The organism is Pseudomonas sp. HMWF032, from assembly GCF_003060885.1.
GTDB lineage: Bacteria > Pseudomonadota > Gammaproteobacteria > Pseudomonadales > Pseudomonadaceae > Aquipseudomonas.
Genome location: NZ_QAIG01000005.1, coordinates 1,068,435 through 1,155,801, shown reverse-complemented (window position 1 = coordinate 1,155,801; position 87,367 = coordinate 1,068,435). Strand labels below are relative to the sequence as shown.

The window sequence follows — 87,367 nt, the reverse complement described above, 5'->3', positions numbered from 1 at the left end:
CCCACCACCGGCACTGAATACGGCGGTTTTCACCGCCTCAAGATGGGTTTCAGGCACGTAAAAACACAGTTTGTACATCAAAGTCTCCGCCGGCAAGACTGACAAAAGGCCGCACAATAATAATGACAGCAATAATGGCATTTGGCCTTACCAGCCGTTCGCGGGGTTCATCACACTTGCGCACTCAGGTCATGTTTTTTGCCTGAGGTAGCAGAGCAAGCCCGTCTAGATACCACACCAGAAGCGCCGCCAACGAGCCATGAAGCCGCTTACCGGCTGGTTATGGCTACCATCACAATAGGGTAGACGCTGCGACTGCCCGCAACGACAAAGCAGCAGAAATTGCTCACGCTCAGGCTGCAGTTCAAACGCATCAGAGCAGGCGGAAACACAATCAGGAAACTGGGACGAACGCCCGCAGCGGCACAGCAGCAAGGTATCGCCAGGTTTGACCTGGCGCACCTCAGGCAGAATCGGCGCCGGCTTACTCGACATAAGCCGGCGCCATCCGGATCAATCCACCCACACGCGGGCATTGCGGAACATGCGCATCCAGCCAGCATCTTCCTGCCAGTCATCCGGCTTCCAGGAGTTCTGCACGGCACGGAACACTCGCTCCGGATGCGGCATCATGATGGTCACGCGACCGTCACGGCTGGTCAAACCGGTGATCCCGCGCGGCGAACCATTCGGGTTGGCCGGATAGGTTTCGGTGACCTTGCCGTGGTTGTCGATAAAGCGCATGGCCACACAGCCGGACAGGTCCGCTTCGAGCAGGGCTTCCTCGTTTTCGAACTCGGCATGACCTTCGCCGTGCGCAATGGCGATCGGCATGCGCGAACCGGCCATGCCTTGCAGGAAGATCGATGCCGACTCCTGCACCTGGACCATCGCTACACGCGCCTCGAACTGCTCGGAACGGTTACGCACAAAATGCGGCCAGAACTCAGTACCGGGGATCAGCTCGTGCAGGTTGCTCATCATCTGGCAACCATTGCAAACACCGAGAGCAAAGCTGTCTTTACGCTCAAAGAAGGCCTGGAAGCCATCACGGGCGCGGCTGTTAAACAGAATCGACTTGGCCCAGCCCTCACCGGCACCCAGCACATCACCATAGGAGAAGCCGCCGCAGGCAACCAGGCCCTTGAACTCGTCCAGGCTGACGCGACCGCTAAGGATGTCGCTCATATGCACGTCGATGGCGTTAAAACCAGCGCGGTCGAAGGCCGCTGCCATTTCCACCTGGCCGTTGACGCCCTGCTCACGCAGCACGGCGATCTGCGGACGCACACCCTTGCGGATGTACGGCGCGCTGATGTCCTGATTGACGTCGAAGCTGAGCTTGGCCGACAAACCCGGGTTTTCCTCATCGAGGATGGTGTCGAACTCCTGCTCGGCGCACTGCACGTTGTCGCGCAGACGCTGGATCTGGTAACTGGTTTGCGCCCACTGGCGCTGCAGCAGACGGCGCTGGCCGCCAAACACCGGCTGACCATTGAAGCTGATGGCCACGTCGTCGCTGTTGACCGGCTGACCGATTACCGCCACGCAGTCGCCCAGACCGGCGGCGCTGAACTGTGCCAGCACTTCCGGGGTGGCGTCCTGATGCACCTGAATCACCGCGCCCAACTCTTCGTTGAACAGCACGGCGGCCAGCTCAGCGCGGTCGTCGGCCAAAGCATCGAGGAACAGGTTCAAGCCGCAATGGCCGGCAAAGGCCATTTCCAGCGCGGTCACCAGCAAACCACCGTCGGAACGGTCGTGGTAGGAGAGGATATGACCGTCAGCATTCAGGCCCTGGATCACTGCGAAGAAGGCCTTGAGGTCTTCAGCGTCATCCACATCCGGTGCCTGGGTGCCGAGCTTGCCGTAGACCTGGGTGAGGATCGAGGCGCCCATGCGGTTCTGCCCACGGCCCAGGTCGATCAGGATCAGGTCGGTTTCGCCCTTGTCCATGCGCAGTTGCGGGGTCAGGGTCTTGCGAATATCGCTGACCGGCGCAAAGCCGGTCACCACCAGCGACAGCGGCGAGGTCACGCTCTTGTCCGTGCCCTCATCGCGCCATTGGGTTTTCATCGACATCGAGTCCTTGCCCACCGGTATGGTGATGCCCAGCTCCGGACACAGCTGCATGCCAACCGCTTTCACGGTGTCATACAGGCGCGCGTCTTCGCCCGGGTGGCCGGCAGCGGCCATCCAGTTGGCGGACAGTTTGATGTCGGAGAGTTTTTCGATGCGCGAGGCCGCCAGGTTGGTCAGCGTCTCGCCAATCGCCATACGTCCGGAGGCCGCGGCATCCAGCAGCGCCAGCGGCGTGCGCTCGCCCATAGCCATGGCTTCACCGGTGTAAACGTCAAAGCTGGTGGCGGTTACCGCGCAATCGGCCACCGGCACCTGCCACGGGCCAACCATCTGATCACGCGCCACCAGACCGGTAATGGTGCGGTCACCGATGGTGATCAGGAAGCTCTTGCTGGCCACAGCCGGGTGATGCAGTACGCGGGTTACGGCATCGTCAATGTCCACACTGGCGGCAGTGAAATCGTCGCCCAGTTCGGCTTCGCGGGTCACCGAACGGTGCATGCGCGGTGGCTTGCCGAGCAGCACTTCCAGCGGCATATCCACCGGGGTGTTGGCAAAATGACTGTCGGTCACGGTCAAATGGGCTTCTTCGGTGGCTTCGCCGACGACCGCGAACGGGCAACGCTCACGCTCGCAGATGGCCTTGAAGCGTTCGAAATCAACAGCACTGACGGCCAGTACGTAACGCTCCTGAGACTCGTTGCTCCAGATCTCGTGCGGCGCCATGCCGGGTTCGTCATTCGGCACGTTGCGCAATTCGAAGCGGCCGCCGCGGCCGCCGTCATTGACCAGTTCCGGGAAGGCGTTGGAAATACCACCAGCACCGACGTCGTGAATAAACGCGATCGGGTTGGCGTCGCCCAGCTGCCAGCAGCGGTCGATCACTTCCTGGCAACGGCGTTCCATTTCCGGGTTTTCGCGTTGTACCGAAGCGAAATCCAGGTCAGCCGAGCTGGCACCGGTGGCAACCGACGACGCCGCACCACCACCCAGGCCGATGAGCATGGCCGGGCCGCCAAGCACGATGAGCTTGGCGCCCACGGTGATCTCGCCCTTCTGTACGTGATCTGCGCGAATGTTGCCCATGCCGCCGGCGAGCATGATCGGCTTGTGGTAGCCGCGCACTTCGTCGCCATGGGGCGTGCTGATCGCTTGCTCGAAGGTACGGAAGTAACCGGTCAGGGCCGGACGGCCGAATTCGTTGTTGAACGCCGCGCCACCCAGCGGGCCTTCAATCATGATGTCCAGCGCGGTGACGATGCGCTCGGGTTTGCCGTACGGCACTTCCCACGGCTGCTCAAAGCCCGGGATGTTCAGGTTGGAGACGGTGAAACCGGTCAACCCGGCCTTCGGCTTGGCGCCTCGTCCGGTGGCACCCTCGTCGCGAATCTCGCCACCAGAACCGGTGGACGCGCCAGAGAATGGAGAAATGGCGGTCGGGTGGTTGTGCGTCTCCACCTTCATCAGGATATGCACCGGCTCCTGCACCGCACCGTACTGGCGGGTTTGCGGATTCGGGAAGAAACGCCCGGCGCTGTGGCCGACGATCACCGAGGCGTTGTCCTTATAGGCGGACAACACGTTCTCGCTGTGCATTTGGTAGGTGTTCTTGATCATGCCGAACAGCGACTTGTCCTGGCTTTCGCCGTCGATGTCCCAGCTGGCATTGAAGATCTTGTGGCGGCAATGCTCGGAGTTGGCTTGAGCAAACATCATCAGTTCGATGTCGTGCGGGTTACGCCCCAAACCCTGGAAGGCATTGACCAGGTAATCGATTTCATCTTCTGCCAACGCCAGGCCCAACTCGACGTTGGCCGTCTCCAGCGCGGCGCGACCGCCACCCAGAATGTCGATCGCCATCAGCGGTTTGGGCTGGGCATGGCTGAACAGCGCTGCGGCACCTTCGAGGTTATCCAGTACCAGCTGCGTCATGCGGTCATGCAGCAGATCAGCCACCTGCTGCGCCTCGGCGGCATTCAGCTCACCGCTGACGTAGTACGCCAGGCCGCGCTCGATACGCTGAATCTTCGCCAGGCCGCAGTTGCGGGCAATGTCGCTGGCCTTGCTCGACCAGGGCGAGATGGTGCCGAAACGCGGAATGGTCAGAAACAGGCGGCCATTAGGCTCCTGCACCGGCACACTCGGGCCGTATTTCAGCAAACGAGCCAATACCTGCTCTTCGTCAGCGCTAAGCACGCCGGACACTTCGGCAAAGTGCGCGAACTCGGCATACAGGCCAGTGACAGCAGGAACCTTGCTGGTCAGTTGTTCAAGCAGTTTGCCGTGACGGAAAGCAGAAAGGGCGGGAGCGCCGCGCAGGATCAACATCGGGGACAGCCTCTGGGAAGGGGTGTACTTTGAGGCCGTGCATTCTAGCCTAAAGCGCTGCCAACGGCACCCGTGGCGGCCAGGCTCTATTAGCTATACCTGACAAACCACAAGCACGCTGCAAATGAGCGTTTTCGGCAGATTCGATGCGGCGCCGCGCTAACAGAGACGGCTGATGCTGTCGATATATGGCGCACTGCAGGCTTTGCGTATACTGCGTCAATGTTTGCCCAATCTGCGTTCCGTGCGCGCTGCGCCTGCTGGCTGTCGGTGATCGGAATCCTCCTGCTGCTCGGCGGCTGTGCTGAAGAACCCAGCACGCTCGAGCGCGTTCAGGCGGAGGGTGTACTGCGGGTGATCACCCGTAACAGCCCGGCGACCTACTTCCAGGATCGTAACGGCGAAACCGGCTTCGAATACGAGTTGGTGAAGCGTTTTGCCGATGACCTTGGCCTCGAGCTGAAAATCGAAACTGCCGACAACCTCGACGAGATGTTCGCCAGCCTGAACAAACCCAACGGCCCAGTACTGGCCGCCGCCGGCCTGGTAGAAAGCGACGGACGGCAGCAATACGCACGCTTCTCCCTGCCCTATCTCGAAGTCACCCCCCAGGTGATCTACCGCAACGGCCAGCAACGGCCAACCCGCCCGGACGGTCTGCTCGGCAAACGCATTCTGGTACTTAAAGGCAGCAGCCATGCTGAACAGCTCGCCACGCTCAAGCTGCAACTACCAGAGCTGGCCTACGAAGAATCCGCCGCCGTCGAGGTGGTCGACCTGCTGCGCATGGTCGATGAAGGGCAGATCGACCTGACCCTGGTCGACTCCAACGAGCTGGCGATGAATCAGGTGTATTTTTCCAACGTGCGCGTGGCCTTTGATCTCGGTGATGCACAGAGCCTGGCCTGGGCCACCGCCCCCGGCGAAGACCGCAGCCTGCTCGACGAGATGAACGCGTTTATCGAACGCGCGCAGAAAAACGGCAGCCTGCAGCGCCTCAAAGACCGCTACTACGGCCATGTCGACGTACTCGGATATGTCGGCGCCTACACCTTCGCCCAGCACCTGCAGCAGCGCCTGCCGCGCTACGAAAAATACTTCCGCGAGGCCGCACAGACCAATCAGGTGGACTGGCGCCTGCTGGCGGCCATGGGCTATCAGGAGTCTCTCTGGCAACCCAGCGCCACGTCGAAGACCGGCGTACGCGGGCTGATGATGCTGACCTTACGCACCGCGCAGGCCATGGGCGTGTCAGATCGCCTGAACCCCAAGCAGAGCATCGAAGGCGGCGCCAGATACATTGTGCACGTGAAGAACCAACTGCCGGAGAGCATTCAGGAACCTGACCGCACCTGGTTCGCCCTGGCCTCCTACAACATTGGCGGTGGTCATCTGGAAGATGCACGCAAGCTCACCGAGGCCGAAGGGTTGGACCCAAACAAGTGGCTGGACGTGCAGAAAATCCTGCCGCGCCTGTCACAAAAGCAGTGGTACAGCAAAACCCGTTACGGCTATGCCCGTGGCGGCGAACCGGTGCATTTTGTGCGCAACATACGCCGCTACTACGACATCCTCACCTGGGTAACCCAGCCGCAACTGGAAGGCTCACAGCTGGCCGAGAGCAACCAGCACCTGCCAGGTATCGACAAACGCCAACCCAATGAGCAGACCCCGCCGCTGTAAAACCCGCTAACGCTGCTCACGCCGCGCCTTGAAGAAAGCACTCAGCACCGCACCGCATTCCTGCGCCAGCACACCGCCCTCCACCAAAACGCGGTGGTTGAGAAATGCCTGATTGAAGAACTCGCCGCGACTGATCGCCATGCCCGCCTTCGGCTCAGTAGCGCCATACACCACGCGCTGCACACGAGCATGCACGATCAGCCCGGCGCACATGCTGCACGGTTCCAGGGTCACATACAGGGTACTGCCCGGCAGGCGGTAGTTATCCACGGCCAGGGCCGCGGCGCGAATTGCCACCATCTCGGCATGGGCGCTGGGGTCATGGGTGGAGATCGGGCAATTGAAGCCGCGCCCAACAATCTGCTCATCCTGCACCAGCACGGCGCCGACCGGCACCTCACCCAAAGCGGCGCCCTCGGCAGCCAGGATCAGGGCCTCGCGCATAAAATGCTGATCACGCGAACGGTCAAATATCTGTACTTTCTTCATAGCCTGAATCCGTAGGGTGGAAGGCCACCCCGCGTAAAACCGCGAAGTGTTTTCCACCAAAAATCCGGTGGATGTAAAAAGCGACAGCCACCCTACACCACCTCGATTGATGCCATCAGCCCGGTTTCCATATGGTCGATCACATGGCAATGAAACATCCATACCCCGGGATTATCCGCAACCAGCGCCACGCGTGCGCGCTCATTCTTGCCCAGCAGGTAGGTGTCGGTGAAATACGGGATGATCGATTTGCGATCCGAGGCCAGCACCTTGAAGGTCATGCCGTGCAGATGGATCGGGTGCTGATACTGGCTGAGGTTGCGCAACTCGAAGATATAACTCTTGCCCAGCTGCAAGCGGGCAATCGGCCGGTCAGCACAGGTTTTGTCATTGATATCCCAGGCCTGTCCATTGATCTGCCAGAAACTGTGCGCGGCGCCCTGCGCCAACCCGGTCGACACCGCGCCCGCCCACTCGAAGTTGAAATTGATGGTTTGCGCATTGGCCAAATCCGGCTCGGCCACCGGGTTGGCCGGCAAGGCCGGCGGCCAATCACCTGCAGGCTCGGCACTGCTGATGGCGCGCAGAGTCGCCAAACGCAGCGGCCCATTGCGCAGCGACAACATCTGACCTGCAGCGGGCACCCTCAGCCCCAGCTCGATGCGCATGCCAGGCCCCAGCCAATATTCCTTACCCAGTGGTCGCGGCTCGACCGGATTACCGTCCAGCGCGTAAATCCGCGCGTCGCCGCCGGGCAGGTTGAGCCGATAAGTCAGGGTGTTGTCCAGGTTGATCAAACGCAAACGCACCACCTGTTCGGCAGGCAATCCCAGGATCGGCGCATGCACGCCGTTGACCGTACTCAACCTCCCTGGCGTGCCGCCGCGCGCCGCTTCACGCGGCACACTGAAGTCGGTGAATCCCCCCCGCTCATCGACATGCCAGCTTTTCAGGCTCAGCGTATGGTCGTGACGAAAACCGCTCGGCTCGCGCTCCTCAACAATTAATGCGCCGACCAACCCGCGCCCCAGTTGCTCGCCACTGGCCGTATGCGGGTGGTACCAGAAGCTGCCTGCGTCTGGGGTGATGAAGTTGTAGTCGAAGTACTCCCCCGGCAGCACCGGCGCCTGCGACACATAAGGCACACCGTCCATCTCCAACGGCAGACGAATGCCGTGCCAGTGAATGGTGGTAGACACATCCAGCTTATTAATGAAGCGTACCCGCAAGCGCTCACCCTGGCGGCAACGCAGCTCTACTCCGGGCGCCTGCGCGCCATAGGCCCAGGCCGAGGTGATATGCCCCGGCACCAGCTCGATATCCAGCGGCGCAGCGATCAGCTCATAGTCGTGCGTTGCAACATTCTCCGGGCGCCCCAGCCAATAGCGCACACCGCCAGCACCAAGCCCGGCGACGCCCAGACCGGCGAGGCCGACAAGCACTTGTCTGCGGGTAAACGACATCCTCATCCTCAGCAACCTGTAGGCATATTCAGTTGCGGGATCTTCTCATTATCACCAACAAGAAAACGAGCCCACCAGCAGAGGCGGGTTGCCGCAGTTCCAACCTGCACGCGTGGAAAACGGCCTAACACATCGTGTAAAAATACAAAATGCCACTGAAACCTGACGCTTATTTGCGTCTACACAATACGCAAAACAGATGATAATTTCCGTGAATGGAGTAGGCCCCCCCCATAAACCCAAGGCGTGACAATAAAAGCTTTAAAAAGCTTATCAACCTCAAAGATCTTAAAAGGGCAACCAATCCAACCTTAAACCTTGAACCCCAAGCCCCCTCAACCACATTAGTTATAAAATTACTACTCGATGGAAAACCAAGCTGCTGATAATGCCAAACTGAAAGCTTATTTTCGCGACACAATTCTGATACAGCCCCACTCGTCAAGTACTGCATATGTTCCAAATCAACACGAAGCGTGATTTTTTGGCGATCTAAATCAATGGCTTCCCCATTGGGGGTCCATATTAAAATCTTACCGGTTTCACTAAGCAAGTCACACAATTCAGTGACAAGTCGAGCTGGATTTAGCGGATGCTCAATTACATCATTTAAAACAATAAGATCATACGTTTCACCTAGAGACGTCAAAACATCAACGCCACCTAGAAAAACAGAATCAAGACCAAGCTTGTGACAAGTCGACACGGCAGAACGATCAAGTTCGACACCCGCTACCCAAGCACCCAATCTTTTAGCTTGATATAAAAAAGAACCCGTCCCACACCCAAAATCTAAGACCTTATATGCAGCAACGCTGACAGACGCCATATCCTTTTTAAGAAAAATCAACCTCGGATCAGAGTTAAGATTCAGATTATTCAACTCGAACTTCAAAGCCTCAATATCTCTCGCCACATCCCCACCAAAGTACGCCTCATGATAAGAGCTATAAAACTCATTGAGCGCCTCCTCTGAAGGCGATGGAGATACGTAGTAGCCAGTACACCTGAAACACTTTAAAACAGAACAATTGTCAGGACGAATGTACGATGGCTCAATGTTTTCTGCACCACAAAAAGGACATTCTCTATTTTCGAAGCACGATGAATCCCAACTTATCATTCGCTTATCGAGAGGCTCAAGAATCATAGTATTCCCCTGCATGGCTTTAGCTCAAGTTATTCAAGAAACAAGCCTCTTCGTACGACGACCACCAACCGGATAAAAGCATATAAACGGGGCGCTGATATTAGCCGCACCAGTGGAGTTCTTGCCAAGCAGAAGATGCGTGCCGAGGGGCTTGAGCTTGCCAAGCAACAAAAGCATGACACTGCAGGGCAGCAAAGCAAGATCAAGCACTTCAGCCTCAAATCTACAGACTTTAAGATCGCACTGGATTGTTAAAGTCGTTAACAATCCAAACGCATCAAGAATACGAAAACCACTGCATTCCGCCAGCCTATCGTAGGCTTGCCATTTGCGATACCCGACATAATAGAGCTCAACCTTCCAAAAGACTTAACCAAAAAATCGACCCAACCCACACCCTCAAGCCGCCACTCATTACCTCAACAAGTTACTTAAAAATGGATTAGAGCTTAACAAAACTGCTATCAAGGTATTGGGGCATACCAAAGCCGACAGAAAAGTTAAATGAGGCTATCTGACGTGCAGCGAATAAACCGGGTTGAATCACCTCTGGCATCACGGACACTCCAACTTTTTAGAACTGGAGCCACTATGGGAAAATCACCGAAGTTTCCTGAGGCAAGGGACATGGTATTGAGCGTATGCATGACATCGGATGCAGTCACTACCACGCCACATTAAACACCGCGCCTGGCGATGCAGAACGCCATCTGCCCCCCAAAAAACCAAAAACCCGCAATTACGCGGGTTTCAGGGTACTTTTTTGCGAGATCATGCCGGCCTATGCCGGACGCGCGATCACTCCCACTCGATGGTGGCTGGCGGCTTGCTCGATACGTCATAGGTGACGCGGGAGATGCCTTCGATCTCATTGATGATCCGGCCACTGACGGTTTCCAGCAGCTCGTAAGGCAAGTGCGCCCAGCGTGCGGTCATGAAATCCACGGTTTCCACGGCGCGCAGGGCCACGACCCAGGCGTAGCGGCGGCCGTCACCGACCACACCGACCGATTTCACCGGCTGGAACACCACAAAGGCTTGGCTGGTCTTGTGGTACCAGTCGGCCTTGCGCAGTTCTTCGATAAAGATGTGATCCGCCCGACGCAGCAGGTCGGCGTATTCCTTTTTCACTTCACCGAGGATACGCACGCCCAGGCCCGGGCCGGGGAATGGATGGCGATACACCATGTCGAATGGCAAGCCCAGCTCCAGGCCGATCTTGCGCACTTCGTCTTTGAACAGCTCACGCAGCGGTTCGACCAGTTTGAGGTTCATTTCCTCAGGCAAGCCGCCGACGTTGTGGTGGCTCTTGATCACGTGGGCCTTGCCGCTTTTCGCGCCAGCCGACTCGATCACGTCCGGGTAGATGGTGCCTTGGGCGAGGAACTGGATGTTGTCCAGCTTGCTGGCCTCGGCATCGAACACATCAATAAAGGTGCGACCGATGATTTTGCGCTTCTTCTCCGGATCGGCTTCGCCGGCCAGGTTGCCAAGGAACTGCTCTTCAGCGTTGGCGCGAATCACTTTGACGCCCATGTTCTCAGCGAACATGGCCATCACTTGCTCACCTTCGTGAAGGCGCAACAGGCCGTTGTCGACGAACACGCAAGTCAGCTGATCGCCAATGGCCTTGTGCAGCAATGCGGCGACCACCGAGGAATCCACGCCACCGGACAAACCGAGCAGCACGTTGGCACTGCCCACCTGAGCGCGAACCTGAGCAATGGCGTCGTCAACGATGTTCGACGGCGTCCACAGGGCTTCACAACCGGCGATTTCCAGCACGAAGCGCGAGAGGATACGACCACCCTGCTTGGTATGGGTCACTTCCGGGTGGAACTGCACGCCGTAGTAGCCGCGCGCATCGTCGCTCATGGCGGCAATCGGGCAGCTCGGGGTGCTGGCGAGAATGCTGAAGCCTGTCGGCATGGCCGTGACCTTGTCACCGTGGCTCATCCACACGTCCAGACCCAATAGGCCGTCATCATCAACATGGTCTTCAATGCCAGCCAGCAGGCGGCCCTTGCCAACTACATCAACGCGGGCATAACCGAACTCGCGGACATCCGAGCCCTGCACCTTGCCGCCCAGCTGCTCAGCCATGGTCTGCATGCCGTAACAGATGCCCAGCACCGGCACACCCAGGTCGAACACTGCCTGCGGCGCACGCGGACTACCCGCCTCATGCACCGACTCCGGGCCACCAGCAAGGATGATGCCGCGCGGCGCGAAGGCACGAATATCATCGTCGCTCATGTCAAACGGGTGCAGTTCGCAGTACACACCGATTTCGCGCACACGCCGGGCGATCAGCTGGGTGTACTGGGAGCCGAAGTCCAGAATCAGAATGCGGTGAGCGTGGATGTCTTGATGAGCCATGGCCGTCTCTCGTAGCGGAATTCACAAATGACGCGGGGCTGCCCCATCGTTCTCAACAGCAGCAGCCCCGTGTATTCAACAGTATTAAAAATCGTTGGATTCGCGTCGCGAGCGCAGCTCAGGCAAGGCGGAAAGTAGCAAGCAAGCGCAGTTGGCTGGAGCCAATGAGCATTGCGAGCTGCTTTCCAACACCGCATGAGCAAGCGCAGCAGCGATCCGGCGATTTTTCAGCCCACGCGGTAGTTCGGGGCCTCTTTGGTGATCTGTACATCGTGCACATGCGACTCGGCCATGCCAGCACCAGTGATGCGCACGAACTCCGGCTTGCTGCGCATTTCTTCAATGGTCGCGCAACCGGTGTAGCCCATGGAGGCACGCAGGCCGCCCATCAACTGGTGAACGATGGCACCCATCGCCCCCTTGTAAGGCACACGGCCTTCGATACCTTCCGGCACCAGCTTCTCGGCACCGGCCGAAGAGTCCTGGAAGTAACGGTCCGAGGAGCCTTGCGCTTGCGCCATGGCACCCAGCGAGCCCATGCCGCGGTAGGCTTTGTAGGAGCGTCCCTGGAACAACTCGACCTCGCCCGGTGCCTCTTCGGTACCGGCCAGCATGGAACCGATCATCACGGCGGATGCGCCGGCCACAATGGCTTTGGACAGGTCACCGGAAAAGCGGATGCCGCCATCGGCGATCAGCGGTACGCCAGTACCCGCCAGTGCAGCCGCCACGTTGGCCACGGCAGAGATTTGCGGCACACCGACACCGGCAACGATACGGGTGGTGCAGATCGAGCCTGGGCCAATACCGACCTTGACCGCATCAGCACCGGCTTCAGCCAGAGCCTTGGCGGCTTCGCCGGTGGCGATGTTGCCACCGATCACCTGCACGTCCGGGAAGTTCTGCTTGACCCAACGCACGCGGTCGATCACGCCTTTGGAGTGGCCGTGCGCGGTGTCGACGATGATCACGTCAACGCCGGCATGCACCAGCGCAGCCACGCGATCTTCGGTGTCGGCACCGGTACCGACCGCCGCGCCGACGCGCAAACGACCCTGGTCGTCCTTGCTCGCCAGCGGGTAGGCCTTGGCCTTCTCGATGTCATTGACGGTCATCATGCCCTTGAGACGGAATTGATCGTCGACGATCAGCACACGTTCAATACGGTGTTTGTGCAGCAGTTTGCGCACCACCTGGGTGTCTTCGCCTTCTTTGACCGTGACCAGACGCTCTTTCGGCGTCATCACATCGCGCACCTTGGCACCCATGTTGGTTTCGAAACGCACGTCACGGCTGGTGACGATACCGACCAGATCACCGTGGTGCAGCACCGGCACACCGGAGATGTTGTTTTGACGAGTCAGGTCGAACAGGTCGCCCACAGTCGCGTCAGCCTCGATGGTGATCGGATCTTTCACCACACCAGACTCGTAACGCTTGACCTTGCGTACTTCGGCTGCCTGCTGCTCGGGTGTCATGTTCTTGTGGATGATGCCGATGCCGCCTTCCTGAGCCATGGCAATCGCCAGACGGGCTTCAGTCACGGTGTCCATGGCAGCAGAGAGCAATGGAATATGCAGTTCGATGCCGCGGGTCAGGCGCGTTTTGAGGCTGACATCCTTCGGCAGAACTTCGGAATAACCTGGAATAAGTAGAACGTCGTCGAAGGTAAGAGCTTCTTGACTGATACGCAGCATGGCGGGGGCTCCCAGACGGGAAAATAGGAAGCGCGCCATTATACTCAGACGCCCCCCTGCACTCAACGCAAAGTATCGACTGGTCAGCTGGACGCTTTGCCAGCCGGCCACCTTGTTCTACAAATCGACCCGCACCAGCGAGATCGGATGCCCCAGGCGCGCCGCAAACTCGTCCAGAAAGCCCTGTTTGAAGCCTGCATCCGCCCAGTTGTTAAAGATAAAACCCAGGTTGGAAAAGCCGCAGGACTGGAGAAACAGAAAACCGTTGATGTCGTCTTCATGGCCACACAGCGGGCAGATGAAATTATCGGTATACCCCGGCATCCACTCTTCCAGGCTGTCGAACAACCTTTCGCCCACTTCGCGCCGGCACTCAGGACAACCCGCCTCCTCAAGAAAACCTAACGTCGGGGTATAGATGCAGCGTTTGTAGATGATCTCCAGGCCATGCACCGCCTGCCCAAACGGCAGCAGCTCGGGCCGTTCGACCACCCACCGCGCGCCTTCGGCAATGCCATAGCCCATCTGTTTGAAGGTACGCCCGCAAGTGCTCAGTTGCTCCTCGATGATGTTCTGCTTGACCAGCCAGCGCACGATCAACCGCGCCCGCGCCTCATGGCCGGGAAAGCTGGAAATCTGCGGCACGATGATGACCTGCTGCTCACTCATATAAAAACTCGGTTTGCGTTGAAGGCGCGCAGCTTAATGGCCACACGACACCGGTCAAGGCCAATCCCCTATGGCCGATCGGGTAAAGCCTTTACTATGCCAGCCATGATCAAAGACCCTTTCCAACGCCTGAACCTCGACCGCGAGGTGCTCAGCGTCAGTCAACTGAACAATCGCGCACGCCTGCTGCTGGAAGATGTTTTCGGCGGCATCTGGGTCGAGGGGGAAATTTCCAACCTGGCCAAGCCAGCGTCCGGGCACATTTATTTCACCCTTAAAGATAGCCAGGCCCAGGTGCGCTGTGCGCTGTTCCGGCAGAATGCGGCCAAGGTGCGCCAGGCACTGCGCGATGGTTTGGCAGTCAAGGTGCGCGGTAAGGTTTCATTGTTTGAGGGCCGCGGTGACTACCAGCTGATTCTCGATGCCGTCGAACCCGCCGGCGATGGCGCGCTGCGCCTTGCCTTCGAGGCCTTGAAGGCAAAACTCAACGCCGAAGGATTGTTTGCTGCCGAGGGCAAAGTCGCCCTACCGGCTCATCCGAAACGCATCGGCATCATCAGCTCACCGACTGGCGCGGTGATCCGCGACATCATCAGCGTGTTCCGCCGCCGTGCGCCGCTGGTCGAACTGACTCTGATTCCCACCGCAGTACAGGGCCGCGAGGCCACCGCACAGATTGTTCGCGCCCTCGGTATCGCTGATGCAAAAGGCTTTGATGCGCTGATCCTGGCCCGTGGCGGCGGCTCACTGGAAGACCTCTGGTGCTTTAACGAAGAACCGGTGGCCCGCGCGATTGCTGCCTGTAACACCCCAATCGTCAGCGCCGTGGGCCATGAGACCGACGTATCCATCGCCGATTTCGTTGCCGACGTGCGCGCCCCCACGCCTTCGGCTGCCGCTGAACTGCTGGCCCCCGACAGCAGTGAACTGGTGCAGCGCCTGCACAATCTCAAACGTCGCCTGAACCTGCACATGCAACATCGGCTGGAGCGCGAACGCATGCGCCTAGACGGTTTGCAGCGGCGCTTGCGCCATCCCGGCGAGCGCCTGCGCCAGCATGCCCAGTGTATCGATGACTTGGAGATGCGCCTCGGCCGCGCCTTCGAACGACAACTCAACAGTCGCCGCGAACGGTTGAATCACCTGCAAATTCGCCTGCTGAGTCTGCACCCGGAACGCAACCTGAAACTGCTCGAGCAACGCCTGCAGGCCCTGGCCGAGCGTCTGCAACGCAGCATGCGCGAGGGCCTCAAGGCACGCCGCCTGCAACTGCACAGTCAGGTACAAACGCTGCATGCGGTCAGCCCACTGGCCACCCTCGGCCGCGGTTACAGCATCCTGCTGGATGAGCGCGGCCGTGCCATCCGCAACGCTGCCGACACCTGCCCCGGGCAACGCCTGAAGGCGCGCCTGGGCAACGGCGAGCTGGATGTGCGGGTCGAAGACAACCATGTGCAGCCGGTTACCTTATCGCTGCTCGATTGACCTTTATTGCAGGTGGATACGCTTCGCGTTACCCACCCTACGGATATTCAATGCGCCTGTTCACACTTATCACCCTGCTCTGCCTCGCCCTGCCCTTGCACGCCGAAGGCTTTATCAGCCGGCTGCTGAATAAGCCGGTGCCGGGCGGGGTGGCAGTAGTCGATCTAGGGCCAGCAGCCAGCGCCCCCAGCGTGCGCTATCAGAACAAGCCCGTGCTGGTCATTCATGAGGATCAGCAGCGCTGGATCGCCATCGTCGGCATACCGCTGGGCATCAAACCGGGTAGCCAGCAGATCAGCGTCAACGGCAGCCAGACGCTGAGCTTCCGGGTCGGCAGCAAGCACTACGTCGAGCAACGCATCACTATCAAGAACCAGCAGCAGGTCAACCCGAACGCCAAGAACCTTGCGCGCATCGAGCGCGAACTGGCCGAGCAGACCCGCGCCTATCAGCAGTTCAGTGCGCGCCAGCCGAGCAACCTGCTGTTCGACAGACCGGTCAACGGGCCGCTGTCGAGCCCCTTCGGCCTGCGCCGTTTTTTCAACGGCGAGGAGCGTAATCCTCACTCCGGGCTGGACTTCGCCGCCAATAGCGGCACACCGATCAAGGCTCCGGCCGCTGGCACGGTGATCCTGACTGGTGACTATTTCTTTAATGGCAAGACGGTGTTTGTCGACCACGGCCAGGGCCTGATCAGCATGTTCTGCCACCTCTCGACCATCGGCGTGAAGGTCGGCGATGAGCTGCCACGCGGCGGCGTGCTCGGCAAAGTCGGCGCCACCGGCCGCGCCACCGGACCGCATTTGCACTGGAATGTCAGCCTCAATGATGCACGCGTCGATCCAGCGATCTTTATCGGCGCCTTCAAGCCATGACCACTGGTCGGCTAACCCCTGAAAAACATTTCAAGTAAATACACAGAGTGCCGATTCGCTATGTGACGCCGGGCCTTCCGCTCGGCCGAGTGGATACGCACGCCGATGCTGACGGTCAATACCAACATCTCGTCGTCGTTCACGCGTCGCCAACTGGAGAGCAACAGCACGGCCCTCGGTACTTCGCTGCAGCGCCTGTCCACCGGACAGCGCATTAACAGCGCCAAGGATGATGCCGCCGGGCTGCAAATCTCCAACCGTCTGACCTCGCAAGTGCGGGGGCTGAACGTGGCCACGCGCAACGCCAACGACGGCATATCGCTGCTGCAGGTAGCGGAAGGCGCTTTGCAAAGCGTCACCGACGCCCTGCAGCGTATTCGCTCGCTTGGCTTGCAAGCCATGAATGGCTCCAATGGCGCCAGCGACCGCACCGCACTCGACCAGGAAGCCCAGCAACTGCTGCAGGAAATCAGCCGCGTCAACGAAACCACCACCTTTGCCGGTCGGAAAATCTTTGACCAGGGGACGTTTTCGGTACTCGGCGACCTCGATCAACGCGCCGTACTCAACTCTCTGAGGGGCTTCTGGATCGGTGAAGGTGAACAGCGCGTACTTGATGCATTTGGCCTGACTGCCGATGGCGCCGAATTGGAGATCACGTTCACTGATGATCCGTCCAGCCAAGCCCTGGCCTCAGTGTCGGGCACCTCTGGCGCGGGCGGGAAAATCTTTAACCAGGTGCTCAATGTCAACCTGGCCTATTTTGATGCCGCCACCTTGCCCAACGGTGGCAGCACACCGCAGTACACCGACCGGGTGATTGCCCACGAAATGGCCCACGCCGTCATGGGTCGCACAATGAACTTTGCCGGATTGCCCAGCTGGTTCATCGAGGGCACCGCCGAAGCGGTACAAGGTGCCGATGAGCGCTTGTCAGCTGATACCACCGGCGGCACCAATACAGCAGCGATACTGACCGCCTTCAACGCCGATGATGTCAGCGGCTCAGCCGGCTACTCCGGCGGTTATGCCGCCGTACGCTACATGCATGACGAGATCAAGGCCGCTGGCGGCAAAGGCATCAAAGACATCATGGGCTACCTGCAAAAGAACAGCGGCTCCACGCTGGACCAAGCCCTGACCAATGCCAGCAAGGGCGCATTCGCCAGCCTGGCGGACTTCAGCACGCAGTTCAATGCGGATGCAGCCGCCTATGTGGCTGGACTTAATCTGACCAATGCCGATACCGGTGCAATTGGTGGCCTTGATGCCGACGGTGGCAAAGAACTGACTGCTGAAAACGTGCTGCCCAACCAGGGCGCCGGACGGCCCGGCTCACTCGGGTTCAGCCTGGTGGAACCCACCCTGTTCAACGCCAACGGTGTAGGGGGTAACGCCCTGACCCAGCTCCAGATTGGCGCCCAGGCTTACGAAACGATCCAATTCGGCTTCAGCTCCTTCAGCGCCGACGCACTGGCCCTCAGCCGCGTAGACCTGAACAAGACCCCTGGGCTGGCGGTCATGGACATCGATGATGCACTGGCCTATATCGACCGCCAGCGCGGCTATATGGGTGCCCTGCAAAATCGCCTGGAGAGCACCATCAGCAACCTGCAAAGCATCTCTGAAAACTCGGCAGCTAGCCGTTCGCGCATTCTCGATACCGATTTTGCTGTAGAAACCTCCAATCTGGTTTCCCGCCAGATCATTCAACAGGCAGCCCAGAGTGTGCTGGCCCAAGCCAACCAGCGCCCCCAGGCCGTTCTCAGCCTACTGGGATAGCCCCGCAATAAAACACCGCCGCAACGTAAAAAACCGCAAAAAAAATCATAAATATTTGCATGCACGCACCAAAATAGCGTTTTCTAGCTATTGCTTGCCAGCTTTCACCTCAAAGTTTAGGGTTGGCGCTATGAGTCCCCATCACACCCTTATCTTGCTGCGCCAACATGCCAACCTCTGCCTGGTAAGCCAGCGACTGCGTGGCTGAATGTTCAAGCATACGCCCAGCCCTATTTTCTCAGTTTTAGCCCGGCTCGCCGCTTGCAGCCGCGCACAAGGATCAACACCATGAGCATGCTCAAAGACCCGTCCAGCAAATACCGGCCGTTCACCCCAATCCGCATCCCGGACCGCACCTGGCCGGACCAGATCATCGACAAGGCGCCGATCTGGCTGTCGACCGACCTGCGCGACGGTAACCAGTCGCTGATCGAGCCCATGGACGCTGAAAAGAAGATGCGCTTCTTCAAGTGCCTGCTGGCGGTGGGTCTGAAGGAAATCGAGGTGGGTTTCCCGTCCGCCTCGCAGACGGACTTTGACTTTGTGCGCGAGCTGATCGAAGGCGGGCATATCCCTGATGACGTGACCATTCAGGTGCTGACCCAGGCCCGTGACGACCTTATCGAGCGCACCTTCGAGTCGCTGAAAGGCGCGAAGAAGGCCATCGTTCACTACTACAACGCCTGCGCGCCGAGCTTCCGCAAGATCGTCTTCAACCAAGACAAGGCCGGCGTCAAAGCCATCGCCATAGCGGCCGGCAAAACCATCAAGCGCTTGGCCGGCTCAGCACCGGAAACCCAGTGGGGCTTCGAGTACTCGCCGGAAGTGTTCAGCAGCACTGAAATCGACTTCGCCGTCGAGGTGTGCAACGCGGTGATTGGCGTGTTCCAGCCGACCCCGGCAAACAAGCTGATCCTCAACCTGCCAGCGACCATCGAGTGCGCCACACCGAACAACTACGCCGACCAGATCGAGTGGTTCGGTCGTCATGTCGAGCGCCGTGACAGCGTGCTGATCAGCGTGCACACCCACAATGACCGTGGCACCGGCGTCGCCGCCTCTGAGCTGGCCGTCATGGCCGGGGCTGACCGCGTGGAAGGCTGCCTGTTCGGCAACGGCGAGCGTACCGGCAACGTTTGCCTGGTGACCCTGGCGCTGAACCTCTACACCCAGGGCGTTGACCCTGAACTGGACTTCTCCGACATCGACGCGGTGCGCAAGGTGGTCGAGGACTGCAACCAAATCCCGGTGCATCCACGCCATCCGTATGTCGGCGACCTGGTGCACACCGCCTTTTCCGGCTCGCACCAGGATGCGATCCGCAAAGGCTTCGCTCAGCAGCAGGCCGACGCGGTATGGGAAGTGCCGTACCTGCCGATCGACCCGGCCGATATCGGCCGCGATTACGAGGCGGTGATCCGCGTCAACAGCCAGTCCGGCAAGGGCGGTATCACCTTCCTGCTCGAACAGGAATACGGCATCAACCTGCCGCGCCGCATGCAGATCGAGTTCAGTCAGGTGGTGCAGAAGGAAACCGACCGCCTCGGCCTGGAAATGACTGCCGCACAGATCTACCAACTGCTGGAAACCGAGTACCTACAGGCCACAGCGCCGTATGCGCTGAAAGGCCATCGCCTGCAAGAAGAAAACGGCACCAGCGCGGTTGATGTCGAAGTCGTCAATGCTGGGGAAACCCAGCACTGGCGCGGAATCGGCAAGGGCCCGCTGGAAGCCTTGGTCGCCGGCCTGCCGGTGGACGTGGAAATCATGGACTACAGCGAGCACGCAATCGGTGCCGGCACCAATGCCAAAGCGGCGGCCTATATCGAACTGCGCGTCAACGGCGGCCGCGCGCTGCATGGCGTGGGCATCGATGAAAACCTCACCACCGCGAGCTTCCGCGCGCTGTTCAGCGCGCTGAACCGGGCGATCGGCCAAGCCGCCGAACAGGCCGCCTAATAGCAGTGCATGCCGTCAGGCTACTGAAGGCGTGCGTACCAGGTAACGCGCCGTCGCCTGCAACGCCTGGCCGATATCCGGCCAGTGCAGCTGATGGCGCCGTGCCAGGGCCTGAGTCGCAGCGGTATCGAAGCGAGTGGTCTGGATAAAATCCAGCGACTCAACATCGGTATGCAGCAGGCCCGGCACACCCGGAAGCTTCAACACCCCCCGCAGCAACGGTATCGGCAGATGCCGGCTCGGCGCCCGCACACTCAGCGCGTGAGCCAATTGCTGCAGCATGCCCTGCAGATTTGGCGTCGCGGCATCCAAGGCGAGGATCTCCTGCCCGATCTGCTGCTCATCAAAGGCCGCAGCCACCAGCAACTCGGCGAGAAAATCCACGCTAACCAAGGGCAGCCAGTGCGCTGCCGAACCGGGAATCGCCCCAAGCCGGCCAGCGGCCAGATTGTCGATCAAGCCTGCCAACGGCTGCGCCGGCAAGATATGCCCGCTACGACTATGGCCACAGACGGTGGCCGGGTGCACCAGCGTCAGCGGCGCCTGCAGCTCAGCCATACGGGCGCGCACACGAAAGTGCGCCTCCAGCTTGCTGCCTTCATAAGCCCCAGAGCGACGATAGAGGCGATCCCAGTTTGTGCGCTCGGGATGCTGCAGATCCACGCCTATACGCTGCAAATGCGCATGATTGGCCAACATAAAGCCGCCCACCATCAGCAGACGACTGCCCTGTTGCGCCGCCAGCTCAGCCACCTGGATCGCGCCCTCGACATTGACCTGACGCGCCTGCGCCAATGACAGCCCCCAGGCGAACTGTACGCCCAGGTGAAACACCACAGCGGCCTGACGCACCTGCTCACGGGCAGCGGCATCCAGCCCCAGACCTGGCAAGCCCAGATCACCGGCAACCGCCGTTAGCAGGTCGCCCCGTCCGCCCAATTGTTCGATCTGCTCGCGCAAGGCTGGCAGGCTGTGCGGTCGACGCATCAACACACTGACCGGATGGCCCCTGTGGGTGAGTAACGCCAGCAGATGCTGGCCGATAAAACCACTGCCGCCGGTGACAAAACATGACTGATTCATCGCCAATCCTCCTGAGTCGTTGATGACTCAAGCAGGCTAAACTGTCGAGCACACTCTACAGTCAAGCGGGATTTGCATGCGCATTGGTGAACTGGAAAAACGCAGCGGGGCCAGCCGCCACACCCTGCGTTATTACGAAAGCCTGGGGCTGATCAGCGCCCTGCGCCGCGACAACAACTACCGCGAATACAGCCTGCAGACGCTACATGACCTGGGTTTTATCCAGCAGGCGCAGAGCATGGGTTTCTCCCTCGGTGAGATTGGCGACATCCTTCGCGCACGGCGCGAGCAACAACTCGACTGCGCCCAGGGTGCAGCCCTGGTCAGCCGTAAACTGGCCGAGGTGGAGCAGAAAATTGCTGATCTGCAGCAGTTGGGGGCTTTTCTCCGCAGCGAGCAACTGCGCCTCGAAGCCAGCGCCGCCGAACAGAAACCCACTGCCGCGGGCTAAATCAACCTGGCTATTCAGACCAAGTGCACGGCAAGCGAACAAGCGATAACTACACTGACGTAATGGATTACAGGAGCCCCTGAACATGCGCTCAGTGACACACTGGATGTGCACCCTCACCGTGCCACTGTTGCTCGCCTGCAGCGCAAATAGCCTGGCGGACACGGTGGTCATGGCCTTCGGTGAAAAAATCCCACCGTTCTGTTTTCCGGAAAGCGACAGTGGTATCGAACTGGAGGTGATTGGCGAAGCCCTGGCGTTTCGCGGCCATACACTGCAACCCCGCTACTTTCCCCTGGCTCGCGTGCCACTGGCGTTTCGCAAAGGTGAAGTGGATGCGGCCATGACCGACCTGGGACAGGGTCTGGCTGCAATCGGTGGTCACTATGGCAACCCGGCCGTCATATATGCCAACGTGTTTGTCAGCCTGCAAAGCCGACGCTTGAACATCCAGAAGCCCGAGGACATCAAGGGGCTCAGCGTAGTGGCCTTCCAGGGAGCAGCCCAGCGCTACCCCGAATGGCTGGCCGAGAGCCAGAAGGATGGGTTGTACTTCGAACAAAACAACCAGGAACTGCAGGTCTTGGGGCTGAACAAGGGCCGCTACGATCTGGTACTGAGTGACCGCAGCATCTATCGCTACTTCGAATTGCTGCTCGAACGTACCTCTCTATTTAAGGCAAAATCCATCGCCATGCACCAATTTGTCGAGGAAGACCCGCAGAACTACCGGCCGATATTTCGCGACCCGCAGATCCGCGACGACTTCAATGCCGGCCTCGCCCAACTCAAGGCCAGCGGGCGCTACCAGGCGATCTACGACCACTACCTAAAACAGTGATTGCTGCCCATCAGTCAGCCAAATCAAAGGCATCCGCATCGCGATACGCAGGGAAACGCTCCCGGTAAGCGGACAATTCCGAGGCATTGAGGGTCACCCTAAACACGCCATCTGCCGCCCCTGGCTCCAGCAACGGCTCACCCTGAAAATCCAGCACCTGACTATCGCCACTGTAGGCGTGGCCATTGCTGTCCTCGCCGATGCGGTTTACTGCCGCCACGTAACAGAGGTTTTCGATGGCCCGCGCCGGCAACAGGCGGCTCCAATGATTGCGCCGCGCGGCTGGCCAGTTGGCGGTGTAGAGCAGCAGATCGGTGGTCTGTGGATCGCGACTCCACACCGGGAAGCGCAGGTCGTAGCAGATCAGCGGGCGTACCTGCCACCCCTTGACCTCCAGCAACACCTGCTGCTCACCCGCGCGGTAATGCTTATGCTCGCCGGCCATGCGGAACAGATGGCGCTTGTCATAGTGCGCCACAGAGCCATCCGGACAGGCCCAGAGCAGGCGGTTGCGGTAAGAGCCATCAACAGACTGGATAATCAGGCTGCCGGTGACGACAGCCTGCAGCGCCTGAGCCTGCTCACGCAGCCACTGGCTGGTGGGGCCATCCTCCGGCTCGGCCAGGGCAGCCGAACCCATGGAAAAGCCGGTGCTGAACATCTCCGGCAACACGACCAGGTCCGCACCACATGCCTGCACCAGCAGTGATTCAAAGTGCGCGCGATTGGCCGCAGGGTCCTGCCAGACGAGGGTGGTCTGAATCAGCGCCAGTTCGAGGTCGGGCAATAGGCTTAGATCGCGCATAGTTTATCCGCCGTCTGGCGCAGGGTTTCTTCACGCTTGGCAAAGCAGAAACGCACCAGGGTCAGATCCTCAGGTGGTGTCTGGTAGAACACCGATACCGGAATCGCCGCCACGCCATGCTCGCGGGTCAGCCATTCGGCCATAGCCACATCATCCAGATCGTTGCGAATGGCCGAGTAATCGACCAACTGGAAATAGGTACCAGCGGCGCGGGTGAAGGTAAAGCGCGAGCAGGCCAGCAGGTCGCAGAACAGATCGCGTTTGGCCTGGTAGAACGCAGGTAGCTCCTCGACATGCTCGGGGTGCACGGCCATATAGTCGGCCAACGCCCACTGCAGCGGCGTCACGCCACAGAAGCTGACGTACTGATGCACCTTGCGCAGTTCGGCGCTCAAGGCCGGCGGCGCCACGACATAGCCGGTCTTCCAGCCAGTGACGTGGTAGGTTTTGCCAAAGGAGCTGACCACAAAGGCACGCTGATACAGCTCTTCGTGGGCCAGCACGCTAGCGTGCTGAACGCCGTCGAATACCAGATGCTCGTAGACCTCGTCGCTGATCAGGTAGATATCGCGCCCACGAATCAAGGCAGCCAGCTGGTCCAGCTCGGCGCGGGAGATCAGCGCACCGCTAGGGTTGTGCGGGCTATTGAGGATGATCAGACGCGTCTTGTCGCTGAGCGCGTCCTGCAGGCGTTGCCAATCGATAGCGAAATCCGGCAAGGCCAGCGGCACATGCACACAGCGTCCGCCGGCCAGCTCCACCGAGGGCTCATAACTGTCGTAGCTGGGGTCGAAGACGATGACTTCGTCACCCGGCTGAATCAACGCCTGGATAGCGCAGAAGATGCCTTGGGTAGCGCCAGGAACTATGGTGACTTCACCATCGGCGCTGACCATACGCCCATAACTGCGGGCAATCTTCACCGCCACCTGCTCGCGCAGCGCTGGTAAGCCAGTCATCGGCGCGTACTGGTTATGCCCAGCAGCAATATGCCGACCGACCGCATCACGCAAGGCCTGCGGCCCATCGAAATCGGGGAAGCCCTGGGACAGGTTGAGCGCGCCGGTTTCCACGGCGAGCTGCGACATGCGGGTAAAGATGGTGGTGCCGACGTTCGGCAGTTTGCTGATAATCATCGAGGCAATATTCCTGGGCCAAGCGCCGAGCTTGAGCGCTAGTGATGCGGCAGAATAGCCGATCCCCCAGAGACGCAAAAGGCACCCGCAGGTGCCTTTATAGGGCGTTTCAGCCCAAGCTTAGCGCTTGTCTTTGCGCTTCTTCTCGGCCTTCTTATGGTGGCTCATCAGGCGTCGCTTCTTATTCACCTGACGATCCGTGAGGGTGTTCTTGTTGCCCTCATAGGGGTTCTCCCCCCCTTTGAACTCGATGCGGATCGGCGTACCAACCAGCTTGAGCACGCGGCGATAGGTGTTTTCCAGATAGCGGATATAGGACTTGGGCACCGCATCGACCTGATTGCCGTGGATCACGATCAGCGGCGGGTTGGCCCCCCCCAAGTGGGCGTAGCGCAGCTTGATGCGGCGGTTATTGACCATGGGTGGCGCGTGATCGCTGACGGCGTCTTCCAGAATCTGGGTCAGGCGGTTGGTTGGCCAGCGGGTGATCGCCGACTTGAACGAGGCTTGCACCGACTTGTACAGGTTACCCACACCGGTGCCATGCAGCGCCGAGATAAAGTGGATATCGGCAAAGTCGACGAAGAACAGCCGCCGTTGCAACTCGGTCTTCACGTAATCGCGCTCGCTGGGCTCCATACCGTCCCATTTGTTCAGGGCAATCACCAGGGCACGGCCGCTTTCCAGCACAAAGCCCAGCAGGTTGAGGTCATGGTCGACCACGCCTTCGCGGGCATCCATCACGAACACCACGACGTTGGAATCCTGAATCGCCTGCAGGGTCTTCACCACGGAGAACTTTTCCACCGCCTCGAAGATCTTGCCGCGGCGACGCACGCCCGCGGTGTCGATCAGGGTGTACTTCTCGTCATCGCGCTCGAACGGGATGTAGATGCTGTCGCGGGTGGTGCCGGCTTGGTCATACACGATGACCCGCTCTTCGCCGAGCATCCGGTTGACCAGCGTCGATTTACCGACATTGGGCCGACCGATGATCGCCAGTTTGATGCCGTCCTTTTCGCTCGGGCCGGGAATGCGCTTGGCTTCCTGACCTTCCAGCACTTCTTCCTCTTCCTCACCCTCTTGCGGCTCGCTGGCGTCCTTGGGGAAGGTGCCCAAAACGGCTTCGAGCATCTGGGTGATGCCACGGCCATGCGCACCGGCAATCGGCAGGGACTCGCCCATGGCCATGCTGGCAAATTCAGCGCGGGCCAGGTCGGTGTCGAGGTTATCGACCTTGTTGATCACCAGAAAGCTGCGTTTGTTACGGCGGCGCAGGTGCTCGCCGATCATCTGATCGGAGGCCGAAAGACCGGCGCGAGCATCCACCAGAAACAGCACAGCATCGGCTTCTTCAATCGCCTGCAGCGACTGCTCGGCCATCTTCGCATCAATGCCTTCTTCGTCACCGGAAATACCCCCGGTGTCGATGACGATATAGGTTCGCCCCTGCCACTTGGCCTCGCCGTACTGGCGATCACGGGTCAGACCAGACAGGTCGCCGACAATCGCGTCACGGGACTTGGTCAAGCGGTTAAACAGTGTGGACTTGCCGACGTTCGGGCGGCCCACCAGGGCAATTACGGGAACCATTAGGCTCTCCACTTCGTTATTTCAGAAAATACAAAAGCCGCTGCAGGGGCAGCGGCCGGAATTCATTGCGCAGGCGATGCTGCGCACCTTAGGTGTTGTGCAGCATCGCCAACGCTCAGCGCAGCATTACTTGATGGTCAGTGCCACCAGGTCACCGCCGTTACCAAAGGCATACAGCCAGTCGCCCACCACCAGCGGACGGGCACGCAGGCCGTCACTGTCGATGCGGATACGACCGACGAATCGACCATCAACCTGGCTGACCAGATGCAGATAGCCTTCCAGATCGCCGAAGGCGATATAGCTGGAGAACACTTCCGGCGCCGACAGCTGGCGACGCGCCAGCGCATCATTGCTCCACAGTGCCGAAGCCGAACGTTCGTCAATACCTTCAACGGTACCGCTGGCCAGGCTTACATAAACACTGCCATAACCCTGGGCCACACCGACTGAGCTGGACGCTTCACGCTGCCAGAGGATACGGCCACTTTCCAGATCCAGCGCGGCAACGCGGCCCTGGTAGCTGACGGCGTAAAGTGTGCCAGCCGAGAGCAGCAAGCCACCGTCGATGTCCACCACACGATCCAGTTCGGAGCGACCTTGTGGAACTGCCACGCGCTGCTCCCAAACCGGGATACCGCGCTGCGCATCAAGGGCAATCACCTTGCCGGTAGACAGGCCGGCTACCGCCAGACGGTTGGTCAGTACCGGGCTGCCAGTGCCGCGCAAGGTCAGCACGGCTGGAGTGTTCTCAAAGATCCAGCGCTGAACGCCCGTGCTGATGTCAAGGGCGATCAGGCGGTCATCCTGGGTCTGCACCAGTACCACGTCGCCATTCAGTGCAGGCGCCGCCAGCACTTCGCTGGTCACACGGGCACGCCACTTCTCTTCACCGGAGCCGCTGTCGAGGGCGATAATTTCGCCTTTCAGCGTTCCCACCACCACCAAGCCATAGCCGGCAGCAACAGCGCCGGAAACCGGCAATTCCAGATCGGCTTTCCAGATGACCTTGCCGGTCATGCGATCCATAGCGACCACCAGACCTTCGACGTCGGCGGCGTAGATCTTCTCACCATCAATCGCTGGCACCAGCATGTTGAAGGTCTCGCCCTGGCCTTCGCCAATGGAACGGCTCCATTCCTTCTGCAGGCGCACCTCTTCCTCGAACTTGGGAAGATCGGCCGGCGGCAGTTCCTTCTTGCTATTGCTGCTGCAACCTACGGCCAGAACGGCCAGGGCCAGCAGTGCGGCATTCTTCCAGCGCATCACGTCACGCATCCCCTTTTGCCAGATCATCCAGCTTCATTTGCAGACCACCGACAGCCGCATCCTCAGAGAGTGCAGCCTTGGCTTTTTCGTAGGCGGCGTACGCATCCTCGGCACGGCCGAGTTGCACCAGCAGGTCACCTTTGAGTTCTTCACGGCTGGCCGCAAAAGCCGGAGCGACTTTGGCATCCAGCAGTTTCAGGGCGTCTTCAGCCTTGTCCTGGGCCGCCAGTACACGCGCCAGGCGCTGACGCGCCAACTCGCCCAAACTGTCATCCGCCGGTTTGTCGACAATCGCCTGCAACTCGCTGGCAGCGTCGTCCAGTTTGCCGGCCTCGACCGCCACCTTGGCCACAAACAAGCGGCCGTATTGGGCGTAATGGCTGCCGGAGTAATCATTCTTCAGGGTGTTGGCCAGTTCAGCCACTTTACCGGCATCCGGCTTGCCGCTCGGGTCCAGAGCCGCTTCCAGCAGTTGCTGATACACCAGCGAGGCACCGTAGGACTGGTTGCTCTGGTACTTCTGCCAGCCCTGCCAGCCGAATACCACCACCAGGGCCAGCACGACACCGGTCAGCAATGGCATGCCATTGCGCTGCCACCAGTCCTTGATTACTGCCAGTTCTTCATCATCAGTACGCGAAACCACCCCAACACTCCTATTCGCTAAATCACTTAACAGGCGCTCAGGCCTGATTGGCGCAGGTCGCCAGATGATCGGCCAACGCCGACCAGGCAATACTTTGCTGCTCGCCCTGACCGCGCAGCGGCTTGCAACCTACCACTTGCTGGGCCAATTCGTCTTCACCCAAGATCAATGCATACAGTGCACCACTCTTGTCGGCCTTTTTGAACTGACTCTTGAAGCTACCCGCACCGGCATTCACCTGCAGTCGCAGACTAGGTAGCTGATCACGCAGACGCTCACTCAAAGCCAACGCCGCCAATTCAGCCGGCTCGCCGAAGGCACACAGGTAAACATCGACAGTACGACCGATTTCAGCCGGTACTTTACCTAGAGTTTCCAGCAACAGCACCAAACGTTCGATGCCCATAGCAAACCCAACACCAGGCGTCGGCTTGCCACCCATCTGCTCAACCAGGCCATCGTAGCGCCCACCGGCACACACCGTGCCCTGGGAACCCAACTGATCGGTCACCCACTCGAATACGGTCTTGCTGTAGTAATCCAGGCCGCGCACCAGCTTGGGGTTAATCACATAAGGCACGCCCGCTGCATCCAGGCGGGTTTTCAGCCCCTCGAAATGCCCGCGTGACTCTTCGTCCAGGTAATCCGCCAGCTTCGGCGCATTGACCAACAGCGCTTGCGTTTCTGGGACCTTACTGTCGAGCACGCGCAGCGGATTGGTGTTCATGCGGCGACGACTGTCTTCATCCAGCTGATCGGCATGGGCCGTCAGAAACTCGACCAGCGCATCGCGATAAACGGCACGCGCGGCACTGGTGCCCAGACTGTTGAGTTCAAGCTTGACCGCATCACGGATCCCCAACAGGCCCCACAGGCGCCAGGTCAGGGCGATCAGCTCGGCGTCGATATCCGGACCTTCAATATTGAAGACCTCCACACCGATCTGATGAAACTGGCGGTAACGACCTTTCTGCGGACGCTCATGACGGAACATCGGTCCGATGTACCAAAGCTTCTGCGACTGGCCGCCACCGGACAAGCCGTGTTCGAGCACGGCACGCACGCAGGCTGCAGTGCCTTCCGGGCGCAGCGTCAGGGAGTCGCCATTGCGATCGTCGAAGGTGTACATCTCTTTTTCGACGATGTCGGTGACTTCACCAATGGAGCGCTTGAACAGCTCGGTGAACTCGACGATCGGCATACGAATTTGCCGATAGCCGTAACCGTCCAACAGACTGGCGACGGTACCTTCAAAATAACGCCAAAGCGGGGTCTGCTCGGGCAGGATATCGTTCATGCCACGAATGGCTTGCAGGGGCTTGCTCACTTCAATTCCTTAGCTGTCTTGGCTGCGCACGATAACCGCGGCGTCAGCAGCAACCTTGTCGGCTGCCTTCTGGCGGATCAGCTTTTCCAGCTCATCAACCAGGTTGTCATTACCCAGCTTGTGCGCCGGTTTGCCATCGATATAGATCAAGTTAGGCGAACCACCAGTCAGGCCGATATGGGCTTCCTTGGCTTCGCCTGGGCCGTTGACGACACAGCCGATGACCGCCACATCCAGCGGAACGAGCAGGTCTTCGACACGCTGCTCCAGCTCGTTCATGGTTTTCACCACGTCGAAGTTCTGCCGTGAGCAGCTTGGGCAGGCGATGAAGTTGATGCCACGGGAACGCAGACGCAAGGACTTGAGGATGTCGTAGCCGACCTTGATCTCTTCCACCGGATCAGCGGCCAGGGAGATGCGAATGGTGTCGCCGATGCCCTCAGCCAGCAGCATGCCCAGCCCAACCGCCGATTTCACCGTGCCCGAACGCAGGCCTCCGGCCTCGGTGATGCCCAAGTGCAGCGGCTGCTCAATCTGCTTGGCCAGCAAGCGATAGGCCTCAACAGCCATGAAGACGTCAGATGCCTTCACGCTGACTTTGAAGTCCGGAAAATTCAGCCGATCGAGGTGCTCGACATGGCGCAAGGCAGATTCAACCAGCGCCGCTGGCGTCGGCTCGCCATACTTCTTCTGCAAATCCTTTTCCAGCGAGCCGGCGTTAACGCCGATACGGATTGGAATGCCCTTGTCGCGCGCGGCTTCAACCACAGCACGGACGCGGTCTTCACGACCGATATTGCCCGGATTGATGCGCAGACAGTCGACACCCAGCTCAGCCACACGCAGGGCGATCTGATAGTCGAAGTGGATATCCGCCACCAGCGGCACACGCACCTGCTGCTTGATCCGGCCAAACGCCTCAGCAGCGTCCATGTCCGGCACGGAAACCCGAACGATATCGGCGCCGGCATCTTCCAGGCGACGAATCTGCGCCACGGTGGCGGCCACATCATTGGTATCGCTATTGGTCATGCTCTGCACGGCGATGGGTGCATCCCCACCGACCGGCACCGAGCCAACCCAGATCTTGCGCGACAGACGCCGTTTGATTGGTGATTCGCAATGCATGTTACTGCCCACCCAACTTCAGACGCGCGGTTTCACCCGAGATAAACGGAGCCACATCCACCGGATTGCCATTCAGGCTGACTTGGGCACCACGGGCAAACCCAAGACGCAGCTCCAACGGCGCCTTACCAACCAGTTCAAGGCTATCGCCTTTGCGTTTAAGTGCGCTGAACAGCACCTTGCCGTTGGCATCAGTTAATTGTGTCCAGCAGTCGGCAATAAAGGTCACACTGACACGTGACTCACCGGCTGCCAGCACAACCGATGGTGAAGTAACCACTGCAGGAGCGGAGGCGGCTGCGGCTGCGGAAACATCAGGCGCAGCAACCGCTTGCGCGGGTGTTGCCCCCTGCGTGAGTACCGGAGAACTAGCGACGTCGAGTGGATCAACCGTTGCCGGCGCAACATCAGCACTAATAGCAACAGAAGCAGGAGCTACTATCGCCGCACTACCGTCCACGGCGGGCGGCATAATTTCCGCCTCGGCTTGAGCCGCATCCACAGCCTGATCCTCAGGCTCATCAAGCACATGGATCTGGGTTGTGCCATCAGCACCGTCAACTTCCACATGTTCCAAACTGGTAGCTGCTAGGTCTTCCGCCCGCCGCTGCGCCTGCTCCTGCCACCAGAAGAAGCTCAATCCAGCCAAAGCCAACAGCAACACAAAACTGACCATTCGCAACACGCGCTGCGAATAGCTCACCGGTTCTTCGATACGCCCCAGACTATGTACGTTACTTCCTGCCGCATCGCTGCCGGTAAACTGATCAAACTCCAGCACCAGTCGATTCTGATCGACATCCAATAGTTTGGCATACGCGCGCACATAGCCACGGGCAAAGGTATGCCCTGGCAACTTGTCAAACGCGCCCTGCTCGATCTGACTCAAGCGCTGGGCTGTCAGATTGAGCTGGCCGGCAACCTCGGCAATGGTCCAACCACGACTCTCACGAGCCTTGCGCAAAGTCTCACCCGGATTGGTACGGGGAACTGCTAGCACTTCTGGATGCGCAGCTTTCATCATTGCTCCGACAGGTATTGCTGATATTCCGGAGTACCCGGATAAAGTCGTTTCAACTGCAGACCGAGGCTTGCCGCGTCGTCACGCTCCTCGAAAATCTTGGCTAGCCGAACGCCAAGCAACAGACTACGCGCATCATGCTGCGACAGCGCCAGGTAGCTGTCGTAGTAACCACGCGCCGGGACGTACTGCTTATCGTCATAAGACAGCTGCGCCATTTCCATCAAGGCACGCGGCTGACGGCTATTAAGACGCAATGACCGCTGGAAATACTCCTTGGCCTGCTCACGCTGGTTCAACTGCAGCGCTGTCAGGCCGAGGTTTTCAAATACCCGCGAGCGCTCTGGGTAAAGATTATCCTGAGCAGCCTCGCTGTAGAGTTCCATGGCTTCGGTGTAACGCTTTTGCTCGTAGAGAAAGCTGCCATAGTTATTCAACAGGCGCGCATCACCTCGGCGCTCAGCGATTGCCTTACGAAAATGCTCATCAGCCAGCTTCGGCTCCATTTCGATTTGAAACACCAAGGCTAACGCCGCATGCGCGTCCGCATTTGAAGCATCGAGGTCCAAGGCTTTTTTCAACGGCACCTTGGCCCGCTCGGTTTCACCTTGCTGGAGATAACCGATACCTAACTGTACGTATGCATCACGGGCCTCATCACGGCCTTTATCGGTTTTCATCGGATCAACGTTACCAGTCGTGACGCAACCGGCTAACAGACTGGCGGCCAACAGCAATAACGCGGGACGCAAGGTCATGGGTATCCTCCCCTCAGGTTCGATTGGCGGCGGAACTCGGCGTTTCGGCCTCGCTACTCAACTCACGCACAGCAATATAGCGCTCACTACGCCGGGTACGATCCATAACCTGGCCAACCAATTGACCACACGCGGCATCAATGTCTTCGCCTCGGGTGGTGCGCACAGTGACATTGTGGCCGGCTTTGTGAAGCAGGTCCTGGAAGCGGCGAATAGCATTGTTGCTCGGCCGCTCGTACCCGGAGTGGGGGAAGGGATTAAACGGAATCAGGTTGATCTTGCAAGGCACATCTTTGAGAAGTGCGATCATTTCCTCAGCGTGCTCGATCTTGTCGTTTACATCCTTGAGCAGGGTGTATTCGATTGTAAGCACGCGCTTCTCGCCGAGACGCGAGACATAACGCTTGCACGCCGCCAGCAGCATTTCCAGCGGGTACTTCTTGTTGATCGGCACCAGCTGATTGCGCAGTGCATCGTTCGGTGCATGCAGTGAGAGCGCCAGGGACACATCAATCACTTCGCCGAGCTTGTCGATCATCGGCACCACGCCCGAGGTGGACAGCGTCACCTTGCGTTTGGAGATGCCATAACCGAGGTCGTCCATCATGATTTTCATGGCAGCGACGACGTTGTCAAAGTTCAGCAGCGGTTCGCCCATGCCCATCATCACCACGTTAGTGATGGCGCGGTCGATCTTCGCCGGCACACTGCCGAACGACTTGTTGGCGATCCACACCTGGCCGATCACTTCGGCGGCACTCAGATCGCTGTTGAAACCTTGCTTGCCAGTCGAACAGAAACTGCAATCCAACGCACAGCCAGCCTGCGACGACACACACAAGGTGCCACGCGAGCCCTGGGGGATATACACGGTTTCGACACAACTGCCTGACGCCACCCGCACAACCCACTTGCGCGTGCCATCAGTAGAAATATCTTCGCTAACCACTTCCGGCCCGCGAATTTCAGCAGAGGCCTCGAGCTTCTCGCGCAAGACCTTGCCGACATTACTCATAGCGGCGAAATCATCGACGCCAAAGTGGTGAATCCACTTCATAACCTGACCGGCACGGAAACGCTTTTCCCCGATACTTTCGAAGAATTGCTCCATCTCCGCCAGGGTTAGCCCCAGCAGGTTGATTTTACCGGTCGATAAAGTCATGGCCTCACCCTCACCCGATTCGCTTAGCGAATGCGCGCGCAAACTTCGGTGGCAGCGAAGAAGTAAGCGATTTCGCGGGCAGCGGAAGCTTCCGAGTCGGAACCGTGAACAGCATTTTCGTCGATGGAAACAGCGAAATCAGCGCGAATGGTGCCGGCAGCTGCTTCTTTCGGGTTGGTAGCGCCCATCAGTTCACGGTTAGCCAGAACAGCGTTTTCGCCTTCCAGAACCTGAACGATAACCGGACCGGAAGTCATGAATGCAACCAGATCCTTGAAGAAGCCACGCTCGCTGTGCTCAGCGTAGAAGCCAGCGGCTTCGCGCTCGGACAGCTGAACCATTTTCGAAGCAACGACGCGCAGGCCGGCTTTTTCGAAACGAGTGGTGATCTCGCCAACAACGTTTTTAGCAACGGCATCAGGCTTGATGATGGAGAAAGTGCGTTGAACAGCCATGTGAAACTCCAGAAACAATGATTAAAGCGAAAAATTAAACCCGCGAATTATACGCGGGTTCCGGTTAAATGCGTAGGGCGCGACACAAGCCGTATCAGTCGGCTTCTTCGATCCAGGCCGCCTGGACGGCTTCCAAGACCTTCTCACCACCGCGCTGCGGATCGTCACTGAACTCCGGCAACGCCAGAATCCACTTATGCAGATCAACAAAGTTGACGTAACGAGGATCCACCTCAGGCTTAGCCTCCGCCAGTTGAATGGCGATTTCCAGGACATCAACCCACTTAAGACTCATAACAACTCCTGAACTCAGTGCGGCGCTTCGGCGGCGTGGTTGAGCGAGTATTTGGGAATCTCGACCGTCAAATCCTCAGTACCGACAATGGCCTGACAAGACAACCGTGATTGCGCTTCAAGCCCCCAGGCCTTGTCCAGCATGTCCTCTTCCAACTCATCAGCCTCGGCCAACGAATCAAAACCCTCACGAATAATGCAGTGACAGGTGGTGCAGGCACAGACACCGCCGCAAGCGCTTTCGATGTCAATGTGGTGCTCATGCGCCACTTCAAGCACCGAAGTACCCGGCGCAACCTCGACCACCAGCCCTTCCGGGCACAACACCGCGTGAGGCAGAAATATGATCTGCGGCATGTTTATTCCTCAATCTCGTCAAGACTACGGCCAGCCAATGCGGCCTTGACCGTGGCATCCAGACGACGGGCCGCGAAAGCATCCGTCACCTGGGTCAAACGTTTGGTTTGCTGCTCAATCGCCAAGCCATCCGTGCCGGCCATCAAATCGCGCAATTGCGCGATCTGCGCATCGATGGCCATACGCTCATCGGCATCCAGCAGGCGCTCGCCATCGGCCAGCAACGCCGCCTCGACTGCTTCCAGCAAACGCTGGGCGTCGACCTGCTGCTCGCGCAGCACACGGGCAACCTTGTCGTCGCCGGCATTTTTGAAGGAATCCTGCAGCATGCGGGCGATTTCGCCATCGGTAAGCCCATAGGACGGCTTGACCTGGATACCCGTCTCGACGCCCGAGGCTAGCTCGCGGGCACCAACGCTGAGCAAACCGTCGGCATCCACCTGGAAGGTCACGCGAATCTTTGCCGCACCGGCCACCATCGGCGGAATGCCACGCAGCTCAAAACGCGCCAGTGAACGGCAATCACTGATCAGCTCACGCTCACCTTGCAGCACATGAATCATCATGGCCGTCTGGCCGTCTTTATAGGTGGTGAAGTCTTGCGCGCGAGCAACCGGGATAGTGGTGTTGCGCGGAATGACTTTCTCCATCAAACCGCCCATGGTTTCCAAACCCAGCGACAGCGGAATCACATCGAGCAACAACAGCTCTTCACCGTCATCGCGCTTGTTACCCGCCAGCGCATCAGCCTGAATGGCAGCACCAATTGCGACCACCTGATCCGGGTCGATGCCCGTCAGCGGTTCGCGGGCAAAGAGTTCGGCAACCGCCTGACGCACACGCGGAACACGCGTAGAGCCACCGACCATCACCACCGCTTCAACAGCCTCAACTTCAATACCCGCGTCACGCACCGCACGACGGCATGCCTTCAGACTTCGGGCGAGCATCGGCTCGATGAGTTGATCAAACTGCTCACGGCTCAACTGCCCCTGCCAACCGGCATACGCCACCGGCACCGACTCATGACTGGTCAGCGCCTCTTTGGCGGCACAAGCCACTTCCAGCAATAAACGTTGCTCGCCGGGATCAAGATCAGCCGACAACCCCGCCTGCCGAACAATCCAACCGGCAATCGCATGATCGAAGTCATCGCCGCCCAAGGCGCTGTCGCCACCGGTGGCCAATACCTCAAACACACCGCCGGTCAGGCGCAATACAGAAATATCAAAGGTGCCACCACCCAAATCATAAATGGCCACCACACCTTCAGCATGCTGATCCAGGCCATACGCCACAGCAGCAGCCGTTGGTTCATTCAGCAGGCGCAGAACATTCAAGCCCGCCAGACGGGCTGCATCCTTGGTGGCTTGGCGCTGCGAATCATCAAAGTAGGCCGGCACGGTGATGACAGCGCCAACCAGCTCGCCGCCCAAGGTCGCCTCAGCGCGCTGGCGCAGGACTTTGAGAATTTCAGCCGAAACCTCGACAGGGCTTTTGGCACCTTGCACCGTTTCAATAAACGGCATGTGCGATTCGCCTTCGCTAAAGCGATAAGGCAGCTGCTCACCGAGCTGCTTGACATCGGCCAGACCACGCCCCATCAGGCGCTTAACGGACAAAATGGTGTTGAGTGGGTCTGCCGAGCCGGCTGCTTTGGCCGATTCACCGACCTCAACCGAACCCGCGTGGTAGCGCACCGCTGACGGCAGAATGACCTGCCCGGCCGCATCAGGTAGCGGCTCAGAAAGACCGCTGCGCACGGCCGCAACAAGCGAATTGGTGGTGCCCAAGTCGATCCCAACGGCCAGCCTACGCTGGTGTGGCTGGGGGCTTTGTCCGGGCTCAGCGATCTGCAGTAAGGCCATGGGTAATCAATGCTTAGGTGTCAGGCGCGCCATACGACGCACCAGCGTTAATCGTCGAGGCGCTCTTCCAGCTGGCGAACCTCGTGAGAAAGCTTGTCGAGAAACTGCATGCGGCGCATCAGGCGCTCAGCCTGTTCACGCTGCTGCGGATCATCCCAACAAACCGCAAAACTTTCGTTGAGCTCATCCTGAGCCACTTTCAAGCGCTGCTTAAAGGATGCAACGCCGGCCAAATCAGCACTTTCATGCAAGTCTTCAAGCTCTTCGCGCAGCTGCATTTGCTGCATCAAAAAACCCGGATCCTGCACCGTGACTTCCAACGGCAACTCCGGCCCGCGAAGCGCCAGCAGGTAACGCGCACGCTGCGAAGGACTCTTCAGGGTGCTGTAGGCCTCGTTCAAACTCGCCGACTGCTCAAGCGCAAGGCGCTGCTCACGCTCGGATGCATCAGCATAGCGATCCGGATGGACTTGTCGGGCCAGCTCGCGGTAGCGACTGGCCAACACGTTAGCATCCAAACGAAAGCTCGGCTGCAAGTCAAACAAAGCAAAGTGACAAGGACTGCCCACGTACGCCTCAGATATTGAAGCTTTCGCCGCAGCCACATTCGCCGCGCACGTTAGGGTTGTTGAACTTGAAACCTTCGTTCAACCCCTCTTTGACGAAATCAAGCTCAGTACCGTCGAGGTAAACCAGGCTCTTGGGATCGATGATCACCTTGACGCCATGGTTCTCGAACACCTGATCTTCGCTGGCGGCCTCATCGACAAACTCCAGCACATAGGCCAAGCCGGAGCAGCCCGTGGTGCGCACACCCAGGCGAATACCTTCGCCCTTGCCGCGCCCCTCAAGCGAGCGACGCACGTGCTGAGCGGCTGCTTCGGTCATGCTGATAGCCATCGACAAACCTCCTTAGAGCAAGCCTTTCTTCTGCTTGTAATCGCGCACAGCAGCCTTGATGGCGTCTTCGGCGAGTACCGAGCAGTGGATTTTCACCGGTGGCAGAGCCAATTCCTCGGCCAACTGGGTGTTCTTGATAGTTTCAGCTTCGTCCAGGGTTTTGCCCTTCATCCACTCGGTGGCGAGGGAGCTGGAGGCGATTGCCGAACCGCAGCCATAGGTCTTGAACTTGGCGTCTTCGATCACGCCCTGCTCGTTAACCTTGATCTGCAGGCGCATTACGTCACCGCAAGCCGGCGCGCCGACCATGCCAGTACCGACATCCGGGTCTTCCGCGTCCATCTTGCCGACGTTACGCGGGTTCTCGTAGTGATCAATGACCTTTTCACTGTAAGCCATGCTGGTATTCCTTCCTCATCAGAGAGTCGCTCTTGCTCGGCGACTACTTAGTGCGCCGCCCACTCGATCTTGGAGATGTCGACACCGTCTTTGTACATATCCCACAGCGGCGACAATTCGCGCAGCTTGGTGACCGCCTCGCAAACCTTCTGCGCGGCATAATCGACCTCTTCATCAGTGGTGAAGCGGCCGAAGGTAAAACGGATGGAGCTGTGTGCCAGCTCGTCATTGCGGCCCAGGGCGCGCAACACGTAGGACGGCTCCAGAGAAGCTGATGTGCAAGCCGAACCGGACGAAACCGCCAGATCTTTAAGCGCCATGATCAACGATTCGCCTTCAACGTAGTTGAAGCTGAGGTTGAGGTTGTGCGGTACACGGGCGGTCATGCTGCCATTGACATACAGCTCTTCCAGACCATCGACCTGCTTGAAGAAGCGATCACGCAGGGCCAGAATGCGCTGGTTTTCCTGGGTCATTTCCTCTTTGGCAATACGGAACGCTTCACCCATACCGACGCACTGATGAGTCGCCAGGGTGCCGGAGCGCATACCACGCTCATGACCGCCGCCATGGGTCTGGGCCTCCAGACGCACACGCGGCTTGCGACGCACGAACAGCGCACCGACGCCTTTTGGGCCATACGTTTTGTGCGCGGAGAAAGACATCAGATCGACCTTAAGCGACTCCAGATCTATCGCCACCTTGCCAGTCGACTGTGCCGCATCAACATGCAAAAACACGCCACGCGAACGGGTCAGCTCGCCAATCGCCGCGATGTCGTTGATGGTGCCAATTTCGTTATTCACATGCATGACCGACACTAGAATGGTGTCATCACGCAACACTGCCTCGATCATGGCCGGTGTAATCAGACCATCTTCACCGGGCTCGATATAGGTCACTTCAAAGCCTTCGCGCTCAAGTTGGCGCATGGTATCCAGCACGGCTTTGTGCTCGATCTTCGAAGTGATCAGGTGCTTACCTTTGCTCTTGTAGAAGTCAGCAATCCCCTTGATCGCCAGGTTGTTGGACTCGGTGGCACCAGAGGTCCAGACAATCTCACGCGGATCGGCATTGACCAGTTCAGCCACTTGGCGACGAGCATTTTCCACGGCCTCTTCAGCCTTCCAGCCAAACACGTGGGAGCGCGACGCCGGGTTGCCGAAGTTGCCATCAACCAGCAGGCATTCGCTCATTTTTTGCGCAACACGCGGATCAACCGGCGTGGTGGCGGAATAATCGAGGTAAATCGGCAACTTCATTACTTTCTCCTAATCAGGTATCAGGCCAGCTAGCCAGCGCTTTGCGCTCAATCGACGGCGGACGTTTCGATCTTATCCAGGTACGGCGTCCTGCCATTGCAGCGGCGCTGATCCTGGCGCTGAGCAACCTCCTGCACTTCACGACGGGTCACCAAATCAGCGAGACTGATGCCGCTAAGAAATTCGTGTATCTGCTGGCTGAGGTCACACCATAAATGGTGGGTCAGACAGGTATCACCGGCATGGCAATCGCCCTGCCCCTGACAGCGAGTGGCATCGACCGATTCATTGACCGCATCAATCACTTCGGCCACCTGAATCCCGCGCATGTCGCGGGACAACTGATAGCCGCCACCCGGCCCACGCACACTGGACACCAGATTGCCGCGCCGCAGCTTGGCAAACAGTTGCTCCAGATAGGACAGGGAGATGCCCTGCCGCTCGGAAATATCGGCCAGAGACACCGGACCACGCTGTGCATGCAGCGCCAGATCAAGCATGGCGGTGACGGCGTATCGGCCTTTGGTGGTTAATCGCATGAGGGGCTTACCGCATGGTCGCAATGTGCGGCGATTATGCAATTCCCGAGCATTTAAGTCAACTATAAGACCTAGTGCTTTAGTCGGGATTGGCGGAGTCGAGGGCGCATACCATAGCAAAATGCGCAAGACCGCACCATCAAGCTGCAGGCTTGTCTGCGTCCTTGACCACGCCGGCGAAGTCCTCGTCACGCAGTTGCGGCAAATCCTTGGCGCAGTAGTCACTACCTAAGGACTTGAGCGCGCCGCACATACCCTCAAGACGCCCATCCACCGCATGCAGGTGATCGAGCAACTGACCAATGGCACGAGCAACGGGGTCCGGCATGTCCTGACTCACGCCATAAGCATCGAAACCCAATTTCTCGGCAATCGCCTGGCGCTTGGCCTCCTGCTCATCATCGGTTTTGACGATGATCCGCCCAGGGATGCCGACAGCCGTAGCACCTGCCGGCACCTCCTTGGTCACCACCGCATTGGAGCCGATTTTTGCACCTGCGCCCACCGTAAACGGCCCCAACACCTTGGCCCCTGCGCCCACTACCACACCATCTTCCAGCGTCGGATGGCGCTTGCCTTTATTCCAGCTGGTGCCGCCCAAGGTAACCCCCTGATAGAGCGTTACATCGTTTCCAATCTCTGCCGTTTCACCAATGACGATACCCATACCATGATCGATAAAGAAACGCCGACCAATCTTCGCACCGGGATGAATTTCGATACCCGTCATCCAACGACTAAAGTTGGACACCACGCGCGCCAGCCACTTCCAGCCCGACACCCACAAAGCATGCGCCACTCGATGCAGCCAGACGGCATGCAACCCCGGATAGCACGTGACCACCTCAAAGGCATTACGCGCCGCCGGGTCGCGATGAAATACGCTCCGGATATCCTCTTGCATGCGCTCAAACATCTGAACCCTCCCGCCTAAGGTGCTCGCCACGCGCCGCCTTGATGGTTTCCGTCAAGATACCGCGCAAGATATTCATTTCCAGTTTGTTCACTGCGCAACGCCCGTACAAGCGACGCAGGCGACTCATGAGATGTCGCGGCCTAGAGGGATCAAGAAACCTGATTTCAATCAGCGCTTGCTCCAGATGACGATAAAACGACTCCAGCTCATCCGCCGCTACCAGCTCTTCATCAGGATCAACAACTGCAACTTGCTTGACCGGCTGCCCCTCTGTGGCCAGCCAGGCAATACGCACCTCGTAAGCCAGCACTTGCACAGCCGCAGCCAGATTCAACGAGCTGAATGCCGGGTCGGAGGGAATGTGCACATGATAGTGACAGCGCTGCAGCTCCTCATTGGTCAGACCGGCATACTCGCGCCCAAACACCAAGGCAACCTGAACACCTTGCTGCGCCTGCTCGCACGCAGCAACACCACATTCACGCGGCTCCAGCATCGGCCAGGGAATATGCCGATCCCGCGCACTGGTGCCCAGCACCAGACGACAACCGACCAGCGCCTCTTCAAGCGTGCCGACTACCTGCGCCGATTCGAGAATATCAGCAGCCCCAGAAGCCCTGGCCACCGCTTCTTCACTCGGGAAATCCCGTGGCTCAACCAGCACCAACTGCGACAACCCCATGTTTTTCATGGCCCGCGCCGCGCCACCGATATTGCCCGGATGACTGGTACCGACCAACACAACGCGAATATTTTCCAGCAACGCAAACGCTCACAGATAAGGGCTAGAGGCGCAAATCTTACATAAGCCATCCGCCTTGCGCCACGCAAGACGCAGGTTGCGCTTCAACCGCCACACTTTTCTGCTAGAATGGCCGGCTTTCTTTAACGACCCAGGTGAACATCCATGCAGCCCATGCTGAATATCGCGCTGCGCGCAGCCCGTAGCGCCGGCGAAATGATCTTCCGCTCGACCGAACGCTTGGACGTCATCTCGGTCGACGAGAAAGAAGCCAAGGACTACGTAACTGAAATTGACCGCTCCGCCGAGCAGCTGATCATTCAGGCATTGCGCAAAGCGTTCCCGAACCACGGCATCCTCGGCGAGGAAAGCGGCCTCAGCGAAGGCAGCGGCGACGGCGCAGACTACCTGTGGATCATCGACCCACTGGACGGCACCACCAACTTTATCCGCGGCATCCCCCACTACGCTGTCAGCGTCGCCTGCAAATACCGTGGCCGCCTTGAGCACGCCGTGATCATCGACCCGGTACGCCAGGAAGAATTCACCGCCAGCCGTGGCCGTGGCGCTGCCCTCAACGGCCGCCGCCTGCGCGTCGGCAACCGCAAGAGCCTGGAAGGCGCCCTCCTCGGCACCGGCTTCCCGTTCCGCGACAGCCAGATGGAAAATCTGGAGAACTACATCAGCATGTTCCGCAGCCTTGTCGGCCAGACCGCCGGTGTACGCCGCGCAGGCGCAGCGAGCCTGGACCTGGCCTACGTGGCCGCCGGCCGCTTCGATGCCTTCTGGGAATTTGGCCTGTCCGAGTGGGACATGGCCGCTGGTGCACTGCTGATTCAGGAAGCAGGCGGCCTGGTCAGTGATTTCAGCGGCGGCCACGACTTCCTGGAAAAGGGCCAGATCGTTGCCGGTAACGCCAAGTGCTTCAAAGCCGTACTGACAGCCATTCAGCCGCACTTGTCAGCCTCCTTGAAACGCTGATCAAACCCCAACAAAAAAGCGCCTCACGGGGCGCTTTTTTATATCCACTGAAAGCTTTCGATCAGCTGGACTGATCGACCAACACCAGTTGACCATCCTTGACCGGAATCTGCCGCCCCGGATCACTGACCATGCGCACCTGACTCACCTTGCCATCCAGCTCATATTTAACGTCGTAGCCCACCAATTTCTCACTGGTGTCGGTCACCGTACTGCAACGGGTTTCAGTCGTGGTGTAGATATCACGACTCTGCAGATGCTCCTGGGCCTTGTTACCGGCATAACCGCCGCCCACCACACCCGCGACTGTCGCCAGCTTCTTGCCATTGCCACCACCAACCTGATTACCCAGCAAGCCGCCCACCACTGCACCAATCGCCGTTCCGGCTACCTGGTACTGATCCTTGACCGGCGCCTGACGCGTCACGGCAATCTCTTTGCACACCTCACGCGGCGTCTTGATGGTTTCCTTGACCGGCTTAACCGCAAGCACTTCAGCATACTCTGGGGCACTGACAATACTGTAAGTAGCGACCGCCCCGCCTGCCGTCACCCCCACCGCACCCAGCACCACCCCGACCAACATCGACTTATTCACACAGACCTCCAAGAACCGCTGCTTGGCGCTTAACGCACCTTACTCCCGGCCTTGGAGCATAAAAAAACCGGGCAAGTTCAACACCGGCCCGGCTCATACAGCTATTTGCGATAAGACGCGCAGAATCAGGGGCGCTCATCCACCTCTTCAGCCACCACAGGCGGAATCAGGTCATCCACACTCAGGTTGAGCCAGATCAGCACCACGTTGGCGATATAGATCGATGAGTACGTACCAGCCAAGACCCCGATCAGCAGCGCCACCGAGAAACCGAACAGGTTGTCACCAGCGAACAACAACAGCGCGACAATCGCCAACAGCGTGGACACCGAGGTCGCGACAGTGCGCAACAGGGTCTGCGTGGTGGAGATGTTGATGTTGTCGATCAGACTGGTCTTACGCAGCACGCGGAAGTTCTCGCGCACCCGGTCGAACACCACGATGGTGTCGTTCAACGAGTAGCCGATGATCGCCAGCACCGCCGCGAGCACCGTCAGGTCGAAGGTCACTTGGAAGAACGACAGAATACCCATGGTCACGACCACGTCATGCACCAGAGAGAGCACCGCACCCAGGGCAAACTTCCACTGGAAGCGGAAAGCCAGGTAGAGCATCACGCCCCCCAGAGCCAGCAACATGCCGATGCCACCCTGATCGCGCAGCTCTTCACCCACCTGCGGGCCAACGAACTCGACCTTCTTCACCTGCAGCGCATCACCCGACTGCTGCAGCGCATCCGCCACCTTGCGCCCCAAATCCGGATCATCACCCTGCATACGCACCACCACATCAGTGGTCGCACCAAAGCTCTGCACCACGGCATCAGCAAAACCTGCCGCTGCCAACTGATCACGCACCTTGCCCAGATCAGCCGGCTGCGCGTAACTCAACTCGATCTGCGTGCCGCCGGTGAAATCCAGACCGAAGTTCAAACCTTTGTAAAACCAGCTACCCAACGCAAGCAAAGTCAGCAGCACGGTGATGGCGAACGCAATATTGCGCACACCCATAAAATTAATCGTACGCATCATCTAAGCCCCTTAGACCCACAGCTTCTTGAAGTCACGCCCGCCGCAGGTCAGGTTGACCATGGCGCGAGTCACCAGAATCGCGGTAAACATCGACGTCACGATACCCAGCGACATGGTCACAGCGAAGCCCTTGACCGGCCCGGTGCCCATGGCAAACAGAATCCCGCCGACCAGCAAGGTGGTCAGGTTGGAGTCGAGAATCGCGCTATAGGCACGATCGAAGCCTTCATGAATCGCCCGCTGGATCGACATGCCATTGGCAATCTCTTCGCGAATCCGCGAGAAGATCAGCACGTTGGCGTCCACCGCCATCCCCATGGTCAACACGATACCGGCAATACCCGGCAGGGTCAGGGTGGCGCTGAGCAGCGACATCAAGGCCAGCAGCAAGACCATGTTGAACGCCAGTGCGATGGTCGCCAGCACCCCGAAGAAGCGGTAAATGGCGATGATAAACAGCGAGACGAACAGCATGCCCCACAGCGACGCATCAACACCCTTGGTGATGTTGTCGGCCCCCAGGCTCGGGCCAATGGTGCGCTCTTCGGCAAAGTACATCGGCGCCGCCAGACCACCTGCACGCAGCAGCAAGGCCAGCTCGGACGATTCGCCCTGACCGTCCAGCCCAGTGATACGGAACTGGCTGCCCAGCGGCGACTGGATAGTCGCCAGGCTGATGATCTTCTTCTCTTCAACGAAGGTCTGCAGCTCGACTTCCTTCTCGACACCATCGACTACCTGGCGCACATAACGGGAAACCGGCTTCTGCTCGATAAAGATTACCGCCATGCTGCGCCCGACATTACTGCGGGTCGCACGGTTCATCAGGTCACCACCGCGGCCATCCAGACGGATATTCACCTGCGGGCTGCCATTCTCGTCAAAGCTGGCCTGAGCGTCAGTCACCTGGTCACCGGTGATGATCAGCTCACGCTCCAGCTGCGCCGGCGGACGGCCTTCCTGACGGAATTCAAAACTTTCGGTCGCAGCCTTGGCAGCATCCGGCTCGGCAGCCAGACGGAACTCCAAGTTGGCGGTCTTACCGAGAATCCGCTTGGCTTCAGCGGTGTCCTGCACGCCCGGCAGCTCGACCACGATGCGATTGGCACCCTGGCGCTGGACCAGCGGCTCGGCAACACCCAGCTCGTTGACCCGGTTACGCACGGTGGTCAGGTTCTGCTTGATCGAATACTCACGGATTTCCGCCAGCTTGGCCTGCGTCAGCGTCAGGCGCAGCACCTGCAGCTCATTACGCCGCACGGTGATCATATCGAAATCGTTGAAGTCCTTACGGATCAGCTGCTGAGCTTTCTCCAGCGCCGCTTCATCGGCAAAACCCAACTGAATGGCGCCATCAAGCTCAGGCAGGCTGCGGTAGCGCACGCGCTCCTTGCGCAGCAGGCTTTTGACCTCGCCTTCATAAACCTTGCGGCGGGCATCCAGCGCCTTGTCCATGTCCACTTCCATCAGGAAGTGCACACCACCGGACAAGTCCAGACCCAGCTTCATCGGGCTACCGCCCAGGTTACGCAGCCACTGCGGCGTAGTTTGCGCCAGGTTCAGGGCAACCACGAACTCATCACTCAGCGCCTTGCGTACCAACTCTTTGGCTGGCAGCTGGTCTTCGGCCTTGTTCAGGCGCAGCAGACCGGCACGGCCTTCGCTAGCCAGGGTGATCGCTTTTACCTGAATACCAGCGTCTTCCAGAGTGCGCTTGACGCGCTCAAGATCGGCCTGCTCGACGCGCATGGCCGTACTGTTGCCACTGATCTGGATCGCCGGATCATCCGGGTACAGATTGGGCAGGGAATAGAGAGTGCCGATTGCCAGCACAGCCAGAATCAGCAGGTATTTCCAGACAGGGAATTTGTTGAGCATGACGCCGCCCGTTATGACGCGGGGCGCATGAAGCGCCCCGTCGAATGGTAAAGGTGTGTTGCTTAGATCGCTTTCAGCGTGCCCTTGGGCAGCGAAGCGGCGATGGCCACTTTCTGAATTTTCAGTTCGACAGTATCGGACACTTCGATGACCACGAAGTCATCGGAGACTTTCGACACCTTGCCAGCAATACCGCCGCTGGTGACCACTTCGTCGCCTTTCTGCAGACCACCGATCAGGTTCTTGTGCTCTTTGGCCCGTTTGGCCTGCGGGCGCCAGATCATCAGATAGAAGATGACCAGAAAGCCGACCAGAAACACCCATTCAAAACCACTACCAGCAGGACCGGCAGCCGGTGCGGCGCCTTCAGCGAAAGCAGCGGGGATAAAAAAGCTCATGTAACACTCCTGTTGCAAGGGTCTTTAAAGGTTGGGAATCAATCCAGAGGCGGCGTTGGCAGCCCACGCTTGGCATAGAAGGCATCGACAAAGGCGGCCAATGTACCCTGTTGAATAGCCTCGCGCAAACCAGCCATAAGCACCTGATAATGCCGTAAGTTATGGATTGTATTGAGCATACTACCCAGCATTTCGCCGCATTTATCCAGATGATGTAGATAGGCGCGGGAGAAATGTTTACAGGTGTAACAGTCGCAGGTCGGATCTAGCGGCGACTCGTCATGCTTGTGGAAGGCATTGCGAATCTTCAGCACACCAGTATCAACAAACAGGTGGCCGTTGCGCGCGTTGCGAGTCGGCATTACGCAGTCGAACATATCCACACCACGGCGTACGCCTTCAACCAGATCCTCTGGCTTGCCCACGCCCATCAGATAGCGCGGCTTATCAACCGGCAACTGCGGCGGCAGGTAATCCAGCACCTTGAGCATTTCCTCTTTCGGCTCACCCACTGACAGGCCGCCGATGGCATAACCGTCAAAGCCGATCTGCTCCAGCCCGTCCAAAGAGACTTTGCGCAATTCTTCATACATACCGCCCTGGACGATGCCGAACAGCGCCGCCGTGCTGTCGCCATGCGCCTCTTTCGAGCGCTTGGCCCAGCGCAGCGACAACTCCATCGAGCGCTTGGCCACATCGAACTCGGCCGGATAGGGCGTGCACTCGTCGAAAATCATCACGATGTCCGACCCCAGGTCGCGCTGTACCTGCATCGATTCTTCCGGCCCCATGAACACCTTGGCGCCATCCACCGGTGAGGCGAAGTACACGCCCTCTTCCTTGATCTTGCGCATGGCCCCCAGGCTGAACACCTGGAAACCACCGGAGTCAGTGAGGATCGGCCCCTGCCATTGCATAAAGTCATGCAGATCGCCGTGCTTCTTGATCACTTCAGTGCCAGGACGCAGCCACAAGTGGAAGGTGTTGCCGAGAATGATCTGCGCACCAATCGCCTCGATGTCGCGCGGCAGCATGCCCTTGACCGTGCCATAGGTGCCCACCGGCATAAACGCCGGGGTCTCCACCACACCACGGGGGAAAGTCAGCCGACCACGGCGCGCTTTGCCCTCGGTCGCCAACAATTCGAAAGACATGCGGCACGTGCGCGTCATAAGTGTTCCTCTGGCCCGCGCGGCGCGGGGTTGCGGGTGATGAACATGGCATCACCGTAACTGAAAAAACGATATTCACCGGCAATCGCCGCCTGATAGGCCGCCATGGTTTCCGGGTAACCGGCAAACGCTGACACCAGCATCAGCAGGGTTGATTCCGGCAAATGGAAGTTAGTCACCAGCGCATCGACCACATGCAGCGGCCGCCCTGGGTAGATAAAGATGTCCGTGTCTCCGCTAAAGGCTTTAAGCACGCCATCGCGCGCCGCACTCTCCAGCGAACGCACACTGGTGGTGCCGACGGCAATCACTCGACCACCACGCGCACGACAGGCGGCTACGGCATCGACCACATCCTGGCCGACCTCCAGCCATTCGCTGTGCATATGGTGATCTTCGATGCGCTCAACCCGCACCGGCTGGAAGGTGCCAGCACCGACGTGCAGGGTCACGAACGCTTGTTCAACACCTTTCTCGGTAATTGCCGTGAGCAGCTGCTGATCAAAATGCAGCCCGGCGGTCGGCGCCGCAACAGCACCGGCACGGTTGGCATAAACAGTCTGGTAGCGCTCGCGGTCGGCCAGCTCATCCGGCCGATCAATATAGGGCGGCAACGGCATATGGCCGACCCGTTCCAGCAGTGGCAGCACGTCTTCAACAAAGCGCAGCTCGAACAGCGCATCGTGGCGCGCGACCATTTCGGCCTCACCACCACCGTCGATCAGGATCATCGAACCCGGCTTGGGCGACTTGCTCGAACGCACGTGAGCCAGCACGCGGTGAGCGTCCAGTACGCGCTCGACCAGAATCTCCAGCTTGCCGCCCGAAGCCTTCTGGCCGAACAGTCGCGCCGGAATCACCCGGGTATTGTTGAACACCATCAGATCGCCGGGACGCAGGTAATCCAGCAGATCACTGAACTGTTTATGCGCCAGCTCACCCGTCGGCCCATCGAGCACCAGCAAACGGCTGGCACGGCGTTCGGCAAGGGGATGGCGGGCAATCAGAGCGTCAGGCAGTTCAAAATTGAAGTCGGCAACACGCATGGTCGGAAGGGGATCGTCTAGCAGGGCGGCAAAGCTTACCGGAAATCGTGCATGCTGACCACGCAAGTGGATTGACCAACCCCGACACCATCCCTATACTGCGCCGCCATTGTGCCCCGGTGGCGGAACCGGTAGACGCGGCGGATTCAAAATCCGTTTTCGAAAGAAGTGGGAGTTCGAGTCTCCCCCGGGGCACCATAAACTCGAAGAAAGGCCTTGAGACTCAAGGCCTTTTTTATTGCCTGCGCAAAAAACGAAACCCATGTGATTTAGCGCGCCGCATCAGCAGCTCTGACCCCATCAGACAAATCGACGAAAACCGGCTAAGACCCAGCATTTGCATGCCTTGGCAGGGATTGGCATTTGCGTGAAAGTTAGCGTAGAGTTTCTGCACTGTGTTTGCATGGGTCGCCGAAAATCGTGACCTGGTGCAGTAGATCATCGCGATCCGCTACATCCCGCTCGACGCCGCATTACTCCTTGCAACCAGTATCAGCCCCTCATATCGAGTAGCGGCTGTCATCAACTCAAGTTTCAAGGAATACAACATGTCGAATCGTCAGAACGGTACCGTCAAGTGGTTTAACGACGAGAAAGGTTTTGGTTTTATCACTCCTGAAAGCGGTCCGGATCTGTTCGTGCACTTCCGCGCGATCCAAGGCAACGGCTTCAAGAGCCTGAAAGAAGGCCAGAAGGTCAGCTTTATCGCCGTGCAGGGCCAAAAAGGCATGCAGGCTGACGAAGTGCAAATCCAGGAGTAATCCTGCCGCTTCGAAGAACCCCTGATGGCAGCATCAGGGGTTTTTTTATGGCTGCTGAATGTCACGCCAATTCCAGCCGGCACAATGCACATGATCACCTTACCTACCCCGAATACAGTATTGTTGCCGCCATCCCGCTAGCCGATTGAGTAAAGAGCCGACTATGCCGAACCACCTGCTGCGCCCGCAGGGTGATTTCCCCAGCGCCGGACTGATCCGCCGCCTTGCCGCCATGTTCTATGACTTCCTGCTGTGCGTAGCACTGCTGATTGTGGTGACGTTCATCTACAAGTTGATCCTGATGGGTTTCTACGGCGAGGCGCAACTCAAGCAGATGTCAGATTCAGGAGCACTGGACGGCGACCCCCTGCTATCGACTCTGCTGTTTCTCAGCCTGTTCGGCTTCTTTGCCAAGTTCTGGACGCACAACGGCCAGACCCTAGGCATGCAGGTCTGGGGCCTGCGGATCCAAAACCGCGATGGCAGCGCCATCAGCCTGTGGCAAGCGCTGTTGCGATTTCTGGTGGCCATAGGCTCCTGGCTGCTGTTCGGCCTGGGGTTCTTCTGGATGCTCTGGGACAAGGAAAGCCGCAGCTGGCATGACATTTATTCAGAAAGCCAAGTCGTTCAACTGCCAAAGAACATCCATAAAAAATAGCGACTGCTACCACTCGCCATTGACCAGCAGAACAACTCAAGCTAATTCAACTGCGCACAAAAAAAGCCGGCACACGCATCACTGCATGTGCCGGCTTTTTCTCATAACGTCAGCCCGCTCGCCGCAACAACCAGATACCCGCCAACGCACAGACGCCCGCAGGAACCAACACCGCCAGTAGCGGCGAAAAGCCGAATACCAGGCTCGACGGCCCCATCAGATCCTGACTGATCTTGAATACGAAACCGACCAGCACACCAGTGAATACACGCTGCCCCAGCGTCACCGAACGCAATGGCCCGAAAATAAAGGAAATGGCCATCAGCACCAATGCAGCTGTCACCAACGGCTGCAAAACCTTAGTCCAAAACGATAGCCAGTACTGACTGTTGCTCAGACCCTGCTCAGCCAGGTAGTGGATATAACCCCACAACCCGGTAATCGACAGCGCATCAGGGGCCAGCACTACGGTGCCAAGCAACTGCGGTGTCAACTCAACATCCCAGCGCTCGCTGTCCTGCTTGATGACCTCACTGCTGCGCTCACGAAAGTGCGTGGTTGCAACATCGTCCAGCTGCCAGTGATCGCCCTGGTACTGCGCACGCCGCGCGAAGCTCGATGACTGCATGCGCTTGTGTCCATCGAAACGATAGCGGGTCACCCCGAGCAATACACCATTAGGCTGCACGGCGTTAATGTGAACATACTCCTGCCCCTGGCGATGCCACAGACCGCGCTTGGCGCTCTGCGCTTCACCACCGCCCTGCGCCATGGCACGACTGGCCTGAGCCTGATTTTCGCTATAAGGCGCGAGGTACTCACCGATCAGCAAACCGACGAGCATCAGCACCAGCATCGGCTTCATAACCGCCCAGACGATCCGACCAATCGACACACCGGCAGCCCGCATGATGGTCAGCTCACTGTTGCTGGCCAACGAACCCAGCCCAATCAGGCAACCGATCAGCGCCGCCATCGGCAGCATTTCATAGAGACGCCGCGGCGCTGTCAGCAGCACGTACCAGAGCGCATCGAGCAGGCCATAGTTCTCCTCGACATCGCCCAACTCGTCAATAAAGGCAAACAGAAGTGCCAAGCCAACAATGATGCCCAGCACAGCAAGAATGGCGACAAATACCTGTGCACCGATGTAGCGATCCAACTTAACCACGGGCCACCTCCAGCGCCACACGACGGGCCGCCCAGCGCAAGCGCAGCGGCTCCCAATACAGCAACAGCAGCCCGATCAATGCGAACAGCCCATGCACCCACCACAAGCCCAGGGCTGCGGGGATTTTCTCTTTATCCAGCGCACCACGCGCGCCAATCAGCAGCGCCAGATAGGCCATGTACAAGAGGATGGCCGGCAACAACTTAAGGAAACGCCCCTGACGTGGATTGACCCGCGACAGCGGCACGGCCAGCAGGGTGACCACAAAAACCAGCACCGGAATCGACAAGCGCCACTGCAGCTCGGATTGCATACGCGGTTTGTCACTGCCAATCAGTTCACGGGTTGGCATCGCTTCGCGATCTGTCACATCCGCCTCAATCTGGGGCTTAGGCAACAATACGCCATAGGTTTCATATTTGATGGCGCGGTAATCGGCCTGGCCGGGGTTACCGTCGTAGCGGTAGCCGTTTTCCAGAATCAGGTAGCGGCTGCCATCCGCCTGAATTTCCTGGCGACCGGACTCGGCGACCAGCACGGAGATACCACGTTCCTTGTCGCCCTGGCTGGACAGCTGTTTCTCGGAGATGAAAACCCCGGTCAGCGAACCGCGATCCTCCGAGAGCTCTTCGGTGTAGGTCACACGCGAGCCATTTTTCATCGACTGAAAACGCCCCGGCACCAAGGTATCGAGTTCAGTCATGGCACTTTGCTGATTGAGAATCCGCGCCACATGCTCAACACCTTGCGGAGCAAGGCCCAGGCTCAACCAGCCCGCCAGCAACGCCACCAGAGCCGCCGGAGCCAGGCTGTAGGCAAACAAGCGCTGCTGGCTCATGCCGGTGGCTGACAACACGGTCATTTCACTGTCGAGGTACATGCGGCCATAAGCCAGCAAAATGCCGAGAAAAAGCCCCAATGGCAGAATCAGCTGCAAAAAACCAGGGATGCGGTACGCCATGATCATCAGCAGCACCCCGGGGTCGAGCAGACCCTGCGCCGCCTGGGCCAGGTAACGGATAAAGCGGCCACTCATAATGATGACCAGTAGCACCGCGCTCACGGCACTCAGGGTCAGCAACACTTCACGGAACAGATAACGGAAGACGATCAAACCAGACACTCCAGGGTTGTCAGGCTCAGGCGGCTAAGATCAAACTAGCCGCACTGCTTGCCGGCTCGCCCAACTGGCGAACCATCGAAAAATAGCCGGCATTATCCTGCAATACCGACGCCTTGTCTTGGGGACACCACGTAATGGAATTTATTGTTAAAAGCGCCCGCCCAGAAACACTAAAAACCGCCACCCTGGTTATCCCTGTTGGTGAGGGAAAAAAACTCGGCGAAACCGCCAAGGCTATCGACACCGCCAGCGCGGGCGCAATCAGTGCTCTGCTCAAGCGCGGCGACCTGGTCGGCAAGGTCGGCCAGACTCTGCTGGTACACAACCTGCCAAACCTGAAAGCCGAACGCGTACTGCTGGTCGGCGCCGGTAAAGACAGCGAACTGTCTGACCGCCAACTGCGCAAATTGATCACCAGCATTTACAGCAGCCTGAAAAGCCTCGGTGGCAGTGACGCGGTACTCGCACTCGACGAGCTGCAGGTCAAAGGCCGTGACACCTACGGCAAAACCCGCCTGATGGTGGAAAGCCTGGCCGATGCCGGCTACTGCTTCGACCGTTTCAAGAGCCAGAAGGCCGAAGCCGGCGCACTGAAGAAGCTCACCCTGCTTACGGAAAAAGCCAACCTGGCCGACGCCGAGCGCGCCAGCACGCACGCCCAGGCGATTGCCGCCGGCATGGCTTTCACCAAAGACCTGGGCAATCTGCCGCCGAACCTCTGCCACCCGAGCTACCTGGCCGAAGAAGCTAAAGCCCTGGGCAAAGCCTACAAAAACCTCAAGGTCGATGTTCTCGACGAGAAGAAACTCAAGGAACTCGGCGCTGGCGCCTTCCTCGCCGTGGCCCAAGGCAGCGACCAGCCGCCACGGATGATCGTCATGCAATACCAGGGCGGCAAAAAATCCGAGAACCCTTACGCCCTCGTCGGCAAGGGCATCACCTTCGACACCGGCGGCATCAGCATCAAGCCAGCCGCTGGCATGGATGAAATGAAGTACGACATGTGCGGTGCGGCCAGCGTATTCGGCACCCTCAAGGCCGTACTGGAACTGCAACTGCCGATCAACCTGGTGTGCTTGCTGGCCTGTGCCGAGAACATGCCGAGCGGCGGCGCCACGCGCCCCGGCGACATCGTCACCACCATGAGCGGCCAGACCGTGGAAATCCTCAACACCGACGCTGAAGGCCGTCTGGTGCTGTGCGATACCCTGACCTATGCCGAGCGTTTCAAGCCGCAAGCGGTGATCGACATCGCCACCCTTACCGGCGCCTGCATCGTGGCCTTGGGCAGCAATGTCTCCGGCCTGATGGGCAATAACGACGCACTGGTGCAGCAGATTCTCGGTGCCGGCCTGACCGCCGACGACCGCGCCTGGCAGCTACCGCTGTATGACGAGTACCAGGAGCAGCTGGACAGCCCGTTCGCCGACATTGCCAATATCGGCGGGCCGAAAGCCGGCACCATCACGGCGGGCTGCTTCCTCTCGCGCTTTGCCAAAAACTTCCACTGGGCGCACCTGGATATCGCCGGTACGGCCTGGATCAGCGGTGGCAAGGACAAAGGCGCGACCGGTCGTCCGGTGCCGATGCTGACGCAGTATTTGCTGGATCGCAGCAACGCCTGAGTTACGGGCACCTTAGTAGGAGCGGTGTTAACTGCGATTGACTGGTAAGCTGCGCGCCTGTCAGCAAGCCGCTCCTGCAACCAACGCCTAAGCGTGCCGCCATGCCCCGAATCGAATTCTACGTACTGTCCACTGCCGTGCCGGCCGAGCGCCTGCGCGCAGCCTGCCAACTGGCGATGAAAGCCTGGCGCGCCGGCCTGCCGGTGTTTCTGCGCGGCAGCGATGCCCAGCAATGCAGCGAGGTGGATGAACTGTTGTGGCACTTCAAGGCGGACAGTTTTGTGCCGCACAGTCTCTACCAGGATGACGCGCACGCACCGGTGGTGATTGGCCAGGACGAAGAGCCCAGCAGCACTCAGGGCGTGCTTATCAACCTCGGCAGCACCCTTTCACCCCAGGTCGAGCGCTTTAGCCGGGTGATTGAAATCGTCAACCAGGAACCCGACCTACTGACCGCCTGCCGGGAGAATTTCCGCAGCTACCGGCAGCGCGGGTATGATCCCAAACGAGTCGAACTCTAGTTGCACAGTATGGACACCCCAAAGCCTCCGCAAAAACCCGCTCAACTGCTGAACGACCTGGAGTCGATCCGCCAACTGCTGGGCGATGAAAACCTCGAACCACCGCTGCTGATCGACACCCTCGACCCGGACAGCATCCCCGTCCTCTCGGATATCGTGACCCCACCACCCAAGGTGGCAGCGGTAGCGCCAGCACCTGCGCCCAAGCCACCGGTTGCGCAAACCCTGCGTGAAACCGTAAGCCAGAGTGTCAGCCGCGATAGCGAGATGAACCGCCTGGATAGCGAACTTCGAGCTGCAGCTCAGTTGATCCTGCAGGATGTGATCGACGATTTCGTGCCGCAGATCGAAGCCGAGCTGAAACGCCGCCTGGATGCCCGCCTGACCCGACTGCTTCCGCCGCGTCGTCCGTAACCACACGCACGCCCACCAGTCAGCCACCCCACGCCCGGCCTTACGCCACAGGTGCCATCCCCGCTATACTTGCCGGCTTTTCCGTCTAGCCGTCATAAGGGTCCCGCCGCACATGGACAAGACCTACCAACCGCACGCCATCGAAACCACCCTGTACCAGAACTGGGAGGCGAACAACTACTTCGCCCCGCAAGGTTCCGGCGAGCCCTACACCATCATGATCCCGCCGCCGAACGTCACCGGCAGCCTGCACATGGGCCACGGCTTCAACAACTCGATCATGGACTGCCTGGTCCGCTTCCGCCGCATGCAGGGTCGCAATACTCTGTGGCAGCCGGGCACCGACCACGCGGGCATCGCCACGCAAATGGTGGTTGAGCGTCAGCTGGCTGCTGATGGCATCGGCCGTCACGACCTGGGCCGCGAGAAATTCCTGGAGAAGGTCTGGGAATGGAAGGAACAGTCTGGCGGTACCATCACCCGGCAGATCCGTCGTCTGGGCAGCTCGGTGGACTGGTCACGCGAGCGCTTCACCATGGACGACGGCCTGTCCGAGTCGGTGAAAGAAGCCTTCGTGCGCCTGCATAAAGACGGCCTGATCTACCGCGGCAAGCGCCTGGTTAACTGGGACACCAAGTTCCACACCGCCATCTCCGACCTTGAAGTGGAAAACCACGACGAGAAAGGCAGCCTGTGGAACCTGCGCTACCCGCTGGCCGACGGCAACACCACCGCCGACGGCAAGGATTACCTGATCGTCGCCACCACCCGCCCGGAAACCATGCTCGGCGACAGTGCCGTTGCGGTTAACCCGAACGACGAGCGCTATCAGGCGCTGATCGGCACCTTCGTTGAGCTGCCGCTGGTGGGCCGCCGTATCCCGATCATTGCCGACGATTACTGCGACCCCGAGTTCGGCACCGGCTGCGTGAAAATAACCCCGGCCCACGATTTCAACGACTATGAAGTCGGCAAGCGCCACAACCTGCCGCTGCTGAATATCTTCGACAAAAACGCTGCCGTATTGGCCAAGGCCCAGGTGTTCAACATCGACGGCAGCGTCAACAGCGAGATCGACGGCAACCTGCCGGCCGAATACGCCGGACTGGATCGTTTCGAAGCACGCAAACAGATCGTCGCCGCGTTTGAAGCCGCGGGCCTGCTGGAAGGTATTGAACCGCACGCCCTGAAAGTGCCGAAAGGCGACCGCTCCGGCACCATCATCGAGCCGTGGCTGACGGACCAGTGGTACGTCAGCACCAAACCACTGGCCGAAAAAGCCATCGCCGTGGTCGAAAGTGGCGAGATCCAGTTCGTGCCCAAGCAGTACGAAAACATGTACTTCAGCTGGATGCGTGACATTCAGGACTGGTGCATCAGCCGCCAGCTCTGGTGGGGCCACCGCATTCCGGCCTGGTACGACGAGGCCGGCAACGTCTATGTCGGCCGCGACGAAGCGGAAGTGCGTGCCCAACACAACCTGGGCGACATCGCCCTGCGTCAGGACGAAGACGTCCTCGACACCTGGTTCAGCTCCGGCCTGTGGACCTTCTCCACCCTCGGCTGGCCGCAGCAAACCGACGAGTTGAAGACCTTCCACCCGACCGACGTACTGGTCACCGGCTTCGACATCATCTTCTTCTGGGTCGCGCGGATGATCATGCTGTCGACCCACCTGACCGGGCAGATCCCGTTCAAGACCGTCTACGTGCACGGCCTGGTGCGCGACGGCCAGGGCCAGAAGATGTCCAAGTCCAAGGGCAACGTGCTCGACCCATTGGATATCGTCGACGGCATTACCCTGGAAGCGCTGCTGGAGAAACGCACCAGCGGCATGATGCAGCCCAAGCTCGCCGAGAAGATCGCCAAGCAGACCCGCGCCGAATTCCCCGAGGGCATCGCCGCCTACGGCACCGACGCCCTGCGCTTCACCAACCTGGCGCTGGCCTCCACCGGCCGTGACATCAAGTTCGACATGGGCCGCGTCGAGGGTTACCGCAACTTCTGCAACAAGATCTGGAACGCCGCCAACTTCGTGCTGGAAAACACCGACGGCCAGGACACCGGCGTTAACGGTGAGCCGGTCGAGCTGTCCTCGGTGGACCGCTGGATCATCTCCGCGCTGCAGCGCACCGAGGCCGACGTTACCCGTCACCTCGACGCCTTCCGCTTCGACCTGGCCGCGCAAACGCTGTACGAGTTTATTTGGGACGAGTACTGCGCCTGGTACCTGGAGCTGGTCAAGCCGGTGCTGTGGGACGAGAACGCGCCGATCGAGCGTCAGCGCGGCACCCGCCGTACGCTGATTCGCGTGCTGGAAGTGGCGCTGCGTCTGGCCCACCCGTTTATGCCGTTCATCACCGAAGAAATCTGGCAGCGCATCAAGCCCCAGGCGGGCGTCAGTGGTGAAACCATCATGCTGCAGGCCTGGCCGGTGGCCAATGAAAGCCGCATCGATGCCGCCGCCGAAGGCGATATCGAGTGGGTCAAGCAGCTGATGCTCGGCCTGCGGCAGATCCGTGGCGAGATGAAAATCTCCATGGCCAAGCGCATCGACATCATCCTGGCCAACGCCAGCGACGAAGACCGCCGCCGCCTGACCGACAACGCGCCGCTGCTGAACAAGCTGGCCAAGCTAGAGTCAGTACGCGTGCTGGAAGCCGGCGAAGAAGCGCCGATGTCAGCCACTGCGCTGGTCGGCGATATGCAGGTGCTGGTGCCGATGGCCGGGCTGATCGACAAGGACGCCGAACTGGCGCGCCTGGATAAAGAGATCGCCCGCCTTTCCGGTGAAGTGCAGCGCGTCGGTGGCAAGCTCGCTAACGAAGGTTTCGTCGCCAAGGCCCCAGCCGACGTGCTCGATAAAGAGCGCGCCAAGCTGGCTGAGGCCGAACAAGCCCTGAGCAAGATGGTTGAGCAGCGCGGCAAGATCGCCGCACTCTGATCAGCCCGCAACACCCACAGCCCGCGCCCTCACAGGCGCGGGTTTCTTTTTTTTGTAGGAGGGGCTTTTGCCACGAGTTTTAACAGCAAAGTCTCGGCTACGACTGCATGGATGCAGGAGGTAGAGCGAAGCAGGATGCCAGAGCCGAAAGCCCCTCCCACGGTTCACCTGATCGACCGGTACACCCATGACTGATACACGCTCCCCTTCCCTGCTCGACGCCCTGCTGCCGATTGGCGTGCTGGTGCTGCTGTTAGGCCTTTCCGTTTACCTGTACGGCGACAGTTCCTCCAGCGGGCCGAACCAGATCGCGCTGATGAGCGCCGCCTTTGTCGCCGGATTGGTAGGCCTGAAGAACGGCCTGCAATGGGCACAGATTGAGGAAGGCATCCTCGCCGGCATCCATATGGCGATGAAGGCCAACCTGATTCTGCTGGCAGTCGGTGCGCTGATCGGCACCTGGATTCTCGCCGGCACCGTGCCGACCATGATCTGGCTCGGCCTCAAGCTGATTTCCGCAGAGTACTTTTACGTCACCAGCTGCCTGATCTGCGCCCTCACCGCGCTGTCCATCGGCAGTTCCTGGACCGTCGCCGGCACCCTGGGCATCGGCCTGATGGGCGTAGCCGCCGGCTTGGGCCTGGACCCGGCGATTACCGCCGGGGCGATCATTTCTGGCGCCTACTTTGGCGACAAACTCTCGCCGCTCTCCGACACCACCAACCTCGCACCGGCGGCGGCCGGAGCCGAGCTGTTTGCGCATATCCGCCTGATGCTGCGCACCACGGTGCCGGCCCTGCTGATCGCCCTGGTGCTGTTCTTTATCCTCGGTCAGCAGGCTGACGGTAGCCATGACACCGCGCGCATCGCCGAAGTGCTGCGGGCGCTGGAAAGCCAGTTCAGCCTGGGCTGGCATCTGCTGCTGCCGGTAGCCCTGCTGCTGTTTCTCGCGGTGCGCCAGTGGGCGGCCTTTCCGGCGGTGTTTGTCGCCGCGCTGCTGGGCGGGGTGTTTGCGGTGGTGTTCCAGCCGGAAGTGATGACGCGCCTGGCCGATCCAGCCGCCGGCAGCCTGGCGCCGCTGAAAACCGTGTGGACGGCGCTGTTCGCCGGTTATGAATCCAGCAGCGGTAACCCGGCGCTGGACGGCCTGTTGTCCAAGGGCGGTATGGCAAGCATGCTCACCACGGTGTGGCTGATCATCTGCGCCATGTGTTTTGGCGGCGTACTGGAAAAACTCGGCCTACTCCAGCGCCTGCTGCAAAGCACCCTGCACCTGGCGAAAAGCACCAGCAGCCTGATCGCCAGCACCATTGCCACCACCATTGGCACCAATATCATCACCGCCGACCAGTACATCGCCCTGGTACTGCCGGGCCGTATGTACCGCGCCGAGTATGAAAAACGCGGGCTGGCGCCGGTCAACCTGTCGCGCGCCCTGGAAGACGGCGGCACCCTGACCTCGGTGCTGGTGCCGTGGAACACCTGCGGCGCCTACATGGCCGCGACCCTCGGCGTGGCGACCCTGAGTTACCTGCCGTACTGCTTCTTCAACCTGCTGATGCCGCTGCTGGCAATCACACTGGCCTTTGTCTTCCCGCCGCAGGCCATCATGCCCGTTCAAGCCGAACGCGACGACCTGTCGCAAGCCTGAAGCCAGGCTAGCCCGAACCGCGCATCGCCGCGCGGTTCGGGCAGCGCAGGGCCAACCCATCAGTCAGAAAACACCCGCTTAGGCCTCAGTGGGGCTCGCAGCACGATATTTACCCTCCCAATTTCTGAGCATTTCAGGCATCTTCGTCCACGCATCAAAAGCGCGCGGCACCTCTAATCCAATAAAAAAGCCCTGCAAATGGAATTCTGAGCATGTATGCGTTGATGGCTTTGATCTTCGTTCTCGGTTACCTGTGCATCGCCCTCGAATACCCGCTGAAAATCGATAAAGCCGCCTCAGCGATTCTGACAGCAGTCATCTGCTGGACCCTGTTGGTATTGAGTGCAGACAGCATTCTGCCGCTGATTGGTGCCGCTACCCCTGGCGCCACAGGCAATGACCCTCACGTGACTGAAGAACTGCGCCATCACCTGGGCGAGATCTCCGAGATGCTGTTCTTCCTCATGGGCGCCATGACCATCATCGAGCTGATCGATGCCCATGAAGGTTTCAAGGTCATCACTGACCGCATACGCACCAACAAACGCATCACGCTGCTCTGGGTGGTTGGCGTTCTGCGGCGCATCGACACCACCAGCGTGCGGTTCTTCCTTGGCATCCTGCTGGCGGTCTCCAGCCTGGCCACCGCTGGTCACCTGACCCTGGTGGCGACCCTGCTGCGCGAAAGCCTGAGCAATGTCTATGCGATCAACATTGCGCTCTCCGCCGTGGTCGACAACCTACCGCTGGTGGCCGGTGCGATGAAGATGTATCCCCTGGTCACCCCGGACGTGCTTGCCCTGGCCGGTGCCGACACTGCCTGGCTGAGCAATTTCCAGATCAACGGTACCTTCTGGGAAATGCTCGCCTACTGCGCCGACACCGGCGGCAGCGGCCTGATCATCGGTTCGGTGGCCGGTGTGGCGGCCATGGGCATGGAGAAGATCAACGGTATCTGGTACCTGAAGAAGATCAGCCTGCTGGCCTTCCTTGGTTTATCTCCGGTGCGGCAACCTATATCGCGATTGCCACACTGAACTGACCCTCAATCAGGCCGTGCGCCAGTGGCGCACGGCATCAAGCCAGGAACAGAGCCAATGGACATCAGTAAAACCCGCACCAGCTTCTACCGCCGCCTGTATGTGGCCTGGCTGATCGACAGCGGCGCTGCCACCAGCGTCCCGGCACTGATGGCCGCCACCGGCATGCCACGACGCACTGCCCAGGACACCCTGGCCGCCCTGGCCGAGCTGGATATCGACTGTGCCTTCCAGCAGGAAAGCGGCGAACGCAATAACGCCGGGCACTATGAGATTCGTGACTGGGGGGCGATCAATCCACAGTGGATTGCCACCCACCTGGCGCAGATCAAAGCCGTACTCGGCTACCCCTGAAACCACGAGGCCACCATGCGCAGTTCCTCCCGCCTGCTGCTGGTCATCCTGTTTCTGCTGGGCCTGTTCGTGCTGTTCGAAACCCTGGGCATCCGCGCGCAGTTCAACCTCGACGCCTTGCAGGCGCTGCTCCTGATGCATCCGGTCGTCGGCCTGCTGCTGTTTACCCTGCTATTTGCCCTGGGCAATCTGATCCAGATTCCCGGTTGGGTATTTCTCGCCGCTGCGGTGCTCACCCTGGGACGGGTGTATGGCGGTGTCGTCACCTATATCGCGGCCTGCGTGTCCTGCACCGTCACCTACATCACCATTCGCTATCTGGGCGGAAACGCCCTGCGTGAGTTGAGCAACCCGCTGGCGCAACGTCTGCTAAGCGGCCTTGATCGTCGCCCGCTGACCAGCATCATCAGTCTACGCCTGCTGTTTCAGACCGTGCCGGCGTTGAACTACGCGCTTGCCTTGTCTGACGTGCGCTTTCGCATCTACCTGCTCGGCACCCTGCTCGGCCTGCCGCTGCCCATTGCCCTGTACTGCGTGTTCTTCGACTACCTGGCCATGCTGCTCGATATTGCCCACTAGCGCCGGCATCCAGCGTTACCTACAGTCGGCAAGCAACCTGCGCCCAGCTGTGGGAAAATCCCGCGCCCATGCCTTAGATCCGCCTGCCATGTCCTTACCGCCGAAACGCCCCAGCCGAAAACCTGCCGTACCGCGCACCCCGCCCAGCAAACCTGCGGCCAACCAGGCCGATGCGAGTAAAGGCCAGTTGCACCCACGCAATCGCCATCAGGGCCGTTATGACTTTCCCGCGCTGATCAAGGCCAGCCCCGAACTGGCGGCCTTTGTAATCATCAACCCCTATGGCAAGGAGAGCATCGACTTCGCCAACCCGGCGGCGGTCAAGGTGTTCAACCGGGCGCTGCTCAAGCAGTTCTATGGCATCTCGCATTGGGATATTCCGGCGGATTACCTGTGCCCGCCGATCCCCGGCCGCGCCGATTATCTGCATTACCTGGCCGACCTGCTGGCCGCCAGCAATGGCGGCGAGATCCCACGCGGAACCAAAGTGCGTGCGCTGGATATTGGCGTAGGGGCCAACTGCATCTACCCACTGCTGGGCCACCGTGAATATGCCTGGCAGTTTCTCGGCTCGGACATCGCCGCCAGCGCCATTGCCTCGGCCAAGACCATCGTACAGGCCAATCCGGGCTTGAGTGAGGCGATTGAGCTGCGCCAGCAGCCCGACAGCACGCATATTTTCCAGGGGTTGCTACAGAGCGATGAGTGCTTCGACCTGACCCTGTGTAACCCGCCCTTCCACGCCAGCGCGGAAGAAGCCAGCAGCGGCAGCAAGCGCAAATGGCGCAACCTCGGCAAGCTCGACCCCAAACGCAAACTGCCGGTGCTGAACTTTGGCGGCCAGGCGGCGGAGTTGTGGTGCAAGGGGGGGGAAGCAGCGTTTGTCAGCCAGTTGATCAAGGAAAGCGCCGAGATCGGCCAACAGGTGCTGTGGTTCAGCAGCCTGATTTCCAAGGCTGGCAACCTGCCGGGCGTGTACAGCGCGCTGAGGAAGGCCGGCGCGCGTCAAGTGCAGACTGTGGAGATGGCTCAAGGGCAGAAGCAGAGCCGCTTTGTCGCCTGGACCTTCCACACGGCGGAACAGCAACAGCGCTGGCGGCAGAACCGCTGGCAATAACGGCGGAGCTTACCAGGGCAGCCAGCCGCCCAGGACCAGCCACACGCCAGCCAGGCCCATGCTGAGCAGGGTCACCGGCACGCCGCTGCGGGCAAAGTCGACAAAACTCAGCGGTACGCCCTGACGCCGCGCACTTTCGGCGACAATCAGATTCACCACGCTGCCGATCAGTAGCAAGTTGCCGGCCAGCGTCGACAAGATCCCCAGGCCCACCAGCAAGGCCTCGCTGGCCTCCGGCAACACGCCCAGCAGCAACATCACATAGGGCACATTGCCAATCAGGTTACTGCCCAACAGCGACAGGCTCGCCAGGGTGATCACCCCGTGCGGTAACAGGCCCAACTCGGCCAGAGTGCCCGCCAGACCCGCGACCTGCGGCAGGCTCATCGCCGCGCCCGTTACCACGAACAACCCGGCAAACAGCAGCAACAGGTTCCAGTCGACCTTCTGCACATAGTCGCGGCTGTCCACCCGCCGCGAGATCATCACCAACACCGCGATCAACAGGGCGGAAATCTCCCGCGGCATGCTGGTGGAAAACAGCCCGAGCAGCACCAGGCTGGCCAGCAGCGGTTTCAGGTAACTGCGCGCGCCATAGATGTGCTGCACCGGCGTTTCAATCTGCGCCGCTGGCTTGGCAGTCCCCCAGTGCTTGCGCCACTGCAGCCAGATCACCGCGTAGGTAATGGCCAAGGCCGCCAGTGCCGGCGGGCCGGCAATCCAGGTGTAGGACCAGAAATCCAAGCCGCCGGCCTGGCCGATCAGGATGTTCTGCGGATTACCGATCAGGCTGGCGCTGGACCCGGCATTGCACGACAGCGCCAACGCCAGGAGAAACGGCCGAGGGTCGAGGCCACGGGCCAGCAGGCTATGGCACAGCAGTGGGGTCAGGGCAAAGGCAACGATGTCATTGACCAGCAGCGCCGACAGCACGCCGCCCAACAGAACCACGCCCAGCAGCAGCAGCGCCGGCTGCTCGGCATAGTGGCTGAGTTGCTGGTTAAGCCAGGCGTAAACGCCGGAGAAATCGAACTGCGCACTGATCAGCATCAGCGCCAGCAGCAGCAACAGCGCACCGGCATCCAGATGGCTGGCCGCCTCGGCTGGAGATTGCGCACCGCTGACCAGCAGCAACACCGCCGCACAGCCAGCAATCCAGCTGCGATCAACGCGCAAGCCACGGATGCCCCCTGCGGCCATGCCCAGGTAGGTCAGTACAAACAGAATTGAAACGACCCAAACGGTCATGCGTCAGCTATCCCCTCATACCCGCGCGATTGCGCTGCGGCACTCTAAAGGGGTGGACGCTGACGGGGAACTGTCTGCCAAGAAAAAAGCACGCCAAGCGCAGGGATACGCAGCACAGCAACTATCCTTATGCAGAAACATGGCGATTGGAAAAATCCTCAGCAGTCTTCGCACACAAGGTGACGTTTTAGTTAAATATGCAGCCATTTTCTCACGGCGCACGGTGAAAACCGGTCACGGCAAGGGCTGCCAGTCAGTCCAGCACAGTGGTATTACTGTCCTCTACACGCGCAGGCAGCAGAGAGGTTTGAATGAAGTGCAAGGCCCTGTTCGTTGCAGTGTGTCTGTTACTGAGCCTGTCCGTGCAGGCCAATCAACAGCCAGAACTGAAGATCAGCGTCGGCGACTGGCCGCCCTACCTGTCCAGTACTCTCAAACACAATGGCGTCGTGGCGCACCTGATCAGCGACCTCATGGCGGACGAGGGTTATCGCGTCACCTTTGAGTTCCTGCCTTGGCCGCGGGCCTATGCGGCGGCGGCCGCAGGACGTTTCGATGGAACCGCCGTATGGATGCATAAAGCCGAGCGCGAGGAAGACTTTCTGTTCAGCGCGCCACTGCTTGATGAACAATTCGTGTTCTTTCACCTGAAAAGCCTGCCCTTCGACTGGCAGACCTTTGACGACCTCACCGGCATGACCCTCGGTGGTGGTCTGGAATACAGCTATGGCCCGCAATTCGATGCCTTTCTCGCCGAGAACAAGGTGAAGATCGAGCGCGTTTCCAGCGACCAGCAAAACTTCGAGAAGCTGCTCAAAGAGCGAGTCGTGCTCTACCCACAGGAAATGAACGTCGGCTACGCCGCCCTGCGCAGCCACTTCAGCGCGGAAGACCAGGCCAAGATCACCCATCACCCCAAACCACTGCTGGTCAATCTCAGCCACCTGATGCTGCCGAAAAGCCTGGAAGGCAGCCCCGCGCTGCTCGAACGCTTCAATAAACGCCTGCAGCTCTACCGTGACAGCGGTCGTTATCAGCGTTATTTCGATGATCTACAGCAAGGCAAGTACCAACTGGTGCCGTCAGCATCACCGGCAAGCGAGTAAAGCCCGGTCTTTTATGCACAACTGGCTAGAGTGTTTTAGAGGATCACATGCATACCCCGAATAAGAAGAAATGGACGAGTAGGCCCTGCAGTAGCCTGCGATCATGCCAAGGAGCCGATCAATGACCTTTCGACAGCGGCTGTACGGCCTGATCACCAGTTGCCTGCTGCTGCCGGGTTTTGCCAGCGCAACGGAGCCTGGCCTGGGCACGGATGAAGTGCGTATCGGCATGGTCAACGCCCAAAGCGGCCCGGCGGCGGCCCTGGGTTTGGGCATGCTTAACGGTGCCCAGGCCTACTTCAAGCGCGTCAACGCCGAAGGTGGGGTGCATGGCCGGCGTATCAACCTGCTCAGCCGGGACGATGGCTACGAGCCCAGCCAGACCGCCGCACACACCCGCAACCTGCTGCAAACCCAACAGGTGTTCGCCCTGCTCGGTTACGTCGGCACGCCCACCTCGCGTGCCGCTGTGCCATTGGCGGTGCGGGCGCAGGTGCCTTACCTGTTCCCCTTTACCGGCGCCGAGTTTCTGCGCACACCGGTAAGACCTGAGGTATTCAATATTCGCGCGTCCTATATCGAGGAAACCGAGCAACTGGTCGAGCGCATGACCAAGGACCTCAAGCTGAGCAAGATCGCCCTCCTGATGCAGGACGACTCCTTTGGCGAATCGGTCAAGGGCGGCCTCAATGGCGCTCTGCTCAAGCGCAAGCTGACGATTTATGCGCAGGCGCGCATTCAGCGCAATTCGCTGGACGTAAAAGCGGCCATCAAGGCACTGCAGAGCATCCAACCGGAAGCGGTGTTCTTTGTCGGCACCTACAGGCAACTGGCGGCAGCGATCAAGCAGGCGAAAGCGCTGGGCTTCAATACGCGCTTTATCAGCGTGTCATTTCTCGGCACCGAAGGTTTTATCCGTGAGGCCGGCGGCGACGGTGACGGGGTGTATATCTCCCAGGTGGTGCCTTCTCCAGACGACAGCTCATTGGCACTGGTGCGGGCTTATCAGGCCGATATGCAACACGGCGACTTTGACCATACCTCGCTGGAGGGCTATATCGGCGCGGCTGTGTTTACTCAGGCGCTGCGCAAGGCCGGCGCTGAACCGACACGGGAGGCGTTTATTGACGCGCTGGAGCACCTCGAAACGGACCTGGGCGGTTTCAAGGTGGCGTTCTCACGCAGCCAGCATCAGGGCTCCAGCGCGGTATTCCTGACCCGTATCGAAAATGGCCAAGCCGTACCCGTTAAGACCATGCGCTAACGCCCGGCCAGCTGCACCTGCAACAGATCGGCCACCGGCAGCGCCACACCGAGGCGGCTGAGGTTCCAGTAATGCCCTTCCAGCGTGCGGTTGACCAGCAAGGTGGCCGGTGCCGGTTGCAGGCTACCCAAGGCCCCCATCACATCGGGCAACAGCCGTTGCACCTGCTCATGCAGCGGCGTGGCGGCAAAATCCCAATTCACCCCAGGCTGCAGCAGTGGCCCGAGCAAACCATGCAGCTGACGGTACAAACCATAGGGCGTGGTGGACTTCGGCTGGCGTGTACCGAGCGCCTGGAAGGCCTTTTCCAGCTGCTCGCCGTCGCGGGCCTGCAGCGCCTTGTAGGCTTGTACATAGGCCGCCAGCAACGGCGCGGACAGCACCTGCACGCAACCGAAGTCATACACCACCAGCTCACCGGCTGCGGTGTAGGCGAAATTGCCCGGATGCGGATCGGCATGCAGCAACCTCAGCTCGAAGGCCTGGGCACTCAGCCAGCGCACCAGGGTAAGGGCCAGGCGCTCACGCACGTCGACACTGGCCTGGCTGACCTCGGCAAACGGCAAGCCGGCTTCCTCGCTGAGTGCCAGCACGCCGGGGCGGCAAAGGTCTTCCTGCGGCTGCGGCAGGCGCAAGCCCGGCCAATCGGCGAAATGCGCACGAAAGTCCTGCAGGCGGCGCATCTCGGCCGGGTAATCCAGCTCGGCCTCGATCACCGCCGCCAGCTCCCGATACAGGCCCTCCAGCTGCTCAGCCGGCGCGCGGAACAAGCGCCCCAGCGGCAGTAAACGGCGTAGCTGACGCAGATCAGCCTGACAGATGTCGGCGATGCCCGGGTATTGCACCTTGAGCACCAGCGCCCGGCCATCCGCCGCTATAGCGCGATGCACCTGACCAAGTGACGCAGCGGCAAAGGGTTGTTCATCGATCTGCTGAAAGAACTGCCCGAGGTCCGCGCCATACACCTGCTGCAGATGCCCACGCAACGCGCTGAAGGGCAAGGCTGGTACGCGGTTCTGCAGCGAGGCCAACGCCAGTGCCACCGGTTCAGGCAACACGCCCTGCCACTGCGAAGCCATTTGCCCCAGTTTGAGCACCGGACCTTTCATCTCGCCCAGCACATCGGTGAGCAGATCGCCCACCGGCTGCCAATCAATCGCGCTGCGGCCAGGCCGCAAACGCTGCCCCAGCACGCTGCCGCCGATGCGCGTGGCTGTACCCGCCAACGTGAGAAAGCGCCCAAGCGCAGAGGCAGACGGTGGAGCGGCGGGAGGCTTGACCATGCGGCAATACTCATCGAGGCGAAGCACGATCATGCGCCTGCGCCGACGCGGGGTCGACACAGAGCATTAACCGGCTCAGGGTTGCGAACGAGCCAGAGAGTCCCACACCTGCTGCTGATAGGTCACCGACTCGCGCTGACGCTCGATTTCATCCCAGATGCGCGCAGCCTGCTCCGGGTTGGCTGCCACATAGACGTTGGACAGCATCAGGTAGTAGGCCTTGTCCTGCAGCGGTAACTCGATTTTCTCCAGCTGTGCGGCCAGGTCCGGATTGGTCTGCAGCACGAAATCACCGCGCTGGCTCTGCAGCGCCGCGGCTTCGATACGTTTGTGGCTGAGCATGCGCAGCAGTGCCAACGGATCGCGGTTGGTCTCATCCACCTCGACACCCTGGGCGCGGATGAAATCGACAATTGAAAACCCGCTCAGCGAACCGATGCGCCCATGCAGTTGACGGAATTCCTGACCATTCCAGCTGACCGTACTGCCCTTGCGCCGGTAAAGGGAATAGATCGAGGTGTGCAGGCGCTTGCGTTCATCCAGGCGGCCGTCAGTATCAAGCGGGTAACGCCCCAAGCCCAGGCGTTCGGCCTTGAAACTGGCCGCGAAGGCGCCGTCATAGCTGCCTTGGGCCAGGCCGGCCAGGCAGCGCTTCCAGGGGACGGCGACGAAGGTGAACTGTCCGTGCAGAGCCTGCTCAACCAGGCGCAGCAACTGCAGATTGAGCCCGCTGCCGTCCTCCATGACCCAGGGGTAGGAATCCTGATCTTCGTAACACAGGGTCAACACCGGACCTTCGCGGGGGGCCGCCAAGGCATTGAGCGCCAGACAACAGCAGCACAGCAGGCCGCACAACGCCTTGATCAAATGTAATGTTCCACGACTCACCCAGCGACAGCTCCATAACTGGCAACGGCGCCAACAGCGCACACTGCCATCCAGTATAGGTAAGCATTGCGCCGCTGGCCCTGGCGCAGATCAATCACCCTCGCGGTTGACGGCAAAACGCCGGTCCAGCGTGCTGTAACCCATGCCCACTGACTTGTGCACTTTCAGCTGCACCGGAATGCGCTCTTTGAGTGCGGCCACATGGCTGATCACGCCAATCATCTTGCCGCTGGCGTTGAGGTTATCCAGCGCATCGAGGGCAATCTCCAGGGTTTCGCCGTCGAGGGTGCCGAAGCCTTCGTCGAGGAACAACGAGTCGATGCTGGTTTTGTGGCTGACTAAGTCAGAGAGCGCCAAGGCCAGCGCCAGGCTGACCAGAAAACTCTCGCCGCCGGACAAGGTTTTGGTGTCGCGCGCCGCATCGGCCTGCCAGGTGTCGAGCACTTCCAGTTCCAGCTCACCACGGCTACGCCGCGCCAATTGGTAACGACCGTGCAGGCGTTGCAGCTGTTGGTTGGCCAGGTAGACCAGATGATCCAGGGTCAGACCCTGAGCGAACTTGCGGTATTTGGCACCGTCGGACGAGCCAATCAGGCTGTTGAGCTGCTGCCACAGGTCGTATTCACCCTGCTGGGTGCTGATCGCAGCAAACAGGCTTTGCTGACCCTGCCGGCGATCATCATCGCCCTGCAACTGCGCGCGGATTTCGCCCTGGCGTTCACTTAGGGATTTGCGCTGGACGCTCAGGGCAAGCAGCTGTTTGTCCAGTTGCACAAGATCGAGTGAGGTTGCCGGGTTGGCCTGCAGGGCGGCCAGCTGCTGTGCGGCTGCACGGGCCAGGGCCTGGGCATCGCTTAGAGCTTTATCCAGGCGCTGACGCAATTGCTGTAACGCGGCGCGCTGTGTCTCATCCAGCAGGGCGGCCAGATAATCGGCTTCAACATTAAAGGGGCTGACGGTCAGAGCGGCCGTCCACTGCTGTTCGGCCTGTTGCAGGCGCGCTTGTTCATCCTGCAGACGGCTGGCCAGGGCCTGACAGCTACCGGCCAGTTGCTGCTGACGGCGCTGCGCCTCGTCCAGTTGAGCCTGCGCCTGCTGCAAGGCCGCCTGCGCATCGGCAGGCTTGGCCAAGGTCGGCTGATCGGCCAGGCCCAGCGCAGTCCAGCGTTGTTGCCAAAGCTGAGACTGCTGCACTGCAGCCTGCAGGCCATGATCCAGCTCACTGAGCTGGCGGTGTAAATCCAGGCTTTGCTGCTGATTGCGCTGCCAACACTGCCACTCTGTTTGGCGCTCGATGAGCCAGGCGCTGGCGTTGTCCGGCAGCTGATAGCCAAACTCGGCAAGGGCCTGACTCAGATCGGCAGTACGTTCAGCAGCAACCTGCAGCAGTTGTTGCAGGCGCTGTTGACCTTGCTCGCGCTGCTCCTGACGCTGCTGCAGGTGCAGTCGATTAAGTGCCTGCTGCTGTTCCAGCTCGCTGCACCGCTGTTGCTGATTTAGCCGCGCTTGCTGGCACTGCTCAAGGGCGGTATTGAGCTGTTGGAGCTGCTCAAGTTGCTGCTGCAGCATGAGCAGCTCATCGCTTTGTTGCACCTGCTGCTTAGCCAGGGCCTCAACATCGGCCAGCGGATGTTCCAGCTGCGCAGTCAGGCTTTGCCAGCGCTCACCCTGCTCGGCCTGGGTCTGCTCACCCCGCGCAAATTGCTGCTGTTGCTGCTCCAGGCGGGCAGCGAGTTTTTCCAGTTCGCCAGCCAGTTGCCGGCCCTGTTCGGTCAGGGCTTCCAGTTCGTTGCGCTTACTGTTCAACAGCGCCTTGGTCGCCGACACATCCAGAGCTTGGTAGGCGCTAATCGCCGGATGCGCCTCGGAGCCGCACAGCGGGCAGGCTTCGCCGGGTTGCAGTTGGGCGCGATGGGCTTCCAGGGCCTGGATGCGTTGCTCCTGCTCCAGCAGTTTTTCCTGGGCCTGTACCTGTTGTTGCAGGTCCTTGTAGCGCAGGCGCAACTGCGCCACTTCGGCGTTCTTGGCCTGATGCTGCTCGCGCAATAGCGTCAGGGCGTTGGTCAACTGCGTTTGTTCGATTGCCAGGCGCTGTTGCGCGTCGGCTAATTCGCCCAGCTGACTCAGCACACCGCCCTGGATATGCAGCTGCTGCCAACGCTCGCGCCAGGCTGCCTCACTGCGTCCGGCCAGCAGCGTCTGCTGTTGTTGCTGCGCGGCGCGTTCCTGCTCGCGGGCCTGCTGCAGGCGATGCTGTTCGGCGCCAAGTTGTTCAGTTTGCTGGTTCAGTTGCGTCTGCGACGCGGTGATCGTTTCTTGCAGCTGCTGTTGACTGAGTTGCAGCTGGGCGATTTCCCCGGTCAGTTGCTGGCGCGCCTTAAGCTGCTCGCCCCAGCTACCCAGCTGCTCACCCAGACGACCATGCTGCGGCTGCGCGGCCAGTTGTTGCTCCAACAGTTGCAGGCGCTCGGCCAGCTGCTGGCGTTGTGCCTGGCAATCGGCAAGCAGCAAGGCGCTCAGTTCGCGCGCCTGCCAGCTGTGCTCGGCAACAGTCTGCTCAATCTGGCGCTGTTCGGCGGCATTCTGCTGCAAGCCCTGCTCGGTCTGCGCCAGGCTCTGGCGGGCCTGCTGCCAATCATGGTGCAGCGGCTGCAAGCGCAGCGCAGGCTCGCTGGCGGCCAGTTTAGCCAGCTGCGGCTGGGCCTGTTGTAATGCCTGCTGCGCCGCCTGCTCGGCCTGCTGGCTGGCGTGCAACTGAGCCTGGGTTTTGTTCAACTCCTCACACCAACGGCGTTGGCGCTGCAACTCGGCGTGCTGGGCGCCGAGTGCGGCTTCATCAATAGTCAGTTGCTTGGACTGCGCTTGCAACTCGGCGCGCTGCTCTTCACTTAGCAGTTCGACACCCTCGGCGCGTGCACGCAGCTGGTCGAGGGCGACTTTCACCTCGCGACACTGCTCGAACACCCGCTGGGAGATCTGCCCATAGATATCGGTGCCGGTCAGTTCCTCCAGCAGCTCGGCGCGCTGGTTGGCATTGGCTTCGAGAAAGGCGGCGAAACCACCCTGGGCCAGCAGCATGGATTTGGTAAAGCGCTCGAAATCCAGCCCCGTCAGGCGCTCGGTTTCGCGCAGCTTCTCGTTGATTTTATCGGTGATGATTGACCCATCGGCAGCCGCCAGTTCGACCTTGGGCGCTTGCAGCGCGCCATCGGCCTTATCGCGGGCGCGGCGCTGGCTCCAGAAGGCGCGGTAGGCGACGCCCTTAACCTCAAACTCAACCTCGGCCAAGCAATCGGCGGTGTGCCGACTCATCAGTTCGTTGGCGCTAGCCGACACCGTGCTCATGCGCGGCGTGCGGTGGTAAAGCGCCAGGCAGATGGCATCCAGCAGCGTGGTTTTACCCGCGCCGGTCGGCCCGGTGATGGCAAACAGACCGTTGTCCTTGAAGGGTTCGGCGGTGAAGTCGATCTTCCACTCGCCCTTGAGCGAATTGAGGTTTTTCAGGCGCAGGCTGAGAATCTTCATGCGTCACCCTCGCGCAGTTCGCTGACCACCTGCTGATACAGCCCCAGCAAGCGTGCCTGCTCGGCCTCGTCCAGCGCTTCGCTGCTTAAACGTTGGGCGAACACCTCTTCGACACTCAGCTCATCCAGGGTTTCCTTGGCCTGGCCCTGCAGGCTGCTGCTGGCATTGCCACGCTCGCGACGAATGCGCAGCACCTCCACCGGCAGCCCCTCGCACAGCGCGGCGATGCGCAGTTGCAAGTCACTCAGGTAATCGTCGGTGCCAACCAGCACTTCCAGCCACACCGGCTGTTCGACATTGCCTTGCTTCGCCGCTTGTTTGATCTGCACGTCCAGCTCTTTTAGCGAGCCGCGTAAGGACAGCAGCGGCTGAAAACGCGGCACCGGCAGCGCGCTGATCTGGCGCAAGCCGCTACTATCGAGGTCCACCAGCAGCACTTCCTTCTGCTGTTTGGCTTCATCGAAGCTCAGGGGAATGGGCGAACCGCAGTAGCGGATATGCTCCAGTCCGCCGACCTTCTGCGGCCGATGGATATGCCCCAGGGCGATGTAGGCCGCAGGCGGAAAGGCGCTGGTGGGGAAGGCCTCCAGGCTGCCGACATAAATCTCACGCACCGAATCACTGGCGCTGGCACCGACCGTGGTCAGATGCCCAGTGGCGATAATCGGCAGCTCGCCGCCCAGCTCAACGCGCTTGGCTTCGGCCAGGACATAGAGGTCCTGATAGTGCTGCTGGATCGCCTGCTGCAGCGACAGTTGCTTGTCCTGCGCGCTCTGCCCAGCCTGGCTGAGCAGCACATCGCGCGGGCGGATAAACGGGATGCCGCAGAGAATCGCACCCGGCGAGCCGTCACGCTGTTGCAGCACCAGCAGCTGCTCATCCAGCTGCTCACAAACACCCGGAATCACCCGCGTACCGAGCTGCGCCAACAGGGTTTTGCTCTCAGCGAGCATGGCCACCGAATCATGGTTGCCGCCCAGCACCACCAACGCACAGCCGGTGGCGCGTAGCTCGACGATAAAGCGGTTGTACTGCTCACGGGCATAGCTGGGCGGTGCGCCGGTGTCGAAGATATCGCCGGCAATCAGCAGCGCATCCACCGCCTGCGCGCGCACCTGCTCGATCAGCCAGGCACAGAACGCCTGATGCTCAGCCTGACGCGTCTTGCCCATAAAGTGCTGGCCGAGGTGCCAGTCGGAGGTGTGCAGGATGCGCATGCTCAAAACAGCCAATCCTTGACCACCATGTGGGTCTTCACTTTCTGCATGCCGGGGAAGTTTTCGATCTCGCCGCGCACCTCGCTCAGACGCTGCATGGAGGGCGCTTCGATGACCACCAGCATGTCCGTTTCGCCACTGATACCGCTGCAGCGGCGCACCTCCGGGTACACGCGCATGCGCTCGACGTAGTGCTCGCAGCGGCCGCCTTGGTAGAACAACTCCAGATAAGCGGTGATCGCGCCTGCACCGGGCAGCGCCACCTGCGCCTGATAGCCACGGATCACACCCGCCTGTTCCAGTTGGCGAATGCGCTCACTGACGGCCGAGCGCGACAAATTGACCTCACGGGCGATCTGGCTGACGGGTAAGCGCGCATCGGCGCGCAACAGGGCGAGTATCTGCTGATCGAACTTGTCCACGCGGGGCTCTCGAAAAAGGCAATTTGACGGCCAAATGCGCCAGATCGTCGGTCAAAGCCGACGCTTCGCCAGCAGCCTGTAACAGGCGGGCGATTTAACATGGCGAACGAAACCGCAGAGCATACAACATGAGTCGTCTGAACCCGGAATTGAGCCTGCTGCAAGGGATTGGCCTGCTAAGTACCTCGCTGCTGGGCACGGGCATTTTTGTGATCCCGGCGCTGGCCGCCACTGCTGCCGGCGAGGCGTCGTTATGGGCCTGGATGCTGCTGATCGCTCTGGTGCTGCCAGTGGCGTTTACCTTCGCTCAGCTGGGTCGGCACTTCCCCCATGCCGGCGGCGCGCCGCATTTGATTGGCCGCGCCTTTGGGCCGCGGATGGAGCGTATCAGCGCCCTACTGTTTATTGCGGTGTTGCCGGTGGGTTTGCCGGCAGCGCTGAATATTTCCACCGGCTTTTTCCAGGCCTTGTTTGCCATCGGCCGCAGAGAAGCGCTGCTGATTCAGCTCGCTACGCTGGGGGCGATGTTGCTCCTCGGCCAACGCCCGGCAAAGGCCTCGGGCATGGTGCAGGGGGCGATTGCCTTGGCGATTATTGCCACGGTGGGGTTGATCTGGTGGGCCGGTGATTTGCCCCACGCCAATCAACCTTTGCTGCCGGAACTGAGTGGTTCCTGGCATCTGCTGCCCGTCGCGCTGGGGGTGATGTTCTGGTGTTTTGTCGGCATCGAAGCCTTTACCCATATGGGCGAGGAATTCAAGAACCCTGAACGCGACTTCCCACTGGCGCTGCTGTTGGGTGTGCTGCTGGCAGGCCTGGTGTACTGGGCCTTTTCGGTGGCGGTGTTGAGTTTTCATGCCTACGGCGATGTGCAGACCGATGCTGCGTCACTGCCGCGTATGCTCGACCAACTGTTCGGCGCCAAGGCCCGCTGGCTTAGCGCGCTGATCGGCTACCTGGCCTGCTTTGCTTCGATGAATGTCTATGTGCAGGGCTTTGCGCGGTTGATCTGGAGCCTGGCTGATGAAGGCAAATTGCCGCGCCCGCTGGCCCAGCGTAACCATCACGGTGTGCCGGCTCGCGCCTTGTTGCTGGTGGTGATTATCTGCGCCCTGTGCGCCAGCTTGGCAGCGGTGATGCAACTGTCGGTGGACCAACTCATCCGCTACGCCAATGGCAACTTTGTGCTGATTTATCTGTTCAGCATGGCCGCTGGCTGGGTGCTGTTAAAAGGACTGTGGCGGTGGGTGGCGGCGTTTAGCGCGCTGCTCTGTGCCCTGGTGATGGTCGCCCTGGGCAACGACGCCTGGTACGCCGCGGGCCTGCTGCTGGCCTTGGCGGCGCTGGACTCTATTCGCAGCCGTCGTACGCCGACTTCACCCTCTTCGGCGCATTAACCGCAGGCAAAAAAACTGGCGCCCCAACCACGGGCGCCAGTTTTTTCCGGCTAGAGCCGGTTAAGGCTGATGTTGTCCAGGTACAACGATTGATCTGACCGAGTGCCCAGCACCAGCAGTTCCATGCGTCGATAAGTACCGGTCGGCACTTGGAAGCTCTGCTGCAACTTGCTCCAAACACCGCCCTTGGTATTCACCACACCGAGTGACAGCAGACGAGCATTGCCGGACGTGTCTTCAAGGTAGAGGTAGGCATAGGACAGCGCAGCGACGCTGGCGGTGCGGCTCACCATCACGTCAGCGCTAAAGCGATAGGACAAGCCTGGCTGTACCTTGCCGGCTAGCAACAGGCTCGCGCCAGTGCCATCGGCCTTACGCGCGTAAACCTCCAGCGACTTGCCGGTCGCCGCCAGCGCAGTGAGCCGATTGCTGCCGTAGAAGCCAGTCCATTCGCCGATCGCACTGTCGAACGTCCAACTGAATGCCGCTGGCGTAAGCGGCTTGATTGCGGTGGTGGGCGTCACTTCGCTGAGCTGAACTTCATCCAGCAGCACACCCAAACGGTTGATGCTTAATAGGCCCAGGTAGGTGTTACGGACGACGGTGGGTGGCGGCTGGTAGATAAAGGTCATGTCGATGGGCGTGAACTCGCTGCTGGTCACCGACTTGATCGCACCGTTGGCGCTGCTGTAGCTGATACCGGCGTTTTCCTCATGGACCATGCCCAGGTACACGTTACCGCGCATGTTGGTGCCCTTGAGCATGACCTTGGCTTTCAACCGGTAGGTGGCACCCACCTTGAGCGCGCCGACAGAGGTGGCAAGCATATCGTCGCGGCCGGCCGGCAGGTCGAATTGCAACGCGTCGTCACGGCAGGTTTTACCGACGTTAAGTTGGCTCAGCTTGGCCACGTTAAGTAAGGTTTTCCAACCATCCAGGGTGCGGAACTCGCCGTTGGTTACCAAGCCTGTGAGCGCGGGTTTGGCGCACCAGGCCGTTACCGGCGGTGCTACGGGCGGGGCCGGTGTGGTGGGTGGAGTGGGCGTGGTCGGCGTAGTGGGTTTGGTCGGCGTGCTGGTGGGGTTGACCGTTTCGGGCACTTTTGTCGGACGCAGTGCGGCGATGTGTGCAGCCATGTCATTTAGCGCGCGAGCGGCGTCTGCATAGCTGGCACGGCCACACGCCTGGTTGGCACAGGTACTGTCGACCAGGGTTGGGGTGGAAAACAACGGCGCCTGCACCGACGCGTTAAACACTTGCGGATAGGCCATGATGGTCGCGAAACGACCCTGCACGCCGTAGCCGCGGCCCCATTCATAGGTACCTTGGTGAATGCCACGGGCCAGGTAGGTGTAGTAACCCTCGGTCTGGTCTTGCTCATAGGAGTGACGCAACCCCAGGTTGTGGCCAATCTCGTGAGCCATGGTGCTCAGGCTGCAATCCACGCCGGTGATGCCGTAGGCACTGGCCCAGGCACCATTCTGGAACGTGCCGCTGTTCTTCGGCCCGGAGAGTACGTAGCCAATGCCGCACACGCCATAGCCCTGGCCCACTGGGGTACGGCTGATCAGTTGCACCACATCGGCGCCGTAGGTTTCACGCAGTTGTTGTACCCGTGGATCGGCAGCGAACGCAGACAAATCTTTCTCGGATATGGTCGGGTAGCTGGCCCAGGTCAGCAGTTGCCGGTTGACCAAACGCAGGCGCAAGTTGACGTTGCTCTTCTTGAACGCGTTGTTGGCAAATTCGATGTAGCTGGCGATGCGTGCGTCAATGTCACGCCCATTGGGCAGGGCTTGCGCCTCTTTGGTGTAGAGCACCAGCAGATCGACGGTGCGCGGTTCGGTGGCAGCTTGAGTGAACGGGGCCAGCAAGAGCATGGCCAGGCAGACGAATAGTTTTTTCATGGTTTCTAATCCTGTAGCGCTCAGCCGCTGGTTGGCGGTGGGAGCGGCTGCAACGGCGTGGATTCAGGGGTCACGAGGGCGTCCGGGGTGGCACGCAGCAGCAGCTCGTTCTGGTCGGTCATCAGCATGCTGCCGGTGGCGTTGTCCACCACAAACGACAGGGTCTTATCGCGGGTCGCCAGGGTGATATGGGTCTCCACTTGCCCGCGCACGACAGTCAGCGAGTCTTCCGGTTGCCCCCCTTGCACCGACCCGCTCCAAACGGCGACACCGGTGTTGTGGGTCTCGTCCAGCGTGGCGCGTAGCGGTTCTTTACGCCCCGGTACGGCCAGCTGCAGGGTCTGGCCGACGGCCAGCGTGCCAAGGACGGAAACCGGCATGTTGGTGCGGTAGAGGGTCATTTCGTCTTGCTGCTCAGGCACCAGCGAACGGCTGTCCCAAAGCTCAACCACATCGTCATCCGGTGCAGCCGCTTGTACCGTTACGTCTTTAACTGGCGTGCTCGCGACCACACCCACGGCGGCAACCGACGGCGCACTGAATGGCTTGTGCGGCAGCAAACCGGTGGACGGCGCCGCAGCCAGAGCAGAAGGCAACGGGGCAGAAGGCGTAACAGCGACGTTGCCCGCTGAAGGCTCGTGCAGTAAGAATGCAAGCGTGGCACCTGAGGCAAGCAGGGCTACCGCCATATAGAGCAGGGTTCGGGGCATAGGCCACCTTCCTACGTTCAACCCGCAACAGCCGGGTTAGAGCGAAACCACGGAAGAGCATCCCTGACAGACCGCGGAACAGGTTAAACCGTCATGGGGCAACGGTCGGTTGTTGTTCGTTTTATTGACGCCAAAATATTGATATCACAGCGCCATCATTGCCCATAAAGACGAATTCGTTATAGGGAAACCCTGAAAAACGCGTTCCAGAAGCTTATAAAGCTGTCTGACGCTTCGTTTCCGCTCTAAATCGAGTGCCAGGCACAGCCCCGCACGACGCACGTGCACAGGGGCAACAGGCGGAAAATACGCCGGACGGTTAACCTTTACGCACTCAGAGCACGGCCAAGGAACTGCAATGCGAAGAATCCTGCGCGACCTAAAGATTATGTTGTTGACCAACCTGTGGATCGTGCCCGTAGTGGCCGCCTTGGTCGGTGCCCTCTTCTACTTTGTCGCCCCACCACCGCCCATGCATGCCCGCATGGCGACCGGCGCAGTGGGCGGTGGCTACCACACCTTTGCCGAGCGGCTGCGAGACGAACTGGCGCTGCAGGGTTTCAGTCTTGACCTGGTGGAGAGCGCGGGCTCTGCGGACAACCTGGACAAACTGGGTCGCGGCGACGTGGAACTGGCCCTGGTCCAGAGCGGCCAGGAACTGACGCTGAGCGACGAGGCGCGCAGCACCCTCAATGGCCTGGGCGTGATGTACCGCGAACCGCTGTGGCTGTTTCTCGGTGACACGGCCAAATTCGAACGCCTGAGCGATCTGATCAAGCTGCGCCTGGCCATCGGCTCCGCCAACAGTGGCACCCAGGCAGTAACCGCCGCGCTATTTGCCGCCAACCGCATCGAGCCGCCACAGTACCCACAGCACTGGCAACAAATGGGCGGCAGCAAGGCCGCTGAGGCGCTGATCGCGGGCGAACTGGACGCGGCCTTTTTCGTCGGCCCCGCCGAAAATGCCTTGATCCAGCGCCTGGCGGCGGAGCCCAAAGTACGCCTAGCCAGCCTGCGCCGCACCGAAGCCTACCTGGCCCGCCTGCCCTACCTGAGCCGCCTGGAGGTCGGTGAAGGCATGCTCGACATGCAACACAACACGCCAGACCGTGACATCGTCACCCTCGGCCCGGTCGCCACGCTGGTGGCCGGCGAAGCCTTTCACCCCTCGCTTACGCCACTGATTCTCGAAGCGGCGAAAACCGTGCTCAAACACGGCAGCCTTCTCGACCCGGCCGGCAGCTACCCGGCCAAGCCGCCGCTGTCACTCAACACCCTGAGCGAAGCCGAGTACTACTACGACAAGGGCCTGCCGATCCTGCAGCGCTACTTGCCGTTTCGCATCGCCTCGCTGGCCGACCGCTACATCATCCTCGCCATTCCGCTGCTGGTGCTGCTGTTCCCGCTGTTCAAGGCCATCGGCCCGATCTACCAATGGCGCATCCGCGCGCGCATCTACCGCTGGTACAAGCACCTGCGCGAAATCGATCAGCAGCTGTACAAGGGCAGCCTACCCAGCGACCTGGACGCCGAAATCGCTCGCCTGGAACGCCTTGAGGACGAACTGGCGCGGGTCGAGGTGCCGCTGTCCTACTCCAGCGAGCTGTATGAGCTGCATATCCACCTGCGCTATGTGGTTGAGCGGCTTCACAGCCTCAAGGCGAAGAACCAAGCCGCGCCCGAGTAAACAACACGTTATTCAAAACGAAGTTGTAAGTAGCGCCATGGCGCCAGCAATACATGGGTGCACGGCCCAAAGGCCAAGCGGTAAGCCAGCTCGCGCCGCAAGCGGCGATAAGCGCTATGGCTACCGCCACGGGCAACCGCTTTGGCCGTCGAAAAGTAGCGCACAGCTCTCGCGCTATCGGCGTGCTCAACGGCCTCGGCATAACCATCCAGCATGTGCTGCATGCAGGCGAAATAAGGGCGTAGCTGCGCCCCCTGATAACGCGATTGCCACATGCCAAGCGCTTGCATGTCTGTTTGTTTTGCAGCATCAGCCGCAAGCCAGATCATGGCTTCATGATTCTCAGGCATCTGTTCAAGCGACTTGCGGGATACGGCCGCAGCCAGCTCATCACGACCCGTTGCGCGTAACCCCAAGGCCAGATTATTCAGCCCCCAGGCCGGGATGTCAGTGCGCTGTGCCCAATCTGATAGCCAGTGGGGCATTGACCAGTACAGTCCCTGATTCGCCAATGCATAACTGGCCATCCCCCAGATCATGCCATCGCTGCGCATCGCCTCACAGCTGGCTTGCAACGTGCGATCCAGCAGGTTGTTGGCATTCTCGCGCTCAGCCAACAAATCCAACATGGCATGCTTGGCCGCATGCCGGGTGTCATTGAGCAATAGCCTGCTAAAACCTTTCCAAAGCGAGCCGGGTAGCCAACGGGCATCCTCGTGCTTTAACCAGAAAAGCGCAGCTGCATGGTGTAATGCGCCCTCAGAAGCAGCCTTTTCTACAATGGGCCACAACTCTGGATCACGTGCTGGCGCGACAAACCGTTTGAGCACATCAGCCCAGGCGCCTGCGTTATCGTCATCTCGGCATAAAGGCTCAAGCACCCGCTGTTTAAGTTGCACATCACTGTGCGCCTGAGCGAAGTCCAATGCCCTGAGAAGAATCGAAGGCTGAGAGGCGGTAGGCGTCTCCAATAGACGCGCCAAAACAGCCCGGCAATCATCCTTGCGGCCATACTTCAGCTGCAGATCGAACTCGTTGAGACCGGCAAAGGTGTAACCGGGATCAAGACAGAAGGCTTGTGAAAACGACAGTAGCGCCTGTTCGCTCTGCTCATTGAGCAATAACGCATGCCCGAGAAACCCATGGGAGATCGCCAGTTTGGGCTCCAGGCGCACCATTTCTCTGGCTGATTCCACGTATGCCGAGTAGTGCCCCGCGCTATCTTGCCAGTCCGCAAGCTCACGCCATGCGTCAAAACTGTTCCTGTGGCGCACCAGCAACTGGCGCAACTCGTCCAGCGCAGCGTCGTGCTTACCACTGTTATAGGTCGCTCTAGGCCCGAAGACCGCCAATTCAACCGGCGTTGCACCTCCCCAGCATGGTGCGGCCAACAGCTCATGCAACTCGTCAAAACGCTCGGACTTCAACAGCAGGTCCAAGAGTTTTTCGTGCGCACCACGGTGGCGTGGGTTGAATCTCAAGGCCTCACGCAAGGCGCCTTCACGCCCAGCAGCGTCCTGTTCGTGCTCAGCCAGCGCCAACCAGGCATCCGCATCACCGGCACGCAACTTGACCAATTCATGAGCCAGACGCAGCGGTCGCCCGGCATCATCCAAAGCAACGCTGTAACGCCCTAACTGGTTCCATACCCAGGCGTTACCTGGTTCATCGCGCAGAATCCGTTCGGCCCCCAGAACAGCCTCACCATATGCTTCACACTCGCCTTGTACATAGCTCAGATAAGCACGCAACTCATGGTTGTCTGGCGTTCGGCTGAGCACACGGTTTAACAAGGCTTCCGCCTCAGCCAGGTTATCGCCCTCATCCAGCAGGCTTTCCACATAGAGACGAACAGTCGGCGTCCACAAGGGGTTGATGCGGAAGCTTTCTTGCAGCGTCGCGCGACACTCACTGTATTGCCCATGATTCTTCTGCAACTGGGCGCGCTCCAGCGCCAAACGAGGCATCAGCGGAAAGCGCTCAACCGCTGATTGCAAAAGCGCCTCGGCCTGCTCGACATGCCCTTCTAAAGCCTGTTGCCGGGCAACTATCACCCACAACTGCCAAAGATCAGGACGCTGCCGCAGGGCCTCACCAAGCTGCTCAAGCAGTACCTGCGGGTCGAGGAGTTTCTGTGCCTGTTGCTGATAGGCCATCCAGCCTTCACCAAAAGTCACTTGGCGAACCAGCTCAGCATGTACGTAATCCAAAGACTGCAGAACGTCATCCTGGCCAGCGCAGGTTTCGAGCAACATGTTGCTGGCGTATTCATTGTCCGCACTACGCTGCAACGCCTTGCGGAATGCGTCCTGAGCGCCCTCTCGCTGCCCGGATTGCAGCAGCACAAAGCCATGCGTGGAATGGCAATAGGTGTCTTGTGGATCAATCGCCAAGACGTGCATGCACAGGCTTAGCGCCTCTTGACTGCGCCCCAGTCGAGCGAGCACCACAGCCAACTCACGCAATGCCCAGGCATTTTGTGGATGGCTGTGCAGAAGGCGGCGCAACGTCGCTTCGGCGGCTTCAAGCGAGCGCCGCTGTGCCCGTTCTACAGCAAACTCCGCAATGCCTGCATGGTGCTCAAAGCGATAAGCAAGGGCTTCCACATAAGCATCAACGGCCTCCTCGCCCGCTGACTGCCGCAGTAACTGTGCATACAGGCGATGCAGTGACAGATTCAGTGGGTCAAGCTCAGCAGCCTCCTGACACCAGAGCAGAGCCTGTTGAATATCACCGCCACTACGCTGGCTGTAGATGACGGAAGCACGCAGCCAGGCTCCACGCCGGCATAAGGTCTCTGCGCGCAGTAGCAGCTGGTAATTCAGCTCAAGCTCACCACTACGCCCATAGAAATCGGCCAACCCAAGCAACAGATCAGGATCATTCGGACGGACCTGAAGCGCCTGTTCCAACACATCACGAGCGCCATGCGCATCGCCCACCTCTTCAAGGCATTCGCTGAGCGTGATGCTGGGCCCAGCTGCCAAAGCACCTAACTGCTGATGACGTTGACGTAAAAAGTGCATCCCCTCTTCAGTCCGCCCTAAGCAACGCAGGGCACGAAAGTACTGGTTGCTGTATCCCTCGTTGGCGGCATGCAGGCAGGCGGCAAACCGATACAGCTCGCAGGATTGCTCGCGCATGCCCTCGCCCCAACGCAAGCTGGCCAGCGCATTCCATGCGGGGGCCTGCCCCGGAGCCTGACGCAAGGCCTGGTTGAGCAAGTACTGCACGGTAGCGCCTTGGCCACCTCCATCCGCTAATAAGTTGGCATAGCGCACCACGATCAGCGGGTCACTCCAGCGCGCCTGACAGTGCTGTTCCAGCCATGCCAGTTGCACACCACGCGACTGCAGCACACTCAACGAGCTGGCCTTGGAAAGAATCAGGTTGGAATCATCCGGGAAGTGCTGCAGTAGCACTTCAGTGGCATCGAGTACTTGCGTCTCTCGGCCGTCATACCAAGCCAATGCACGCTGCGCCTGAAAATACAGACGATGCTCTGACGCAGTGGCTTGCAGCTCTGCCAATGCACTCAGCGCGTCCTCTCGACGGTGTACCTCCAGCGCACAGAGCAGTCGGTAGTAGTTATCCCACAGGTGGCGTTCCGGGAACTCCAGCCCCTCCAATCGATAGGCCTGATCGGCGGGCAATAACACCATGCCACGTGGACCCGAGGCACGCTGCGTCGCAAACAGACTCTCCGCCAGGCACTCGCCAAACTGCGCCTGGCCAGGATCACGAATCAGCAACGTACCACGCGGCTGGTCGTAACCAACCACCGCCTGCAAGTGGCCGCTGCCGGTGTATTGCACGGAAAGGGTAAAAGGCAATCCGCGATCTATCAGCGCACAACTGGTCGCCCAGTCAGCGGTAAACTCACGCACCAGCCAGCCATTGCGCTCAGCCCATGCACGCTCGGCCTGGTATGACGTACCGTCGTAACAGATCTCTTCGGCAACCTCCAAATGCGCCACCGGGCGCCCCCAGAATGCGGAAAGGGCTGTCAGCGTCGCCGGAGCGCAGGTCATGTGGTGCTGCCGCACAAAACTCACCGGTAACAGGCAGCGCTGACCTTGCGGTGCTTGCAGCTGCTCAGCAACCTTGCTGTAAAAAGGCCCTCCGGCCTGCACAGCCAGTTCCCTGGCCTCAGCATACGCGCCACGCAGGCTCGCAATATCGCAGCGCCTGCCGGCATACCAGCGCGCCAGTCCTTTTTCCAGCAAGGGCGAGAATGCCTCGGCACGCGCCAGCCAGTGCTCGGCCTCGTCCAGTTCACCAACTTCGATCAGTAAATCTACCAGTTGAGCGCATAGGCCACTGCTTTCCGATGCATCAGCAGCGCTGCGCAGACGGTCCAGCGCCTGGTTCTCACGGTTGAGTTGCACTTCCAGCATTGCCGCCTGAATGAGCGCAGACCGCGAACTTGGTGTCAGGCGCAGGGCCTGTTCGCAGCATTCAAGCGCCTCAGTAAAACGGTCCTCCTGCTCCAGGCAATAGGCACGCTCAACTAACAGCCAGGGGCCTTGCGGCCTCAGAACGAGGGCTCGCTCGCTGTATGCCGCACTGCGGGTAAAGTCACGTAGTAACGCAAACAGGTAGGCCGAAAAGGAAAGCCACTCTGCATGCAGCGCAGGACTCTCCGGTACCCAACTCCCAAACTGCTGAAGAAAGATCCATGCGCGAAACTGCCCCCGACGAGCAAGAAGAAAGCGGGCATAGCGCAGACGCGTTTCAGCCGCCTCTGGGTAGCGCCTATACCCCAGATAAGCCAGCGCATCCGCCAAACGCGGTGCACCAAGATGAGCCGATAGGCGTGAGGCCATGACCATGGCAGCAGCTCCGCGCCATTGCCGGTAGTCCCCATGGCGAGTTGCAAGCCTGTGAGCCTGCTGAAAATGCCCCTGATCCATCAGCGCCTCAAGCTGCGCCAGCGGCTCGGGAGCAAGAAAGGTGGTACTGGTAAGCGTGGAGGACATCGGACCCATCCTTGGCCTGAAACAACATGCACGCCACTCTAAGTAGCAATCTGCTGCGTTTCAAGCCGTGGTAAAGCCCAAGCCGCGTTCCACTTTCGCCGGTCAGCTCAGGTAAACTCTGAGGTCTTTTCCTTTCTCTGCTTTCCAGGTACACCATGCCGATCCGCCACTGCATCGTCCATTTGATCGACAAAAAGCCTGATGGCACACCCGCCGTGCTGCATGCCCGCGACAGTGAACTGGCTGCCTCGCAGGCCATCGAGAACATGCTCGCTGACCTCAACGAGAGCTACAACGCCAAGCAGGGCAAGGCCTGGGGTTTCTTTCATGAGGAATCCGGGGCCTACCCGTTCAGCGGCTGGCTCAAGCGCTACCTAGACGAGGAGCAGGATTTCACCGCCTTTAGCCGCCAGGCCGTCGAGCACCTGCAAAAGCTGATGGAGGAATCCAACCTGTCCACCGGCGGCCATGTGCTGTTCGCCCACTACCAGCAAGGCATGACCGATTACCTGGCCATCGCCCTGCTGCACCACAGCGAAGGCGTGGCGGTCAATGATGCGCTGGACGTGACCGCCGCCAAGCACCTGGACCTCAGCCAGTTGCACCTGGCCGCGCGGATCAACATTTCCGAATGGCGTAACAACGCCCACTCCAAGCAGTACATTTCCTTTATCAAGGGCAAGAACGGCAAAAAGGTCTCGGAGTACTTCCGCGACTTTATCGGCTGCCAGGAAGGCGTCGACGGCCCTGGCGAAACCCGCACCCTACTGAAAGCCTTTAGCGACTTCGTCGAAAGCGAAGACCTGCCTGAAGAGCAAGCCCGCGAGAAGACCAAGACCCTGGTCAGCTACGCCGCAAACCAGGCCAAACAAGGCGAGCCCATCACCCTCGACGAGCTCTCCGGACTGATCGACGAAGAACGGCCCAAGGCCTTCTTTAACCATATCCGCAACAAGGATTACGGCATGGCCCCGGAGTTTCCGGCGGACAAACGCACCCTTAGCCAGTTCCAGCGCTTTACCGGCCGCGCCGAAGGCCTGTCGATCAGCTTCGAAGCGCACCTGCTGGGCTCGAAGATCGAGTACGACGAGGGCACCGACACGCTGGTGATTCGCAACCTGCCGACGCAGCTAACCGATCAGCTCAAGCGCCGCAAAAACTAACAGCCCGCTGAAAAACTACCTACGTTGCCGATGCGGCGTTAAAAACAGGCTCAAAATGCTCATTTACACCCGTAAACTCCGCTTTTTCGCCTCTTTTTGCCTTGCCTCGGCTGCCTCGCCTACGTTTTTAAACGGCCTGTCACATCCATGAGCCGCCTGCCGGATGACCTGCTGGACAGGTGCCGCTGCGACCCTGCCGCGCCCTTCGCCGAAGATCCGGCGCGCGACTTCGGCTTGGACAAACAGCGGGCGCAGCAGGCCTTGGCTGAACTGCGGCCCTGGCTCAATCGTCAGCAGCGCATGCTCTGGGCCAACCGGCGCAACGCCCTGCTGCTGATCCTGCAAGGCACCGACTGTTCCGGTAAAGACGGCGTGATTCGCCGGGTGATCAGCAGTTTTGATCCGCAGGGGCTACGCATCCACAGTTTTCAAAAGCCCGATGCGTGCGAGCAGCGCCACGATTTTCTCTGGCGCTATCAGCGGCGGTTGCCGACAGCGGGCCTGCTGGGCGTGTTCAACCGCAGCTATTACGAAGGGCTGATCAGCGATCCGCTGGACGGGCTGTGCAGCGCGGCCGACCTGCCCGCCCGGCAGCACGCCATCCTCGCCTTCGAGCAGCAGTTGTGCAGCCAAGCGACGCAGCCGTTGAAGTGTTTTTTGCACCTGAGCAAGGCCGAGCAAAAACGTCGCCTGCATGAGCGCCTGGAGCACCCACACAAGCGCTGGAAGCTGCACGCCAGCGACTTGCAGGCCCACCGCGAATTCAACCTGCGCGAGCAACGCTGGGCCGAACAACTGGCGCTCACCGACCACGCGGCGGCGCCCTGGTACATCATCCCGGCGGATCATCGCTGGTTGCGCGACTGGCTGGTGGCCAGCCTGTTGGCGCGCGAGCTGGAGCGCTTAAAACTGGACTGGCCAACCGCACCCGCCCCGTTCAGCGCGGACGATCTGGAGCAGGCATGAAGCGGCTTTTGCTGCTGTTACTGGGCCTCAGCAGCGTTGCTCAGGCCGTGCCGGAACAGGCGCTGTACCCGGATGAAGTGCGCTTTGTCACCGCCAACGCCGAGTTCACCCTGCTGCATGAGATGGGTCACCTGCTGATCAGCGAACTGCGATTGCCGGTGCTCGGCCGTGAAGAAGATGCCGCCGACCAACTCGGTTTTATGGGCCTGTTTCTGCTGCACGAACGGCAACGCGACGCCGATTTTTACGCCAAGTTGCTGGATGTGGCCGACTACTGGCGGCTGGAGTGGCAACGCCAGCGCCCGGAAGCGCCCGAGGTGCGTGAATGGGACAGCCATGCCCTGGACGCGCAGCGCTTTTTCAACCTGGCTTGCCTGGCCTACGGCAGCGACCCGCGCCAACTGGAATGGGTGATCCAGATGACCGGGCTGCCGGATGAACGGGCTTTCTACTGCCCCGAGGAATACCAGCAGGTTGAATACGCGGTGAACTGGATTCGCCAACACTTCGCCCGCCGCGCCGACCAACCGATCCGCCACCACCTGCGGGTGGAGTACCAAACCCCGCCCCTGCATTTACCCGAAGCCCGCGAGTTGCTGGAAAAAGTCCGCGCCTCCGGCGAGCTGGAAGCCATCGCCGCGCGCACCAGCAGCACCTTCGCCCTGCCCCGCGACCTGAAACTGATCGTCGCCGCGTGCGGTGAAGCCAACGCCTGGTACAACCGCATCAGCGGCGAACTGACGCTGTGCTATGAACGCATCCTGTACTTTCGCGAACTGGCGCGCGAGCTGCCACGTCTGAGGCAGACCGCGTTGCAGGAAAACCCACCCACGCTGTAAACAGCCCCCTGCTCGAGTGAGGCAAAGGAAGGCCACATGAAGAAAGTTATTCTGCTGCTCTGCGCCCTGGCGCTTTACCAACACTGGGACACCGTGCAGCGCTGGTTGCAGCCACCTCAGGCCAATCAACCGGGCGAGGTGGTGCTGTATGCCACCCAATGGTGCGGCTATTGCGCCAAAGCCCGTGAGCAGTTGGCCAACGATGGCGTGCGGTACCGGGAGGTGGATATCGAAAAAGACGCCGCCGGCAATGCTAGGTTCAAAGCCCTCGGGGGCCGCGGCGTGCCCCTGCTGGATATCAAGGGCACGCTGGTGCACGGCTACGACCCGCAAGCCATGCGGGCCGCTTACTGACCGCTCAGTGCGTCAGGTACTAAGGCCTTACAGCGCCTTGATGGCAAAGCCCATGCGCGGAAAGTGCACATGCACGGTGCCGGCGCGTGGGTCTTCGCGGCGCAGGATCAGTTCTTCGCTGCCGCTGAAGACCAACTCACCTTCCACCGCATCCACACCGTAGTCGATGGCGGAGATTGCCACCTGCTGGCCAAGGGTAAAGCCATTCGGGTCGGCTAACGCTCCGTCCGGCAAAGCTGCCGGGGTGGCGTCACGGGCAATGGCAACGGCGTCCTCGCCACTCATTTCGCTGAATGAGCCGTGGCCGAAATCCAGCACGCGCGCCAGCCAGGTGGCCACCGCCGGGTACTCATCGAC

The 87,367-nt window shown here is 60.0% G+C and carries 74 protein-coding genes, 1 tRNA gene and 2 pseudogenes (1 of these 77 running past the window's edge); 28 read left to right on the top strand and 49 right to left on the bottom strand.

All coding sequences use genetic code 11. The annotated features are described in order from the left end of the window. From DBR00_RS20970 to purL, 3 genes and pseudogenes are all read right to left on the bottom strand, one after another. Positions 1-78 (bottom strand): annotated as a pseudogene (locus DBR00_RS20970) (NGG1p interacting factor NIF3); the annotation flags it as partial. Between the two features lie 147 nt (positions 79-225). Further along, positions 226-495: a CDGSH iron-sulfur domain-containing protein gene (locus tag DBR00_RS08090; protein ID WP_108486680.1), complete on the bottom strand. Its 270-nt coding sequence runs from the start codon at positions 493-495 to the stop codon at positions 226-228. A gap of 18 nt (positions 496-513) precedes the next feature. Then, positions 514-4,410: a phosphoribosylformylglycinamidine synthase gene (gene purL, locus DBR00_RS08085; RefSeq protein WP_108486679.1), complete on the bottom strand. Its 3,897-nt coding sequence runs from the start codon at positions 4,408-4,410 to the stop codon at positions 514-516. A gap of 222 nt (positions 4,411-4,632) precedes the next feature. On the opposite strand from purL, the gene mltF reads away from it, so the two are divergent. Beyond that, positions 4,633-6,093, top strand: a complete 1,461-nt coding sequence (gene mltF / locus DBR00_RS08080; RefSeq protein WP_108486678.1) for a membrane-bound lytic murein transglycosylase MltF — start codon at positions 4,633-4,635, stop codon at positions 6,091-6,093. Between the two features lie 6 nt (positions 6,094-6,099). On the opposite strand, the gene tadA is transcribed toward mltF, so the two are convergent. From tadA to DBR00_RS08050, 6 genes are all read right to left on the bottom strand, one after another. Then, entirely contained in the window at positions 6,100-6,582 is a 483-nt protein-coding gene (gene tadA, locus DBR00_RS08075) for a tRNA adenosine(34) deaminase TadA (RefSeq protein ID WP_108486677.1), read from the bottom strand. Between the two features lie 92 nt (positions 6,583-6,674). Further along, positions 6,675-8,045, bottom strand: a complete 1,371-nt coding sequence (locus DBR00_RS08070; protein WP_108486676.1) for a multicopper oxidase family protein — start codon at positions 8,043-8,045, stop codon at positions 6,675-6,677. 169 nt (positions 8,046-8,214) lie between these two features. After that, positions 8,215-9,195, bottom strand: a complete 981-nt coding sequence (locus DBR00_RS08065) for a bifunctional 2-polyprenyl-6-hydroxyphenol methylase/3-demethylubiquinol 3-O-methyltransferase UbiG (protein ID WP_158271555.1) — start codon at positions 9,193-9,195, stop codon at positions 8,215-8,217. A gap of 798 nt (positions 9,196-9,993) precedes the next feature. Continuing rightward, positions 9,994-11,574 carry a glutamine-hydrolyzing GMP synthase gene (gene guaA, locus DBR00_RS08060; protein ID WP_108486674.1) on the bottom strand — a complete coding sequence of 527 codons (1,581 nt, stop codon included), beginning with the start codon at positions 11,572-11,574 and terminating at the stop codon, positions 9,994-9,996. A 227-nt stretch (positions 11,575-11,801) separates the two neighbouring features. Continuing rightward, positions 11,802-13,271, bottom strand: a complete 1,470-nt coding sequence (gene guaB, locus DBR00_RS08055) for an IMP dehydrogenase (RefSeq protein WP_108486673.1) — start codon at positions 13,269-13,271, stop codon at positions 11,802-11,804. A gap of 117 nt (positions 13,272-13,388) precedes the next feature. Then, complete coding sequence (locus tag DBR00_RS08050; RefSeq protein WP_108486672.1) at positions 13,389-13,940, bottom strand: sugar ABC transporter ATPase; 552 nt, start codon at positions 13,938-13,940, stop codon at positions 13,389-13,391. Between the two features lie 105 nt (positions 13,941-14,045). On the opposite strand from DBR00_RS08050, the gene xseA reads away from it, so the two are divergent. The 4 genes from xseA (at position 14,046) to leuA (ending at position 20,041) form a co-directional block, all read left to right on the top strand. Continuing rightward, positions 14,046-15,425 carry an exodeoxyribonuclease VII large subunit gene (gene xseA, locus DBR00_RS08045; RefSeq protein ID WP_108486729.1) on the top strand — a complete coding sequence of 460 codons (1,380 nt, stop codon included), beginning with the start codon at positions 14,046-14,048 and terminating at the stop codon, positions 15,423-15,425. Positions 15,426-15,475: 50 nt separating this feature from the next. After that, positions 15,476-16,300 (top strand): peptidoglycan DD-metalloendopeptidase family protein, encoded by an 825-nt coding sequence (locus DBR00_RS08040; protein ID WP_108486671.1) that lies wholly within the window; start codon positions 15,476-15,478, stop codon positions 16,298-16,300. Between the two features lie 105 nt (positions 16,301-16,405). After that, on the top strand, positions 16,406-18,082 hold the full coding sequence (locus tag DBR00_RS08035; RefSeq protein WP_108486670.1) for a flagellinolysin: 1,677 nt from the start codon (positions 16,406-16,408) through the stop codon (positions 18,080-18,082). Between the two features lie 288 nt (positions 18,083-18,370). Next, positions 18,371-20,041 (top strand): 2-isopropylmalate synthase, encoded by a 1,671-nt coding sequence (leuA, locus tag DBR00_RS08030; protein ID WP_108538036.1) that lies wholly within the window; start codon positions 18,371-18,373, stop codon positions 20,039-20,041. A 15-nt stretch (positions 20,042-20,056) separates the two neighbouring features. Here the strand turns inward: leuA and DBR00_RS08025 are convergent, their stop codons facing one another. Further along, positions 20,057-21,124 (bottom strand): SDR family oxidoreductase, encoded by a 1,068-nt coding sequence (locus DBR00_RS08025; protein ID WP_108488439.1) that lies wholly within the window; start codon positions 21,122-21,124, stop codon positions 20,057-20,059. Between the two features lie 76 nt (positions 21,125-21,200). On the opposite strand from DBR00_RS08025, the gene DBR00_RS08020 reads away from it, so the two are divergent. Both DBR00_RS08020 and DBR00_RS08015 read left to right on the top strand, forming a co-directional pair. Next, complete coding sequence (locus DBR00_RS08020) at positions 21,201-21,575, top strand: MerR family DNA-binding protein (protein ID WP_108488438.1); 375 nt, start codon at positions 21,201-21,203, stop codon at positions 21,573-21,575. An 85-nt stretch (positions 21,576-21,660) separates the two neighbouring features. Beyond that, on the top strand, positions 21,661-22,416 hold the full coding sequence (locus DBR00_RS08015) for an ABC transporter substrate-binding protein (protein ID WP_218276601.1): 756 nt from the start codon (positions 21,661-21,663) through the stop codon (positions 22,414-22,416). Between the two features lie 10 nt (positions 22,417-22,426). Here DBR00_RS08015 and DBR00_RS08010 read toward each other — a convergent pair whose 3' ends face one another. The 21 genes from DBR00_RS08010 to trmJ all read right to left on the bottom strand — a co-directional run bounded on the left by DBR00_RS08010 (position 22,427) and on the right by trmJ (position 41,014). After that, positions 22,427-23,221 (bottom strand): amidohydrolase, encoded by a 795-nt coding sequence (locus DBR00_RS08010; RefSeq protein WP_108488436.1) that lies wholly within the window; start codon positions 23,219-23,221, stop codon positions 22,427-22,429. Continuing rightward, entirely contained in the window at positions 23,209-24,357 is a 1,149-nt protein-coding gene (locus DBR00_RS08005; RefSeq protein ID WP_108488435.1) for a pyridoxal phosphate-dependent aminotransferase, read from the bottom strand. Before DBR00_RS08005 ends, DBR00_RS08010 begins: the two co-directional genes overlap by 13 nt. Before the next feature lie 120 nt (positions 24,358-24,477). After that, positions 24,478-25,950, bottom strand: coding sequence for a ribosome biogenesis GTPase Der (gene der, locus DBR00_RS08000; protein WP_108488434.1), 1,473 nt, complete (start codon positions 25,948-25,950; stop codon positions 24,478-24,480). Positions 25,951-26,076: 126 nt separating this feature from the next. Further along, entirely contained in the window at positions 26,077-27,228 is a 1,152-nt protein-coding gene (bamB, locus tag DBR00_RS07995; protein WP_108488440.1) for an outer membrane protein assembly factor BamB, read from the bottom strand. Further along, positions 27,221-27,802: a tetratricopeptide repeat protein gene (locus DBR00_RS07990; protein WP_256582973.1), complete on the bottom strand. Its 582-nt coding sequence runs from the start codon at positions 27,800-27,802 to the stop codon at positions 27,221-27,223. The genes bamB and DBR00_RS07990 overlap by 8 nt, the downstream gene beginning before the upstream one ends. A gap of 100 nt (positions 27,803-27,902) precedes the next feature. Beyond that, positions 27,903-29,192, bottom strand: a complete 1,290-nt coding sequence (hisS, locus tag DBR00_RS07985) for a histidine--tRNA ligase (RefSeq protein ID WP_108488432.1) — start codon at positions 29,190-29,192, stop codon at positions 27,903-27,905. Positions 29,193-29,201: 9 nt separating this feature from the next. Next, complete coding sequence (ispG, locus tag DBR00_RS07980; protein ID WP_108488431.1) at positions 29,202-30,320, bottom strand: flavodoxin-dependent (E)-4-hydroxy-3-methylbut-2-enyl-diphosphate synthase; 1,119 nt, start codon at positions 30,318-30,320, stop codon at positions 29,202-29,204. Between the two features lies 1 nt (position 30,321). Then, positions 30,322-31,341: a RodZ family helix-turn-helix domain-containing protein gene (locus DBR00_RS07975; protein ID WP_108488430.1), complete on the bottom strand. Its 1,020-nt coding sequence runs from the start codon at positions 31,339-31,341 to the stop codon at positions 30,322-30,324. After that, positions 31,341-32,099: a type IV pilus biogenesis/stability protein PilW gene (gene pilW, locus DBR00_RS07970; protein WP_108488429.1), complete on the bottom strand. Its 759-nt coding sequence runs from the start codon at positions 32,097-32,099 to the stop codon at positions 31,341-31,343. Before pilW ends, DBR00_RS07975 begins: the two co-directional genes overlap by 1 nt. Positions 32,100-32,112: 13 nt before the next feature. Next, positions 32,113-33,261, bottom strand: a complete 1,149-nt coding sequence (rlmN, locus tag DBR00_RS07965; RefSeq protein ID WP_108488428.1) for a 23S rRNA (adenine(2503)-C(2))-methyltransferase RlmN — start codon at positions 33,259-33,261, stop codon at positions 32,113-32,115. A gap of 23 nt (positions 33,262-33,284) precedes the next feature. Continuing rightward, positions 33,285-33,716: a nucleoside-diphosphate kinase gene (gene ndk / locus DBR00_RS07960; protein WP_090248631.1), complete on the bottom strand. Its 432-nt coding sequence runs from the start codon at positions 33,714-33,716 to the stop codon at positions 33,285-33,287. Between the two features lie 94 nt (positions 33,717-33,810). Beyond that, positions 33,811-34,011: a Fe-S cluster assembly protein IscX gene (gene iscX / locus DBR00_RS07955; protein WP_108488427.1), complete on the bottom strand. Its 201-nt coding sequence runs from the start codon at positions 34,009-34,011 to the stop codon at positions 33,811-33,813. 14 nt (positions 34,012-34,025) lie between these two features. Beyond that, positions 34,026-34,367 (bottom strand): ISC system 2Fe-2S type ferredoxin, encoded by a 342-nt coding sequence (gene fdx / locus DBR00_RS07950; protein WP_108488426.1) that lies wholly within the window; start codon positions 34,365-34,367, stop codon positions 34,026-34,028. Positions 34,368-34,369: 2 nt separating this feature from the next. Continuing rightward, positions 34,370-36,235 (bottom strand): Fe-S protein assembly chaperone HscA, encoded by a 1,866-nt coding sequence (gene hscA / locus DBR00_RS07945; protein ID WP_108488425.1) that lies wholly within the window; start codon positions 36,233-36,235, stop codon positions 34,370-34,372. Positions 36,236-36,282: 47 nt separating this feature from the next. Next, positions 36,283-36,804 carry a co-chaperone HscB gene (gene hscB / locus DBR00_RS07940; RefSeq protein WP_108488424.1) on the bottom strand — a complete coding sequence of 174 codons (522 nt, stop codon included), beginning with the start codon at positions 36,802-36,804 and terminating at the stop codon, positions 36,283-36,285. Positions 36,805-36,811: 7 nt separating this feature from the next. Then, entirely contained in the window at positions 36,812-37,135 is a 324-nt protein-coding gene (iscA, locus tag DBR00_RS07935) for an iron-sulfur cluster assembly protein IscA (protein ID WP_090248639.1), read from the bottom strand. A gap of 12 nt (positions 37,136-37,147) precedes the next feature. Then, positions 37,148-37,534 (bottom strand): Fe-S cluster assembly scaffold IscU, encoded by a 387-nt coding sequence (gene iscU / locus DBR00_RS07930; protein WP_040261926.1) that lies wholly within the window; start codon positions 37,532-37,534, stop codon positions 37,148-37,150. A gap of 47 nt (positions 37,535-37,581) precedes the next feature. Continuing rightward, positions 37,582-38,796, bottom strand: a complete 1,215-nt coding sequence (locus DBR00_RS07925) for an IscS subfamily cysteine desulfurase (protein ID WP_108488423.1) — start codon at positions 38,794-38,796, stop codon at positions 37,582-37,584. A gap of 47 nt (positions 38,797-38,843) precedes the next feature. Next, entirely contained in the window at positions 38,844-39,335 is a 492-nt protein-coding gene (gene iscR, locus DBR00_RS07920) for a Fe-S cluster assembly transcriptional regulator IscR (RefSeq protein WP_108488422.1), read from the bottom strand. 139 nt (positions 39,336-39,474) lie between these two features. Further along, positions 39,475-40,251, bottom strand: a complete 777-nt coding sequence (cysE, locus tag DBR00_RS07915; protein ID WP_108488421.1) for a serine O-acetyltransferase — start codon at positions 40,249-40,251, stop codon at positions 39,475-39,477. Further along, entirely contained in the window at positions 40,244-41,014 is a 771-nt protein-coding gene (gene trmJ / locus DBR00_RS07910; RefSeq protein WP_108488420.1) for a tRNA (cytosine(32)/uridine(32)-2'-O)-methyltransferase TrmJ, read from the bottom strand. The genes cysE and trmJ overlap by 8 nt, the downstream gene beginning before the upstream one ends. 144 nt (positions 41,015-41,158) lie before the next feature. Between trmJ and suhB the strand changes: the two genes are divergently transcribed. Then, positions 41,159-41,974 (top strand): inositol-phosphate phosphatase, encoded by an 816-nt coding sequence (suhB, locus tag DBR00_RS07905; RefSeq protein WP_108488419.1) that lies wholly within the window; start codon positions 41,159-41,161, stop codon positions 41,972-41,974. Between the two features lie 61 nt (positions 41,975-42,035). Here the strand turns inward: suhB and DBR00_RS07900 are convergent, their stop codons facing one another. From DBR00_RS07900 to queA, 6 genes are all read right to left on the bottom strand, one after another. Further along, positions 42,036-42,572, bottom strand: a complete 537-nt coding sequence (locus DBR00_RS07900) for a glycine zipper 2TM domain-containing protein (RefSeq protein WP_108488418.1) — start codon at positions 42,570-42,572, stop codon at positions 42,036-42,038. A gap of 125 nt (positions 42,573-42,697) precedes the next feature. After that, the gene (secF, locus tag DBR00_RS07895; protein WP_108488417.1) at positions 42,698-43,603 is read right to left on the bottom strand and encodes a protein translocase subunit SecF; all 906 of its coding nucleotides are present in this window, start codon (positions 43,601-43,603) and stop codon (positions 42,698-42,700) included. 9 nt (positions 43,604-43,612) lie between these two features. Continuing rightward, complete coding sequence (gene secD, locus DBR00_RS07890) at positions 43,613-45,481, bottom strand: protein translocase subunit SecD (RefSeq protein WP_108488416.1); 1,869 nt, start codon at positions 45,479-45,481, stop codon at positions 43,613-43,615. Positions 45,482-45,543: 62 nt separating this feature from the next. Further along, positions 45,544-45,879 (bottom strand): preprotein translocase subunit YajC, encoded by a 336-nt coding sequence (gene yajC, locus DBR00_RS07885; protein ID WP_090375534.1) that lies wholly within the window; start codon positions 45,877-45,879, stop codon positions 45,544-45,546. 38 nt (positions 45,880-45,917) lie between these two features. Continuing rightward, complete coding sequence (gene tgt / locus DBR00_RS07880) at positions 45,918-47,033, bottom strand: tRNA guanosine(34) transglycosylase Tgt (RefSeq protein WP_177479933.1); 1,116 nt, start codon at positions 47,031-47,033, stop codon at positions 45,918-45,920. A gap of 14 nt (positions 47,034-47,047) precedes the next feature. After that, complete coding sequence (gene queA / locus DBR00_RS07875; protein WP_108488414.1) at positions 47,048-48,097, bottom strand: tRNA preQ1(34) S-adenosylmethionine ribosyltransferase-isomerase QueA; 1,050 nt, start codon at positions 48,095-48,097, stop codon at positions 47,048-47,050. A gap of 113 nt (positions 48,098-48,210) precedes the next feature. Here queA and DBR00_RS07870 point away from each other — a divergent pair. The 3 genes from DBR00_RS07870 (at position 48,211) to DBR00_RS07860 (ending at position 49,516) form a co-directional block, all read left to right on the top strand. Next, positions 48,211-48,295 (top strand) — tRNA-Leu (locus DBR00_RS07870). Positions 48,296-48,645: 350 nt separating this feature from the next. After that, a complete protein-coding gene (locus DBR00_RS07865) occupies positions 48,646-48,858 on the top strand; it encodes a cold-shock protein (RefSeq protein WP_090248782.1) in 213 nt (70 codons plus the stop codon). A gap of 163 nt (positions 48,859-49,021) precedes the next feature. Further along, entirely contained in the window at positions 49,022-49,516 is a 495-nt protein-coding gene (locus DBR00_RS07860; RefSeq protein ID WP_108488413.1) for an RDD family protein, read from the top strand. 109 nt (positions 49,517-49,625) lie between these two features. Here the strand turns inward: DBR00_RS07860 and lptG are convergent, their stop codons facing one another. Next, the gene (lptG, locus tag DBR00_RS07855) at positions 49,626-50,687 is read right to left on the bottom strand and encodes an LPS export ABC transporter permease LptG (protein WP_108488412.1); all 1,062 of its coding nucleotides are present in this window, start codon (positions 50,685-50,687) and stop codon (positions 49,626-49,628) included. Next, positions 50,680-51,801 carry an LPS export ABC transporter permease LptF gene (lptF, locus tag DBR00_RS07850; protein ID WP_108488411.1) on the bottom strand — a complete coding sequence of 374 codons (1,122 nt, stop codon included), beginning with the start codon at positions 51,799-51,801 and terminating at the stop codon, positions 50,680-50,682. The genes lptG and lptF overlap by 8 nt, the downstream gene beginning before the upstream one ends. Positions 51,802-51,944: 143 nt before the next feature. Here lptF and DBR00_RS07845 point away from each other — a divergent pair, with 143 nt between their 5' ends. From DBR00_RS07845 to rlmF, 9 genes and pseudogenes are all read left to right on the top strand, one after another. Beyond that, positions 51,945-53,435 (top strand): leucyl aminopeptidase, encoded by a 1,491-nt coding sequence (locus DBR00_RS07845; protein ID WP_108488410.1) that lies wholly within the window; start codon positions 51,945-51,947, stop codon positions 53,433-53,435. Positions 53,436-53,536: 101 nt separating this feature from the next. After that, entirely contained in the window at positions 53,537-53,956 is a 420-nt protein-coding gene (locus tag DBR00_RS07840; RefSeq protein WP_108488409.1) for a DNA polymerase III subunit chi, read from the top strand. Positions 53,957-53,965: 9 nt separating this feature from the next. Then, a complete protein-coding gene (locus DBR00_RS07835; RefSeq protein WP_108488408.1) occupies positions 53,966-54,370 on the top strand; it encodes a DNA polymerase III subunit chi in 405 nt (134 codons plus the stop codon). A 112-nt stretch (positions 54,371-54,482) separates the two neighbouring features. Continuing rightward, positions 54,483-57,314, top strand: a complete 2,832-nt coding sequence (locus tag DBR00_RS07830) for a valine--tRNA ligase (protein WP_108538035.1) — start codon at positions 54,483-54,485, stop codon at positions 57,312-57,314. Positions 57,315-57,501: 187 nt separating this feature from the next. Then, positions 57,502-58,965: a Na+/H+ antiporter NhaC gene (gene nhaC / locus DBR00_RS07825; protein WP_108486583.1), complete on the top strand. Its 1,464-nt coding sequence runs from the start codon at positions 57,502-57,504 to the stop codon at positions 58,963-58,965. A 212-nt stretch (positions 58,966-59,177) separates the two neighbouring features. Beyond that, positions 59,178-60,007, top strand: a pseudogene (locus tag DBR00_RS07820) (hypothetical protein). A gap of 55 nt (positions 60,008-60,062) precedes the next feature. Then, positions 60,063-60,359 carry a helix-turn-helix domain-containing protein gene (locus DBR00_RS07815; protein ID WP_108486584.1) on the top strand — a complete coding sequence of 99 codons (297 nt, stop codon included), beginning with the start codon at positions 60,063-60,065 and terminating at the stop codon, positions 60,357-60,359. Between the two features lie 15 nt (positions 60,360-60,374). Then, a complete protein-coding gene (locus DBR00_RS07810) occupies positions 60,375-60,938 on the top strand; it encodes a VTT domain-containing protein (protein ID WP_108486585.1) in 564 nt (187 codons plus the stop codon). Positions 60,939-61,026: 88 nt separating this feature from the next. After that, on the top strand, positions 61,027-62,055 hold the full coding sequence (gene rlmF / locus DBR00_RS07805; RefSeq protein WP_108486586.1) for a 23S rRNA (adenine(1618)-N(6))-methyltransferase RlmF: 1,029 nt from the start codon (positions 61,027-61,029) through the stop codon (positions 62,053-62,055). A 9-nt stretch (positions 62,056-62,064) separates the two neighbouring features. Here the strand turns inward: rlmF and DBR00_RS07800 are convergent, their stop codons facing one another. Then, complete coding sequence (locus DBR00_RS07800) at positions 62,065-63,303, bottom strand: SLC13 family permease (protein WP_108486587.1); 1,239 nt, start codon at positions 63,301-63,303, stop codon at positions 62,065-62,067. A gap of 311 nt (positions 63,304-63,614) precedes the next feature. On the opposite strand from DBR00_RS07800, the gene DBR00_RS07795 reads away from it, so the two are divergent. Beyond that, positions 63,615-64,409, top strand: a complete 795-nt coding sequence (locus tag DBR00_RS07795; RefSeq protein ID WP_108486588.1) for an ABC transporter substrate-binding protein — start codon at positions 63,615-63,617, stop codon at positions 64,407-64,409. A gap of 121 nt (positions 64,410-64,530) precedes the next feature. Continuing rightward, positions 64,531-65,673 (top strand): ABC transporter substrate-binding protein, encoded by a 1,143-nt coding sequence (locus tag DBR00_RS07790; protein ID WP_158271554.1) that lies wholly within the window; start codon positions 64,531-64,533, stop codon positions 65,671-65,673. Here the strand turns inward: DBR00_RS07790 and DBR00_RS07785 are convergent. The 5 genes from DBR00_RS07785 to DBR00_RS07765 form a co-directional block, all read right to left on the bottom strand. Further along, positions 65,670-66,989 (bottom strand): AarF/ABC1/UbiB kinase family protein, encoded by a 1,320-nt coding sequence (locus DBR00_RS07785; protein ID WP_256582950.1) that lies wholly within the window; start codon positions 66,987-66,989, stop codon positions 65,670-65,672. The genes DBR00_RS07790 and DBR00_RS07785 overlap by 4 nt on opposite strands. Positions 66,990-67,031: 42 nt before the next feature. Next, complete coding sequence (locus DBR00_RS07780) at positions 67,032-67,823, bottom strand: ABC transporter substrate-binding protein (RefSeq protein WP_177479931.1); 792 nt, start codon at positions 67,821-67,823, stop codon at positions 67,032-67,034. Between the two features lie 111 nt (positions 67,824-67,934). Further along, positions 67,935-71,369: an SbcC/MukB-like Walker B domain-containing protein gene (locus tag DBR00_RS07775; RefSeq protein WP_108486590.1), complete on the bottom strand. Its 3,435-nt coding sequence runs from the start codon at positions 71,367-71,369 to the stop codon at positions 67,935-67,937. After that, positions 71,366-72,586 carry an exonuclease subunit SbcD gene (sbcD, locus tag DBR00_RS07770; RefSeq protein ID WP_177479958.1) on the bottom strand — a complete coding sequence of 407 codons (1,221 nt, stop codon included), beginning with the start codon at positions 72,584-72,586 and terminating at the stop codon, positions 71,366-71,368. Before sbcD ends, DBR00_RS07775 begins: the two co-directional genes overlap by 4 nt. A 2-nt stretch (positions 72,587-72,588) precedes the next feature. Continuing rightward, positions 72,589-73,008, bottom strand: a complete 420-nt coding sequence (locus tag DBR00_RS07765; protein WP_108486592.1) for an Lrp/AsnC family transcriptional regulator — start codon at positions 73,006-73,008, stop codon at positions 72,589-72,591. A 128-nt stretch (positions 73,009-73,136) separates the two neighbouring features. On the opposite strand from DBR00_RS07765, the gene yjeH reads away from it, so the two are divergent. Next, positions 73,137-74,405: an L-methionine/branched-chain amino acid transporter gene (gene yjeH, locus DBR00_RS07760; protein ID WP_108486593.1), complete on the top strand. Its 1,269-nt coding sequence runs from the start codon at positions 73,137-73,139 to the stop codon at positions 74,403-74,405. Between the two features lie 50 nt (positions 74,406-74,455). Here the strand turns inward: yjeH and DBR00_RS07755 are convergent, their stop codons facing one another. Together DBR00_RS07755 and DBR00_RS07750 are read right to left on the bottom strand one after the other, a co-directional pair. After that, on the bottom strand, positions 74,456-76,312 hold the full coding sequence (locus DBR00_RS07755) for a zinc-dependent metalloprotease family protein (RefSeq protein ID WP_108486594.1): 1,857 nt from the start codon (positions 76,310-76,312) through the stop codon (positions 74,456-74,458). Between the two features lie 20 nt (positions 76,313-76,332). Continuing rightward, on the bottom strand, positions 76,333-77,022 hold the full coding sequence (locus DBR00_RS07750; RefSeq protein WP_108486595.1) for a hypothetical protein: 690 nt from the start codon (positions 77,020-77,022) through the stop codon (positions 76,333-76,335). A gap of 358 nt (positions 77,023-77,380) precedes the next feature. On the opposite strand from DBR00_RS07750, the gene DBR00_RS07745 reads away from it, so the two are divergent. Further along, positions 77,381-78,709 (top strand): TAXI family TRAP transporter solute-binding subunit, encoded by a 1,329-nt coding sequence (locus DBR00_RS07745; protein ID WP_108486596.1) that lies wholly within the window; start codon positions 77,381-77,383, stop codon positions 78,707-78,709. A gap of 8 nt (positions 78,710-78,717) precedes the next feature. Here the strand turns inward: DBR00_RS07745 and DBR00_RS07740 are convergent, their stop codons facing one another. After that, entirely contained in the window at positions 78,718-83,688 is a 4,971-nt protein-coding gene (locus DBR00_RS07740) for a tetratricopeptide repeat protein (RefSeq protein ID WP_158271553.1), read from the bottom strand. A 155-nt stretch (positions 83,689-83,843) separates the two neighbouring features. Between DBR00_RS07740 and yejK the strand changes: the two genes are divergently transcribed. From yejK to DBR00_RS07720, 4 genes are all read left to right on the top strand, one after another. Further along, complete coding sequence (gene yejK / locus DBR00_RS07735; RefSeq protein ID WP_108486598.1) at positions 83,844-84,851, top strand: nucleoid-associated protein YejK; 1,008 nt, start codon at positions 83,844-83,846, stop codon at positions 84,849-84,851. Between the two features lie 147 nt (positions 84,852-84,998). Further along, on the top strand, positions 84,999-85,817 hold the full coding sequence (locus tag DBR00_RS07730) for a polyphosphate kinase 2 family protein (protein ID WP_108538034.1): 819 nt from the start codon (positions 84,999-85,001) through the stop codon (positions 85,815-85,817). Further along, entirely contained in the window at positions 85,814-86,656 is an 843-nt protein-coding gene (locus DBR00_RS07725; RefSeq protein WP_108485863.1) for a DUF4344 domain-containing metallopeptidase, read from the top strand. The genes DBR00_RS07730 and DBR00_RS07725 overlap by 4 nt, the downstream gene beginning before the upstream one ends. 36 nt (positions 86,657-86,692) lie before the next feature. Next, complete coding sequence (locus DBR00_RS07720) at positions 86,693-87,010, top strand: glutaredoxin domain-containing protein (RefSeq protein WP_108485862.1); 318 nt, start codon at positions 86,693-86,695, stop codon at positions 87,008-87,010. 27 nt (positions 87,011-87,037) lie between these two features. Here DBR00_RS07720 and DBR00_RS07715 read toward each other — a convergent pair whose 3' ends face one another. Beyond that, a protein-coding gene (locus DBR00_RS07715) for a glutathione S-transferase family protein (protein ID WP_108485861.1) crosses the window boundary here: on the bottom strand, positions 87,038-87,367 show its 3' end. 606 nt of this gene lie beyond the right edge of the window; the window shows 330 of its 936 coding nt (coding positions 607-936); its start codon lies off the right edge, out of view; the stop codon is at positions 87,038-87,040.

Excerpts from the sequence above, each read along its gene's own strand:
- DBR00_RS08090 (WP_108486680.1), bottom strand. The coding sequence starts at position 495 with ATGTCGAGTAAGCCGGCGCCGATTCTGCCTGAGGTGCGCCAGGTCAAA.
- purL (WP_108486679.1), bottom strand. The coding sequence starts at position 4,410 with ATGTTGATCCTGCGCGGCGCTCCCGCCCTTTCTGCTTTCCGTCACGGC.
- mltF (WP_108486678.1), top strand. The coding sequence starts at position 4,633 with ATGTTTGCCCAATCTGCGTTCCGTGCGCGCTGCGCCTGCTGGCTGTCG.
- tadA (WP_108486677.1), bottom strand. The coding sequence starts at position 6,582 with ATGAAGAAAGTACAGATATTTGACCGTTCGCGTGATCAGCATTTTATG.
- DBR00_RS08070 (WP_108486676.1), bottom strand. The coding sequence starts at position 8,045 with ATGTCGTTTACCCGCAGACAAGTGCTTGTCGGCCTCGCCGGTCTGGGC.
- DBR00_RS08065 (WP_158271555.1), bottom strand. The coding sequence starts at position 9,195 with ATGATTCTTGAGCCTCTCGATAAGCGAATGATAAGTTGGGATTCATCG.
- guaA (WP_108486674.1), bottom strand. The coding sequence starts at position 11,574 with ATGGCTCATCAAGACATCCACGCTCACCGCATTCTGATTCTGGACTTC.
- guaB (WP_108486673.1), bottom strand. The coding sequence starts at position 13,271 with ATGCTGCGTATCAGTCAAGAAGCTCTTACCTTCGACGACGTTCTACTT.
- DBR00_RS08050 (WP_108486672.1), bottom strand. The coding sequence starts at position 13,940 with ATGAGTGAGCAGCAGGTCATCATCGTGCCGCAGATTTCCAGCTTTCCC.
- xseA (WP_108486729.1), top strand. The coding sequence starts at position 14,046 with ATGATCAAAGACCCTTTCCAACGCCTGAACCTCGACCGCGAGGTGCTC.
- DBR00_RS08040 (WP_108486671.1), top strand. The coding sequence starts at position 15,476 with ATGCGCCTGTTCACACTTATCACCCTGCTCTGCCTCGCCCTGCCCTTG.
- DBR00_RS08035 (WP_108486670.1), top strand. The coding sequence starts at position 16,406 with ATGCTGACGGTCAATACCAACATCTCGTCGTCGTTCACGCGTCGCCAA.
- leuA (WP_108538036.1), top strand. The coding sequence starts at position 18,371 with ATGAGCATGCTCAAAGACCCGTCCAGCAAATACCGGCCGTTCACCCCA.
- DBR00_RS08025 (WP_108488439.1), bottom strand. The coding sequence starts at position 21,124 with ATGAATCAGTCATGTTTTGTCACCGGCGGCAGTGGTTTTATCGGCCAG.
- DBR00_RS08020 (WP_108488438.1), top strand. The coding sequence starts at position 21,201 with ATGCGCATTGGTGAACTGGAAAAACGCAGCGGGGCCAGCCGCCACACC.
- DBR00_RS08015 (WP_218276601.1), top strand. The coding sequence starts at position 21,661 with ATGCGCTCAGTGACACACTGGATGTGCACCCTCACCGTGCCACTGTTG.
- DBR00_RS08010 (WP_108488436.1), bottom strand. The coding sequence starts at position 23,221 with ATGCGCGATCTAAGCCTATTGCCCGACCTCGAACTGGCGCTGATTCAG.
- DBR00_RS08005 (WP_108488435.1), bottom strand. The coding sequence starts at position 24,357 with ATGATTATCAGCAAACTGCCGAACGTCGGCACCACCATCTTTACCCGC.
- der (WP_108488434.1), bottom strand. The coding sequence starts at position 25,950 with ATGGTTCCCGTAATTGCCCTGGTGGGCCGCCCGAACGTCGGCAAGTCC.
- bamB (WP_108488440.1), bottom strand. The coding sequence starts at position 27,228 with ATGCGTGACGTGATGCGCTGGAAGAATGCCGCACTGCTGGCCCTGGCC.
- DBR00_RS07990 (WP_256582973.1), bottom strand. The coding sequence starts at position 27,802 with ATGCCATTGCTGACCGGTGTCGTGCTGGCCCTGGTGGTGGTATTCGGC.
- ispG (WP_108488431.1), bottom strand. The coding sequence starts at position 30,320 with ATGCATTGCGAATCACCAATCAAACGGCGTCTGTCGCGCAAGATCTGG.
- DBR00_RS07975 (WP_108488430.1), bottom strand. The coding sequence starts at position 31,341 with ATGAAAGCTGCGCATCCAGAAGTGCTAGCAGTTCCCCGTACCAATCCG.
- pilW (WP_108488429.1), bottom strand. The coding sequence starts at position 32,099 with ATGACCTTGCGTCCCGCGTTATTGCTGTTGGCCGCCAGTCTGTTAGCC.
- rlmN (WP_108488428.1), bottom strand. The coding sequence starts at position 33,261 with ATGACTTTATCGACCGGTAAAATCAACCTGCTGGGGCTAACCCTGGCG.
- ndk (WP_090248631.1), bottom strand. The coding sequence starts at position 33,716 with ATGGCTGTTCAACGCACTTTCTCCATCATCAAGCCTGATGCCGTTGCT.
- iscX (WP_108488427.1), bottom strand. The coding sequence starts at position 34,011 with ATGAGTCTTAAGTGGGTTGATGTCCTGGAAATCGCCATTCAACTGGCG.
- fdx (WP_108488426.1), bottom strand. The coding sequence starts at position 34,367 with ATGCCGCAGATCATATTTCTGCCTCACGCGGTGTTGTGCCCGGAAGGG.
- hscA (WP_108488425.1), bottom strand. The coding sequence starts at position 36,235 with ATGGCCTTACTGCAGATCGCTGAGCCCGGACAAAGCCCCCAGCCACAC.
- iscA (WP_090248639.1), bottom strand. The coding sequence starts at position 37,135 with ATGGCTATCAGCATGACCGAAGCAGCCGCTCAGCACGTGCGTCGCTCG.
- iscU (WP_040261926.1), bottom strand. The coding sequence starts at position 37,534 with ATGGCTTACAGTGAAAAGGTCATTGATCACTACGAGAACCCGCGTAAC.
- DBR00_RS07925 (WP_108488423.1), bottom strand. The coding sequence starts at position 38,796 with ATGAAGTTGCCGATTTACCTCGATTATTCCGCCACCACGCCGGTTGAT.
- iscR (WP_108488422.1), bottom strand. The coding sequence starts at position 39,335 with ATGCGATTAACCACCAAAGGCCGATACGCCGTCACCGCCATGCTTGAT.
- cysE (WP_108488421.1), bottom strand. The coding sequence starts at position 40,251 with ATGTTTGAGCGCATGCAAGAGGATATCCGGAGCGTATTTCATCGCGAC.
- suhB (WP_108488419.1), top strand. The coding sequence starts at position 41,159 with ATGCAGCCCATGCTGAATATCGCGCTGCGCGCAGCCCGTAGCGCCGGC.
- secF (WP_108488417.1), bottom strand. The coding sequence starts at position 43,603 with ATGATGCGTACGATTAATTTTATGGGTGTGCGCAATATTGCGTTCGCC.
- secD (WP_108488416.1), bottom strand. The coding sequence starts at position 45,481 with ATGCTCAACAAATTCCCTGTCTGGAAATACCTGCTGATTCTGGCTGTG.
- yajC (WP_090375534.1), bottom strand. The coding sequence starts at position 45,879 with ATGAGCTTTTTTATCCCCGCTGCTTTCGCTGAAGGCGCCGCACCGGCT.
- tgt (WP_177479933.1), bottom strand. The coding sequence starts at position 47,033 with ATGTCTTTCGAATTGTTGGCGACCGAGGGCAAAGCGCGCCGTGGTCGG.
- queA (WP_108488414.1), bottom strand. The coding sequence starts at position 48,097 with ATGCGTGTTGCCGACTTCAATTTTGAACTGCCTGACGCTCTGATTGCC.
- DBR00_RS07865 (WP_090248782.1), top strand. The coding sequence starts at position 48,646 with ATGTCGAATCGTCAGAACGGTACCGTCAAGTGGTTTAACGACGAGAAA.
- DBR00_RS07860 (WP_108488413.1), top strand. The coding sequence starts at position 49,022 with ATGCCGAACCACCTGCTGCGCCCGCAGGGTGATTTCCCCAGCGCCGGA.
- DBR00_RS07845 (WP_108488410.1), top strand. The coding sequence starts at position 51,945 with ATGGAATTTATTGTTAAAAGCGCCCGCCCAGAAACACTAAAAACCGCC.
- DBR00_RS07840 (WP_108488409.1), top strand. The coding sequence starts at position 53,537 with ATGCCCCGAATCGAATTCTACGTACTGTCCACTGCCGTGCCGGCCGAG.
- DBR00_RS07835 (WP_108488408.1), top strand. The coding sequence starts at position 53,966 with ATGGACACCCCAAAGCCTCCGCAAAAACCCGCTCAACTGCTGAACGAC.
- DBR00_RS07830 (WP_108538035.1), top strand. The coding sequence starts at position 54,483 with ATGGACAAGACCTACCAACCGCACGCCATCGAAACCACCCTGTACCAG.
- nhaC (WP_108486583.1), top strand. The coding sequence starts at position 57,502 with ATGACTGATACACGCTCCCCTTCCCTGCTCGACGCCCTGCTGCCGATT.
- DBR00_RS07815 (WP_108486584.1), top strand. The coding sequence starts at position 60,063 with ATGGACATCAGTAAAACCCGCACCAGCTTCTACCGCCGCCTGTATGTG.
- DBR00_RS07810 (WP_108486585.1), top strand. The coding sequence starts at position 60,375 with ATGCGCAGTTCCTCCCGCCTGCTGCTGGTCATCCTGTTTCTGCTGGGC.
- rlmF (WP_108486586.1), top strand. The coding sequence starts at position 61,027 with ATGTCCTTACCGCCGAAACGCCCCAGCCGAAAACCTGCCGTACCGCGC.
- DBR00_RS07800 (WP_108486587.1), bottom strand. The coding sequence starts at position 63,303 with ATGACCGTTTGGGTCGTTTCAATTCTGTTTGTACTGACCTACCTGGGC.
- DBR00_RS07795 (WP_108486588.1), top strand. The coding sequence starts at position 63,615 with ATGAAGTGCAAGGCCCTGTTCGTTGCAGTGTGTCTGTTACTGAGCCTG.
- DBR00_RS07790 (WP_158271554.1), top strand. The coding sequence starts at position 64,531 with ATGACCTTTCGACAGCGGCTGTACGGCCTGATCACCAGTTGCCTGCTG.
- DBR00_RS07785 (WP_256582950.1), bottom strand. The coding sequence starts at position 66,989 with ATGATCGTGCTTCGCCTCGATGAGTATTGCCGCATGGTCAAGCCTCCC.
- DBR00_RS07775 (WP_108486590.1), bottom strand. The coding sequence starts at position 71,369 with ATGAAGATTCTCAGCCTGCGCCTGAAAAACCTCAATTCGCTCAAGGGC.
- sbcD (WP_177479958.1), bottom strand. The coding sequence starts at position 72,586 with ATGCGCATCCTGCACACCTCCGACTGGCACCTCGGCCAGCACTTTATG.
- yjeH (WP_108486593.1), top strand. The coding sequence starts at position 73,137 with ATGAGTCGTCTGAACCCGGAATTGAGCCTGCTGCAAGGGATTGGCCTG.
- DBR00_RS07755 (WP_108486594.1), bottom strand. The coding sequence starts at position 76,312 with ATGAAAAAACTATTCGTCTGCCTGGCCATGCTCTTGCTGGCCCCGTTC.
- DBR00_RS07750 (WP_108486595.1), bottom strand. The coding sequence starts at position 77,022 with ATGCCCCGAACCCTGCTCTATATGGCGGTAGCCCTGCTTGCCTCAGGT.
- DBR00_RS07745 (WP_108486596.1), top strand. The coding sequence starts at position 77,381 with ATGCGAAGAATCCTGCGCGACCTAAAGATTATGTTGTTGACCAACCTG.
- DBR00_RS07740 (WP_158271553.1), bottom strand. The coding sequence starts at position 83,688 with ATGTCCTCCACGCTTACCAGTACCACCTTTCTTGCTCCCGAGCCGCTG.
- yejK (WP_108486598.1), top strand. The coding sequence starts at position 83,844 with ATGCCGATCCGCCACTGCATCGTCCATTTGATCGACAAAAAGCCTGAT.
- DBR00_RS07730 (WP_108538034.1), top strand. The coding sequence starts at position 84,999 with ATGAGCCGCCTGCCGGATGACCTGCTGGACAGGTGCCGCTGCGACCCT.
- DBR00_RS07725 (WP_108485863.1), top strand. The coding sequence starts at position 85,814 with ATGAAGCGGCTTTTGCTGCTGTTACTGGGCCTCAGCAGCGTTGCTCAG.
- DBR00_RS07720 (WP_108485862.1), top strand. The coding sequence starts at position 86,693 with ATGAAGAAAGTTATTCTGCTGCTCTGCGCCCTGGCGCTTTACCAACAC.